This is a genomic window from Mucilaginibacter frigoritolerans (assembly GCF_007830615.1).
Classification (GTDB): domain Bacteria; phylum Bacteroidota; class Bacteroidia; order Sphingobacteriales; family Sphingobacteriaceae; genus Mucilaginibacter; species Mucilaginibacter frigoritolerans.
The window spans coordinates 1-115,343 of record NZ_VLLI01000008.1 but is presented as its reverse complement, the minus strand read 5'-3'; the positions used below and the strand labels follow the sequence as shown (position 1 = coordinate 115,343).

General features: G+C 40.1%; 100 protein-coding genes. 43 read left to right on the top strand and 57 right to left on the bottom strand.

Annotated elements, in window-relative coordinates; genetic code table 11:
• Positions 1-87 precede the first annotated feature (87 nt).
• The 7 genes from JN11_RS14270 to JN11_RS14240 form a co-directional block, all read right to left on the bottom strand.
• The gene (locus JN11_RS14270; RefSeq protein ID WP_144913606.1) at positions 88-1,419 is read right to left on the bottom strand and encodes an O-antigen ligase family protein; all 1,332 of its coding nucleotides are present in this window, start codon (positions 1,417-1,419) and stop codon (positions 88-90) included.
• Entirely contained in the window at positions 1,388-2,524 is a 1,137-nt protein-coding gene (locus JN11_RS14265; protein ID WP_144913604.1) for a DUF1972 domain-containing protein, read from the bottom strand. Before JN11_RS14265 ends, JN11_RS14270 begins: the two co-directional genes overlap by 32 nt.
• Entirely contained in the window at positions 2,521-3,597 is a 1,077-nt protein-coding gene (locus JN11_RS14260; RefSeq protein WP_144913602.1) for a glycosyltransferase family 4 protein, read from the bottom strand. Before JN11_RS14260 ends, JN11_RS14265 begins: the two co-directional genes overlap by 4 nt.
• The gene (locus JN11_RS14255) at positions 3,594-4,553 is read right to left on the bottom strand and encodes a glycosyltransferase (RefSeq protein WP_144913599.1); all 960 of its coding nucleotides are present in this window, start codon (positions 4,551-4,553) and stop codon (positions 3,594-3,596) included. Before JN11_RS14255 ends, JN11_RS14260 begins: the two co-directional genes overlap by 4 nt.
• A complete protein-coding gene (locus tag JN11_RS14250) occupies positions 4,540-6,195 on the bottom strand; it encodes a hypothetical protein (protein WP_144913598.1) in 1,656 nt (551 codons plus the stop codon). The genes JN11_RS14255 and JN11_RS14250 overlap by 14 nt, the downstream gene beginning before the upstream one ends.
• Before the next feature lie 105 nt (positions 6,196-6,300).
• Positions 6,301-7,716 (bottom strand): oligosaccharide flippase family protein, encoded by a 1,416-nt coding sequence (locus JN11_RS14245; protein ID WP_144913596.1) that lies wholly within the window; start codon positions 7,714-7,716, stop codon positions 6,301-6,303.
• A gap of 60 nt (positions 7,717-7,776) precedes the next feature.
• Positions 7,777-8,565 (bottom strand): glycosyltransferase family 2 protein, encoded by a 789-nt coding sequence (locus JN11_RS14240; RefSeq protein WP_144913594.1) that lies wholly within the window; start codon positions 8,563-8,565, stop codon positions 7,777-7,779.
• Positions 8,566-8,877: 312 nt separating this feature from the next.
• Here JN11_RS14240 and JN11_RS14235 point away from each other — a divergent pair, with 312 nt between their 5' ends.
• The 4 genes from JN11_RS14235 to JN11_RS14220 are packed head-to-tail and all read left to right on the top strand — an operon-like array spanning position 8,878 to position 12,316.
• Positions 8,878-9,519 (top strand): RNA polymerase sigma factor, encoded by a 642-nt coding sequence (locus JN11_RS14235; RefSeq protein WP_144913591.1) that lies wholly within the window; start codon positions 8,878-8,880, stop codon positions 9,517-9,519.
• Positions 9,516-10,808 carry a hypothetical protein gene (locus JN11_RS14230; protein WP_144913589.1) on the top strand — a complete coding sequence of 431 codons (1,293 nt, stop codon included), beginning with the start codon at positions 9,516-9,518 and terminating at the stop codon, positions 10,806-10,808. The genes JN11_RS14235 and JN11_RS14230 overlap by 4 nt, the downstream gene beginning before the upstream one ends.
• Positions 10,809-10,812: 4 nt before the next feature.
• On the top strand, positions 10,813-11,364 hold the full coding sequence (locus JN11_RS14225) for a YceI family protein (RefSeq protein WP_144913587.1): 552 nt from the start codon (positions 10,813-10,815) through the stop codon (positions 11,362-11,364).
• Between the two features lie 13 nt (positions 11,365-11,377).
• Positions 11,378-12,316: a DUF5777 family beta-barrel protein gene (locus JN11_RS14220; RefSeq protein WP_144913585.1), complete on the top strand. Its 939-nt coding sequence runs from the start codon at positions 11,378-11,380 to the stop codon at positions 12,314-12,316.
• A gap of 708 nt (positions 12,317-13,024) precedes the next feature.
• Here the strand turns inward: JN11_RS14220 and JN11_RS14215 are convergent.
• The 3 genes from JN11_RS14215 to JN11_RS14205 form a co-directional block, all read right to left on the bottom strand.
• Positions 13,025-13,846, bottom strand: a complete 822-nt coding sequence (locus JN11_RS14215) for an N-acetylmuramoyl-L-alanine amidase family protein (RefSeq protein ID WP_144913583.1) — start codon at positions 13,844-13,846, stop codon at positions 13,025-13,027.
• A 39-nt stretch (positions 13,847-13,885) separates the two neighbouring features.
• On the bottom strand, positions 13,886-14,332 hold the full coding sequence (locus tag JN11_RS14210) for a Fur family transcriptional regulator (protein ID WP_144913581.1): 447 nt from the start codon (positions 14,330-14,332) through the stop codon (positions 13,886-13,888).
• Positions 14,333-14,408: 76 nt separating this feature from the next.
• Positions 14,409-14,828, bottom strand: a complete 420-nt coding sequence (locus JN11_RS14205) for a MerC domain-containing protein (protein ID WP_144913579.1) — start codon at positions 14,826-14,828, stop codon at positions 14,409-14,411.
• Positions 14,829-14,976: 148 nt separating this feature from the next.
• On the opposite strand from JN11_RS14205, the gene JN11_RS14200 reads away from it, so the two are divergent.
• Complete coding sequence (locus JN11_RS14200) at positions 14,977-15,621, top strand: phosphatase PAP2-related protein (protein ID WP_144913577.1); 645 nt, start codon at positions 14,977-14,979, stop codon at positions 15,619-15,621.
• Between the two features lie 3 nt (positions 15,622-15,624).
• Here JN11_RS14200 and JN11_RS14195 read toward each other — a convergent pair whose 3' ends face one another.
• Both JN11_RS14195 and JN11_RS14190 read right to left on the bottom strand, forming a co-directional pair.
• Positions 15,625-16,602 carry a TolB family protein gene (locus JN11_RS14195; protein ID WP_170227756.1) on the bottom strand — a complete coding sequence of 326 codons (978 nt, stop codon included), beginning with the start codon at positions 16,600-16,602 and terminating at the stop codon, positions 15,625-15,627.
• Positions 16,603-16,706: 104 nt separating this feature from the next.
• The gene (locus tag JN11_RS14190; protein WP_144913573.1) at positions 16,707-17,825 is read right to left on the bottom strand and encodes a DUF2911 domain-containing protein; all 1,119 of its coding nucleotides are present in this window, start codon (positions 17,823-17,825) and stop codon (positions 16,707-16,709) included.
• A 214-nt stretch (positions 17,826-18,039) separates the two neighbouring features.
• Here JN11_RS14190 and JN11_RS14185 point away from each other — a divergent pair, with 214 nt between their 5' ends.
• Positions 18,040-19,059 (top strand): sensor histidine kinase, encoded by a 1,020-nt coding sequence (locus JN11_RS14185; protein ID WP_144913571.1) that lies wholly within the window; start codon positions 18,040-18,042, stop codon positions 19,057-19,059.
• Positions 19,056-19,766 (top strand): LytR/AlgR family response regulator transcription factor, encoded by a 711-nt coding sequence (locus JN11_RS14180; protein WP_144913569.1) that lies wholly within the window; start codon positions 19,056-19,058, stop codon positions 19,764-19,766. The genes JN11_RS14185 and JN11_RS14180 overlap by 4 nt, the downstream gene beginning before the upstream one ends.
• A gap of 11 nt (positions 19,767-19,777) precedes the next feature.
• On the opposite strand, the gene JN11_RS14175 is transcribed toward JN11_RS14180, so the two are convergent.
• From JN11_RS14175 to JN11_RS14085, 19 genes are all read right to left on the bottom strand, one after another.
• Positions 19,778-20,152 carry an ABC transporter permease gene (locus JN11_RS14175; protein ID WP_144913567.1) on the bottom strand — a complete coding sequence of 125 codons (375 nt, stop codon included), beginning with the start codon at positions 20,150-20,152 and terminating at the stop codon, positions 19,778-19,780.
• Between the two features lie 18 nt (positions 20,153-20,170).
• Positions 20,171-20,440 (bottom strand): hypothetical protein, encoded by a 270-nt coding sequence (locus tag JN11_RS14170; protein WP_144913566.1) that lies wholly within the window; start codon positions 20,438-20,440, stop codon positions 20,171-20,173.
• Positions 20,424-21,329 (bottom strand): ABC transporter permease, encoded by a 906-nt coding sequence (locus JN11_RS14165; RefSeq protein ID WP_144913564.1) that lies wholly within the window; start codon positions 21,327-21,329, stop codon positions 20,424-20,426. Before JN11_RS14165 ends, JN11_RS14170 begins: the two co-directional genes overlap by 17 nt.
• 106 nt (positions 21,330-21,435) lie before the next feature.
• Positions 21,436-21,882 carry a KTSC domain-containing protein gene (locus JN11_RS14160; RefSeq protein ID WP_144913562.1) on the bottom strand — a complete coding sequence of 149 codons (447 nt, stop codon included), beginning with the start codon at positions 21,880-21,882 and terminating at the stop codon, positions 21,436-21,438.
• A gap of 170 nt (positions 21,883-22,052) precedes the next feature.
• Positions 22,053-22,508, bottom strand: coding sequence for a GNAT family N-acetyltransferase (locus tag JN11_RS14155; RefSeq protein ID WP_144913560.1), 456 nt, complete (start codon positions 22,506-22,508; stop codon positions 22,053-22,055).
• 46 nt (positions 22,509-22,554) lie between these two features.
• Complete coding sequence (locus JN11_RS14150; protein ID WP_144913559.1) at positions 22,555-23,271, bottom strand: LytR/AlgR family response regulator transcription factor; 717 nt, start codon at positions 23,269-23,271, stop codon at positions 22,555-22,557.
• Positions 23,268-24,317 (bottom strand): sensor histidine kinase, encoded by a 1,050-nt coding sequence (locus JN11_RS14145; protein WP_144913557.1) that lies wholly within the window; start codon positions 24,315-24,317, stop codon positions 23,268-23,270. Before JN11_RS14145 ends, JN11_RS14150 begins: the two co-directional genes overlap by 4 nt.
• Before the next feature lie 53 nt (positions 24,318-24,370).
• Complete coding sequence (locus JN11_RS14140) at positions 24,371-24,790, bottom strand: c-type cytochrome (protein WP_144913555.1); 420 nt, start codon at positions 24,788-24,790, stop codon at positions 24,371-24,373.
• Positions 24,791-24,802: 12 nt separating this feature from the next.
• On the bottom strand, positions 24,803-25,354 hold the full coding sequence (locus JN11_RS14135) for a YceI family protein (protein WP_144913554.1): 552 nt from the start codon (positions 25,352-25,354) through the stop codon (positions 24,803-24,805).
• A gap of 157 nt (positions 25,355-25,511) precedes the next feature.
• Positions 25,512-26,540 carry a metallophosphoesterase family protein gene (locus tag JN11_RS14130; RefSeq protein ID WP_144913552.1) on the bottom strand — a complete coding sequence of 343 codons (1,029 nt, stop codon included), beginning with the start codon at positions 26,538-26,540 and terminating at the stop codon, positions 25,512-25,514.
• A 139-nt stretch (positions 26,541-26,679) separates the two neighbouring features.
• Entirely contained in the window at positions 26,680-27,585 is a 906-nt protein-coding gene (locus JN11_RS14125) for an alpha/beta fold hydrolase (protein WP_170227755.1), read from the bottom strand.
• Positions 27,586-27,719: 134 nt separating this feature from the next.
• Entirely contained in the window at positions 27,720-30,623 is a 2,904-nt protein-coding gene (locus JN11_RS14120; RefSeq protein ID WP_144913548.1) for a TonB-dependent receptor, read from the bottom strand.
• 440 nt (positions 30,624-31,063) lie between these two features.
• Entirely contained in the window at positions 31,064-32,116 is a 1,053-nt protein-coding gene (locus JN11_RS14115) for an LIC11966 family surface protein (protein WP_144913546.1), read from the bottom strand.
• A gap of 20 nt (positions 32,117-32,136) precedes the next feature.
• Complete coding sequence (locus JN11_RS14110) at positions 32,137-34,230, bottom strand: carboxy terminal-processing peptidase (protein WP_144913544.1); 2,094 nt, start codon at positions 34,228-34,230, stop codon at positions 32,137-32,139.
• 76 nt (positions 34,231-34,306) lie between these two features.
• On the bottom strand, positions 34,307-35,551 hold the full coding sequence (locus tag JN11_RS14105) for an RNA polymerase sigma factor (protein ID WP_144913542.1): 1,245 nt from the start codon (positions 35,549-35,551) through the stop codon (positions 34,307-34,309).
• Positions 35,552-35,593: 42 nt separating this feature from the next.
• The gene (locus JN11_RS14100) at positions 35,594-35,947 is read right to left on the bottom strand and encodes a YciI family protein (RefSeq protein WP_144913540.1); all 354 of its coding nucleotides are present in this window, start codon (positions 35,945-35,947) and stop codon (positions 35,594-35,596) included.
• Between the two features lie 249 nt (positions 35,948-36,196).
• Entirely contained in the window at positions 36,197-37,993 is a 1,797-nt protein-coding gene (locus tag JN11_RS14095) for a RagB/SusD family nutrient uptake outer membrane protein (RefSeq protein ID WP_144913538.1), read from the bottom strand.
• A 23-nt stretch (positions 37,994-38,016) separates the two neighbouring features.
• Positions 38,017-41,556, bottom strand: coding sequence for a TonB-dependent receptor (locus JN11_RS14090; protein ID WP_211360768.1), 3,540 nt, complete (start codon positions 41,554-41,556; stop codon positions 38,017-38,019).
• 152 nt (positions 41,557-41,708) lie between these two features.
• Positions 41,709-42,764, bottom strand: a complete 1,056-nt coding sequence (locus JN11_RS14085; protein WP_144913536.1) for a FecR family protein — start codon at positions 42,762-42,764, stop codon at positions 41,709-41,711.
• A 216-nt stretch (positions 42,765-42,980) separates the two neighbouring features.
• On the opposite strand from JN11_RS14085, the gene JN11_RS14080 reads away from it, so the two are divergent.
• The 3 genes from JN11_RS14080 to JN11_RS14070 all read left to right on the top strand — a co-directional run bounded on the left by JN11_RS14080 (position 42,981) and on the right by JN11_RS14070 (position 45,535).
• Entirely contained in the window at positions 42,981-43,886 is a 906-nt protein-coding gene (locus tag JN11_RS14080) for an SDR family oxidoreductase (protein WP_144913534.1), read from the top strand.
• 15 nt (positions 43,887-43,901) lie between these two features.
• The gene (locus tag JN11_RS14075; protein ID WP_144913533.1) at positions 43,902-44,822 is read left to right on the top strand and encodes a helix-turn-helix domain-containing protein; all 921 of its coding nucleotides are present in this window, start codon (positions 43,902-43,904) and stop codon (positions 44,820-44,822) included.
• 152 nt (positions 44,823-44,974) lie between these two features.
• Entirely contained in the window at positions 44,975-45,535 is a 561-nt protein-coding gene (locus JN11_RS14070; protein WP_144913531.1) for an RNA polymerase sigma-70 factor, read from the top strand.
• Positions 45,536-45,544: 9 nt separating this feature from the next.
• On the opposite strand, the gene JN11_RS14065 is transcribed toward JN11_RS14070, so the two are convergent.
• The gene (locus JN11_RS14065; RefSeq protein WP_144913529.1) at positions 45,545-45,928 is read right to left on the bottom strand and encodes a DoxX family protein; all 384 of its coding nucleotides are present in this window, start codon (positions 45,926-45,928) and stop codon (positions 45,545-45,547) included.
• 82 nt (positions 45,929-46,010) lie between these two features.
• Entirely contained in the window at positions 46,011-47,255 is a 1,245-nt protein-coding gene (locus JN11_RS14060) for an alkaline phosphatase family protein (RefSeq protein WP_144913527.1), read from the bottom strand.
• Positions 47,256-47,704: 449 nt separating this feature from the next.
• Between JN11_RS14060 and JN11_RS14055 the strand changes: the two genes are divergently transcribed.
• Positions 47,705-50,167 (top strand): ABC transporter permease, encoded by a 2,463-nt coding sequence (locus tag JN11_RS14055; RefSeq protein WP_144913526.1) that lies wholly within the window; start codon positions 47,705-47,707, stop codon positions 50,165-50,167.
• Positions 50,168-50,316: 149 nt separating this feature from the next.
• Positions 50,317-50,814 (top strand): hypothetical protein, encoded by a 498-nt coding sequence (locus JN11_RS14050; protein ID WP_144913524.1) that lies wholly within the window; start codon positions 50,317-50,319, stop codon positions 50,812-50,814.
• A gap of 129 nt (positions 50,815-50,943) precedes the next feature.
• On the opposite strand, the gene JN11_RS14045 is transcribed toward JN11_RS14050, so the two are convergent.
• From JN11_RS14045 to JN11_RS24660, 3 genes are all read right to left on the bottom strand, one after another.
• The gene (locus JN11_RS14045) at positions 50,944-52,608 is read right to left on the bottom strand and encodes a capsule assembly Wzi family protein (RefSeq protein WP_144913522.1); all 1,665 of its coding nucleotides are present in this window, start codon (positions 52,606-52,608) and stop codon (positions 50,944-50,946) included.
• Between the two features lie 162 nt (positions 52,609-52,770).
• Positions 52,771-53,115, bottom strand: coding sequence for a Crp/Fnr family transcriptional regulator (locus tag JN11_RS24665; RefSeq protein ID WP_211360767.1), 345 nt, complete (start codon positions 53,113-53,115; stop codon positions 52,771-52,773).
• The gene (locus JN11_RS24660; RefSeq protein WP_211360766.1) at positions 53,112-53,351 is read right to left on the bottom strand and encodes a Crp/Fnr family transcriptional regulator; all 240 of its coding nucleotides are present in this window, start codon (positions 53,349-53,351) and stop codon (positions 53,112-53,114) included. The genes JN11_RS24665 and JN11_RS24660 overlap by 4 nt, the downstream gene beginning before the upstream one ends.
• Before the next feature lie 157 nt (positions 53,352-53,508).
• Here JN11_RS24660 and mgrA point away from each other — a divergent pair, with 157 nt between their 5' ends.
• A complete protein-coding gene (gene mgrA, locus JN11_RS14035; RefSeq protein ID WP_144913520.1) occupies positions 53,509-54,504 on the top strand; it encodes an L-glyceraldehyde 3-phosphate reductase in 996 nt (331 codons plus the stop codon).
• 69 nt (positions 54,505-54,573) lie between these two features.
• Here the strand turns inward: mgrA and JN11_RS14030 are convergent, their stop codons facing one another.
• Positions 54,574-55,335: a ThuA domain-containing protein gene (locus JN11_RS14030; RefSeq protein ID WP_144913519.1), complete on the bottom strand. Its 762-nt coding sequence runs from the start codon at positions 55,333-55,335 to the stop codon at positions 54,574-54,576.
• An 11-nt stretch (positions 55,336-55,346) separates the two neighbouring features.
• On the bottom strand, positions 55,347-55,892 hold the full coding sequence (locus JN11_RS14025; protein WP_144913517.1) for a hypothetical protein: 546 nt from the start codon (positions 55,890-55,892) through the stop codon (positions 55,347-55,349).
• A gap of 215 nt (positions 55,893-56,107) precedes the next feature.
• Between JN11_RS14025 and JN11_RS14020 the strand changes: the two genes are divergently transcribed.
• On the top strand, positions 56,108-56,836 hold the full coding sequence (locus tag JN11_RS14020; RefSeq protein ID WP_211360765.1) for a ThuA domain-containing protein: 729 nt from the start codon (positions 56,108-56,110) through the stop codon (positions 56,834-56,836).
• Positions 56,837-56,857: 21 nt separating this feature from the next.
• Here JN11_RS14020 and JN11_RS14015 read toward each other — a convergent pair whose 3' ends face one another.
• Positions 56,858-57,622, bottom strand: a complete 765-nt coding sequence (locus JN11_RS14015) for a ThuA domain-containing protein (RefSeq protein ID WP_144913514.1) — start codon at positions 57,620-57,622, stop codon at positions 56,858-56,860.
• A gap of 309 nt (positions 57,623-57,931) precedes the next feature.
• On the opposite strand from JN11_RS14015, the gene JN11_RS14010 reads away from it, so the two are divergent.
• Positions 57,932-60,865: a triple tyrosine motif-containing protein gene (locus tag JN11_RS14010; protein ID WP_144913512.1), complete on the top strand. Its 2,934-nt coding sequence runs from the start codon at positions 57,932-57,934 to the stop codon at positions 60,863-60,865.
• On the opposite strand, the gene JN11_RS14005 is transcribed toward JN11_RS14010, so the two are convergent.
• Genes JN11_RS14005 through JN11_RS13995 form a run of 3 tightly spaced genes read right to left on the bottom strand, consistent with a single transcriptional unit; the run spans position 60,862 to position 64,788 of the window.
• Complete coding sequence (locus JN11_RS14005) at positions 60,862-61,731, bottom strand: CPBP family intramembrane glutamic endopeptidase (RefSeq protein WP_144913511.1); 870 nt, start codon at positions 61,729-61,731, stop codon at positions 60,862-60,864. The genes JN11_RS14010 and JN11_RS14005 overlap by 4 nt on opposite strands.
• Positions 61,732-61,788: 57 nt before the next feature.
• Positions 61,789-62,934 carry a redoxin domain-containing protein gene (locus JN11_RS14000; protein ID WP_144913509.1) on the bottom strand — a complete coding sequence of 382 codons (1,146 nt, stop codon included), beginning with the start codon at positions 62,932-62,934 and terminating at the stop codon, positions 61,789-61,791.
• Positions 62,935-62,952: 18 nt separating this feature from the next.
• Positions 62,953-64,788, bottom strand: a complete 1,836-nt coding sequence (locus tag JN11_RS13995) for a glycoside hydrolase family 9 protein (RefSeq protein ID WP_144913507.1) — start codon at positions 64,786-64,788, stop codon at positions 62,953-62,955.
• 421 nt (positions 64,789-65,209) lie between these two features.
• On the opposite strand from JN11_RS13995, the gene JN11_RS13990 reads away from it, so the two are divergent.
• Genes JN11_RS13990 through JN11_RS13965 form a run of 6 tightly spaced genes read left to right on the top strand, consistent with a single transcriptional unit; the run spans position 65,210 to position 70,484 of the window.
• Positions 65,210-65,647, top strand: coding sequence for a PTS sugar transporter subunit IIA (locus tag JN11_RS13990; RefSeq protein ID WP_144913506.1), 438 nt, complete (start codon positions 65,210-65,212; stop codon positions 65,645-65,647).
• The gene (locus tag JN11_RS13985; protein WP_144913504.1) at positions 65,640-66,110 is read left to right on the top strand and encodes a PTS sugar transporter subunit IIB; all 471 of its coding nucleotides are present in this window, start codon (positions 65,640-65,642) and stop codon (positions 66,108-66,110) included. Before JN11_RS13990 ends, JN11_RS13985 begins: the two co-directional genes overlap by 8 nt.
• A 28-nt stretch (positions 66,111-66,138) precedes the next feature.
• Positions 66,139-67,725, top strand: a complete 1,587-nt coding sequence (locus JN11_RS13980) for a PTS system mannose/fructose/sorbose family transporter subunit IID (RefSeq protein WP_144913502.1) — start codon at positions 66,139-66,141, stop codon at positions 67,723-67,725.
• A gap of 12 nt (positions 67,726-67,737) precedes the next feature.
• Positions 67,738-69,438: a phosphoenolpyruvate--protein phosphotransferase gene (gene ptsP / locus JN11_RS13975; protein ID WP_144913501.1), complete on the top strand. Its 1,701-nt coding sequence runs from the start codon at positions 67,738-67,740 to the stop codon at positions 69,436-69,438.
• A complete protein-coding gene (locus JN11_RS13970; protein ID WP_144913499.1) occupies positions 69,438-69,710 on the top strand; it encodes an HPr family phosphocarrier protein in 273 nt (90 codons plus the stop codon). The genes ptsP and JN11_RS13970 overlap by 1 nt, the downstream gene beginning before the upstream one ends.
• Before the next feature lie 15 nt (positions 69,711-69,725).
• Positions 69,726-70,484 (top strand): 6-phosphogluconolactonase, encoded by a 759-nt coding sequence (locus JN11_RS13965; protein WP_144913497.1) that lies wholly within the window; start codon positions 69,726-69,728, stop codon positions 70,482-70,484.
• A gap of 141 nt (positions 70,485-70,625) precedes the next feature.
• Here the strand turns inward: JN11_RS13965 and JN11_RS13960 are convergent, their stop codons facing one another.
• The 9 genes from JN11_RS13960 to JN11_RS13920 form a co-directional block, all read right to left on the bottom strand.
• Positions 70,626-72,038: an MORN repeat-containing protein gene (locus JN11_RS13960; protein ID WP_144913495.1), complete on the bottom strand. Its 1,413-nt coding sequence runs from the start codon at positions 72,036-72,038 to the stop codon at positions 70,626-70,628.
• A gap of 270 nt (positions 72,039-72,308) precedes the next feature.
• Positions 72,309-73,949 (bottom strand): SusD/RagB family nutrient-binding outer membrane lipoprotein, encoded by a 1,641-nt coding sequence (locus JN11_RS13955; RefSeq protein WP_144913493.1) that lies wholly within the window; start codon positions 73,947-73,949, stop codon positions 72,309-72,311.
• 25 nt (positions 73,950-73,974) lie between these two features.
• A complete protein-coding gene (locus tag JN11_RS13950) occupies positions 73,975-77,106 on the bottom strand; it encodes a SusC/RagA family TonB-linked outer membrane protein (RefSeq protein WP_144913491.1) in 3,132 nt (1,043 codons plus the stop codon).
• A 515-nt stretch (positions 77,107-77,621) separates the two neighbouring features.
• Positions 77,622-78,557: an MBL fold metallo-hydrolase gene (locus tag JN11_RS13945; protein WP_144913490.1), complete on the bottom strand. Its 936-nt coding sequence runs from the start codon at positions 78,555-78,557 to the stop codon at positions 77,622-77,624.
• Positions 78,558-78,646: 89 nt separating this feature from the next.
• The gene (locus JN11_RS13940) at positions 78,647-79,216 is read right to left on the bottom strand and encodes a Crp/Fnr family transcriptional regulator (RefSeq protein ID WP_144913488.1); all 570 of its coding nucleotides are present in this window, start codon (positions 79,214-79,216) and stop codon (positions 78,647-78,649) included.
• Between the two features lie 163 nt (positions 79,217-79,379).
• A complete protein-coding gene (locus JN11_RS13935) occupies positions 79,380-80,027 on the bottom strand; it encodes a heme-binding protein (protein ID WP_246139019.1) in 648 nt (215 codons plus the stop codon).
• Positions 79,969-80,403 (bottom strand): hypothetical protein, encoded by a 435-nt coding sequence (locus JN11_RS13930; protein WP_144913485.1) that lies wholly within the window; start codon positions 80,401-80,403, stop codon positions 79,969-79,971. Before JN11_RS13930 ends, JN11_RS13935 begins: the two co-directional genes overlap by 59 nt.
• A 345-nt stretch (positions 80,404-80,748) precedes the next feature.
• Positions 80,749-83,220, bottom strand: a complete 2,472-nt coding sequence (locus JN11_RS13925; RefSeq protein WP_144913483.1) for an outer membrane beta-barrel family protein — start codon at positions 83,218-83,220, stop codon at positions 80,749-80,751.
• Positions 83,221-83,224: 4 nt separating this feature from the next.
• A complete protein-coding gene (locus JN11_RS13920) occupies positions 83,225-83,758 on the bottom strand; it encodes a DUF2911 domain-containing protein (protein WP_144913481.1) in 534 nt (177 codons plus the stop codon).
• Positions 83,759-84,040: 282 nt separating this feature from the next.
• Here JN11_RS13920 and JN11_RS13915 point away from each other — a divergent pair, with 282 nt between their 5' ends.
• The 6 genes from JN11_RS13915 (at position 84,041) to JN11_RS13890 (ending at position 91,036) form a co-directional block, all read left to right on the top strand.
• Positions 84,041-85,057, top strand: coding sequence for a sensor histidine kinase (locus tag JN11_RS13915; protein ID WP_144913480.1), 1,017 nt, complete (start codon positions 84,041-84,043; stop codon positions 85,055-85,057).
• Positions 85,057-85,767: a LytR/AlgR family response regulator transcription factor gene (locus JN11_RS13910; RefSeq protein WP_144913478.1), complete on the top strand. Its 711-nt coding sequence runs from the start codon at positions 85,057-85,059 to the stop codon at positions 85,765-85,767. Before JN11_RS13915 ends, JN11_RS13910 begins: the two co-directional genes overlap by 1 nt.
• Positions 85,768-86,071: 304 nt before the next feature.
• On the top strand, positions 86,072-86,767 hold the full coding sequence (locus JN11_RS24930; protein WP_144913477.1) for a TlpA disulfide reductase family protein: 696 nt from the start codon (positions 86,072-86,074) through the stop codon (positions 86,765-86,767).
• Between the two features lie 50 nt (positions 86,768-86,817).
• Positions 86,818-88,182, top strand: a complete 1,365-nt coding sequence (locus JN11_RS13900) for a sensor histidine kinase (RefSeq protein WP_144913476.1) — start codon at positions 86,818-86,820, stop codon at positions 88,180-88,182.
• Positions 88,179-88,880 carry a response regulator transcription factor gene (locus JN11_RS13895; protein ID WP_144913474.1) on the top strand — a complete coding sequence of 234 codons (702 nt, stop codon included), beginning with the start codon at positions 88,179-88,181 and terminating at the stop codon, positions 88,878-88,880. Before JN11_RS13900 ends, JN11_RS13895 begins: the two co-directional genes overlap by 4 nt.
• A gap of 122 nt (positions 88,881-89,002) precedes the next feature.
• Positions 89,003-91,036, top strand: coding sequence for a T9SS type B sorting domain-containing protein (locus JN11_RS13890; RefSeq protein ID WP_144913472.1), 2,034 nt, complete (start codon positions 89,003-89,005; stop codon positions 91,034-91,036).
• An 18-nt stretch (positions 91,037-91,054) separates the two neighbouring features.
• Here JN11_RS13890 and JN11_RS13885 read toward each other — a convergent pair whose 3' ends face one another.
• Positions 91,055-91,627, bottom strand: coding sequence for a hypothetical protein (locus tag JN11_RS13885; RefSeq protein ID WP_211360763.1), 573 nt, complete (start codon positions 91,625-91,627; stop codon positions 91,055-91,057).
• A 206-nt stretch (positions 91,628-91,833) separates the two neighbouring features.
• Between JN11_RS13885 and JN11_RS13880 the strand changes: the two genes are divergently transcribed.
• The 15 genes from JN11_RS13880 to JN11_RS13810 all read left to right on the top strand — a co-directional run bounded on the left by JN11_RS13880 (position 91,834) and on the right by JN11_RS13810 (position 109,566).
• A complete protein-coding gene (locus tag JN11_RS13880) occupies positions 91,834-93,114 on the top strand; it encodes an MFS transporter (RefSeq protein WP_144913471.1) in 1,281 nt (426 codons plus the stop codon).
• A 179-nt stretch (positions 93,115-93,293) separates the two neighbouring features.
• Positions 93,294-95,312, top strand: coding sequence for a M13 family metallopeptidase (locus JN11_RS13875; protein WP_144913469.1), 2,019 nt, complete (start codon positions 93,294-93,296; stop codon positions 95,310-95,312).
• 188 nt (positions 95,313-95,500) lie between these two features.
• The gene (locus tag JN11_RS13870) at positions 95,501-96,349 is read left to right on the top strand and encodes an ABC transporter ATP-binding protein (RefSeq protein WP_144913468.1); all 849 of its coding nucleotides are present in this window, start codon (positions 95,501-95,503) and stop codon (positions 96,347-96,349) included.
• A gap of 34 nt (positions 96,350-96,383) precedes the next feature.
• Positions 96,384-97,118 (top strand): hypothetical protein, encoded by a 735-nt coding sequence (locus JN11_RS13865; RefSeq protein ID WP_144913466.1) that lies wholly within the window; start codon positions 96,384-96,386, stop codon positions 97,116-97,118.
• 1 nt (position 97,119) lies between these two features.
• The gene (locus JN11_RS13860) at positions 97,120-97,524 is read left to right on the top strand and encodes a GntR family transcriptional regulator (RefSeq protein ID WP_144913464.1); all 405 of its coding nucleotides are present in this window, start codon (positions 97,120-97,122) and stop codon (positions 97,522-97,524) included.
• Positions 97,508-98,245 (top strand): hypothetical protein, encoded by a 738-nt coding sequence (locus JN11_RS13855; RefSeq protein WP_144913462.1) that lies wholly within the window; start codon positions 97,508-97,510, stop codon positions 98,243-98,245. The genes JN11_RS13860 and JN11_RS13855 overlap by 17 nt, the downstream gene beginning before the upstream one ends.
• 2 nt (positions 98,246-98,247) lie before the next feature.
• Positions 98,248-99,135 carry an ABC transporter ATP-binding protein gene (locus JN11_RS13850; RefSeq protein WP_144913461.1) on the top strand — a complete coding sequence of 296 codons (888 nt, stop codon included), beginning with the start codon at positions 98,248-98,250 and terminating at the stop codon, positions 99,133-99,135.
• A gap of 21 nt (positions 99,136-99,156) precedes the next feature.
• Entirely contained in the window at positions 99,157-102,798 is a 3,642-nt protein-coding gene (locus JN11_RS13845) for an ABC transporter permease/M1 family aminopeptidase (RefSeq protein WP_144913459.1), read from the top strand.
• 211 nt (positions 102,799-103,009) lie between these two features.
• Positions 103,010-103,435 (top strand): type IV pilin protein, encoded by a 426-nt coding sequence (locus JN11_RS13840; RefSeq protein WP_144913457.1) that lies wholly within the window; start codon positions 103,010-103,012, stop codon positions 103,433-103,435.
• Positions 103,436-103,957, top strand: a complete 522-nt coding sequence (locus tag JN11_RS13835) for a hypothetical protein (protein WP_144913456.1) — start codon at positions 103,436-103,438, stop codon at positions 103,955-103,957. It abuts the gene before it with no gap.
• Entirely contained in the window at positions 103,954-105,387 is a 1,434-nt protein-coding gene (locus JN11_RS13830) for a GspE/PulE family protein (RefSeq protein WP_144913454.1), read from the top strand. Before JN11_RS13835 ends, JN11_RS13830 begins: the two co-directional genes overlap by 4 nt.
• Before the next feature lie 7 nt (positions 105,388-105,394).
• Entirely contained in the window at positions 105,395-107,329 is a 1,935-nt protein-coding gene (locus tag JN11_RS13825) for a secretin and TonB N-terminal domain-containing protein (protein WP_246139011.1), read from the top strand.
• A gap of 4 nt (positions 107,330-107,333) precedes the next feature.
• Positions 107,334-108,545, top strand: a complete 1,212-nt coding sequence (locus JN11_RS13820; RefSeq protein WP_144913452.1) for a hypothetical protein — start codon at positions 107,334-107,336, stop codon at positions 108,543-108,545.
• A gap of 1 nt (position 108,546) precedes the next feature.
• Positions 108,547-109,071 carry a hypothetical protein gene (locus tag JN11_RS13815; RefSeq protein WP_144913451.1) on the top strand — a complete coding sequence of 175 codons (525 nt, stop codon included), beginning with the start codon at positions 108,547-108,549 and terminating at the stop codon, positions 109,069-109,071.
• Between the two features lie 255 nt (positions 109,072-109,326).
• Positions 109,327-109,566 carry a hypothetical protein gene (locus tag JN11_RS13810; RefSeq protein ID WP_211360761.1) on the top strand — a complete coding sequence of 80 codons (240 nt, stop codon included), beginning with the start codon at positions 109,327-109,329 and terminating at the stop codon, positions 109,564-109,566.
• Between the two features lie 36 nt (positions 109,567-109,602).
• On the opposite strand, the gene JN11_RS13805 is transcribed toward JN11_RS13810, so the two are convergent.
• From JN11_RS13805 to JN11_RS13795, 3 genes are read right to left on the bottom strand one after another with little or no spacing between them, the layout of a single operon-like run.
• The gene (locus tag JN11_RS13805) at positions 109,603-110,139 is read right to left on the bottom strand and encodes a hypothetical protein (RefSeq protein WP_144913447.1); all 537 of its coding nucleotides are present in this window, start codon (positions 110,137-110,139) and stop codon (positions 109,603-109,605) included.
• A gap of 18 nt (positions 110,140-110,157) precedes the next feature.
• Positions 110,158-110,613, bottom strand: coding sequence for an immunity 26/phosphotriesterase HocA family protein (locus tag JN11_RS13800; RefSeq protein ID WP_144913446.1), 456 nt, complete (start codon positions 110,611-110,613; stop codon positions 110,158-110,160).
• Between the two features lie 6 nt (positions 110,614-110,619).
• Positions 110,620-112,491, bottom strand: a complete 1,872-nt coding sequence (locus tag JN11_RS13795; protein WP_144913444.1) for an RHS repeat domain-containing protein — start codon at positions 112,489-112,491, stop codon at positions 110,620-110,622.
• 28 nt (positions 112,492-112,519) lie between these two features.
• Here JN11_RS13795 and JN11_RS13790 point away from each other — a divergent pair, with 28 nt between their 5' ends.
• Positions 112,520-112,819 (top strand): helix-turn-helix domain-containing protein, encoded by a 300-nt coding sequence (locus JN11_RS13790; RefSeq protein WP_211360759.1) that lies wholly within the window; start codon positions 112,520-112,522, stop codon positions 112,817-112,819.
• A gap of 810 nt (positions 112,820-113,629) precedes the next feature.
• Here the strand turns inward: JN11_RS13790 and JN11_RS13785 are convergent.
• Both JN11_RS13785 and JN11_RS13780 read right to left on the bottom strand, forming a co-directional pair.
• On the bottom strand, positions 113,630-114,136 hold the full coding sequence (locus JN11_RS13785) for a hypothetical protein (RefSeq protein WP_144913442.1): 507 nt from the start codon (positions 114,134-114,136) through the stop codon (positions 113,630-113,632).
• A gap of 7 nt (positions 114,137-114,143) precedes the next feature.
• Positions 114,144-115,343: RHS repeat domain-containing protein (locus JN11_RS13780; RefSeq protein ID WP_144913441.1), on the bottom strand; the 1,200-nt coding region annotated here is incomplete at its 5' end.

Below are 115,343 nucleotides of genomic sequence, written 5' to 3'. Positions count from 1 at the left end.
AACCTATAATTATGACGGATCAATCTGCCTTTTGGTTGCCCGCACACACAAATAATTAGGTCAATTAAACCACTTATTAACAGCACCTTAATTGACACCTAAAAGCACAGCTCCGCTTTCAGATATTGAAGACTGTTTATTGCTTTGTAAAGGAGCAGCAAAAGGCTGTACACTATCTTCACCATGCCCTTCATTCGAAAAAAGGAAGAACGAAAAGAAGAAGGCATAAAAGCAAATTCCCTTATCTACATCGAGCAAATTTTCTGATAAACACACTACGCTTACCAGCATCATAAAAGTAAAAAACAATAAATCTTTCTTTTTTAGGGCGATATTAAAGCCAAAGGCTAGTGTTGCCAGGTAGATCAACAAACCAATTATGCCCGACTTAAGCAGCAGGCTTAAATACTGATTATGGGCATTAAGCCGGTTTAAATAAGAGTTATAAAGTTTATGATTAAAAAACGCATCCTGCAAAAGGGCTACTTCAGTACCCGAGCCATAACCTGCAATGGGTTTTTGGGCTATTAATCCGGCTACTACTTTCCACCGGGCTAAACGTCCGTCATTGGTTTCATCAGCTGATGCTTTGCTCATATCCAGCTTTAACTCGCTCACAAAACGCTCCCTGAATGCGCCCGAATATAATACCCCGGCTACCATTATCAACGATAAGGAAACCGATACAGCCATGTATTTTAACCGCTTCCCTTTTTGCAATAAAAAGTAAGGTACCGCCAGGTTGATAATAATCATGAGCGCAATAAATACTGATTTTGAGCAAAGTTGAATAAGTCCGCCTGTTAAAATCAATCCACAAAAAACATAAGCCAGCTTTTTATAGGTCGATGGTTCTTTTACCAAAACCGATAAAATATAAACCAGGGCAACCACTACCTGCATCGAGAAAAAGGTAGCATGCATGGCTATCGGCTCCGAAAAATTATGATTGGTAAACGCTCCCGAAAAAATACTTTTCAGCGGCAGGCCATAATGTTTTATGGTTGCAAAAGCATCGGCATACAAATAAACTATAGTGGCTGTACAAACCAGCGCAAATGACAGCAGCAGGCTTGATTTATACTTATTCAGATTAAGCGGATTAAGGCAAAAAAACACCGGAAAAAGCAAAACAACTATTTGTTTGCCCCATTCGCCCAAGCCTGCCGGTTTGTTAAGGCTATAAACCGTTGCCAAAACGGTAATAAAAAACACCGACTGCAATACCAGCGTGCGCCATTTAAATACAGCTTTAAAATCATCCTTTTTTAAATGGATAAGCGTGTGCAATGCATAGCTGCCCAGTATTAAATGGCTGTAAAACCTATCGAAAGGTAAACTGGCCATTAATAGCATTAAATGGTAATAGCTTATTTTATTAGCTAAACTATCCTTCACTGAAAACAATCCGGGGTTCATGGCTCAAGTTATAATGGCTCTCTAAAATAAACTTTTCATACTGGTCAATAACCCGCTCCCAGTTAAACTGGTATTTTATTTTGCGCAGGTTATTGTTAACCATTGTTTTTTCTGTTTCATGGCGCTGCACGTTCTCTACCAGCGAGCGTACATCATTGGCATCAGAAAAGTAAAAGGCATCTGTACTCAATACCGATTTATTAAAAGGGTTGTTATGTGCCGCAATAAGTGCCTCACTGGCCATAGCCTCTAATAACGACGGGTTGGTGCCGCCAACACTGTGTCCATGAAAATACAGGTAGGAGTTGTTCTGCATTGCTCTAACCTTTGCCGTATCAAAAATTGACCCTTTAAATTCTATACGGTCGTCATTTTTAAATTTATGGGTAATGAATTGGCCGAAACGGTTACTGGTATCGCCCAGCACCTTGAATTTCTTTTGTGAGTTGCTGTTATTAAATCCATCTAAAATGGTTTCAATGTTGTTCTCCGGTTCCATCCTCGCCATCAATAAAAAATAATCTTCCTTCATGGCATCACTCTTACTCACCTGCTCACGCTCCGCTTCTGAAAACAAATCAGCACCATACGGAATATAGCAGCTATCAACCTTATACTTATCAGCCAGGTATGATTTAATTACCAGCGAATCAGAAATATAAAACTTGCTGTATTTTACTGCCAGATGCTCGGCATATTTCAAAAACTGCTGCACCTTGGGCGAGTACTTTGATCTTTTCCATTCCAGCCCATCCATATTGGTGATGATGGTACTTTTTGATGGATATAACCTGCCCCAAACAGAGCTGCTGGTATAACCCATAATCAGTATAACATCAAACTTCCGTTTGCGGGCATCCATCAAACAATTAAAGTCGTACACAAACTGCCCGGCAGCACCTATTAAATATTCGGGATCATAGCAGTGGCGTATCCTTACGCCATTCCAGGCGGCTTCTTTATAAGGATGATTGTGCGAATTATAAACCGTTACCGAATGGCCCCTTTTAACCAGGCCTTCAGAAACATATTCCGAAATATGTTCAAAACCACCGTAATGGTTCGGGATACCTCTGGTACCTAAAATTGCTACTCTTAGTTTCATGCTATGGCTGCTAATTGATATGCTTTTAATGTTTGCAATGCCGCCTGTTTCCAGGTGTATTGTTCTAATATTTTATTGCGTAAATGTTCATTCAAAGGGGCCTTGCTGGCTTCTTCCACAGCATTTAAAATGCTTTCGGAGTTTGATGGCTCACAGTAAAAGGCATCGTTTCCAAAGTATTCGCGGGTATCTCCTTTGTCGGTAATTACAACATTGCAGCCCATTACGGCTGCTTCTAAAGAGCTTAGTCCGGTGGTTTCAAACCAGCTGGGTAAAATGTGCACCTTGGCCAACTGATACCATATTACCAGCTCATTAAGCGGAATACGGCTCAAAAACTCCACATTTGGTGCAGCAATTTGGCGGCACTCGTTATAATAAGCGGACTGGTTGGGAGCGTACGTACCGATAATCAACAGCCTGAACCGGGTATTATTTAAAGCCTTTATCAGGTTCAAATGGTTTTTCCGGCCTTCTATCCGGGCTACGCAGATCACCAGGTCTTTTTCTTTCTTCACAGTAGCATTAAACTGAAATTGCTCAGGACTAATACCATTGGGTATCACTTTGTAGGGAACCTTGCAGGGATAGTTTCGAATTACACGCTGGTATTCCGACTCAGAGTTGGGCAATATCATAGTGGTCTTCCGCAAGATTTCATTAATGCCTTTACGCTGACCTTTCCACAAGTAATCCATACTGGCCAGGTGATCTTTACCCAGAAGCCACCGGCCAATGGTTTTTACATATTCAATACTATCCGATGGTAAAAAGCTAAACAGGGCGCCAATTCCTTTACGGTGATATTTATCATACTCACCGTAGCTGCACAATATTGTGGAAACCACAAATGGCTTTTTAGCTTTTTTATAGTGATAAAGAATATCGGCCGGGCGAATGATATTAAAGAAATGAAGCAGGTCATAATCTTCATAAGCTATCCGCTCGTTAGATAAATGAATCCTCACGTCCACGCCCAGCCGGTTAAGTTGCCGGGCAGTTTGCTCCACCTGCACCATATCCCCACCGGGGGTACTGTATGAGGTTGACCGGGTTATCAATGCTACCTTCATGACCCTGAATTCAATTTATGTAACCAGGCAATAAACCTCTCGGGGAAATAGCTTATAGTATACAGCAGGTAGTTATCCAGCCTCAAAGGATGCAGGGCAATGGCCCGCACCATATTTAACCGCGCCTTTTCGGGCTGATAATTATTGAGCAGAAATTTTTTACCGCACAGGGCATAATAAGAACCTTCTTTTATTTTGGCCGAGAATTGTTTGCCGCCAATCTGGTATAATTCGCTCCCCTCAGATGCCGTGATACTCCGTTTTTTAAGCGTTGAATATTTTATCGATCTAAACTTACGCGTACGCCATTTTTCATCAATGGTGATGGACTCCGGGTTAAGCCTTACTTTGATTAAGGGATGCGATAAATTACAGGCCTTTTCATTTTTCAGGATATTTACCCATAAAAAATGATCTTCGTAAGTATAGGCATGCTCATTATAGCCGCCAGTGTTAACCACTACATCCTTTTTATAAAAAACACTGGAGTGTATAAAAGGACAAATGGAGTATTTTAATTGCTGAATCTCCTCATTCAAATGCCCTTCCGGATGATGGGTGAAAATAAAATGACCCTCAGCATCCATGTAATCAACGGCAGAGCCTATGATACTGTATTCGGGATAAGTGGTTATAAAATCGTACTGTACTTTTAAACGATTGGGATAGCAGATATCATCCGCATCAAAGCGGGCTATGTAAGGTGCACGTGCATGGGCCAAACCCAGGTTAAGTGCTGCCGCTACCCCTTTATTTTCCTGACTGATCAGTACAATACGCTGATCATGATATGAGCGGATGATCTTTTCTGTTTCATCTGTTGAGCCATCATTTATAATCAACAACTCAAAATCAGTAAATGACTGTGTCAGCACAGATGTTATGGCATCATCTATGTATTTAGCTGCGTTATAAGCAGGCATTAAAACAGTAACTTTAGGATTATTGAAGTGCATAATTTATAGTAGCGGGCTTAGTGGTTTCTTTAATATTGAGTAATAAGAGTAATTCAAAAAACACAATGACTGATAGCTGCTCAAACCAGTAATCGATAAATAAAACGGCCAGTAACAGCATCAACAGCGGGATGCCGTAGGTGAGTTTTTTGTAGTGCTTTGCAAAAAAGCCCAGGTAAAAAATCACAAAAACCAGCAAGCCTGCCAAGCCATATTCGGCCAATAATTGATCATAAACCGAGTACGGACTATTGGTTAATGAATGTAAACCCGATGCCTTGCTGAAAAAGTTCAGGTAAACATCCAGGTGATTTAGCAGGAAATCATTGTTGATGTAGGCATACTTTGCCGGGTAGCCGCCATTAAAACCAAGCCCTGTAGCCTTAAAGGCCAGCTTTGACGAAAAGTTACCCATCCCATCCCCTGCAATAATTTTAGCCGGATGATGCTGTAAAAACTTTACCGTTTGCAGCAAGCTTATAGCCTTCCCGGGTAATCCCCCTGGCTGGAAAGTATCCCTGCCCGATAGGGCTAAAACAGTTTTATGATTATCAATAAACGCCAGCAACAATCGCTGCTCGTTTGAAGTATCTGTTGGGGTTTGATATGGCCTGGTATTAATATCAGCAACCGGAATAAGTATGCGCCCCTGTTCCGTTTTTATTACCCCCGGTAATTCGGGGTAAGTATGTTTATTTATTGCTGCTTTATTGCGTATAGCCTTTATGCTATCCAAATAGTTTTGGGCAAATTTTCTTTTGATATCTTCAGGCGTGGGGATACTATCTTTTTTTAGCGCTATCACCCTACTTGCAAACGGGGGCCTGGGTGGGTGGATAATATCCTTAAATGTTTCGCCTACATATTTGTTGTTTTGCGGGGATACCTGCACCAAAAAAATAACCAGAAACATCAGGCATATTACTATCAGGCTTTTTTGATCGCGGGTACTTTTAAAAATGAATAAAAAACCAAGAATAGAGAGCAGTGCAAGGTTTACAAAATTGCTGCCGGTGAGCAACAATACGGCCATACAAGCCAATACCATTACGGCATTTTTGCGGCTCAAAAAATAGATAACCCCAAAAGCATTTATAACCGCATTGGTTGTTGAAATATCAAAGGTTAGTCCCTTAATATAATCGCCGGTACTAATAAAATATTTCTGGTATTCGCCCTGGTAGCGGTATGGGTTAATGGTGCCAATTTCGTGAATGATGATGCCGATATTGTAAAAGGAAACAACGGCATTAATCACAAAAAACACCAATACGGTGCTATGTAATGTTTCCACATCATTCCGCTCAACCGAAAGTTTTATTTGGTGAACAGCCAGCAGGCAGAGTAACCAAAATCCAATCCCCGTTAAAAAAACAGCTATGTAATGTGGCTGATGGTAGCTGCCGTTAATCAGCAAACCGAAAAAGGCAAGCACCACAATCAACACATAAAAAAGCGGCAGTCTTGAATTTTTAAAACTGAAGCCAAACCTGAAATTAAACTGCAGCAAATAAATAATAATGATTGCAGGGATTTTTACTACCAGCTTAACATTTAAAAAAAGCATTAAAAAGAGCAGCAGCTTCCAGTCCACCTTGTTAAGTAGCTTTTTTAAGTTAAATCCGGCAATGCTGGTTATCATCCGCAATTAATTAGTGGTTACAGGAAATCAAATTTTCTGTTGATTCCTATATCCGTTACGGGGCAAAAATTGAAAGGGTTGCCTGCCTGAATTTAAAAGGGGGAATTATTGATGGAAGAACTGACCGATGTATTGCCTGTCGGATAGTTTTATTTGTTTGGTGATAACCAGGAAGATTAGATAAATAAGGATAGCTGCAGGTAAAGCTAACCATACATTTACGAATAGCATTTTAGCTATAAAGCCGCCTAACAACGCACATAAAATACATAGCACCAATGGTTGCCACAGACGATTGAGCCCGGCAACATCATTCTTTTTTAAATAATAAACAACCTGCACAACGCATGAAACTAAAAAAGCAAATGCTGCGCCTTCATTCTTAAAAAAGGGGATCAGTATAATATCACCGATAACATTTACCAATAGGGTGATGATGAAAGAACTCAGTATCATTTTTAACCTTCCCTGGGCAAAATATATCGTCCATAAAAAATTGTTCAAGTATAAAAAGGGCATGCACAGGGTTAAAATAAAAATGGTTTTAACATTTATTAGTCCGTATTTGCCCGCTGTAATGCCATCAATAACCGGGCTCCAGCAAACATTTAACACTAAGGCTACCAATGCGGCAATAATCATTTCACCCCTTACCAGTATTTTTAATTCGGCCACCCTTATGTTTTGTTGCTGAACCATTTTTGTAAACCGGGGAATAAGCAATGGCGCTATAGCCAGTAGCGGCAGGGTGGATATTTCATAAATTTTGTAGGCAAAACTATATTCGGCCAATTTCACTGCCGATACCATAAACCCAATGAAAATCCAATCAAACCGGGCCAATGCCGAAGTAATGAGTACCACACCGGTTTGTGGCAGGGCCTCGGTAAGTAAATTCCTGTAATCTCTTTTATTCCATTTTAAACTCAGGGAAATTTGTGTGCCCAGTTTAAATGCAAACACACAGAACAGCAGTTCGGTAACATCTCCCGTAATAAAAATAATCACAATACTGTGTAAACTCAGCACATGGCTTATTGCCAGTATAATTAAACCCCCACAACGGATAATATTTGATATGACCAGCATGTATGCCATCAGCTTAAAGCGTTCCAATCCATTGGCTGCCTGCTTAAATGGGGTAGAAAAAAAGATCATCAGCTTACCAATGCCAATTAACAGCAACAAGCTATAGAGCTGATTAACATGCGGCAAAACGAAATAACCGGCAATCAGTATCCCATAAAAAACCAGACCCGCAATCAGTACATGAAAAATGTAAATGGAAACAATGACTGATGCATTGGCACCGGCAGCAATTTTTTTAATAACCAGCTGATCAATCCCAAAGGATAAAATATTGAACCCGGCCAGCAGCACTGCCAGCGCCAGGTTAATTTGCCCGAAACTGTTTTTATCGAGCCCGGTTGATAACACATAAAATATACCCAGACCTAAAACCTGGTTTACAACTAGCTGAATGGCATTTACCGAAAAATTACGGATCAGTAATTTTTTCATTGTTTAAGGTTTACCATTGTTATGCAGGCGTATCAGATAAATAATTGTTAAACTAAAGTATCAATATTCTACAGCAAAACTGTCTTTATAGGTCTGTTTTTTTTGCTGCGAGGCTTCCATCCCACTTAAAAACAAATACTTGCGCCGGGTGTTTTTTACCGTAATTTTTGCAATGTCCCAACCTTCTCGTCCATCCAAAAAACCCATATAAAAGATATAATTTTTAATAAAGCCAAAAAATGGGGAAAGATACAATTTGATAAAACTTGTTCTTTTACCCATATTAAAATACTTTTTGGCACTCAGTTTAGCATAATAAATTCCTTTGCTTTCGTACTCGTGGGCATCATTAACTGAATAATGGTGCAAATGCCCTTTGGCTTTTTGTATGCTGACGGTATCAGGCAGCACCAATGTTTCGTGAACCATAGTTTCTGACCATCGTACTTTATTCCGGTTAAACAGGCGAATATGGTGATCGCGTCCCCAGCTGCCAAAACGAATTTGTTTTTTGCCGAAGTAGGAGCAGAATTTAATATCGTAAACAATGTTAGGGTCATTGTATTGCAGATGATGCAGTGCTTCTATTAATTCATCATCAACTATCTCATCAGCATCAATACTTAATATCCAGTTATATTTTGCTGCATCAACCCCTTTATTTTTATTGGCACCATAACCATCCCATCTCTTTTTTAAAACCCGGCAACCGGGAATATTGTTTAAATCAGTAGTATCATCACTATCAATCACAACAATATCATCCGTTATCAGCCTGGCTTTATCAATACAAGCGGCTAAAATATCAGCCTCACTTTTGGCAATTATAACTATTGAAACAGGAACCATTCTTCAAATCTTAATAAGGCCTTTAACAGCCGGTTTGCTTATAATACCGTACGTTTATTTAAAATGGTTGCCTGTGATATATTTTTTAGTTTATGGCAGGAGGGCTTGGTTTATGGCAATTCCAATTATTTAGAGATAATTCCCTCTTTTGCTATTATCTGATACTCCAAGGCCTATTTTTAATAAATTAATAATCAGCAACTTGCATATATTTACACATTTTTAAATATGTACAGGCAACCTTTATTTATTTATTTTCGTGATGTAGATTAGATAAGGTAAAATTTACAAGAGTTAACAGGTATAACCCATATGGGAGAAGAAGAGTTACATCAACTGATCAGGGGCTGTATAAAGCAAGACAGGAAATGCCAAAAAATGCTGTACAAGGCTTTTTATGGCTTTGCTATGGGGATATGCCTGCGTTATGCCAATAGTCGTGATGAAGCAGCAGAGGTAATGAACCAGGGATTTTTTAAAGTTTTTACACATATTGGAAGCTTTGATACAACCAGACCATTTAAAGCCTGGCTTGGTAAAATAATGATGAATGTTTCCATCGACTTTTATCGTGCCAACTTAAAAATGGCTTATACTGATGATCTGGAAACCGCTGAACATATAAGTGATAATGAGCTAGCGGATAGAAACCTGAATTATAATGATCTTTTGGCGATGGTGCAACAACTGCCACAAGCTTATCGTACAGTGTTTAATCTTTTTGCTATTGAAGGATATTCACACGAAGAAATTGGTGAAATGTTAAATATTAATGCCGGTACATCAAAATCAAATTTACATAAGGCCAGGCAAAAACTTAAACAAATGATATTGAATGCTGATGCCACTGCAAAAAACACTAACTATGGCAGTGGCACAGGTTATACCCCTATTGTAGCCTTAAATGCCATAAGCATGCAAGGGATATTTTTAAACAAAGGTATTAGAGGATGAGTAACGAGAAGGACAAAAATCTGGACGATCTTTTCAGGAAGAAACTTCAGGATCCGGTAAATGAAGCCGGGTTCAGGGAGGAAGATTGGGATTCTCTCGAAGAAATGCTCGACGAGAAAAAAAAGCGAAGGGGAATTATTTTTTGGCTGCCTGTTTTGGGCAGTGTAGCGGCTTTATTATTGCTGTTTTTAGGATGGTGGATGTTCCGTCCGCAAATTAACAGATCAAACACCGGCAATAGCGTAGCAGTTACCAGCAGGCATACAAAAACTAATACCGGTATTAACGGCGGGACTGAAAGGCAACCAGAAGGAGTCAAACAAAGTAACCCGCTTCCTGAAAGCCACGCCGATAACTCCCAGTCCGGCAAAAGCATCAGTGGAAGCAAATCGTTCTTTACCTTATCTGCCAAAGGTACCCGCCGTAACTCCGGCAACGGATCATCAACAGTATCCGGCACACCTGAAACAGCGGGTGAAGGCATTGCTGCGAATAATAACAAGGGTATTGCCGGAAGCAATAAGAAAAGCATTACCACAAACAATAAGAGGATAATGGTGGCAGCAGGGCCTACTTATGATTTTAACTCCGGCAGCATCAGCAATCAAAATGTAGCTGCAGTAAAATTGCCGCTTAAAAATGCCATAATTGCTGTTACTGCCGAACCTAAAGTGAAGGTTAAATCAACGTTCCACCCCCAGTATGCATTAACGGTATTGGCTGCTCCCGATGCAAATGGTGTTGGTTCATCATTTCAGCAAAGCAAGCTGGGCACCAATTTTGGTTTAGCATTTTCGGTTGATGTTTCTAAAAAGTTCACCATATCCACCGGGGCAGTGTATTCGGTAAAACCATATTCTGCCGAGTATGGTCAGTATCACATCAATTACCAGCCTGCAGTTACCCCTACACAGGTTATAGCTGATTGCCGGATGCTGGATATACCGCTAAATGTTGGATACCAGATTTATAATAAACATCAAAACAGAATATCCCTGGGCACAGGCCTGTCATCATATATTATGCTTCACGAGAGCTATACTTTTAATTACGCTGATTCATACACTTCACCTACCCATTTTACGGTGCCAAACAGCAATAAGTATTTCTTTGGTGTGGCCAACTTTAACGCTACTTATGAACACCGGCTTAACTCCAAAGCCAGTATTATGCTGCAGCCATATCTAAAACTTCCGCTAACAAATATCGGGTACAGCCAGGTTAGGCTGCAAACCACAGGGGTAGCCGTGGGGCTCCACTGGAACTTAAATTCATTGTCAAAACCTTAGAAAAATGAAACATATCGCTATTATTTTACTTGCCTGGTTAAGCATCACTAACCAGACAAGCCAGGACCTCTATGTCTGTAAAAATGCCCGTGTAAGCTTATATTCAAGCGCACCTATCGAGGATATTAAGGCTGTTACAAACAGTGCAGGCTCGGTTTTTAATGCCTCGACTGGTGATCTGGCCTTCAATGTAACCATCAGTTCTTTCCACTTTGAAAAAGAGTTAATGCAGGAACATTTTAACTCTGATTATATGGAGAGCGACAAGTTTCCGCGAGCAACCTTTAAAGGAAAAATTCAGGAGCACGTAGACCTTACTAAAGATGGAAGCTATCCTATTACAGCTGTCGGTGACCTTACCGTACATGGTGTTACACAAAAACGGAACATACCCGGAACACTCACGGTAAAAAACGGAACAGTAACTATGATTACTGAATTTATGGTAAAATGTGCCGATCACCATATCAGCATCCCCCAGATTGTATTTCACAACATTGCCGAGAGCATTAAAATGAATGTATCGGCAACCTATACCCCTTACAAAACCAACTAAGCAACAAAATCACATGAAAAAGTACATTATTTTATTTAGCCTTCTTTTATCAGGCAGTGCCCTGATGGCTCAAAAGACAGACACTACCAAGCTGAAAAAAACAGATGCAGCTGATTCTTTATTGAATGCCATAAGTACCGATAACAAGCCAGAAAATGTTGTTATTTTTAAAGCAACCAGGCTAATCCTGTCACAAAGTACGGAGCTTACCAAGAAGAAAAACCTTAACTTTTTAATTATACACCGTTTTGGCGACTTTGCTGGTAAAAATGGAGGGGGGCAGCTTTATTACGGGTTAGATGATATTGCCGATGTATATATTGGATTTGAGTACGGTATTTCAAACAACCTGAATATTGACATAGGCAGAACCACTATTGGCGGCCTGGCCGATCTGGAATTAAAGTATGCCATTCTGCATCAAAAAACAGATAACAGCTCACCCATTGCCATAACTTTAATAGGCGAGGGCGGGTTAAGGCCATATGGCTTTGTTACCTATACAACATTTGGTGATCGCTTGTCGTACTTTGCACAGGCCATATTCGCCCGCAAATTCTCCTCAGCATTTTCATTGCAAATTGCACCGTCTTACGTTCGTGATAATGAGCCAATGCCAAATATTGCGGGAAATGAGCAGCAGTTCATATCATTATCAGCAACAGCGGTTATAAAAATATCAAAGCATATGGGTTTTGTGGTTGATTATGCACACCCATTCTCATCATTCAGGCAAAACAATTCCAATTTTGTTGACCCATTGGGTTTTGGTTTGCAAATGGAAACCGGAGGTCACGTATTTACTATTAATATTACCAATGCAAGAGCAGTTGACGAGATTAACTATTTAAATGATACCGAATCCAAATTTTCAAAAGGTCAATACAGAATCGGATTCACCATATCCCGCATATTTGATTTTAATTCAAGAAGCAAGGATAAACAGGAATAAAATACTGGCTTTTTAAACCTTAAATTGTATAACTAAAAAGAAAACTATTATCATTTTCCTTACCCTTAAAGTAATAAATTGAAAAAATCATTACTTTAAGGGTTTATTTATCAACCAATTAACATTTTCATAAAAATGCGGGAAGTGTAAAATTTCAAGAAACTTATATATATATTTGATGCAGGCCCTAAAGCTACCCTAACATAGATTTGATTTATTGATTATTGATTTATTAATTTATTATTCAATCAATGGTTTATGGCGCAACTTCATATTTACCCTAACATTTCCCTAAATGAGCCTTTATGTCCTTGCGGTAGAGCAAGCCGTTCAAATATTTCCCGGATACCAAGAGGTAAACTTATAAAAGCGCTCTTCTTTTGGTTACCTTTAAAAAGATACAAATGCTATAAGTGCATGCGAAAAAGGTTAGTGCTATCGATATAATAACATTTTATTAAGAAATGCTTTTATATGATTGGAATACAACATATGAAAAGTTTATTTTCAATGTTTCAGCGCCTTCAGGTAATTAATCCTGAATTTGCCTGGAAATGTTAATTATAAATCTATGTTCAGACGGCATTTTGTAAAACTTTCAGCCATGGCTGCTGCGCTATTTAACAAACTTACTTATGCAACGGGTAATTTAAATTTAATAAAAATTTCAACTGGAGTCAACACACTCATATTCTATAGCAACAAAACCTAGTCTGCATTAATTTGCTTACGGTAAAGTTTTATGGAGCGCACAATGGAAGCGGCAATAGCACTTTGTCCGCTTTCGGAATTCAGGTATTTTTCTTCAGCAGGATTATTAATGTACCCCGTCTCAACCAAAACAGCCGGCATCCCGCTGTGGGCCAAAACCAGTACGCCTTGTTCTTTAACTCCATAACTTTTACGCTCGTCTGTATTTACAAATTGTTTATTAAGGATACTGCCAAAAAGAATGCTTTGCGTGCGGTATTTTTGCATGTAGGTATTTAATACAATAAATGAAGTTGGGTCATTTTCATTATAACCATCATAATTTTTCTGATAATCCTTCTCTATATAAATAGAAGCATTTTCACGTAAGGCTTCTATTTGCTCTTCCTTACGGTGATAGCCATAAACCAGGATCATAACCCCTCTTTCCTTGTGCGCTATTTTGGCTGTACCTTCAGGAGATGAATTACAATGGATAGATATAAAAAGGTTGGCATGTTTATCATTAGCAATATCGGCACGCTTATTCAGTTCAACAAACCTATCTGTATTACGGGTCATTACTACATTAATTTCCGGCATTTCTGATTGGATCAGCGTATTTACCTTTTTAGCAATCGCAAGCGCAATATTTTTTTCGAGCGAATGACTGCCATGTGCACCGGGATCTTTCCCACCATGCCCGGCATCAATAATAACTGTTTTAAATTTAAAGGAATCGTAAGGCGGATGTGCGCTTAGTGTAAGCGATGCAAAGATAAAGTACGGTAATAACAAATAATTAATGAATGTCCTTAAAATATAGATGTATTTATTCATTAAGATACATAAGGTAGAAAGTGATTAAATTGTTTGGAGCTATTTTTTTTCTGCCGATTTGCTACATTTAGGACATAGCCCGGTAGCATACAAAGTGAAACCTTCGGGCTTAAATCCGTTTGGAAGGGTAAGCGGTGGCAGATTAAGATCATCAAGACAGTAAACATTTTTGCATACTGTGCAATTAAAATGCAAATGCTCATCATGGTGATGGTTCTCTTCGCAATTGGACGAGCACATGGCATAATTAGCCGTGCCATTTAAATCAAATACTTTGTGTATAATTCCTTTCTCTTCAAAGGCGCTTAATATGCGGTATAGGGTAACACGGTCAATATCATCCATTACGCTTTCCAAATCGGGTTGGGAAGTAGCCACTTTTTTAGCCGATAACATGGACAGCACCTTTAACCGCGGACCAGTTTTTTTTAAATGGTGCCTTTCAAGTAACGCTTCAAAATTATTATGCTGATGAGTATGTGCCATTAAAGCAAAATTTTACTGCAAATTTATAAAGAATAAACGTACATCGGTAAAGGATTAAGCTGATTTACAATAAACTTCAATGATGAGCATGACCAAAATGGAAATGCGGGCCTTCTTTTTTACACTTCCCGGTGTACCTGAAATTAAAAAAATGTGCCGTAGCTATCAGCAATCCTCCAATAGGCACCACAATAGCTTCGCGCCAGCTGGTGATAAATAAATGCCCCCCTATAATTACCAAAAAGCCCATTATTAATAAAGAAACAGGCAATATTTTATGGTGTATACGAAAATAAGATATCCCTATTGCATATGACCCTACAAACAAAGCAAAAATGATCATCCCCCACTCAAACCATGGATTTGATAAAAAACCCAAACCCAATAGTGGTAAACTTGTTATTAAAAATGGAACAATGGCACAATGAATAGCGCATAATACAGAGGCAGTCATTCCAACATTATCAAGTTTTGAATGGTGTTTCGGAGATATCATAGCGCAAATATACATTCAATGCAATATAGTTGCGTTTGATGTATGTAAAAATTACTTGTACATTACTTTAATGTTGACTTAAAGATTTCTTAATAATAAATCAATTCTTATTTTTGCAGCGTTTAAAAAATTGATTATAAGTAAAATAATGCCAACAGCCTTATCAGCATACCGATGGAAAAAAACCTGGGCCATATCTAAAAGCCGCCGTCAAATCATAATTGGCACTGTGTTAATGCTGTTTATAGTTTATATGCTTCCTTTTTTCTTTAATCATATTGAAAAAAGAAATGGAGTAGCATTAAATGACTGGCTTTTAGCCCGCATCCCAGCATATAATGTATCTGTACTGATTTTTGCCATTATATGGAGCATGATTTTGCTGATATTAATACGCGCTATTTACAAACCATCAATCTACATTAATTATTGCTGGTCGTTAATGTTTGTTTGCCTGGCCCGCTTGGCTTGCATCAGCATTGTTCCGCTTAATCCGCCGGTTGGTTTAATACCGCTTACAGATCCGCTTACAGGTGTTTTTTATGGCGAGTCACTTATTACCAAAGATTTGTTTTTTTCTGGCCATACAGCCACCCTTACGCTGATTGTTTTATGCCTGGAAAGAAGGAATGATAAAATTATTGCAGCAATAGCTACCGTTGTGGTTGCCTTTTTATTATTGGTGCAGCATATTCATTACACCATTGACATTCTTGCGGCCCCAATAGTTACTTACCTTTGTTATACATTTACCCATTACTTTTTAAAAAAGCAATGGATAAAGCAAGACTGATTATTAAGATTTTGGTACGTGAATGGGTACCATTAATATATTGGACATCCCGTTAAAAATACTTCTCATTTCCTTTGTCAATCCCTCATAATTAAGTGGTTTTCCTTTTCGATCACGCTTATAGAAGCCTTCTACGCGATTAGATGAATAATACAGGGTTTTGCCGTCGGGCGATATTGTCGGGTCATAATTGGCATCGCCATTATTCACCTTTGCACTTAGTTTTTGTGCAGCTGACCAGCCATCACCCTGTTTTAAACTAACATAAAGGTCGTTCCCGCTAACAAATATCACATAGCTCTCGTCGGCAGCTATACATGGGTCCTGTATATCGCCATCACCGTTTAATAACAATTCTTTAGGTTCGCTGTAGTGGTCGCCCAGCCATTTTACGTAATAGCTACATCTCTTCTTGTCTTTATCACGCGCAGGCGAAAAAAAGCAAAGTGTCCCCAATCGACTAACTGTTGGGGCATAGTTGTTAATACCATCTAAATTAAAAGGAGCATTAATATAATGAGGCGCAGTCCACTTATCTTCTCCAATACGGTCAACAACCCAGATATGCGTTTTCCGCGAAGGTTTATCAGAAGCTGTACTATCCAGCGGCCGGCTAGAGACAAAAAATATTTGTTTCCCATCCGGACTTAAAAATGGATCCCAATCATTCCATCTTCCTGAAAAAGAAACCACTTCGGGCGTTTGCCATTGGCCTTTTATTTTTTTGGCAAAACATACTGTTGGGGCTACTGTAGACTGGCAAAAATATACCGTACTGCCATCGGGCGTAAATGTCGCCGCTGATTCATCAAAAGGCAAAGAGATTACCCCGGGTGCAAATACCACAGGTTTGGCAGTACTATCAACAATATTGGATATCACCGCTGGCTGCTGATTTTGCCCAAACGATGAAAAAACAGTAATCCAGGTGATGATCACTCCTAAAACTATCTCTTTTGATAATACTGCTAGAAAATGCATAACTGAAAAAGCATATGGGTTCATAGGTTTAATTTTTTGTAGGTAGATAATTACAGGAGATTAGCAATCGATAAGATCCAACTACCAATCTCCGGCAAATGTTTTTAATTGATATCCTTACCAGCCTGTAATTTGGCAATAAACGTGTCCATTGTGCCCTGATTAGGCTTATCCGGAGCCTGGGCACGTGCCTTTTGGGCATAGATGAGCGCTTTCTTATAGTCGCCAATGGCCGAGTAGCCCCTTGCCAGGCCTGCATTAGTTAAAAACTGATCAGGATGTTTATCATAATTCATCTTGAAAATTTCAAAAGCCTCTTTTCCTTTCTTATTGCGTGCCAGGCTTCGTCCATAAAAATACACCTCATTTAATGAGCCGTAGGGCAAAGCTTTTTTCATTGCAGCCTCTGCTTCGGTAGCACGGCCAAGGCTATCCAAAACTGCGGCCCGGGTGCTCCATGCAGTAAAACTCTGGCTGCCTCCAAAATTTACACTGGTAGCGGTATCTGTCCATAATAGCGCCTCTTCGAGGTTAGTTTTATGTTGCGCGCAATAAGCCGCCGCCTGATCCCAGCTTTCCCAGCTAAAGCCTTTCTCGCCACGCAATTCTTTCCTGAAGGAAGCTAGTTGGTTACCCACTTCATCAACCGTTACTTTAAACGGAATAACCAGTTTTTCCCATTCCAGTTGCACGGTGGCACTATTGGAGCTTTCATCAGCAAATTCATATTTTAGCCACTCTACACTTTTATCAGTCGCAACGGGCTTTACCTTTACCTTGAGTACATCCTCGGCCGGGTTATAATAAAAGCTACCCCACGATGATGAATTTTTTGAGAAGATTAACGTACATTCATTAGGGTCAAAGGCAATAAAAAAGCCGTATTTACCTGCGGCAAGCGGTTGTCCTTCTATGGTAATATCGGTTGAGAACTCAATGGTGGTATTTTCATTTGCCCCGGCACGCCATGGCGAAGCCTTTGCACTGCCAAAGCCGAGGTTTACATAACCCACGGGTATAAGTTCACCCCAAATATGCCCCTCTCTTTTATTTACGTGGGGCCTGTTATAATGAATGGTTACATCGGTTAATCCTATCTGCTCACTTACCCAGGCCCTTTTATTACCACCGCTGGGCGCTGCCGTTAACTGGGCATTGGTATAATCTGCAAAAATCAATTGCAGCAATACCAAAACTATACAAATGTTTAAAAGCTTTTTCATGTTTAATATTTTGAATAACAAGGTTTAATTATTGAATAAAGCTTGCTTTTATCTGCTGTCCAGTCAAATTATTTAAACCCATGGGGTGGTATTTTTAATAATTTGCCTAATAAAATCAATAGTTCATACCAGTACTAATACCGTATTTATTGAATAAACGGGGTGATTTATTGAAAACAGGGATTCAAAACCAAAAAGCTTTGTAATTTTAAAAATGAAATTTATAAAAGGACAACCTACTATTGCACAACTCCAATGGCTGGTTTGGATAGGGGTTTTCTTTGTTATCTTTTTTTCGATACTACCTGAAGACGGCTTTTGGCATGCGTTGGATTTTACCACAATAAGCGTTTCCTTTTACATTTTTGTTATTTACGGCAATATCAAATTCTTGTACCCCCGTTTTTATCAAAAGGGGCACAAATTCATTTACGTTGTTTTGGTGATTATTATGCTGGTTGTGGGCGGCCTGTCTCGTGGGTATTTAATCATAACCCTCTACAATAAATTCTTTCCCAAAATGGCTGATGAAATTACCTGGGGGAGTATGCTGAATTACATTTTGGCAGGCATATTAACTTATATGCTCAGTTTCATCTTCCGCATTGCCATTGCTTATTTCGATTTAAAACAGCAATCAGAAAAAATACTGGTGCAAAAGAGCCAGGCTGAATTAAACCTGCTGAAATCGCAGGTGCAACCACATTTTTTGTTTAACACCTTGAATAATATCTACTACGAAGCTTACCTTGAAGCGCCACGTACGGCTAAACTGATTGAAAGGTTATCAGACATTATGCGCTATTTTGTTGATGAAAGCCCAAAGGATGAAGTTTCACTCGGCACAGAAATACAGTTTTTAGAAAACTACATAGCCCTCGAAAAAATACGCATCCGGCATGAGGTTGACCTTAATTTTATAAAGGAGGTTAATACAGAGCTTCGCATCCCCCCAATGTTGCTCATGACATTTGTGGAGAATATTTTTAAGCACGGTATCGATAAATCGAGCAGTGAGAACAAAATTGAGATAGCGCTTATACAGCAAAACGGCGATTTGTTATTTAAAACCAAAAACCGGATCCATGATAAAGCAGGTAGTACTGAGCCAGGTGGCTTCGGCATTGAGAATTTAAAAAAACGACTTACCTTTTTATATCAAACGCGGTTTGAGTTAAATATTGATACCAGCGACAACTATTTTACGGCCTACCTAAAAGTACCTTTATCATGAGTTTAAGCTGCATAATTATAGATGATGAACCCAACGCAGTAAACCTGCTGGAAGTTTTAGTACACCAGAATACCAAATGGCAGGTTTTAGGCAAATGTTATGATGCTTTGGAGGCGATAGCATTTTTAAAGGAGAATAAACCCGATTTTATTTTTTTAGATATCAATATGCCACAACTAAGCGGCATGGAACTGGCCGGATTACTATCCCATCAAACCAAAATAGTTTTCACAACTGCCTATTCGGAATATGCTGCTGAGAGCTATACATTCCAAACGATTGACTACCTGCTAAAACCCATCACGCTTAAACGTTTCCTGGCGGCGATGCAGAAAATTGAGCAGTATTTTGAAAATCATCAGCCTAAAACTAATGAACAGGCGACAGCAGGTTCAAATTACTTTTTTGTAAAATCGGGCAAAGTGCTACGCAAAATATTGCTGGAAGAGATCCAGTATTTTGAAGGCGAAAAAGAATACGTACGCATGGTTACGCCTATGGAGCAAATACTCATATACCGCCGTTTAAAAGACATCGACGATCAGTTACAACCGCCTTTTGTAAGGGTACACAACTCTTATATTGTTAATACCAAACAGATTAACAAAATACAGGATAACCATATCTACATAGCCAATAAACAAATCCCTATCAGCGAAAAGTTTAAAGATAAATTTATGGCAGTGATACAGCAGCGGATTTTTTGATTAAAATTCTTTCACTCCGCTCTTAAGCTGTTTACCGGATTAGCAATTGCTGCTTTTATGGTTTTAAACGCTATAGTTGCAAAAGCAATCAGCAGGCTTCCAAACAAGGCAATAGTAAACATCCACCAGCTTATTTGGATATGATACCGGAAGTTGCCTAACCAGTTATTCATCAGGTACCAGGCCAGCGGCCAGGCAATAATATTGGCAATAATTACCAGTTTAAGGTGCTGCTTGGAAAACAGCATTACAATATTGCCCACACTTGCACCTATTACTTTACGAATACCTATTTCACGTGCTTTTTGTGTTACAGTATAGGTGATCAATCCCAGCAAACCAAGGCAGAAAATAAAAATAGCGATAGTAGTAAAAATGCCTATCATTTTTTGTTCGCGCTGATCCTAAACATAATCACCCTGGAAAATTTCATTTAAAAATCCGTAAGAAAATGGCGTGTCAGGGTTCAGTTTTTTCCATTGATCTGATGCGAATTGAATGGCTGATGCAACATTCCTGCCGTTTATTTTTGCAATAATGGTGCTGCATCTTAATGGATTGGCCACCATAATGCCAAAGGGCTCAATAGCCGAATGCAGGGAGAAATAATTATAGTTTTTTACTACGCCAACTATTTGGTAATTATAAACTACTCCATTATGCAAATGAGACACATATTTGCCGGGCGCCGTGAACGGAGTATTTAATATTGCCCTGCTTGTATTCAATATAACTTTGGTATTCGCCGGAGCGCAGGTGGATATCACTAAGCGGCTGCAGCGAATTGGTCATATAATCGCCATAGGTTTTCATTTGTGCACCGGCATGCCTTTGCAGGTAAGCATTTAACTCCTTAATTACATGCTGCACATTGCTGCCGTGCTTTAATTTAATGTAGGTGTAGTAATTATCATTCACCACCCAGTTGGTTGTGCCGGCTATCTGCTCCCTTATGTTGTCGCTGTTGTTTGATGCAAAAAAGTCTGCCTGCAAATGGTTCAAAAAATCTTCTTTAAAAACCCCGGTAACGGTGTAGATATTACTGCCTGCTTTTACTGTTTTTCCGATGGGAGAAGCAGTACCGAAAAACTTTTTGGCAAGTGATTGAGAAAGCACAATAGTATTCGGTGCAGCAAAAGCTGTTTTCCGGTTGCCCTGTAAAAAATGGAATGATAATACATCAAAAAATGAGGGGTCAACCCAATAGCCTGAATCTTCCAGATAGGGCGTTGAGGTACCCATACCCTGTACCTGTACAATGCTTGTACCATTTGTTGCATCCAGGCGGCTTACTTCTTCAATTTCCGGAATTTCGCTTTTTAAATAGGTTGCATAGGGCAAACCAACCGTCGGCGCTGCGCCTCCGCCTTTAAAAGAACTGGTTACCCGGTAAATATCTGTATTGTTATCAAAACCCTTGTCAAAACTAAATTCATGTTGGGCAAACAGAAATACCCAGGCACAGGCAGCAAGGCCAACGGCAAGGCTAAAAACATTAATAGCGGTAGTGGTTTTGTGCTTCCAGATATTGCGCAGCGCAAGTTTAATGTAGTTTTTGAACATAGCTTTAAGGTATATCCAAAAATATCAGTATAAATACAAAACGCCCTATGCGGGCGTTTGATTTAACAATATTTAACTAGACTGGCCGGTAAATTTTAACAGTTTATTATGCTGATGCAACCAGCTTACTCAAACTTCTGTAAACGTAGTTATTGAAAATATGTCTGCGGGCAAAGCGTCCGGGAGAATCAGAATTAATCATTTTAATGTATACTGCTTTGGGTACATCAAAATATTCGTATGAGTTACCATCAGCAAAATACATGGTTAACACCTGCGATTTATAATCAAAATCTGTAATTGCCGAAGCTGTAGTTACATTATAATCCGTCAGCGATTGGTTACGCGTTTCGGGAGCTATGCTTACCAGAAAATGATAGGCTTCAATTATCTGTTTACTTTTTTCTTCCGCTTCTAATTTCAGTTCAGCGTTATCATGAAACTTATCAGGGTGCCAGGTTTTCACCAGGCTACGGTAAACCGTTTTTAGTTCCTGTAATTCAGCCGCTTCATTAACATTTAACAGTTTCCTGTAATCAACAATTTTTTTCATAACATTCCTAATCTTGTACTTATTGTCGTTGAAGAGGAAGCCTTTTTAATGGTTAATTGCCTTTTTCAAGAAAATAATCGCGCAAAGGTACGGTTTATTCCCTGAAATAGTGAGGGTTAATCAAAAATGGATATTTTAGATGAATACCAGTCAATAAAAAACCTAGCACATTATAAATCTTTGCTAAAGCACAAGCTGGTATCTAAATCAATATAGGGGCCGTAGTTTTCACTCCTTACATAGCCTCCCTTTTGATATAAATTAATGGCAGCTAATTGTTTTTCTCCTGTTTCCAAAATCATTTGGACATAGCCCTTAGAGGCCGCCCAGATTTCCAGTTCTTTTAACACCTTTGCACTAATACTCAAACCCCTAAATTGCGGCCTTACATACATACGCTTAACTTCTGCGGCTTCGCGGCTGAACGCTTTAAAACAACCGCATCCTGCGGGTTGGCTATCAACATAAGCAATCACTACGGTAGCTATCTCTTCAATTACGTTATGCTGATCGTATGTGTTCATTAATTCATCATAAGTTGCGCGCAAGTCGGCATCCAATTCGGTAATTAATAATCTAAAATCCGGATCCAGGCTATTGGTTCGTTTGAGGGTGATGGTATTCATGCCTGCAAAAATAAAAATATCCTTGTGGCATAATCTTAATTGCTAACTATCTTTTTAAATATCTTCCCTTTAATATCTTGTCCATCACCTCATCATAAAAGCTCGTACTCAGGGTTATTTTTTTATCGCCCAGATGCAGCATGTTGCCTTCAATGGTTTTTATCTTGTCGATGTTAACAATGTGGCTCTTGTGTACTTGTATAAATTTTTCGGGCGGTAATTTTTCCAATATGCCTTTTATGGTGAGGTATACCACCAACTTATTACTGGCAGTATACAGCGTTACATAATTAGCCATTGCCTCAATGTAAATCAAATCGTCATAAACAACCTTTTCAATTTTACCATCGCACTTCACATAAAAATAACCTGCATTTTTTTCGGGCTGAACTGCCTTTTGTTTTAATGTATGCAATTCAAGGGCTTTTTGAGTTGCTTTCAAAAAGCGCTCCAGCGAAAATGGCTTTACCAGGTAGTCAATAACCGACATCTCAAAACCGTCAAGCGCATACTGCCCATAGGCCGTAGTCATAATTACCATGGGCAGGTTATTGGCCGAGCGCAAAAAATCGAGCCCGCTCATTTTGGGCATGTTCACATCCAAAAAAATAAGGTCGACATCATGTTTATTAATCAAACCGGTAGCCTTCAATGGATTTTCGGCCGTACCCATTAATGTCAGAAAATCAGTTTCCTCAATGTACTCCTGCAGCAACTTACGGGCTATCGGCTCATCATCAATTATCAGGCAATTCAGCATCATACATTTAATAAAATTAAGCTTACTCCAAAACTATCATCGTTGTTATCAATATTCAGCAGGTGCTTGTTGGGGTATATGAGTTCCAGTCTGCGTTGCGTATTGGCTATACCCAAACCTGACGATCTTTCCGCGCTATTGATAAAGGTATCTTTTGTATTAAATATAGTAAAGTATAGTGAGCCTCGGTCGTAACTCAGTTCAATATCAATCCTGTTTTCTTTCAATTCATTAAACCCTACATATTTAAAGGCATTTTCAATAAAAGCGATTAACAGCAGCGGCGCTATTTTAATATTTCCGTTGATGTTTTTTGCCTCAAAATTTACCAACACACGCTCATCCATCCTGCTCTTTTGCATGGCGATATAGTTTTTGAGATAGTTGAGCTCCCGCTCCAACTCAATACGGTCAACATTACATTCATACAACTGATAACGCAGCATCTCCGAAAAAACCAGCAGCATATCGCGGGCGGTTTTGTTCGATTTATCAATATGGCCATAAATGGAATTGATAGAATTGAACAGGAAATGCGGATTAAACTGTGCCCTTAAAAAGTTCAGTTCATTAGTAGCCTTTTCGTTTTCAATTTTTTCGATATAGATCTGCGAGCGAATTTTATCGGCAATCATTTTTCCGGTTAAGATAACTACTACCCAAAACAGGATATTGATAAACGAGTTATAAAAAACGCTACTGTAATTAAAGTGATTATCAGTCATTTTGAACACATGGCGGTAAACAAAAACCGATACAGGCACCCTTAAAACGGCGGTAATTACTATCCCCAATATAAAACACAGCACAAAAGCCAGGTACCTCTTTTTATTAAGCAGATGCGGAATAGCATAAAACGAATTGAAATAATAATTAGCTGCAATAAAAATCAGGTAGCAAAATTGTATGGTAATAGCGTGAGTGATTACCAGCGTACTGTTGCGGAAAATAAAGATCCAAAACAGATAAGCAAACAGCCAGAAAATGAGGTGATATATTACTTTATTAACCTTCAAAACATTACCTATCAAACTGTTAAAGCTATTCATTTATTTTATCATTTTATTTAAAATGAACTACACCCATTACAGAAACATGTTTATTATTTCGGCTCGGATCCTTCCGGGAATGCCTCACCCTTATGGCAGGTATTGCAGGTAACCACCAGTGCATTGCTGCCAATAAGCGGATGTTTAACTTTTAAATATTTTTTATTCAGAGCGATGGTCATGCGCATCATTACGCGAGAAATCTCTTTTTCGGGCTTTGCATCGCTCACAAAATCAAGCCCGTGACCATCCTTTGCACTCGCATGGCAAAAGTTACAGGTTACACCCAATCCATCTTGAAAGTCATCAACCATAATCCCGTTCAAATCTTTTGAGCTGATATTTTTGGGCAGCACTTTTAAGTTTTTGTATTGCTCAGGCTCATCTTTAAAACCCGGCTTTGCAGCAGCCACTCCTGCCAGCGCCATTGCCGAAAGGGATATAATTACTGCAAATTTCTTATTTATTTTCAACTTGTTATTTTATTAAGCTTTTACAGCATGCACATTTAAATCAATTGTTAACTCATCAGCTATGGTGCTGGTGCCTCCAACGCCAAATTCTTTTCTTTTAATTTTAAAACTTCCCTTAAAAAAATATCCATCTGTTGCTGGTGCGGCTGTAAATGGAAAGCTTACCTGTTTGGTTTTCCCCTTGAGCGTTAACAAACCTATTAAGTTATAATTGCCGTTTTTACCGGAACCGGAAATTTTGGAAGATACCAAACGGATGCGCGGGTAGTTTTTCACATCAAAAAAGCCATCGTCTTTTAAATGTTTATCCCGCAGGCTATTATCGGTATTTACCGTTGCGGCATCAATACTTACGTCGAAATTTGCTGCAGATAAATTTTGCGGATCGAAAGAAAGCGTTCCCTGAAAACCGCTGAAAGTGCCGTCCACATCGAACCCTAAATTGGCAACGGTAAATTTTAAGGTTGAGCCATTATCAACCGGTTTATATTGAGCAAAGGCAGATGGCGATGTACTTAATAATAACATTAAAAATGTGGTCGAAATCAATATTATATTTTTCATAAAACAGTGTTTTTAATAATAGCTTGTGTATGCAGGATCCGGCATCACCCAGACCCTGCCGGTTTACACAACGGCTTCAGGCTGCCTGTTAAGGCCTATATTAACAGGATAATAATGCCCTGCCGTGATTTTATTGACTAATTCATGTAAGGCTATTTTACTGACCGCCAATTACCATGGCTGCGTCTATGAGAGGAATGTCCGTTATCGCTAAAGAATGGTTATGTTCAATATAATTTACACTGGTTAACCCCAACAATGTCCGTAGTTTTTCGGCCGGAACTTTCATTGGCCCCGGAGAAGGAGCCGAACCTGGTGCAGGCTGCGGAAATGCAGTTGAATTAGCAGTATGAAAAGTGATGTTACCCTCCACCTTTTGAATGGTTTGATGAATATGTCCGTTTAATACGGATACTGAGCCGAAGCGTTTAAGGTATGATAATGCCTGTGCGCTATCATCAGTCCCCCAGCCCCATTGCGGGTAAACAGCCCATAAAGGAATGTGAGCAAAAACAACAATGGGCGTGCTGCTTGACAGTCCTTTAACATCATTCTCAAGCCATTTTAATTGGTCGGGACCCAGGTAACCTAAACCGCCATCAACATGGTTGGTAACGTTAACCAAACCTATAAAATGAACGCCATTTTTATCAAAGCTATACCATCCATCGCCCAAAGTGCCTTTTCCGTAACGTTCCAGGTAGAGTTTACCATTATCGGTTACATCATGCTCTCCCGGAACATAAAATATCTGGTCGGTTTTTATGCTTTTTAACGATTGTTCCAGGGTATCAAATTCATCGGCCTGCGCCAGGTGCGAAAGGTCGCCGGTGTGCAACACAAACGATGGTGCCGTAGGCATGTTATTTATTTTGGCAATGGCAGCCTGCAGCGTACTCACCACATCGGGGTTAGCAGCTTTGTTGAAACCGATATGGCTATCGCTGATCTGGACAAAGCTAAAGTCGGATTTAGGCAGCAGCAATCCTTTTTTCAGACCGCCGGTTGTTTTATCAATCATCTGGCTCATGCCATACGACTTCAAAATTCCGCCCGACATCATCCAAAGTACGCCGGTACCTGCCCAGGCCATGCACTCTAAAAATCCACGGCGATCAATACCATCATTATTAGTATCATTAGATGCAGGGGTGTGGTCATCCCCATGGTGAAAGTTGTTTTTCATGATCTTTCTTTTTTAGTGATTTTGAATTACACTACTAAGAAAGGTCACACAACCTAACGTATCTATTTATTTACACAACCAACGGAAATTTCTTGACGAAACAGCCTTTTTCCAATATTTAAAACGCCTGTTATATCACTTATATTGATTTTAAAAACTTATCCATCTCCCCTATCATCCAGTTAAAATCATCGTACATTAAAAAGTGCTTTCCGTTTTCGGAGAAAACTATAGTTACCTTATCGGCCGGTGAATATTGCTTTTGGTATCTTGCTGCAACAGTTTCTTTTGTTTTGAAATTAACCCACCCTTTCCACGAACCCAGCACCAATATGGGCGAACTTATTTTTGACACGCTGTCTCTCAAATCGAGCGAATTCATTTCGTTTACCATTAGCCGACTGGCTTTATAATCACTTAAATCGTCCCAATCCAATATCTGGTTTATCCTGGTGGTATCGGTTACCAGTTCCTTCATATCCAAAAAGCCCTGCTCCCGAAACTTTTTGGTGTGGCGCACAGAATCTACATGTTGCCAGTAATCAGCCTGCGCATCAATAATCTTTTCATTTCTGAACCTGGCATCCCGGCGGATAGAGTCCATATTAACATGATTTTTTTCTATCCCGGCATCAAATGGAACGCCATCCAATTCAATAAGTGCTCCTATCAAATCGGGTCGAGTAGAGGCTATCCATATGGCTAAAGTCCCGCCAAAACTAAAGCCTACCAATACTGGCTTATGCAGGCGTTTTTCAATAATATACCGGATGATTTCATCTCTTTGCCCTTTCAACGGATGGTTCAGTTCAGCCGAAGCGGGTTGCCCGGCAAAACCGGCCAAAGTAATTACATAGCAGGTATAATGATCTTTATAATGCGCCACCACATCATTATAAGTATCTGCTGATCCTTTAAGGCCGGGGATAAGGATCATTGGCTTTCCTTTTCCAACAATGCGTACACCAAAAGTGTAATTGCTTGCTTCTAGCTTAAAACTGCTTAAAAGGAGTAAAAGAAATACACCGAATGTAATTTTTTTCATGCCTGTAACTATCTCCATAAAACTAACCAATTGATTTTACAAAGCCGAACGGTTTTTAGGTATTAAAAGTATGCTATAACAAAAAACCCCGCCTCAAAAAGAGACAGGGTTGGCTGAGTAAATTTTAATTTTTATTAGAAGCTAAATTTAAATTTGGTAAATAACCTCATACCGTTGAAGCCCATTTGAACAGATTCAAACGGACCGCCTGAGTTACTATCACCAAAAGAGCTTGTACCACTTGTTGCGCTTACAGAGCCTTTAACCACAGCCTCATCAGGGTGTACGTTAAATAAATTGTCGACTCCTATATACCATGATATATTTTTGGTCACTTTTAAAGTAGCATAAATATCGGTAGTTACTTTTGGATGGAAAACAAATATTTCAGGCACTGCACCGCCGCCATTATCCAAATCTACATAAGGGAAAAACTTATCAGGAGCATTGGCAGGTGCTGCTACTTCACCAAAACCTAATTCTTTAACTGTACCATAGTAAGTAAAGCGTGTTCCGAAAGCCCACTTTGCAATACCATATTCTAAACTAAGGTTTAGCTTAGCGGTTGGTGCTGCATATTTAAGGAAATATTGCTCTCTGTCTGAAAAGAATATTGCACTATCACTTGCTGAACCTTTAAAGGTTGAAGGCACATTGATTTGATTGATAGCCACATGCTGAATATTGCCTGCAAAGGTTACATTAAAGTGTTGTTTTTCCCAACGGGTTTTGTAATCAACAACAATGTCAACACCTGTATTTGTAGTATTTACAGCGTTGGTATAAAACGAAGCCTGGGCAACCTGGCTGGCTAATAACAGGTTATTTAAAGTTCCGGGTGTATTGGGATCACCAAATGATGGATCGCCTTCTGCATACTGACCAGAGAACACAATTCTGTTTTTAATTTTAACATCATAACCATCAACAGAAACATTTAACTGAGGAATTGGTGCCCAGGTAAAGCCTAAACTGTAGTTGGTTGAAGTTTCCGGAGTTAATTTAGGGATACCGGCCGCTCTGGCAATTGGCGAATAGTTAGGAACTGTTTTAGTATAAACCAGGTTACCATTTACAATTTCGGTATTGGTATTACTGAAGTTCATTTGTTGTAAGCTCGGTGCACGGAAACCAGTGCTTATTGAACCACGCAGGTTAAAGTTATCAGCAAGCTTGTAGCGGGTTGCAAATTTCTCGGTACCAACAAACCCAAAGTCATCATAGTTTTCAAAACGTTCGGCTAAATCAATCAGCCATTTTTTGGTAACATCCAAAGAAATTTCTGAATATGCCCCTTCAGAAGCGCGGTCAGCTATGCGAGCATCAGTTGGCGAATATCCAGGATACCCTTCAGAGCCGGAAGCTTTTACCTCAAGAGTTGTTACACCATCAACAGTAACCGGAACCGGGTCTGTAGCTCCAATGTACGAATTTGGCTCGCCAGCATAAATCTGGTAGCGCTCATATCTTACTTCACCACCAAACGAAAGTTGCAATCCTTGTGCAACACCAGCAAAACGTTTGGTTATATCCGCATTGGTAGTATTTTGTAAGTAATTAAAGCCACCATCATTAAACCGGGTTTGTATCGGCTGCCCCGGAACAACAATCAATGCAGCGTTGAAGGTATTTTCGCCATAGTAATGAAAATCATTACGCCCGGTATTATTGCTTACACTCCATTGCCAATCATCATCTGTTTTGCCTCTAAAACCAAAAGCAGCTGATTCATCTTTTATATAAACATCTTCTTCCGGATTATAGTAAACATTATCGGCATTAAAAGGTGTGCCATCAGGAGCATCTACTTTCATTATACCAGGTACAAAAATCAGGTCGCCTGTTACAGGATCGGTAGGGAATTTTGTTGCATTGGCACGAAGACCATTGTCATAGTTCCAGCTACGGGTATAAGCATATACCTGTGAGTGTTTATAGTTATAGCCACCAAAAGCAAAGAATGTTGTATTGGTACCTTTAATAGGCACTTCCATATTAAACATGCCGCCACCCAGGGCTATTGAACCATCACCAAAAGCTCTACGCTCGCGGCTAATGGCCAAATCAGGTGCATATCTGAAGGTTTTGCCCTGATCTTCATAGTTACCACCAATATTTAAAAAGCCTCCATTTTTACCAACAGCAATACCATAGTCGGCACCAAGTGTAAGGGTTTGACCATCGAATTTTTTACCTGTATAGTATGCTTTTGGATCAGAATAGCTTAGTGTATTGTATTTTTGATCATCATAACCACTAAACCCGGCATCAAAGGTTAAATGATTGATGTCTTTTTTCAGAACGATGTTGATTACCCCGGCAATCGCATCTGAACCGTATTGGGCAGATGCACCGTCGCGCAAAATTTCAACGTGGTCAATGGCATTTTCAGGTATAGCGTTTAAGTCGGTACCGCTATTGCCTCGACCACGAGCAGATTGCCCCGCATCAACATAGGCTGACATATGACGGCGTATACCATTAACCAAAACCAATGTTTGATCATAACCCAATCCACGCAAGCTGGCAAAGTCAATTGCATCAGCACCATCAGCACCTGATTGCTTGTTGTAGTTAAATGAAGGAACATTCTGGTTCAACTGGCTCATCAAATCGGGCTTGGCGGTTGATTCATTAATACTATTGATATTAATAACATCAACCGGCACTGCCGACTCCAGTTTGCTGCGGGGCGCTCCACGGCCACCCACTACAACTACTTCTTTTAATGATTCGGACGAAACAGCCAAATCAACATCCAGCACTTTGCTGTCGCCTGCAGCTAGTTGAACGGCTATAGTTTTAGGCTGAAAACCAATAGCCGAAAAGGTTACCTGGTAAGTACCTGGTTTTAGGGCAAGACTATACTTACCATCAACACCGGTTGAGGTACCCACGCCAGATGGGCTGGCCTTGACTGCCCCACCGATTACTGTTTGGCCACCCCCTGTTACAGTACCTGTTATTTTTTGTGCAAAAACAGAAACAGAAAACATTAGGAATGCCATAAATAACAAAAAATGTAATTTTAAATTCATAGTTTTTAATTTAATTGAAAGATTAGTTTGGTCAATTATTTAAAATTACAAATTTTTCATTGTAATATTTACATTACAATGAAAAATAAATGCATTTTTCAGTAAAAATTTCAACAAAAGTCAATATTTGATAAAAAATAGGTAAAATAACTCAACAAAAAACATCAAAAAATAGCTAAGTAAGCTTTTTTATCAATCAATTTAACTTTTACTATAATTTATTTAAAATAATGTCTCAATAGATTATTAAAACTAAAAAAAACAGCAATACAATGCCAAAAAATCAAACACTTAGTTTAAAAGCAACTTATACAAAGTAAGGCAGGTTAGGTTTGCTGTAACAAAAAAGAGGCCTTCTCATGATTTGAGAACGGCCTCTTTTTCTTTATTTATCCGGCAGCCAAGTTGGGGAAGTTGGCCCCACTTATACGGCTCTTTGCTTATTTATAGTAGGGCGTATGTGCGTCAATAAATGCTTTTTCGGTAGCATTCCAGGTGTTAATAACGTCACTTCTTCCACTATTTAAATCAGCATTAATCTGATTAAAGGAGTTTACGCCAGCATTCATATCGTTAACGCCTTTATTATAAGCATCTACATCCTGCTGTGTCCTTTCACTTTGTGACTTCGCTTCAAAAGCTGTTTTTAATTTTTGGAAGTTCTCTTCCTTTAAATAAAAATCAGTAAGCTGCGGGACTTGTGTTTCTGCTTCACTCTTATAAAAGGTTAGCGCCTGCCTGCAGGCATTGGCTAAAGAACCATCATTTTCAAATGCCTGTAAAGTATCAAGGTCTTTAAGCCCTTCGTTTGCAAACTTGCCTAATGAGTTGCGCACCTGTTCAACTTTAGTTACATTTTTTTCATTCATGGCATTGGTCAACTGGTTATCTTCCCAATTACATTTATAAAATAGCAAGTAAACTTTATCACGGTATTTACTTTGTCTGCCGGTTGCTTCCATTTTTTCACCCAGTTCTGATTTTTCTGAAGTAATGGTTACATTGTATTTGGCAGCAAATTTATCCTGTGCCTTATTAATCCGCGTAATGGCCACTTCCAGTGTATCATTGGTAGCTTGCTGTAATAACAGGTAAGCCTGCATCTCGTCGTAGCTTCTTTCGGCTATATCTTCCATATTTACAATATGGGCATAGTCTTCATTAAATATCTTATAACAAAGCTGCACATAGTTTAAACTGCTTTGGCGCAAAGTATTATCACCTTTATAAGCCGGCAGGTAATTTATAGTGTTTTGACAAGTAACAATATCATCAACAGCCTTCCCCCGCAGTTTTTCAATTTTTCTTTTACGGCTGCTATGTGCCGCCGCGCTCACGTATGCCATGTATGATTTATTCATCAATGTTTCAGCATTGCTTATCGAATTCATATAACTACCTGGATCCGCAGTCGCATCCTGGGCTTTAGCTGTTTTTATAGTGGCAAGCATGGTGGCCGATAGTATAAGGTAGTAGGTAAATAGTTTTTTCATGTACTTATTCAGGTTTATTTTTATGGTGTTTTTAATTTGGTCAGCACGTCATAAGCAATACTTATATATGGATCAATTGCTATCTGATGGGTAAACTCTTCATTTACTTCTTTAAAATAGTCATCAGCCTCCATCCGGGCTGCTTCATATTGGTTATTTTGCACGGTATATTTTTTTGATGCTACATCAGGAATGGTAGTATTTTCATTGTCTTTTAAATCAGCATCATTATCGGCCAGTGCTTCATTAAAATTAAGTGGAATATCTTTTTCCTGCTTTTGCTGCTTTAAATTAGCCGTCAATTTTTTAACCGCGTTAAAGTACTTATTGGTATCAATTTCTGTTTGTACACCAGCGGCCAATGCTTTTAAAGGTAAAGGTGCATATGGCTGATAATATTTATTGGCTTCAATTACATTAGGACGTAAAGCATAAGGCTCATCAGCTTCTTTAGTTATGTATGCATCCAAAATATCGGGTAAAACAATATCAGGCTTTACCCCGCCAAACTGTGCAGATGTTCCATTAACCCTGTAAAGCTTTCCAACAGTTACTTTAAGGTAGTTTTCTGTTTGCATTTGCGCCATGTTTTCAAAAGTTACCGTTGTATCCATTGGCAAAACCACCTGAGCGGTTGCTTTACCGTAGGTAGGCGAACCTACAATTACAGCCCTGTTATAATCTTGCAGGGTACCAGCAATCAATTCAGTAGCCGATGCACTATAGCCGTTTACCAAAATCACCAGCGGGCCATCATAAATAGTACCACTGTTTACATCTTTCATGGTGTATACTTTTGGCCCTTTTTCTTTTATCTGTTCAACCGGACCGGCATCAATAAAAATACCTGCCAGCTCTGTAGCTTCTTCTGTTGAACCGCCGCCATTGTACCGTAAATCCAATATCAGCCCGTTTATATTTTCCTTTTTTAATTTCAGAATTTCGCGGCCCACATCATTGGCACAACCATTAAGACCATCGTTATTGGTATCCCAGTCCTCATAAAAAGCAGGTAAATAGATATAACCGACTGTATTATTGTTTCCTTTTAAAACAAAACTTTTCACCTTATTATCATCGTCACCGGCAACCTGCCCCTTTTCTAAAAACACTTTTGCTGTAGAGCCATCAGTTTTTTTCATGGTGAACAACGCCTTTTTGTGATTGTCTTCCTCCAGCAATTCACTAAATTCCCGCTCAGTCATGTTGGAAACATTTACCTGTTCGCCACCTTCCCATTGTATATCAATAAACTTATCTCCTTTATTTAGCTTTCCACCTTTAAATGCCGGGCTGCCAGGCTCCAGGTTATCAATAAGAACCCCTCCATTTTTATCTGCTTTAATTTTAAAACCGAAATGAAATGGCTGTTTACCTAAATGGCTCTCAAAGTTTTCTTTTTGTTCGGGCGGGAAGAATTCTGTATGCGGATCAAAGCATGATGCTATTGTTTGGCAGTAAATATTGCCAACATATTGAGCCACTCCACCCTGGCTCTGTAATATATTGTTGATTCTTCTTTTTAGGGTAGATATTATTTTTTGGCAATCCGCCGCTCCGGCACTGTCAACATATTTTTTTTGTTTTAAGATGGGAAGCGCTTTAAAATTTGCCGGAAGATCATCCATCAGTTCATCTAATACATCTGATTTTATTTTTTTATACAGCTTTTGCCGCATGGCACTCACTGATGCTGGGTATTCATCGCGCTCTGCTACGGTAAATTTTTCATCAGCATAAAAATTGATGATCTTTTTACTGATTTCGGTCATCAATGTATCTGTCTGTTTAATACGCAAAGTATAGGTATTTACAAAAAGAGTTAAATAACCTGTTTTACTTTGTTTTATCTCTTTATCAAGTATTTTAGTATAAGCACTAAGTTTGCTGATATCGTTTTTAGTAAAAAACATCCTATCGGGATCGGTATTTTGTAACATACCCGAAAACACATTAGCAGAAAATGTTTCATCAACCGGCCGGGGATCTACATGAAACTTGCTAACCATTCGTGTAAGCACAAAAGCTTCATGCGCACTCTTATCAATTGTTTGGCCATCAGATAAAAACACGATAAAAATGAGTGGAGCAAAAACGGCTATAATTTTTTTCACGTAGCTGAATTACAGTTGTAAAATAACAATGATATGCCGAATAAAAAAATAATTAATATGGGTGAGAATAATCCTTTTACGGATCAATGACAGACAAGAGCTTCTCTATTTTCCTACTCATTAATCTTTTATCTGTCTCTGTTTTTGCTAACGAAAGCGCTTTTTGAAAATTCTGTAATGCTTTTTGGTTATCTATATCAGTATAGAGCTCGCCAAGCAAGGCAAAATAAAAATGATTGGTAACCAGATTTAATTTTTCGGCCTCAATTATGGCCTGCTGTTTTCCGTTTGCTTTGGAGAGTGCATAGGTGCGATTTAGTGCTGCAATGGGCGAGTATTCTATTTGCAGTAAACGGTTATAGAGTTGAAGGATATTTTCCCATTTTTCCGGTGTATCGGCTTTTTGAGTGTTCCAATAAGCGATAACTGCTTCGAGGTGATATTTGGAGAGATGCTCTCCTCCTGTGGCACATTTTAAAAAACATGCTCCTTTACTTATCATCTCATTATTCCAAAGGCTGGTATCCTGTTCGTCATATAAAACCAGGTCACCATTTTTATCTATCCTGGCTTCAAAGCGCGAAGCGTGGAAATACATGAGCGAAAGCAGGGCATTTACCTGTGGCTTATTGGTATGCTCGTTTTCAATAAGTATATGACAAAGGCGCATGGCTTCAAAGCAAAGCTCTTTGCGCAGGGTATTATTTTGACTTACTGAATAATAGCCCTCACTAAAAAGCAGGTAGATTGTTGTAAGTACATTTTCCAGCCTTTGATCAATTTCTGTCGGGCCTGGAAATTCGATATTTATTTTTTCCTGCCGGAGTTTTTCCCGGCCCCGGTACAGGCGCTTATTGATGGTTTCTTTATTGGTAAGAAAAGCTTCCGCAATTTCATCTATCCCGAAACCACAAAGAATTCTGAGTGATAAGCCAATCTGCGTTTCTGATGATAGAGCAGGATGGCAAATGGCAAACATCATTTGCAACTGGCTATCCTTAATGTTTTGCGGCGACAGATCAATTTCATTTTCATCGATCTGCGACATATTATTTCTTATTTCTGCGGCCACTTTAGTTTCAAAAATGGTGTTACGCTGCAAATGATTTTTGGCTTTATTTTTTGCCACGCTATAAAGCCATGCCGTTGGATTTTTAGGAGCACCATTAAGGCGCCATGATTGTGCCGCCGTAAGGAAAGTTTCACTGGCAATATCCTCTGCTGTTTCCATTTGTTCAAAGCCAAAGCGCCGGCACAGTACGGCAACTATTTTACTGTACTCTGTTCTGAATAAATGAGGTATTAATTCCTGCTGTTGCATAAAACAATATTTAGAGCCTGTTAAGCAACAGGCCCTAAAGTTTTAATGTACACCATCCCTTTTTGCTATTTTGCGTACTTCAACTGTATTGCCGTCACCTACTAAAACAGGGCAGCCTTTTGCAAACTCAACTGCTTCATCAACAGAATCGGCCTTAACAACAATAAAACCGCCAATGGTTTCCTTAATTTCACCAAAGGGACCATTAGTAACAACGTTATTGTGCCCAACCACCCTGGCATCGGCAAAGGGTAAACCTGTGCCACTCACAAATTTATTTTGTGCAGCAATGCCACCAATCCAGTCCATGGTTTGTTTCATCCAGATTTGCAGTTGTTCGGGCGATGCCACTTTGGTACCGTCTTCATGTCTCATAATTAATGCGTACTCGTCCATTTTGTTTAAGTATTAATTGCCGGCTGGCAAATGGGTTAATAAATATATGAATTACACCCTCATCAAATGAAACCGGATTAATTGGACGTATTGATTAAAATATTTTACATCATTTGTTTATTCTCTTTTAAGTAAGAGCGAGGACCTTCGTCGATAAACATCTCTAAACAATATAAACAGGCAAAAAACAAAAAATGCCACCCAAATAAATGGGCAGCATTTTAAAAAGGTATAGGTAAGTAGGGCTATTTAATTATATCCGGGATTTTGTTTAAGAACGGATTTTCCGCCTTTTACTTCCAGATCTATTTGTGTTTGTGGTATTGGGTAATATTCATTACGGCCTTTTGTAAAATGCCCCTGGGTTATATCTGTAGTCAGTTTGCCTTCATACAAAAAATAAGCATTAAGGGCCTGATCGGCAACACCCCATCTCACCAAGTCAAAAAAGCGGTGACCTTCCATCGCCAGTTCCAGTTGCCGTTCATAGTAAATCGCCTTTAAGGCATAGGTTAATCCCTGGCTGTTAAAATCACCATCGGGATAAGGGTTAACCAGGTAATTGGCAGCTGGTGTAGTTGAATACCCGTTTGTAGGATTGCTATTATCCAGATACTGATACACAAAGCCCCCAGGGTTTGCGGCGCGGTTACGTACCATATTTACATAGGTTTCGGCTTTTGTTAAATTACCTAACTGGGCTTCTGCCTCGGCAGCCAGTAAAATCACATCTGCAAAACGGATAATGTTATAATTAACTGCAGTGCCCGGCCCCCATGAATGCTGGTCGCCATTAGTATTTTGCTCGGCCTGTGTATAAACATGTTTTATGGGCGAATAAGGACCAGAAAATGTCTGATCGCGGATCCAGTCATTACCGGGATGCAATCCCCAATCCAGATAAGGAATACCACGACGACCAACGGTCCAGTCTAATCGAGGGTCGATGGTACCGGCATCAGGCACAAAGGTACTGTCAGATGATTGGTAGCCCATGTCTGTTTTGATGGCATGTGTATCAAAATCATCCAGGTAAGGCAAACCGGTTGCAGGGTTAGTACGATAGTGATTAGCCAGATCGATGCTTGGCTGATAAAAGCTACAGCAATCAAACGGACTGTTGGCACCATAAGGATAGTTGAGCCTGTCGCCATCATTTGCCTGGGTAATCCCACCCGGGTCAGAATTGGCCAGGGCTTGAATAGCAAAAATACTTTCCGAGTTGTTTTTAGTATCGGCATTAAAGTTATCATGAAACTTTGGTACCAGCGCGTAAGCCAGGCCACCTGAGGTAACACCAATGGTTATCACATCGTCAAAAACAGCTTTTGCATCGCTGTATTTATGCTCGTACATATAAGTTTTACCCAGGTAAGCACCCGCTGCCCATTTATTTGCGCGTCCCACATCGGTTTGTGTTGGCGGTAAATTAGCATAAGCATATTGAAAATCGGCCTCTATTTTAGGCCATATGTCTGCCGTGTTGGGCTGCACCACATCGGTGGTATTTTCATCAATGTAAGGCACATAATTAAACATCTTTTTAAGATCGAAATAATAATGTGCTCTTAAAAAACGGGCTTGCCCTAATATGTTTGACAGGTCGCTTGCAGAATATCCCGGAGTTTTAACCGCTGCTTTGATAGTATTGTTACAACGGGTAATCCCTTCATAATCGGCAATCCATTTACTATTGAAAAAAGGATTGGTTGCATTTGGATAAAAGCTTGCAATAGCTTCGATAGGACTCTGATCGCCGGAGTTACTGCCTTTGTGTGCATCGCCACCTGCAACGCCCCCATAAATCCAGTTGTCTGGCGAGGTTTGCCACGAGTCGCCTCCACCAAAAGCAGTACCATCAGCCTGTACCCCTCTTAATGCGCTATATGCCCCCACCAGTAACCCATCAACACCTGCCTTTGTTTGTAATAACTCGGGGCTAAGTGTGCCTGTTTGCGGCGTTTCCAGGAATGACTTTTTACATGAGTAGAGTACCGAAATCATACTGATAATCATCAGCATAATTATATATTTTGAAATTTTCATATCACTTATATTTAAAATATTCATCATAATGAAAGATTAACACCTATTAAAAAAGTACGCGAGCTTGGATATGTACCTTCATCAATCCCAAAATCAGTTGAAGCTGCTCCAGGTGTACCCGGAAGCTCCGGATCAACCCCAGGATATTTGGTTATGGTAAATAAGTTTGCTGCGGATATATAAACCCTCAGTTTCTGGATCCCCATATTCTTTAGCTTTAATGCCGAGAAAGTATAGCCCAACTGTGTGTTTTTAGCTCTTATGTATGATCCGTTTTCAACGTAATAAGAGTTTGCTGTTGCATTGGTACTAAAATAGGTTCCCATTTCCTGAATAGGGGCCTTTGCATTCATATGCGTCGGCGTCCAGGAATCGTACAATGCAGTATAGCTTTTAGCTGTTTCGTATGATGAATAGAAATCTCTCCAGTAGTTTACGTTATCCCATATTTTGTTACCGAACACTGCATACAAGAATATACTGAAATCAAAATGTTTGTAACTAACCCCAAGGTTAAGACCTGAGCTCATGGTAGGATTCGGGTTACCTAAAAAGGTACGGTCGGCATCAGTTATCTGACCATCGCCGTTTACGTCGGCATATTTAAAACGGCCAAGGCCCATATCTTGCTCATAAACGGCATTAGGATCGCCGGTTGCTTTTTGAGCTTTGGCATTGGCAGCATCCATCTCTGCCTGTGAATTCCAGAAACCTACTACTTTATATCCATAAAATTCACCCAACGACTGCCCTACCTCATTACGTACCAGATTAGTACCCACGCGACGGCCAAAATCAGTGTCGAAGTAATTGGCATCGTTATCAACCTTAACAATTTTATTGGTATAAGTAGTTACCGATAATGTGGCATTAATGGCAATGCCTGAACCTAGTTTAAAATTTCCGGTCACAGAAGCATCGATACCATGGTTTTTCATTTCGCCAATGTTTACAGCTGGCGGGCTTGGATTACCGTTAGTACCAGGCAAAGGAGGATTAAATAACAGATCGCGGATATCCTTATTATAATAATCAATGGTGAAGGATAACATATCATGGAACAGCGTGGCATCAATACCTATGTTGCTGTTAATATCCTTTTCCCATTTAGCAGCCGGGTTACCCAGGAAGTTTTCATAAAATCCCGGAACCAGGTTTGAGCCATCAATACCATAATACGACTGGCCTATAGAGCTCGAGAACTGTGTATATTGATTAGTGGAAGTAACATTGGTTTGGTTACCCATTATACCATACCCGCCGCGAAGCTTTAAATCGCTGATCCAGGTGATGTTTTTCATGAAACTTTCCTGCGACATACGCCAGCCCGCACTTACTGCCGGGAACCAGCCATACTGAGATACAAAAGAAGATGACCCATCACGACGGATAGTACCACTTAGCAGATATTTATCATTATAGGCATAATCTATTCTGCCGATATAAGAAAATAGAGAACGCTTAGGGTAATTATCGCTGTAGTTACTTTCGCCTGCTGCTGAACCGGTTGAAAGGCTTACATAATTAGGATCAAAAGAAAAATATCCCTGCCGGCTTCCGCCTAAATCACTGCCTCCGTTTTGATTGGCTTCAGTACCAAACAGAACTTTCAGGTCATGCTTGCCAAAAACGCCATGATAGGCAATGGTGTTTGTCCAGGTATAATCGTAGGTACTTGTTGAACCCGCGTTATATTGGTTGGTTGATGTATTTTCGGCATTTTCATAAGTAGGATACTGAAAACTGTGAAAAGTACTGGAACCTAATGCACCACCGAATGAGCTGCGCAAGGTGAGCGACTTTAAAAGATCTAATTCGGCAAAGGCGTTACCAAACAGGCGGTAGCTTAAATACTGATCGTTTTTAGTACGTTGTTGAACAGCTACGGGATTTGGCGCATCGCCTAAACCAGGACCATCGCCACCGGCATAATTACCCATAATATCATATACCGGGATAATTGGCTGCTCGCGGAAAGCATATGCTATAATTGCATCAGGGTTATTGATTGCCACTTGTGGGTTTTCGGTAACTGAATAGGACAGATTTTCGCCTACCCTGAAAGATTTACTAACGTTATACTGACTGTTTGAGCGGATGGTATAACGCTTTTCATAAGTATCAATCAGTGTTCCCTGCTGATCAAAATAGTTGGCAGAGAAAAGGTAATTGCCCTGGTCAGAACCACCGCTTAAGGAGATGTTCTGGCTGGTTATTGGCGCAGTTTTAAAAATCTCGTGAAACCAATCAGTACCTGTTTTATTTGCTTTTACTATGCGGTAAAAATTATTATAATCGTTTGGATCAGTATAATTGGGATTAACATAATAAAGAGCCGGGTTAACTGATGGATCGCCATTATGCGCCCCGGCGGGCTCAATATAATCGGGTAATACATAAGTAGGCCCATTACCGTATTGCGGGTCAGAAAAATCAGTATACCCTGAATTTTTTTCGGCCATTAACTGCAGGTCAGCTGTTTCCTGCGGATTTAGCGTGTGCCAAACGTTACCGCCTTTAGGTACCTGGGTTCCGAAATAACCATCGTACTGAATTTTTACCTTACCACTACCTTTTTTAGTGGTGATGATAATTACACCATTTGATGCCCTTGAGCCATAAATGGAAGCTGCTCCTGCATCCTTCAACACCTGCAAATTGGCTATATCATTAGGGTTTACGGTGCTGATATCAGAAGTAGGCACCCCATCAATCACATAAAGCGGTGTATTATCGCCAAAAGTATTGATACCACGGATATGGATATCCGGTTCCTGACCAGGTTGCCCCGATCCGGTGATTGACACACCTGCAGCCTGCCCCTGTAATAATTCATTAACCGAGCCGGAAGGAGTTTTAGTCATATCCGAAACGTTGACTACCGTAACGGCACCCGTAAGGTCCTTTTTCTTCTGGGTGGCATAACCCACAACTACTACTTCATTAAGCGTTTTGGATTCTTCTGTTAGCCGTACGTTTATAACCTTTTTACCTTCTAAAGGTATCTCCTGTGTATTAAAGCCAATAAAGGTAAAAATAAGCGTGCCATTGGCATCTGGAACGGTAATGCTGTATTTACCATCAGCATTGGTACTTACGGCAATGGTGCTGCCTTTTAATTTAACAATCACGCCAGGCAAAGGAACATTTGCAGCATCAGTAACTACACCAGTAATGGTTTGGTCGATGGCATTTTTGCTATCCAATGGCTTAATCACAATAATGTTACCATCCATCAATTGAAAACTCAATGACTGGTTTTGCAGCACCTGTTTCATTACATCCTCAATAGATGCATCTTTGGTATTCACCTGCACTTTTTTATCCAGATCTACCTGATCCAGACGGTAAAACAGGGTGTAATTGCCTGTTTTCTCAATTTTTTTAAACATCTGCTTTACAGAGATGCTCTGCTCATTAAAATTATAAGTGCTTTGCGAATAAGCTGCCGCATGTATTTGCAGGATTCCCGTAAAAAGCAAAAGAATGACGAGTTTCATAATTATGAGCAGTTTTTGCCACGACCCCATGGCAATAGAAGGTCTTCTATAAAAATTAATCATAAATTTGTGTGTTAATTAGTTAATACTGTGCTTCCCCAAGCTTTAGGGTATTAGCTATTAATTCTGATACATATCCCGGGGTGTTAGCGCATCCCGGGTTTGGTTTTATTGGTAAGTATTAGTTTTCTGCCATAGTTTTTCTTTTTTAGTGATCAATTTGTTTTAGTTATAGTTATCTTCTGTCCATCAATCGTGTAGCTAATGGGAGTGTTTTGCTTGATGAGACGTAATACCTTATCAATATCAGGCACATTTTTAAAGCAACCTGAGTAGCGAATGTCCCTCAGTTCCTGGCTGTCAATGTTAATGGTTACATTGTATCTCCGTTCCAGTACGCGGGCAATTTCTTCCAGGGTGTTGCCATCAAATACCAGTAAATCATCTTTCCAGCCATCGTAAACATCTATCTTGGCCGAATCAACCTGCGATACCTGTACTTCGTTATAAGTATTTGGCATTGGTATTATTTCCTTACTGTCAGATTTTTCGGGGCGATAGAATATTTTAAGCACCTGCCGTGGTTTTACATAGATGCGGTTGGCTTCATGTGCGTTGTTATCAGCATTACTTTCTACTGCTACTTCGCCCTTTACTACAGTGGTTTCAAAAAAGGGATCGTTTGGATAAGCTTTCAGGTTAAATTTGGTACCGATATCCCTGATAGTATATTTTTTTGTATTAACCAGGAAGGGAATATGCTTGTTATTATTATGCCCTATATCAAAAAAAGCTTCACCTTCCAGATAAATGGTGCGGTTTGTTTTACCGAAACCGGCATCATATTTAATAGTACTGCCGGCATTGAGCCAAATAGTTGTACCATCGCTGAGGGCAATCTTTTTTACTGCCCCGTTTTGAGCAACAATCTGGTTCCCTTTCTGAGGGGCATCAGCACGATGGTAAATAAGCCATAGGGCGGCCAATAAAAAGAAACATATTACGGCGGCTACTTTTGCAAATTGCCATAGGTTTACAGGTTGTTTTTGCGGCGTAATGGTTTTAGCTAAAAATTGCTGATAGGCTTTTTCGGTATCAATTGTTTCGGGTTTTGTATAGAGCAGATTTTGCCAGGCTTCATACAGTTCAACAAAGTAAAGCTCATTTTCGGGGTGTAACCCTATCCAATGCTTTACCTCTTTGGCTTCTGTTTCGCTGGCCTGGTTGGTAATGTATTTTACCAGTAAAAATTTAATATCGTCGTTGTTCATTGTCCTTATATGCTACAGACAATTAAATCAGCGCTTACCCCCAAAGCACTTTATAATAAATTAACATTTACCATCTTTTATATTAAAACAGATAGGTTAATCACCTCTATTTTAATATTTCACTATCCAATTCGTAGATTGTGTTACAAGCTTCTTAGATTCTGTTACATTATTTTTGTAGTACTATGTGAACTTTGCAGTATAAAAAAACAAGCCATGAAAATAACAGTAACAGGTTCCCTGGGCTACGTAAGTACACCGCTCATAAAGGAACTAATAAAAAAAGGACATTCAGTTACCATCATCAGCAGTAAAGCCGAAAAACAAAAAGACATTGAAGCCCTGGGCGCAAAAGCCGCTATCGGCACGATGGAAGACGTTGATTTTTTGACCAAAACTTTTACCGGCGCAGATGCCGTGTATTGTATGATAGCCCCGGGCGGTAGTTTTAACGACCCGAATACCAGTGTACGTGATGTAGTAGTACGGTCAAACGCAATTATCAATAACTATGTACAGGCAATCGAAAAATCAGGCGTAAAGCGTGTGGTTTATTTAAGCAGCGTTGGAGCACATATGAACAGCGGCAATGGTTTGCTTATTATCCATCATAATGCGGAAAATACATTGAGGCAATTACCGGCTGATGTAGTTGTTAGCTTTATGCGACCGGTTGGGTTTTATAAAAATTTGTTGGGCTTTATAAATCCTATAAAAACACATGGCTTAATTGCTGCAAATTACGGAGGGTCGGATATGTCATATATGGTTGCTGATGCAGATATTGCCGATGCGATAGTTGAAGAGCTGGAATCAGTAGCAGTTGGGCGGAAAATACGCTATGTTGCAAGCGAGGAGCTTACCTGCAATGAGATAGCCGGTATTTTAGGTGTGGCAATAGGGAAGCCTGACTTGAAATGGATATTAATTAGTGATGAACAACAACTGAACGGGTTGAAAGCCTTTGGCATGAACGCAAGCTTTGCTGAAAGTTTTGTAGAAATGAATGCCAGCATCCATAGCGGAGCAATATCTGAAGATTACCTACGTAACAAGCCTGTACTAGGCAAAGTAAAATTGGAAGATTTCGCCAAAGAATTTGCAGCGGTTTATAATCAATAATAAGTATCTTGTACTATGGCAGGCACAGAACCGTACCGGATTCAAACCATTAGTGAGCTTCATCGTTTGATAGGCTTGCCAGGACCAGAACATCCGTTGATCAGTGTAATTAACCTGGAAGCCGTCAATAGGACAGGAAAAAGACCGGGTAACCGGGTGTTTGACTTTTACGCCATTGCATTAAAGCGCCATTGCAATGGTATATTTAAATACGGTCAGCAGCAATATGAATTCCGGGATGGCATTATGTATTTTATGGCCCCCGGACAGGTATTTGCGCCGATCATAATTGACGAAAAAAAAGAATCGAAGATGTCGGGATGGATGCTTTACATCCATCCCGACTTTTTATGGAATACGCCACTGGCAAAAGCGATCAGGAAATATGAATACTTTGACTATTCGGTTAATGAGGCTTTATCGCTGACGGAAAAAGAGGAAGCTATTATTATCGGACTTATGCAAAATATTCAAATGGAATATCATGCTAACATGGATAAATTTAGCCAGGACATCATTATATCCCAGATTGAAACTTTGCTAAATTATTCAGACCGCTTTTATCACCGCCAGTTCCTAACCCGTAAAATTGAAAATCATCAAATACTTGATAGGCTTGAAGACATGTTAACAAACTATTTTAACAGTACCGATCTATTAACACGGGGATTGCCCAGCGTTCAATTCATAGCCGAAAAATTAAATATATCGCCCAACTACTTAGGCAGCTTACTCAAGATGTTGACAGGGCGCAATACACAGCAGCACATTCAGGACAAAATGATTGAGAAAGCCAAAGAAAAAATATCAACTACTGAACTATCGGTGAGTGAAATTTCTCACGAATTAGGTTTTGATCATCCGCAATCCTTCAGCCGCTTGTTCAAGGCCAAAACCGGGCTTTCACCTTTGGCATTCCGGCAAACTTTCAACTAAGCAAAATCTGTATTGTGTTGCCCGGCAACCGAACGACTAACATTTACTATTAATTTGCCATCACATCCATGTTAATTATGTAACTATTTATTTTTTTGAGTATCTTGTTGGAGATTTAATTTCAATTATTTGATAAAACAATTACTCAGCTAATGTCTTCGGAGAACGATTTATTGGTTGCCAGGTTAACGCAGGGCGATGCAAAAGCAATTGAATACCTGTTTAAGCAATATTATGCCCGGCTTACGCTTTTTGCCAACCGGTTTGTAAATGATATTGATGCCGCTGAAGAAATTGTATCAGATATATTTTTGATGCTTTGGGAAAACGGGCACGAAATTAATTTTACCGGCAGCATTAGTTCCTACCTGTTTAAGTCGGTTCAGAATAAATGCCTTAATTATTTAAAGCATCAGAAAATCGAAAATCTGTATGTTAATTACCTCGAAAAGCAACACCTTTTAGAAGAGGTTATCCTTACTGCCGAAAGCCCCTACCTGGAAAAAGAAATGGTGCAGCAGATTAATATAGCGCTGGAAAGCCTGCCTGAAAAATGCCGCGAAATTTTTATGATGAGCAGGTTTGATCATATGAAGTATAAAGACATTGCCAAGCAACTTGATCTATCACCCAAAACAGTAGAACGGCAGATCAGCATTGCTTTGGATAAATTAAGGCGTTTATTAAAACATGTAAGCTGTTTACTGTGGTAAAGTCGAACATCAATCAGTGCTCTTTATCGCCCAATAAACCAAAGCCGGCTGAAAAAATAGGCGCAACAATCTTTTTTTATCTGAATTTAATCCGAAGGCGCTCCGTTTGTTTAGCAACTGGGATACATTACCTGGAAAAACACCGACAAAAAGGGAGGCGGCTATTTTTCCGATGGTGGTTTTATATTTTTCGTTTGTTAATACCAGGGCGCTGCCCATGGCTATTTCAGCAATACCAGAATATACAACGGTATCGTCCTTTTTTAAGGGTACCCAATCAGGCACCTGGGCCTGGAATTCTTTTCGTGCAAAAGTAAGGTGACCTATGCCTGCGCCTATTAAACCAACGCCCAATAAAATACGGGCAACAGTTTTTATGTTCTCTTCTTTCATGGTGGATGAAGTGCAAATACTGTTCCACGATGAATCTCTCTCCAAAAGGAGAAGGTTCTAAAGAAAATGAAATTATAGTTTTCTATTTAGCAGCCGGAATAATCACCCATCTGTTCACTGTATTGCCTGGTGCTTCAATAACTACTTTATAAAAGGCGGAAGGCATATCTTTTACGGATACCAGCACATGTTCCTGGGTAAGGAGTGGTTGCGCCAGCAGTTTGTACTCATCTGTACCACCGGTTTTATAATTATTGGTTGGGCTCACCCAGATTTTTACATTGCCTTTAGTGTTCAATGCTTTCCAGGTAATGTCCAATGTTCCCTGAACATAAATTACCTGGGGTTGTGCCACATCTGCCTGGCCAATAAGGGATGTACCGTCAATTTCTCTCAGTTGGGCCTCGGGAATGGCGATACCCATAAAACGGATAATAGATGGCGTAATATCAATTATACCCGGTTTGTAATAGCGAGTATAAGCATTCAACTGCTTGTAGTTGGTCACCATCCAGGTGCTACGCTGACGGTCTGATTGCCCACCGTGGTTTCTGCCGGTTTGTTCATCTCGGCCATGGTCGGTAGTGATGAAAATTATCCAGTCTTCATTAAAATGTTTTTCGCGATATTGGATGGCCTGCCAGATGCGGCCCACCTGATCGTCCATTTTATTTACGGCATCGTCATAAGTAGGACTATCGCCATAACGGTGCCCCATATCATCAGTATACTCCAAATAAACCCACGACAAATCAGGCGCCTGCTCCTTAATACTTTTAGCGGCCGAATTGGTAACCTGCTCATCAATCAGGTGCATGTAGGTTCCGGCCTTATCGTGTTTAAAATTTACGGTATCCAGTTCGTAGCCATCGCTGCTGATATCAACCTTAATATTACCGGCCTGCGGCAAACCATCACCTACCAGTTTGGTACGGTTATCTGCCCAACTGGAATATATGGCTATCTTTTTATCCGGAGCGACCTGCTTAACTATCCTGAAAATGTTCCAGTAGTTATAATCGGGCTCTTTGATATCGTTTCCCCAAACGTTGTGTTTATTTACCCAGGTACTGGTCAACAGACTATTATATCCATTGGCCGAAATAGTTGGTGTTTGCGAATAGCCACCCTTTTCGCCGCCTGCATAAGCCCGTAAAAAATTGCCCTGCGCAGCAATCATTTTCAGGTTTGGCGGATCAAGGCGCTCTATAACATCTGCCGGGATACCATCAGCAATGATAAAAACGGCCTTTTTAACGCGGGTTTGCGAAAACGCCGCAAAAGATGCTAAAACAAAAAACAGAGATAACGATTTTTTTAAACGCATAAGATGGATATTACAGCTGCTAAGTTAGCCAGGAACTATTAAGGTAATATTATCATTTGGATAAACTAGCCTCAGCAGCTGGTATCCTTTAATCAAGAAAAATTGCTTTTCCAATTGCAAAGATCATCTTCTTTGCGCGAAGCGGAGAGAAGGTCGACCAGCGTAGTGTCGTCGGGATGAGTCGACTACACCAATGCATTTACGTTAATGCCACTCGCAGAATTGACTCACCCGATCTACGCTACGCTGGATCACCCTCTCTTTTGCAAGCAAAAAAGAGGGTTAAGAAAAGGTATTTTTCACTGCTATAAAAGCGAACGCGGCCTGTTCGCTTTTGATACAATTACAAGCCTTTATAAATTTATAATTTATTTATATTCAACAACTTAAACAACTGGCATTATATTTTCGTAATTCATTCCTTTTCAGGCAAATAAAAGCGCAGCATCATGATTAAAAATTATTTAAAAATTGCATTCAGAAGTTTCGGGCGACATAAGCTATTTACACTCATCAATATTGTAGGTTTATCCATTGGTATCAGTGCTGCACTGGTTATTTACCTTATTGTACATTATGATTTCACTTTCGATAAGTTTCATAAAGATGAGGACCGGATATACCGTGTAGTGAGCGATTTTTCGTTCCAGGGGCAGCAGAGCCATACCAGCGGTGTTTGCGGTCCACTGGCTGGGGCAATTAAAAGCCAAGCCACCGGGGTTGAATTTACTGCGCCAATTTTCACCTTATCACCTGATGTGTTTATCGCCGGAAAGAAAAATGGCCCAACGCGCTTCAAAGCCCAGAACAGAGTAATACTGGCCGATCAGCAATATTTTAAGATATTTAATTATGTATGGCTGGCTGGTTCATCGGCCCATGCACTAGATGCCCCTAACCATGTGGTACTAACCTCCGAAAGGGCTAAACTTTATTTCCCATCGCTCACATACGACCAGATTATTGGGAAGGTGGTTACTTACGATACATTAAAGACAACCGTTAGCGGTATTGTACAAACCATTAAAGAAAATACCGATCTTTCTTTTCACGACTTTATATCTTACAGTACGGGTACAGTGAATAAAGACCTGGGCGGCCAGTTACAGTTAACCGAATGGGAAAGCACCAATTCGGCATCGGAGGTTTTTATCAAGCTATTTCCAAAAACAGCCCCCAATAATGTACAAAAACAGTTAAATGCTATATTGAAAAAAAGCAGTCAGCCGCATCCTGAGCTTAGTGGAAGCACACACGGTTTCAGGCTGCAAACCATGGATGACATTCATTTTAATGCAGACTATGGCGTTTTTGATTTTAGTTCTACCGCCAGTAAAACAACACTTTATGGTCTGCTGGTAATTGCTGCCTTTCTGTTGCTGCTTGGATGTATAAACTTTGTTAACCTAACTACTGCACAGGCGGCTCAACGAGCAAAGGAAATAGGCATCCGCAAAACAATGGGGAGCAGCAGAAGGCAACTTATTGTTCAATTTTTGAGCGAAACTTTTATTGTGACACTGCTGGCAGTGTTGATTTCGGTCATGCTTGCCCCTTTTATATTAAAGCTATTTGCCGATTTTATTCCTAAAGACATTAAAGTTGATTTTGCCCAGCCTTCTTTAATCCTATTTTTATTGGGATTAACTGTGGTGGTTAGCATGGCTTCGGGCTTTTACCCGGCCATCATGCTTTCATCTTATAAGCCGGTATTGGTTTTAAAAAATCAGGCAAGCTCTAAAAGCAGTAAAACCCGTAATGCCTGGCTTCGTAAATCGCTTACTGTTACTCAGTTTATTATTGCCCAGTTTTTTATAATGGCTACCGTATTGGTAAGTAAACAGATCTATTATGCACTGCATAAAGACCTGGGATTTAAAAAGGACGCTATTATTGTTATAGACAGTCCATGGAAAAACCGGACACTAGCCCACAACCAGGTATTGGCAAACAAGCTACGCGCGCTGCCACAAATAGAAATGATTAGTATGGGTAGTGCAGCACCTTCTTCGGGGTCAATGAATTCTACTTTTGGTCTTTATAAGGATGGTAAGAAAGAGATTAAGACAGACGTTGAAATCAAAACAGGTGACCAAAATTATATCAAGATATACCAAATTAAATTGCTTGCCGGCCGAAACATACAAATAACCGATACGGCAAGGGCTATTATCATCAACAATACTTATGCTAAAATATTGGGTTTCAGCAATCCGGCAGATGCTATTGGTAAACGGCTTGAGAAACTCAACAATGATAAGAATATTACCATTGTTGGTGTGGTTGCTGATTTTCACGAAAGATCGCTGCACTCGCCGATTAATCCTTTGGCAATTCTATATGCCAAGGGTACCTACCAAACCAGCACCTTTCATATTGCATTAAAGCCTGAAACTGTAGGCGGCAATGAATGGAAAACAGCCATTGCAGCAATGGGAAGGGACTGGAAGAGCGTTTACCCAGATGATGACTTTGATTATCATTTTTATGACGAAACCATAGCCAAATTTTACGATAGTGAACGGCACACTTCCACATTATTGACCTGGGCCACTGGTTTATCTATTTTTATCAGCTGCCTTGGACTACTGGGGCTGGCCATATATACCACCAATTTACGCACTAAAGAGATTGGGGTACGCAAAGTATTAGGCGCTACCGTTACACAGATAGTAACCTTACTATCAACCGAGCTGGTGCTGCTTATCCTGTTGGCATTTATAATAGTGAGCCCTATTGCCTGGTGGGCCATGAATAAATGGATGGAAAACTATTCCGACCGCACCACCATCAGCTGGTGGATATTTGCACTGAGCGGCGGTGGTATGCTGATGGCAGCAGTAATTACTTCGAGCTTCCAAACAGTTAAAGCAGCCATTGCCAACCCGGTGCGGAGTTTGAGGAGTGAATAGAACAATATTGTATTTATTTATGCCTGTGGTTTGAAGACTACGGGCATTTTTTTTGTGTTTTGGAAATCGGCAAGTGGAAGATTGCCTGGCGTATTACAAATTTCTATACATTTGGTACCCGGAACCTGTATCAACAAGCAATAACATTTATGGACGAATCCGTAATCTCAAAATTTTATATCCCGTCATTTTTTTACGCTATATGCGGTGCTATTTTTCTTTTGGGCCTTACAATATATATGCTTTATCATTGCCTCTTGGGCAATCTTTTGTATCCGGGTAAAGCTTACACAATTACGCTATTTCTTTGTGGTGCGCTTGGAGTTTATTATTATTTCGTTTCAAAGTCATGGAAAAGAATTACGGTAACCGCTTCCGAAATTGTTGTATACAACCTTATTTCAAAAAAGCAGATAACTATTACCTATGCCGATATCACCCATATTTCTACCTATCGAACACAAGGTGGCCGTCGTGGGCTCAGCAGCCAGCGTTTTATTATTGATATTAAAGATGATCGGTCTCTAGAAATTAATGAATCATGGTACGAAAATTATAATAAGTTAACCATGGCTATTTACCACCATAAATACGGGCCAGGGCATGGCCGCGAGAGATATTTGGAACGCCATCAGAACCAGACGTGACCCGCCCCGGCCAAGCGCGCTCGCAGAGATAACAAGAGGTATACTTGAAAGACAGCCCCGTCAGGCTAATTTAAGCGGTACGCTTAAATTGTTGTGCATCCAGGTGTGTGTTGTTGTTATTAAAATCAATCAAAAGAAATAAGTAATTTCAATCCGGGCGTGATTGTTAAAGATGTTGTTATTTGTCAAGTACTCGTAGTTCCTGGCTAGTATAGGAGCATATTCAACTGTAAAGAGAGTTTTTTTATACCTATAATTAGTATAAAATGTACTTGAGTAATCAACCCATTGTGAACCTGCGGGAGGCACAAGCCCTTTCGAAACGCCTTCATTGGCAAGATAAAACAGGTCATTATCATGCTCCAGCTTTTCGAACCTTACTCCAAAAGAATTTCCTTTTTTAACATAACTAAGGTCTATAATAAGACTATTACTTCCCGGACCTATGCCTGCCCCAATATATCTTCCTTCATTGGTGTAGCCGTCTTTGGGAGCTCCGGCATTATGAACATACCACGTTGGTGCGGGTCTTAATAAATAAGTATACGGAATCTCCAGGTGAGTTACTTCTACCCTTGTTTGTATATATTGCTGGTTGCCTAAATCAAATAAGCGGGCGGCTCCCCAAGTATATGCCATTGAATGTTCCGGCTCCAAAAAGAAATCTGTGAGCCCTGCTGCCTGATCATTTCGCGCATATTCAAAATAGAGCTCTGCATGATACTGAGGCAGTACCTGCCTTACATAAGTAGAATATGCAAAATCCTGACCAGAGCCATTGGCTGCCCTTGTTGAAGGGACGAATACAGGAAACAGCCGTTTGAGCAAGCTCCTTGAGCTCCAGGTGGAATCTTTATTCAGATAATCAAAGCCCGAAATACCGAGGTACAAACCAGCAATCCATTTGGGTTGCCAATTGGCTGTAAAACCAGACACATATCGCTCCGTTACAGGTTTAGGTTGATATACAACAGGCCCTGTATAGGCAAATTTAGTTAAATCATAACCAGGAAATCCTGATTGTTTTAAAATACCTCCTATCACCTGCCACTCAAATGATCCTATTCCCGTTTTAATGGGATTAGCTGAATTGAATGTCCAATGCAAAAAGCCTGGGGCCGAATTACTCATCATAATGGAATTTTGAACACCCGGTCCCCACCACATATTTTCTGTAGAAATACCTGCTTCCACATCTTTATAAACAAGTGTAATTTTGGACTGACCTAAGTAAGCATGACTGATAGAACTATTACCAAATCGTTCGGGAGCGTCGATAAAACTAACGGTGTTAAAAAAAGCTCCAACAAGGTTCGATTTTATGTTTCCCTGTACCTGTGGAAAGGTTGGGAAATAGCTATTTTGTGCATATACCAGTTCTGGCTTAAGCTGGATACGAAGTATGCCTGCCTTAATATAAAACCCTCCAGTAGCCATGGTTTGATAACCAACATTAGGATACATTGGCCCATTATTATAGCCGAAAGGTAGTTTAGAATTGTAATCGCTGAGCCAACTAAAAGGAAGCAGCCTGATTATTACCGGCGCACCAAAAAGTTTAGCACCAGGAACCAGGTTTTTACTCCCTGCCATATACCGAAGTGTTGAATCGCCGTTACTATTAAATGCACTATTTACCGGACGTAAACAAAAAGATGAAACATCATCACTTATTCCCGTTATTTGATTCATACGGGCCAAAGTTTCGGCATAATCACCTACGCTGATGGTTTGGGCAAAACATTTGACGAAAAACAAATAAGAGATAAAAAAAAGTATAAGTGTTTTTTTCATAAACAGGTAATTAGTAATCAAATATAACGAGATATGATATCATACCATTAAGAATTAAGAAAATCTAATTAAGTCTGTTTTGGGTTGTCCCTCCTGGCAAAGCTTGTTGTGATAACGAAAAGTATGTTTGAAAGGCAAACCAATGTGGCACACCCGGCCTGCTTATTTTTTCAAATGCCGTTTACGCAGTTTGCTGAGGAACTCGGCAGAGATACCCAAATAAGATGCAATGTAGTGTTGGGCCACGCGCTGCGGAATAGTTGGGTAACGTTTTAAAAATTCAAGGTAGCGTTCCATAGCCGTGTAGGATATGGTTTTCACCAGGCGGTTTTGCACTACCGAAAGGTGCCGCTGAATCATGAGCCTGAACATGCGTTCCAGCTTAGGTACTTGTAACAATAATTTCTCCTTAGCATTACGCGAAAGCATCAGCAGTTCGCAGTCTTCCAGCGTTTCGATGTACATAATACTAGGGCTTTGATCCTGAAAACTGGTGAGGTCGCTCATCCACACCAGTCCTCTACCGCAAATTGCAGGGTTATCTCTGCTCCTTTGCTATCTATGTAATATTCGCGGATGCAGCCTTTGTTTACGTAAAGCTCAAAATTACAGATGTCGCCAGGCTCCAACAACATCGTCTTTTTTGGGACGGTTTTATATTCCAGAATAGCATTAAAATATTCCAACTCATCAGGCGTAAGCTGAATAGTTCTGGCAACATAATTATTGATGGCCTGAAACATGTTTTAAATATAAATTTATGCAAGTATAATAGCTAAAAGCAAAATGTAAACTAATTTAATTTCTTGTCCTGGTTCAATACTTTTGTGCCAGATACAAGATACTTTTACAGTGTAGAATTTTAATGCATCCAATTTATCATTAATAAAACGCTATTATATGACTTACGTACCCAACCCGCAACGTTACCAGGATATGGAATACCGCCGCTGCGGTAGTAGTGGCTTAAAGCTGCCTGCCGTATCGCTTGGTCTCTGGCATAATTTCGGTGCTATTGACAGCCTGGAAAATGCCCGCAATATATTAAGACTGGCTTTTGACAGTGGCATAACGCATTTTGATTTAGCTAATAATTACGGTCCGCCGCCGGGATCGGCAGAGGAAACTTTTGGCCGCATTTTTAAAGATGACTTTAAAGCATACCGCGATGAGCTCATCATCTCCACCAAAGCCGGTTGGCCAATGTGGGAAGGCCCATATGGTGACCTTGGATCAAAAAAATATCTGGTAGCTAGTTTGGACCAAAGCCTAAAACGCCTGGGACTGGATTATGTAGATATTTTTTATCACCACCGTCCGGATCCGGAAACTCCTTTGGAAGAAACCATGGGTGCCCTTGATCTGATTGTAAGACAGGGGAAAGCTTTGTATGTAGGTATTTCTAGCTACAGCGCTTCTGAAACTGAAAAAGCTATTCAAATTTTAAAAGAATTAGGTACACCATGTTTAATCCATCAGCCTAAATATTCCATGTTTGACCGCTGGGTTGAAGGTGGCCTGCTGGATGTTTTGGGTGATAAAGGTGTAGGTTGCATCCCGTTTTCGCCACTTGCACAAGGCTTGCTAACCAACAAATATCTGAATGGCATCCCTAAAGATTCAAGAGCTGCAGAGCATCGCGGAAATGGCGCAATGGAAGAGGATCAGATTACCCCGGATAAAATTGCACGGGTAAGCAAACTCAATGACCTTGCCCTGCAACGCGGACAAAACCTGGCCCAAATGGCCCTTTCATGGATATTGAGAGATAGCCGCATTACCTCTGTATTAATTGGAGTGAGCAAACCGGCACAGGTAACAGATTCTATTGGCTGCCTGCAAAACCTAAAGTTCACTGAGGAAGAGCTTACGCTGATCAATAATATTTTAAGCTAACCAAAAATAACCTGATTAGGAGAAGAATAGAGACAGGTCAATGCTCATTATTGACCTGTCTTTTTAAAACTATTTGCCTGTTCCTAACCATAAAATGGCATCTTGAAACATTTTGTTCTGGATAGCTGAATTAAAGATCTGGTCGCCATGGCCCATGTTCATGTAGATCATTTTATACTTGGTATTTGTCCACACTACCGGAATATCCCCTTCCCTGATAATATCTTTTTTCCCCAATGGATAATTGGCTGGAGCCAGTGTTACTAAAACCTTTACATCTTTATTATTCCGCGGATTGGGTTTCCAGCCATACCACTCATTAATTGGTGCAATATAGGTTTTGGGCAGATGTTGCGTTGCCGGATGTTTATTATCATCAACAATTAATTTTGCCGGCAATGGTGGCCAGTTGTTATTGTAAAATACCGCTCCGCCCAAAAAGTTTACAAACCACGGCCATTGGGTATATTGATCATTATAGCCTGAAACATGGAAACCAAGCCAGCCACCGCCACTGTTCATAAAGTTCTCAAATGCCTGCCTTTGAGCAGCGTTGTGGGGAAACTCATTAAGCCAGATAACTACCTGATAGTTTTTCAAATTAGCATCGTTCAGGTTGTCCCAGTTGGAAGTGGTATCAAAGGCAAATCCTTTTTCAGCTGCCATTTTTGTATAAAATTGGATGGCGTCCTTAGCAAAATCAACATGATCGGGCTCTACATTGGTGGAGTAAAATGCTATCGCCTTAAATTTGGGTGATTGTGCAAATGCTGTGAAGCTAAATACCAGCATTAACATCACTGCTGCGTTTCTTAGTATAATTTTATTCATCGCTGTTGATTTTAATTATTACCAGAGTTCATTTTATTCTCAAATGACGCTATCAAAACATCTTCATCTAATACGATGTCTTTAAATAGCGTTTCATCCTCTGCAGACCAGGGTTTACCTTGTCTGAAATCCCACCAGCGGTATTCAATTTTTGAGTATTCGTTAGAAATACCGCTCTCTACCGGTTTTTCATACAGATCATACATCCTGAAGGAATAACTATGCGCATCAACTGATAGAGCAATTATAAATTTCACCAGGTAGTAATTGCCGGTATTACTGGTTATGATTTTAAACATCCCCATACCGGTAATTGTGCTGGTCAGCACATCTGTTTTGATATCGGCTATTTCATATGGGGAGTCCCTTTTCATCCAGGTATAAGCTTTTGAGAAAAGCTCTTTTTTTTGCAGACTATCATTTAAATGATAATCTTTTTCAAAATATATCTTCCCGTTTTTCATCGGAATCGGGATTTGGGTTGCAGCATTTTGTGCAGCACAGATAGCTGGGAGCAGCATCAAAGGCAGTAAAATTGATTTAAGGATAGGGTTCATTGTAGATTTATAACAGGTTAATCTATTCATCAAATATCATCAATCAACTCGCTAATAGATTTATTGGTGAGCCCTACATTAGCTCTACAGTCGACTTATATAAATTGATTCGTCGGAATTTACAGTCTGAAGCTCTATTTTAGCCCTTATTAATTTATTCTGTTGATATGAAAAAAGGTTGGGCTGTTGTTAGCCTTTGTTTGTTATTTGCTCTAATGAGTAATATTTCCATCGCTCAAAGTGTAAAAAAGCCACGGTTTAGGGCACTTGCCATTGCCGAAATTGGCGGCGGACATGTACTTTTTACCGAAGCATCAAAAACATGGCTCAACAAACTGGCTGTGGATAGTAATTTCACTATTGACTATATCACTGACACCAAAGCCATTACCAAAGATTTTTTAAAAAACTATCAGTTATTTATCCAACTAAACTACCCTCCATATCCCTGGGGGCCAGAAGCACAGGCAGCCTTTGAGGATTACATCACTAATGGTAAAGGCGGCTGGATAGGCTTTCACCACCCTACCTTATTGGGTGTGTTTGATGGCTACCCCATGTGGCAGTGGTATGCTGTTTTTATGGGGGGAATTGAATTTAAAAATTACATTCCGGACGGAGCGGAAACTACCCTAACAGTGGAAGATCGCAATCACCCGATAATGAAAGGTCTTCCTGCATCGTTCTTAACAAAAGACGAGTGGTACATTTATAATCAAAGTCCGCGGCCCAATGTGCATATACTGGCCAGCATTGACGAAGCATCTTACAATCCTCCAAAAGATATCAAGATGGGCGACCATCCGGTAATATGGACCAACGAGCATGTTAAGGCTCGTAATGTTTATATTGCCATGGGGCATTTCCCACAGCTTTTCCAGGACGAAAATTATACAACCCTGGTAAAAAACGCCATATTCTGGGCTGCAAAAACAACTGATTAAATTCCTTTTTAAGCAACAGGCTTATTTCCCTGCTGCCCAAAATATTGCATTGCTAAACAATGTGGTGTAATCTTTACTTTGAAATAGTATGGGCGAATGCCCCATAAATATGTAAATATTGCGTGCTTTGTAATTAGGATTTGTCCACACCACGGGATGATCGCCACCCATTTTCACTTTAGAGTCAGGCACATAGGTCGATTCATCAACAGTAGCTAATACGTGTACATTGGGCCGGGGATCAACATCATAAGTATACCATTCTTCCTGCTGCACTGTAAATGTGGGTGAAACACCTTTCATTACCGGGTGTTGTTTATCTTCCACATCAACCGTGGCCCTGGCAAAAGTGGCGATGTAATCTTTCCACCTGATGCCGCCCATAAACTGGTGGAACCATTGCCACATCGGATAACCATCAAACTCGCCTAATAAGCTGGCATGGTGAAAGCCTATCCAGCCGCCTTTACCCTGCTCAATATAATTTTGAAAGGCGGTTACGGCTTTTTCTTTCCAGGCATAGGGCGCATAATCCATCTGAATAAAAAGTTGGTATTTGGATAAAAAAGCTTCATCTATCTGATCGGTATTTTGGATATAATCAACCGAAAAATTACTATCGGCAGCCAGTTTATCGAGCCAAACCCTGGCTGCTTTTGAATATTCAACATGATGTCCGCCATTTTCATAAAGTGCTATTACCCTAAATCTCGGGGCTTTTGCCTGTCCGAAAATGAAGGACACGCTGAACAAACTGAACACTAATAATAAGACTACTTTTTTCATATGATGATTTAAAAAGATCAAATAATAAATTTATAAAAATGATGTAAAAGGATTTAAGCTTGCTCAAATGTCATCATACGCAAGGTTAAAGCCAATTTGTTTACCACTACATTAATACTACTGCCTATATTTAAGTTTATTAAAGTAATTGTAACGTTTAAATTGCACAGAATTAACCTGTAAATTATTTGAATATCTGGCTTTTTCTGTAAAGCGGCAGAAAATCAATTACAATTATGTAAATTGATTTTTCCACTGCTACCCTTATAATCATTTGATTTGGATTAGGCTTTTATACCATTTTTTATAATGAACAAAATCATTTTTTTGATTGGCTCTTTTTTATTTGTTGTTCATATAGCTGTTGCCCAAACTACAATAGGGATTCCTTCTATCAAAAACTACAGCAATGCCGACTACAATGCCGCCACTCAGATTTATGATGTTAAACAGGATAAAAACGGGATCTTATATTTTGCAGATAATGATGGCTTATTAACTTTTGATGGCAGCTATTGGAAGCTATATCCAATGCCTAACCACACGGCCATTAAAGCACTGGCTGTTGATTCATCCGGAAAAATATACGCAGGAGGACAGGATGAGGTTGGTTATTTTTATCCGAACCAAAATGGCGTACTAAAGTTTCATTCCATCAGGCTGCTACTACCGGTTCAGGCGCAACAATTTGCTGATATATGGGATATTGTAATTCTGGATAACCAGGTTTTCTTCCGCACCATTGAGGCTATTTTTCAATACAAAAACAACCACATGATTGTTTTTGATGCTCCCGGCGGCTGGCGGCTTTTAACCAAAGCTGGTTCATCAATTTTTGCGGAAGATAAGGTTGAAGGTTTGCTTCGGTTTAATAATGGGAAGTGGATATCTCAATTAGATAAAACGAATACGGCAGCGATGCACATAACCGGTGTTTTGGATTACAATAAAAACACGTTGCTCTTAACCACCTTTACCAACGGACTTTTTCTGCTTAACGGGCAAACGCTTACCAAAATGCCCCTTCAGCATGAAAGCATTCTTAACAATGATCTGGTTAATTGCGCCAGTAAAATTGATAGCAATCAATACGCAATTGGAACCGCATCTAATGGTCTACTTATTATTGATGATAAAGGACAACTGATTCAAAAAATCTCCAATGCTGAAGGGCTACAAAATTCAAACGTCCATCGTGTACTGTCTGACCAGGATAAAAACCTGTGGCTGGCACTTGAAAACGGCACCTCATTTATCAACTATAATACCTCCATTAAACACATCTATCCTGTTAAGGAAAATCAAACGGTAAGTACCGCCATCCGGATCTTTAACAAAAGCCTTTATATCGGCACGTCAAACGGCTTGTATAGCGCTCCGCTTGATTTGTCAAAAAATGATGTCAGCTATTGCAACAGCATTTTTAGTGAAGTAGCCAACACCAAGGGACAAACATGGAGCCTTACCGAAACTAATCACCAACTTTTATTGGGACATCAAAGCGGTGCTTTCTTTATTAATGGGAACAATGCTATCCCTATTATGACCAAGCAGGGAGCATGGGCCTTTCAACCGATACCTGCAACGCAGGATATTATTGCCGGAACGTACACCGGGATAGAACTTTTAAAACAAGAGGGAAATACATTTACCGATGCAGGTAAAATTAACGACCTGTACGAATCTTTAAATAATATAGCAGCCGATAGTCAAAACAACATCTGGGCATCACATCCTTATCGTGGCATTTTCAAAATACAGCTTTCTGCCGATAGAAAAACCATAATCCGTTATACCAAGTATACTAAGTATGATGGGTTGCCTTCAACCTTAAATAATCAGGTTTATTTTATAAAAAATAAGCTCTTGGTCGCTACGGAAAAGGGCGTATATGAGTACAACGCTGCCACCAATAAATTTAGGCCCAATGCTTTTTTTTCGCCGATATTTAATGGGAGTCCGGTTGAGTTTATGACTGCCGATAGCATGGGCAACATCTGGTTTGTAAATAACCAGCGTGTTGGTGTAATTGATTTCAGCAAGGCAAACACTCAAAAACCTTACACCGTAATTTACTTTCCCGAGCTAACCGGACAAACAGTAAAAGGAAATGAATTCATTTATCCATACAATAATGAAAACATTTTTATCGGCTCCAATAATGGTGTTTTTCATTTAAATTATAGCCGGTACACGCAATCAATTACCCAATTAAAAGTTGTGCTGAGTACGGTAAAAGCCATTGCCGAAAAAGACAGTCTGCTGTTTGGTGGCTACTTTTTAAGCGATAACCAAATTGCTACTGAACAAAATTTAAAACAGATTATCAGTTTGCCCAACCGTTTTAACTCCTTCCATTTTGAATATTCATCAAACCTGTATGCACAAAAAAGCAATGTGGAATTCAGTTATAAATTAATTGGATTTGATAAACACTGGTCGGCATGGTCATCAAAAACGGAGAAGGATTACACCAATCTACCTTATGGCATTTACCGGTTTTCGTTAATGGCCCGCAATAATTTGGGCAATGAGTCAAAGCCTGTTAACTATACTTTTATAGTTACACCGGCCTGGTATCAGTCAGCGTGGATTTATTTGCTTTACCTGGTTATAGGAGTATTGCTGATAGAGCTTATCATCAGGTGGCAGAAAAGAAGATTTGCCATGCACCAAAAGAAACACGAAGAAGAACAGGCGAGGCTAAGCTACTTACACAGCCTGGAGCTTGATCGTAATGAAAAAGAAATTATTGCCTTACGCAATCAAAACCTGGAAACCGAACTGCAATTTAAAAACAAAGAACTGGCAACCATAACCATGCATTTGGTTGAGCGCGGCGGCATTTTAATAAACATTAAACAAGCCATTATTGCCCTTATCAACAAAACCAAAATTCCCGATCTGGCACATGAGTTCAGGAGTGTATTTAGGATATTGGATGAAATAGAAAAAAACGCGGATGACTGGAATCACTTTGCCATTTACTTTGACCAGGTGCATAATAACTTTTTAACCACGCTGAAAAACAAATTTCCATCTCTTAGTCCAACAGATTTAAAGCTTTGTGCATACTTAAGGTTGAACCTGAGTTCAAAAGAAATAGCCCAGCTTATGAATATCTCGCTAAAAGGTGTGGAGATCAGCCGGTACCGCATCCGCAAAAAGCTTAACCTATCAACAGATATTAATCTGTACGATTTTTTAATTGAGGCAACTCAAAGTACCGACAAGCCTTCTTAAGGTTTTTCCAGCTCTTTTCTACGGCTCCAAAAGTAAATAGCGAATATTACCGTAACTGCCGGTAGTACCGCACCAAACTCATCGGTAAAATATGCCGTATGCCCGGTATTGTAAGTAATAGGCGTAAAAAAGGCCTGGATAAACAAATTATGACTGGCATGCAGCATTACCCCTGTCCAAAGGCTGTTTGATTTTAAACGAAACCAGGCAAATACAAAACTCATGCTTACTACCATAACCGTGAAACAGGTAAGCCCATACCAGGCAGGCGTACCATTGTTATAGTTCCCCCATATTAACAGGGGATAATGCCAAACGGCCCAAATTATGCCACTTATTAAGGCTGTTTTGGTATAGGAGGTTACATTGTATAATTGCGGAACCAAAAACCCTCTCCATCCTATCTCTTCACCTAAGGCGGTTGACATACTGCCAAACAGGCCAATCACCCCTTCCACAATAAAAAACAGTACAATAAAAACACCGGCAGGCAAATTGCTCCAACCTAATTGTTTGGCAGTACTTGTTACAAAAGCTTTATCGTAAAAGCCGCCCCAGCCTGTTAACCATATAATTAAATAAGTAATAGACGCATAAATTACAGGCACCAGGTAGGCCCAAAGCTGGTAACGCGGCTTTCCCCATTGCCAGCTTAAACCACTTATTTGAAGATTCAACACCTTACAGGTTAGGTAAGTTGCCAATGCAGGGCACCACATAATACCATACCCGAATATCCGTCCGCCTATTCGTCCTGTACTTCCGGCATGCAAGGTTACTATCCAAACTATGGCGCTTAACAGCAAGGTAAAAAGTAGAAAAACAGCAATCGCCTTTTTACTTTGACTAACAGATTGTTCTTTCAATTTGAAGCGGATAAATTTTGTCTATCTTCAAAAATAGAAAATCCCTGTAATAATTTGCTATTTATAAATCCGGCCCATCATCGGGTCATTAAATATAATTTTCTTAAGCTCGTCGGCATCAATGGCGCCCTGGTGGGCGTAAACCACTTTACCATCGGGCTCCACTAAAAGCGTATAAGGCAGTGCCCCATCCCATTTAGGATCAACGGCTTCAATCAGTTTATATTTATCATCACCAGAGTAGATGTAATTAACTCCCGAAGCTTGTTTCCTGATTAAAAACTTAAGCGCTTTATCTTTATTTGCCGGGTCATCCGCGCTGATGCTTACAAACTCCAATCCCCTGTCGCGGTAAAGGTGATTCATGGTTACCAGGTCCGAAAACTCTGCTACACATGGGCCGCACCAGGTAGCCCAAACATTAATCAGCCTTAACTTGTCTGTATGGTTTTTTACCACTTCGGCAATTTCTTTTACGTTGATGGTATCCAGCTTTACCGGTTCTTTGGCCCATTCTATCTGTGCTTTTTCTACCGATGCTGCTTTTTCTTTCCATTTAATAGAACATCCAAAAACTTTGGTAACCGGAACAGCAACTTCTTTACCGCTAAGCAGGGCATCAATGGCATTACGGGCATCCAGCGAATGCGGGGTTTTGGCAGGGTTCTCCATATCATCAATCCGGCCCTGGTAGCGCAGCTTTCTGTCTTTATCAAAAATAAAAATATGCGGGGTTGATACCGGGCCATATTGGTTAGAAGCAGTTTCTGTATCGCCATCATACAGGTAAGGGAAATTATAACCTGCATCCTTCGCGCGGATTTTCATCTCATCAAAAGAATCACCCAAATCACTGTAGCCTAATTCATCGGCACGTAAAGCTGCAGGATTGTTGGGGTTGATAGCCACAACAGTAACTCCTTTGGCTGCATAATCATTAGTAAGGTTAATTATCCGTTTTTCGTAGGCTTGTGATGTAGGGCAGTGGTTACAGATAAACACAATGGCCAGCACCTTTGCATTTTTAAAAGAGTTGAGGGTATAGGTTTTACCATCAATACCCGGCAAGCTAAAATCAGGTGCGACAACACCAATATCAAGAGTTTTATGATCAAATTGATGGGCGGCATCCTGTGCAAATACCAAATTTGATGTTGCAGTTATCAATATTACAGCTAAAAGCTGGGCAATATACTTTTTCATAATTTCAGTCTCTTTAATTTAGTTTTTCAATGAAACAGCCAGCAAATACCAGGCAGCGTGCGGCAGCCATTGTTCGGCCCAGCGCCAGTCATAATCTTTGTGGGTGGTAGTGTAGGGTATGTTAAAGTCGATATCATTTTCATTATCCAGCCCGGAAGTTATCCCATTTACAATTCCGCCGGGAGCATTGGTATATTGAAAAGTTCCGAAAAAGCCATATGACGGGTTGTTATGACCACTCCCCTGTAACATGCAGGCATCAAACGGATTTAGGCCCAGTATCCAGTTAAGCTGATCCAATCCGAAGCTTTCCAATTGATCATGAAAAGCACTATCTTCTTTAAATAAACTGGCGGCTATCCGTGCTGCGGCAGCCATAGAACCCAGCCTGGCATTTTCTCCCTGCCACCAAGGTGATGCATCGCTTCCGTGCGGAAAAAAGAATGAACTGTGCCTGTTACCCAAAGTATCCTGCACCAATTGACGACTATAACCAAACGGATTATTAACCTCGTGAGTAATAAACAACTCAAACTCCATTGATTTTTTTACCGTTTCTTTGATAAGGGCTTGCATTTCAACGCTCGCATAAGGATAGTAACTCATTAAACTAACCAGCGGCAAACCGGCATCAGCGGGGTGAAAAAACGGGCGGTCATTATTATCCGCGCGCCAATAGTTTTTGTATTTACCACTGGTAATTAAACGGGCAACCAGATTTGCGGCACGTTTTTCGGCGACATCCTTATAAATATCTTTATGGGTGGCTTTGTATAGTTCTGTAGCCGCACTCAGTGCACAGTAATCGTCTACAATATTTTCTTTCCCATCGTAATCCATCTGTGGGTTATTTTTCTCTAAAAAGGCAAAGGCATTTTCAGCAGCTTTTAAATAATCAGCATTGCTAAAATCGCCTGATACTGTATAGGTTGATGCCATGGCCAAAGCTGCAATAGCAATACCACCTCCCGAACGATAGCTGGATTGATAGCTGCGCCAGTTTTTGCTTGCTGCATTTTTGTTAAAAACGGCATCTTTTGTTTGCTTAATACGGTAACTGCCTTCATCAGCTTGAATCACCCTATCCTGTGGTAATTTGCCGGGACCCGGAGCTGACACCGAGCGATAAAAGGAACCATCTTTAGCCTGTATCCTTACTAAATAATCTGCACCATACATGGCTTCATCCAAAACCCTCCGGTCTATCTGCAAAAAATCAGTGCCAGGTTTTGCCGATAACAAGGCGTAGGTTTTAAGAAGGCTCCAGCAGGTTAATGATATCTGCTGCGGATTAAAATAATTTGAAAACGAAAGATGCGACAAGTGTTTGCCATAATCGCCGGTAGCGTCGTACCAGCCGCCATGGGCATCAATGGTATCGGTAGTTTTACCAGCCAGCAATAAATGATGATCGGCCTTATTCAGCAGGCCCGAGCTTCTTTGTCCTTTAAAGTAATAGGTAACGTTTGATAAGGTGGCTTGTTCCAGCACATTTTTACCAATAATAAATGGATAGGAAGAAACTTTACCCTCCGGCAAAGTAACCTGTAAGGTATAAGTGCCATCCGTAGTAAAATCACTAAAATCTATAGTCCAGAATTGCCAGTTTTTCCATTGATCAACAGGGCCGCTGAATACAGGCTTACCCGTATAAACCGCTTTGCCTGTACCTGCATCAATCAGGTTAAAGGAAGAAAACGCCAACTTACTTTCCGCTTCAACAACTGCATGTTTGGTGCCGTTATCTTCATACCCAATGTGATTGGTGAGCATTTTTACCGATTGCGCGCAAATAAAAAGCGGCGAGCTGATCAGGACACACAGCAGCCATTTTTTTGCATGTAGTAAACCCATAAATTACTATAATGGTTAATGATTTATAATTATTGATACTGTTTTAATAAATTGAACAGTGCTTTCACAAAGCTAAAATGTTGTCGTAATGGAATACATTTTTAAACCCCTACATTAGCACTACCAGTTTAAAATTACCAAATTGAAAAGCAATATTGCTATGCTCTGAAAAGCTAAATATTTAAACGGTTTTACCCTTCCCGTTTTTGCCCTGGATAATTTGCCTGTACAATTTAATTTTATAGATGAATTTTATTTAAGAAGCCCTTTACCGGGCATAGTAGTGGAAATGTAGGGGACTAAAAATCGTTTATCAACAAACTTTGCGGGATAATTGTAAAACATAAAATTCATACCTTGTTACAGTAATATAACCTGAACTAAGGGTTAATTTTATAAACCTGAAACTATATAATACCTAATGGAACAATATAACGGCACACGCAAATTTTTGATTGCTACACATGGCACTTTTTCGGCCGGAGTAAAATCGTCGTTAGAGCTGATTATTGGGGAAACAGCACAGCTATTTATTTTACAAGCTTACAACAACGAAAATACATCCATTGAATACGAAATAAAGATCATTATGGAGCAGGTAGGCGAACAGGATGAGCTGATTGTTTTTTCTGATATAATGGGTGGTAGCGTTACCAACCAATTAGTGCAACACGCTTTGCGACCTAACGTCCATATTGTATCAGGATTCAATTTGCCGTTGCTGATAGAAATTATACTTGGCGATACAAATACCCCGGTTGATGAATTGATTGAAACGGCCATTAGCAATGCAAAAGAACAAATGGTTTATGTGAACAAGCTATTAAGTACACCCAGCAACAACGATTTTAATGATTAAGTTAACCCGGATAGATGACCGCTTATTACATGGACAAGTTGCTTTTACCTGGACACCGGCCCTGGGAGCCGATTGCCTGCTGATAGCAAATGATAAGGTGGCAAAGGATGATTTTTTGAAGATGACCCTTGGTTTGGCAAAACCGGCAGGCACAAAACTGTTAATTAAAACACTGAAGGATGCGGTTACTTTTTTGCTCGATGAGCGGAGCAAAAACATGAAAGTATTACTAATCATCAACAGTGTGCAGGATGCCTCTGTTATGGCTGCTGATGTGCCCGAAATAAAATCAATCAACTTTGGAGGGCTAAGATCAAAAGAAGGTTCAAAACTGATTTCAAAAGCCGTAGCCCTTACTGAGGAAGACTTAGTGATTATTAAAGAACTGATCAGTAAAGATGTGGAACTTGAAGTAAGGCAGGTGCCTACCGATAGCAAGCAACTGGTAAACAACCTGATTTAAATGTATAAACAAACACAACCATAATATATTGTCAGTATCCTTTATACTCATTGCACTGATAGCAATGTTTGGTCATTCGGAAGATTTTCTGGGTACCACTTTATTAAGCCGTCCCCTTGTACTTGGCCCCCTGGTTGGTTTGGTGCTGGGTGATTTAAGCCAGGGCGTAATTATTGGAGCTACGCTGGAGCTGATATTTATGGGCAATATTAAGGTTGGTGCGGCCATCCCCCCGGATGTAATTACCGGTGGCGTGTTGGGTACTGCCTTTGCTATTATTTCGGGTAAAGGACCCGCCATAGCGTTGGCCATAGCGGTGCCGGTATCCATTTTGGCTGAACTGATCATCAGCTCACTTTTTGTATTAAGGGCAATGCTGAATAAAAAGTTTAACCAATACGCCGAACAGGGTGATTACCGAAAAATACAGCGTCTGCATATCATATCGGGATTAGTACGGCCCTTGCTGATGGGGTTTATTGTATTGCTGGCCTTGCAACTGGGTGCCAATGCGATGAAATCATTTCTGGACATGATACCTCAGTGGGTACAAACTGGCTTGCAGGTTGCAGGAAATATGCTGCCGGCACTTGGTTTTGCATTATTAATGAACCTGATGTTGAACAAAAAGGTTGCCCCCTATTTCTTTCTCGGTTTTATACTGGCGGCCTATTTAAAATTGCCCATTATAGCCATCGGTGGTTTAGGGGTTATTATTGCATTAATTGTTACCCAAAGCAAATCATCACCCAAAAATGAAAATGATGATGATGATTTTGCTACAGAAGATACCCCTGTAGAAAACCTTACACTTCAAAAATTAACTAAGGGTGATATCCGTAGTATTTTTTTCCGTTCGTTGGCATTGGAAGCCAACTTCAATTTTGAAACATGGCAAAATACGGGGGTGGTTTTTTCTATGATCCCGGCTTTAAGAAGATTATATCCAACCAAGGAAACCATGGTAAAGCCTTTAAAAAGGCATTTGCAGTTATTTAATACCAGCCCATACGGTTCAACCCTTATACTGGGCATAACGGCAGCTATGGAAGAACAAAATTGCCAGGATGCAGATTTTGATGAAGAATCTATCAACTCGGTAAAACTGGGCCTGATGGGGCCGCTGGCCGGGGTATTCGATTCTTTGTTTTGGGGTACATTTAAGGTAATTGCTGCCGGTGTAGGCGTTTCACTTGCTATAAAAGGTAATGTAATGGGTCCGGTAATTTTTCTGCTGATATTTAATATCCCGCATTTATTGCTCCGGTATAATTTGACCTTTATTGGCTACAATGCCGGAACCACCTTTTTACAAAACCTGGCAAAAAGCAACCTTATGGATAGACTGACCAGCGGCGCAGCCATATTAGGGTTGATGGTGGTTGGAGCCATGCCCGCTACCTTAATAGCCATTACCACACCCATAACCTTAGGATCATCCCATTCGGCTGCTACATTGCAGGGTATTCTGGATCAGATTGTACCCTCTGTAATACCACTGGGATTAACTTTTCTGGTTTATTATTTTGTAAAAAAGAGTGTTAAAACCACCTGGTTATTGCTTGGCCTGCTGGTATTGGGTTTTGTTGGCAGCATGATACATTTATTTGCTTAATAGACTAATAAAATGAATGGAATTGGTGTTTCACCCGGTATATCATTAGGAATTGCCCGCATCCTAAAAACCAATAGCGCTACACTTACCGGAATTTTATTGAATGATGAAGCAGCTATTTTAGCCCATATTAAACATTTTGATGATGCTGTAATCAGTGCCGTGAGTGAGGTAAATGACCTCATCAAACAACATACCAACGCTGATGGCATTGAGATTTTAGAAACCCAGGTTGAATTCTTATCCGACCCACAATTGAGGGATGATGTTGTTGAACAAATAAGCATCCACAAAAAAAATGTAAATGATGCTTTAATTGCATCCATAGCCCAAACGGTACAAACGTTTGAAAGCATGTACGATGAATTCATGCGCGCCAGGGCTGCTGATATTAAAGACATAGGTAACCGCATTTTAAAACACTTAAATAATGCCCCATCAGATCATATTACACCATACGGGCCGGATACCATTGTTATAGCTGAAGACATATCCCCATCAGATACCATAACCATGGATCTGAAACATGTTATAGGCATTGCAACACAAGTTGGCAGCAAAACTTCGCACGCAGCAATCATTGCTAAATCAAAAGGGTTGCCCGCTGTAGTGGGTTGCGGCAATGAACTGGCGATAATAAAAGATGGTGATTTTATTATTTTAGATGGCAGCACCGGCATGGTATTGGTAAATCCTGATCAGCAAACTATTTTAGATTACACTCAAAAAAGGTCAGATTTTGCTGAAAATATTTCGCTATTGAAACAACTGAAAGATGTTGAGCCCATAACTACTGATGGAACAGCCATAATCCTATCGGGAAATATTTCTAATGCTGATGATCTGGATGATGTTTTTGATTATGGCGGCCAGGGTGTGGGCCTGATGCGAACAGAGCTGCTTTTCATGAACCGTAATAGCTTCCCTACCGAAAATGAGCAATTTGATTTTTATAAAAAAACAGCGCTAAAAGCAAAAGGCAAGCCCGTTATTGTACGAACCATTGACATTGGCGGCGATAAACAATTAGCTTACTTTAATCTGCCTGTTGAAGAAAACCCTTTTTTAGGTTACCGCGCAATAAGAATTTGCCTGGACAGGACCGATCTTTTCATTACCCAACTAAAAGCCATTTTAAGGGCTTCCATTTTTGGCGATTTAAAGATCATGTTTCCCATGATAGCCAGCATTCAGGAAGTACGACAGGCAAAAACAATTCTGCAACAGGCCAAAGAAGAACTAGCACAAGCCGGACAAGCATTTAATGATGCCATTGAGATTGGTATTATGATCGAGATCCCATCAGCAGCAATAACGGCCGATTTGCTGGCCACGGAGGTTGATTTTTTCAGCATCGGCACCAATGATCTCTGCCAGTATACCCTTGCAGTTGACAGGATGAACGAAAAAATAAGCCACCTGTATGATCCCTTCAATCCCGGGGTATTGCGCTTAATTGATAACGTGATCTCTCAGGCCAATAAAAACAACATCCACGTGGGTATGTGCGGAGAACTAGCGTCTGATCCGTTGGCAACTTTATTGCTGATGGGCATGGGGTTAAAAGATTTCTCCATGAGCGCTTCGTCCATACCTGCGATAAAACAAATCATCATTAATAACAATCTATCCAAAGCAAAAGAGATATACAACGCCGTATTGGCTATGGATAACTCGGCAGACATTTTAAATTACTTACAGCACACTATTTAATGATATCAAAAGAATACATCATAATGGATTCGCAGGGCATTCATGCCCGCCCGGCGGCATCTCTTATTAAGCTTACCAAAAACTACAAATCAACTTTCGACCTTAAAAAAGATGATAAAACAATCCGGCTAAACAGTATGCTCAATATCCTCTCCATGGGAATTAAAGGCGGCGAAACCATTGCTGTTTTGATAGACGGAGAAGATGAGGTTGTTGCGGCTGAAGCCATTGATACCTTTTTTACAGAACTGGGCAAAATGATAAAAAATTGATAAGACCTATTTATTATGAAAATAACGATCACCAAAAACGAGCAGGAATTTAATATCACCGCAGCATGGCGCATTATTGCCCAGATGCTGGAAAAAAGAAATTCCGTTATCGGTCTTTCTACCGGGCAAACCACTATTGATATGCATGCCATTGTATCCGAAATACATGCCAAGTATCCTTTTGATGTTTCGGACATTACCCTGTTTAATGTGGATGAGCTGACCAATCTTTCAAGAGAATATGCAGGCAGCTGCTACACTATGATCTTGAACCAGATAGCCGGTCCGCTCGGTATCCCCGAAGAAAATTTCATTATGCCTCCTACCCTGTCGGATGATTTTGAGGCTGAATCTGTATTATTTGAAAAACGCCTTGCCGAACGTGGCGGTGCAGACCTACAAATGCTGGGTATCGGCAGTAACGGACACATTGGCATTAACCAGCCGGGCACTCCATTTGAAAGCGAAACCTGGGTATCGCCCATGGATCCCGATTTTGAGGCCCGTGTGCGCCGTGAAACACAGGTACCGCCAGAAACAGAACTGGGCGGATTAACCCGGGGTATTAAAAATATTATGCATACCCGCAAACTGATATTAATTGCAAAAGGCGCCCACAAAGCTGATATTATTGAACAAGCCATACTTGGCCCTGTCAGTATTGATATCCCGGCATCAGTTGTTCAGCTTCACCCCAATTGTGAAATTTTGGTTGATGTTGCCGCCGGTGCAAAAATTGCCGAATATGCTAAAAAGAGAAATTACAACTGGTAATAAAGGCTTTAACCTAAGCCTTATCGCAAACAACAAAGCCGTTTCAATTAAAGGAACGGCTTTTGTTGTTTATGCAATAAAAGGATGGAAAAGGCAATAGAATAAACAGCATTGAAACTTAAGCTGCTAAAACTTTAGACATCAAGGCACTATCACCTTTTGAATCCAGTCTATACAGTCAGAAGGGGAAACTATCGACCAAGAATGTGGATGTCTTGTTCCATCTAACCTATAGCCCTTGCCAAGGGCTGGTATTAATTCAGCATTGTCGTTACCATTTAAATTTAAAAAATTAATCATGGCTGATAAATCTGCTGCATTCATATCATAATAGTCTCGGTTTCGTTCTTTTAGTTGCCACAAGATATCAGGGTCACAATAAAGCCTGATAGGAACTTTTACAAGATATTTTGCATTTCCACCATCTTTTTGTGATCTTGAATACATTGAACGTTTAATGTATTGTTCAGGATATTGGTCGGGTGAACCGCCATAAACTTTATTACAACTATTTACAATCGATTTTGATTCTCTGAGCCCATTCAATCTTCCCGCACTAAGGTTGGCTCTTCCATCGTTCATTGATATGAATCGTTTAGACGTATTATAAAGACCAGCAATGTCAACTGGCGGATCAATGCCAATTACAGCAACAGGAACCAAAAAAGTTTTAGTGCTATCTTCTCTTGATATTTCAGTATATCTCAATGCAAGCATTCCACCACCTGATAATCCACTTAAAATAAATTTATCTTTTGGTACATGGTAAATAGCTGTAATTTCTTTAAATGCTTTGTTTAAGAAGTTTAAAGTTGTGTTATCACCATCAATGTCACCTTTGTTGATAGATAATATTAATGTTAAGATGTGACTTTCTGATGCCAATTGTATTAACTCCTTATTACAGCAAATTACACTTTCTGCTGACTCGCCACTGCTGGGTAGCAAAACCAAAGTACCCTTTATAGGCCCTTTAGGTGGCAAGGAATAATAGTATAAACTATCTGGTGTTACATTATTTGAATAGATATTTTCATTGTCAAAAGGAGCTGGGCTGCTTCTTTTTAAAGAACTTAAATAAGGTTCATCTAAATTCACAAATTGACCATCTAAAAAATGCCCTTCAAGTGACAGTCCTGATTCAAAAGTAATCTTACCCTTACCCTGTAAAACATTATTTACAAAGGAACCACTCAGAATGTCGCCATCATCATTTATTTCACCCTCTCCCTGAAGAATTCCATCATTAAATAAACCTTCAAGAGCGTAATTATTAGGTAACAAATACTTACCCTGACCATTCAATTTGCCTCTTTTTAAATAGCCAATATATTTGCCAACCTCTTTACCGTCTCTGCGCCAAATAACTGTCCCATTTCCATTACCATATCCCTCCGCACAATCTCCTTTCCAAAGAACAGAATCTTTGGGCAAATAATTATAATCCCATATCCGGCATCCTGAACTTTCCGCTTTTACGTATTTCCCTATAGTTTTTTGAGCAAAAGCAGTATAAGTTAATAAACAGATTATTGGAGTAAGAATAAACTTCATGTAGTATTTTATAGGATAGTTAAGGAAGAAGTAAATATCTGATATTAACGGACCTGTAAGAATAGTTTAACTTTATTTAACAAAAGCACATTTGCTAAATAATGCTTTTAATTTCAATGCTGAAAGGTGGGTCTTGGGGGTTGGGATAAATAGGTCAAAAAAGATGTGTAAAGTTAATGAGTTTTCAACTCACATCTTTTTAGGGGAATCTTACATAAACAACAAAGCCGTTCCAATTAAAGAAACGGCTTTGTTGTTTGCAATTATGTATTAAAAATTAGGCTTGTTTACATCCCACCATAAGCGTGTACCGCCATTATCAGGGCCACCTAACAGGTTTACTCCCGCTTTTGCGGCTACCCCATTGCTGGAGTATTCGCTTAAAGGATAAGAAATACGGCGCACCTGTATTTTGGTATCGATAGTACCGCCACTATTATTAATTACTACCGGAAATACTTTAGGATATCCGGTACGGCGAAACTCTGTCCATGCTTCTTGCCCTTCGGGGAACATAGCCAGCCATTTTTGGGTGATGATACGCTCCAGATTGGTTTCATTAGCCGCCGTTGGATCCCATTTAATGGTAATGGCTGAAGATGCAGCAATGTTATTATCTGCATTCAGTGGATCAACGTAATCCGCAGGCTTACTGGTACCATCGGCAATATACGCTGATGCTGCGCTGCCTACGCCATATTGGGTCATAGAGTTTTGTATGCCGGTTTCATAGTCGGTTTGGGCATTGCCTGCACCGTTCCAGCCTCTTAAAGCAGCTTCCGCTTTAAGGAACCATACCTCGGCAGCTGTCATTACCGTTTCTTTGGTTGTAACGGTAAAGGTTGTATTATAGTTATATACCGAGAAGCCCGAATAAAAAGGCTTGGCCGGAACAATTCCTCCCAAACGGATACCAATGTATTGCCCTGCATATTGTGCAGGAAGTGGACCTGGTTGTGTAGGGTCAGTATTTACAGGTAAAAAGTAAACAGGCAGCCTCGGGTCGTTATAGCCATTCATGTATGATGTTATAGTAGCATTCACAGAATTATCAGTATAACTGGCGGTAATTTGCCAGTAATCGTTCTGCCCGGCAACTGCAATCGCAGCCAAATCAGTTGGATCAGACAGTAAACCTCCGGCAGCACTCAAAGCTTTCTCACCCTGAGTTTGCGCGGTGGCAGGGTCCACTTTCACAATATGCATAGCTAACCTTAAACGCAATGAATTGGCAAACTTAAGCCACTTGGTATAATCGCCGCCATAAACCACATCTGAGTTTGCAAATGGTGTAGCACCCGGATGTGCAGCAATATAGCTTTGAAGCGTTGAAGTAGCTGTATCCAATTGCGCAAACATTTGCGTGTAAATACTTTGCTGACTATCATAAGGGATGCTGATTAATGATGTTCCTACCTTGCTATACGGAACCGGACCAAATTTATCCGTTACCCGGTCAATGGCTTCTACTTCCACTATTAACGCAATTGCCCAAAAATCAGGCAGCGAAGTTTTAACACCTGTTGCGGCCAGTTTATTTTTTATGGGACCAATCAGGTTTGTGTAAATACTGTTAAATGCCTCGGAATTCCAGTTATCAACAAAAACATAATTCATGTTATTTAATGTGGTACCGAAAGTTTGCGTAGGGGTGGCGTAACCTGCATAAATATCGGCATTTAAATTCTGTGCCGTTTGATAACCATCGTCGGCAGAATATAATATCTCCTGCTCAAGTGGTATAAATAAGGTTGGAATCTGTAAATTCTTATTAGCAATTCCGGATGGATCGGTATTGTACTTATCAAAGTTTTTGGTGCAATTGGTTAAGCCCAATAAAACTAATGCGCCGAGTATGGCAATACAATAGTTTATCCCGGAATATTTGGTTAATTGATATCTTGTTTTCATTGTTGAAAAAGTTAAAGTGGGATACTTATAAAGTAACATCGAGTTTTAAGCCATAACTGCGTAACGCGGGCTGATTAAATATATCAACGCCACCCAGACCATTGCCCGTTGAAGAGGTAAGCTCAGGGTCAAACGGAGCCTTCTTATAGAAATAGATAAGATTTCTACCTGTTACCGATAGTCTGAAGCTCTTAAATGCACTGTTTTTTAGTGGCAGCGTATAACCCAAATCTGCTTCGCGCAACCTTATCGTGGTAGCGCTGTAAACATATTGGCCTAAAATCGCATTACGACCACCTACTGAAGTATACCAGGTCTGCGCATCAACGGTAGTTATAGATTCTCCGCCGGGGCCAACACCGTTTACTTTTACGCCACCGGCAGTACGTGCATCGCCATAAGCTTTTGAAACGCCATAGTCATCCAGTAATGATTGCATAACTGATACCACCTGGCCGCCAAACTTGCCATCAACCAAAAAGTTAAAAGAGAAGTGGTTATAAGTAAAGCTGTTATTCCATCCCAACTGAAACTTTGGTTCCGGGTTGGCAATTTTCACAAAGTTGGCACTCGCCAATGGTATACCGGCGGCGGTAAGTTCAACCTGGCCCTGTGCATTTTTCACCAATGTTTGTCCGTAGATATCACCAAAAGATCCGCCATTACGAACATATGAACGGTAGCTACTCGAATTAGTTAACTGAACACTATCGATACCGTCTTTTGAGTCGATGTCTATTACTTTATTTATATTTCTGGAAAAGTTAACTGTTGAATTCCATGAAAAATTCTTATTCTGGATCATGTTATAGCCCACTGTAATTTCAACACCCTTATTCTCAATATTACCAGCATTAACATAGCCGGAACCATAACCGGAAGCCGCAGGTGGAGTAACCTGTATTGTTTGGTCAATCGTATTCGTCTTATAATAAGTAAAGCTGAAGCTTAGCTTATCCTGAAAGAAACGCAAATCGGTACCATACTCCTGAGTTTTAGTTCTCTCCGGTTTTAGGGTTGGATATGGTGCAGCCGAATTAAAGGTTACACTGTTTCCACTAGGGTAGTTTACTGGATTAGTTAAATACTGGCCCGGAGAATTACCCACTGACGCGTAACTACCCCTGATTTTGGCATAGGTAATTTCCTGTGGTAAAGTAAACATCTGGTTTAAGATGAATGATAAACCGGCTGAAGGGTAGCTGTAGTGAAAAGCCGAAGTAAATGCCAGCGTTGATGACCAATCAACCCTTTCTGTTAAAGTAAGGTAGGCCCAGTTTTTAAATGATACGTTACCACTGCCAAATATCGATTGGGTTTGATATTCGCTGATGATACCGCCGCTCACGTTACTTCCGTAAGGATTGTTAGCACCAGCCGGGGCAACTTCTATGTTTTGTATAGTAAACAGGTTAGGAACAAATAAACCAAACAGGTAAGGTGATTGTGGATATGGACCGAAAGTAAGGTTATTTGTAGTATTGTCTGTAATGCTTGCACCTACTAATCCATCAACTTTAAAAGGTGATTTATTGGGATTAGGAACGTTAACGCTTACAATCACGTCGGCATATTTTTGTTGCATGGTTTGATTAAAGCCGTTCCAACTGCCGTTACCATTTGGTGCTGCAAGTGGAGCAAGTGTACCGGCATAATATTTCTGGTCGCCGGCATCAACGCTTCTATCCAAGCTTCCACGGGCTTGTACATTCAGCCAGTTATTAATATCATATTTAACGCTTCCGTTCATTAATATACGGTTACGGGAAGCTTCGTTAGGGTTACGGTTAACTATCCACCATGGGTTTTGTTGTATATCTTCCTGGAAAGGCCAGTTTTGTGTAGGTGCACCATTGCTGCCATCAGGACCTTCGTAGTTTTTATATGGAGCGATATTTTGTCCCCGTGGAAATAAGTATAAACCGGTTAAAGGATTTGAATAGTATCCCAGCGCCGGGCTATTGTCAAGTGTTTGGGTAATGTAGCTTACGTTTCCATCAACGGTTAGCTTATCATTTAAAAACTTAGCCGTTTCATGCAGGTTAAAGTTATTCCGGGTTAATTTATTGCCAGGTTCTATTCCGCGTGCTTCAGTATTGGTATAAGAGATATAGGTTTGTGCTATTTCAGATCCACCTGAAAGGCTCAGCGAATTGGTGAAGTTATTTCCGGTTTGAAAAAACTGTTTCAGGTTATCAGGAGCTCCGGAAATAGGCGCACCAAAACTGGTAGTTGCACCGGGAGAGGTTTGCCCATAGCTGTTTTGAAACTGCGGAAAATAAGCCGCCTTATCCATTGATGCAGCAGATGAAAAGTTGATCGTCATCTTGCCTGCTTTTCCTTTTTTAGTTGTTATTAAAATAACACCATTGGCTGCACCGCTACCATACAGTGCCGCAGCTGGGCCACCTTTCAGTACGGTCATGCTTTCAATATCATCAGGATTAAGGTTACCAATGCCATCGCCACCTTCGGGGTTACCGCCATAAGCATCATTAGGCTGACCGGTTGGATTACCGTTGTTTGAAATAGGCACACCGTCAATAACATATAAAGGCTGGTTATTACCATCAAGGGAACGGTTACCACGCAATATTACTTTTGATGAACCACCAATACCTGATGCACTTGGATCAATAGTAACACCGGCAATTTTACCGCTAAGTGAATTTACCAGGTTATCCGTTCTTACATTAGTTAATTCGGAACCCGAAATCTGTTGGGTAGCATAGGTTAATGATTTTTCTGACCGTTTTACACCTAATGCGGTTACCACCACTTCGTTCAGGTTTTTGGCATCGCTGGCCATTTCAACAACCAATTTACCTGTGGTAACAACGGTTACTTCCTTTTTTAAATAGCCGATATAAGTAAACACCAATACGTCACCAGGGTTGGCTGAAATAGAAAACTCGCCATTTACATCCGTTTGTGTGCCTTGTGTGGTGCCTTTTAAACCTACCGTTACACCCACAAGTGGTTGCCCGGTTGCGTCTTTAACAATACCTTTTATGAGGGCAAGGTTATCATTAAAATTAATGACAAAAGACGAGCTGCCTGGCTTGTCTTTGCCGGTTTCCATATTTCCGTAATGGCGTGAGCCGGCCATTGCTGAAATACTGGGAAACAATAAAATTATTAGTAAGATTTTTTTCATTTTTTGTTTAGTTAGTGATTAAGAGTTAGCTTAAAAAATGGGGGTAATTAATTTTCGTTGTTTTACTCATACTTGCTTGTTTTATTAGTTGTTATCTGTTTGTTTTTTTTGATTTGACTGGTTAGATGATCTCGGCAGGCTAATTATATTTTGCCTTTTTAAGGTAAATCAGAACGATCTGTTGCAGATTAACCGTTGCCACAAATCTAATACTACACACATTGTGAGACGATTATCGAGACCCTACAATACCTCTACGCAATGAAAAACATGAATAAGAAGAAGTCCTAACAGCAGGAAAAATGAAGCAGAAATTCAGGATTTTATGGTTTGTTGGCTACAATACCAACAAAGGCGGGGATGGAGCAGACGAAAGGGCTAATTACCAAAACAAATAGCCCGCAAGTAAATACTTGCAGGCTATTTGTTTCAGACCCTTCTTAGTGTTGTCACCAACAAGTATGGCGTACCTTTTATTTAGGCGGATCTAATAAATAGACCGCACTTTAATTTTATTATTTCGATACTTCGGCGCTGCTGTAATTGGCAGGTATCCAAACATATTTTGAGCCATCAGCTTTAACATGACCTATACCCGGAAATGAAATATGATCTGATGCAATCCAATAACCATTTTTTGCAGCATCAGCGAAAGCCTTTTTTCGTGTTTTAGCCGCAGCTGCCGGATCAACATCATACTCAATGGTAACAGCAGGATCAGCAAGCTGAATAGCCGCCGCATGGATAATATCACCCCAGAAAACCAGTTTCTGACCGCGGCTGTTTAGCTCATAAAAAGTATGTCCCGGAGTATGCCCCGCACTGGCAATTGGCATAATACCCGGAAATAGCTCCTGCCCATATTCAAAAGTTTTAACCTTTCCGGCTTTTAAATATGCGCCAACAGAAGCCTCGGCATACTGGTAATAAGGTTTCAATTTTTCGGTGGCGTTACGCTTGTTCTCTTCATTAAACCAAAAATCGACCTCGGGCTTACTGAGGTAAATGGTGGCATTAGGGAAAGTCATTTTAGTACCTTGCATCAGTCCGCCGGTATGGTCTATATGCGCATGAGTTATCAATACCGCATCAATTTGATCGGGAGTATAACCAACGTTAAGCAAACTTTTAGTTAAACGACCCAAACTTGGCCCATAGTTGTCGCTGGTACCAGCATCAATTAATATCAGTTTATTATCTGCTTTAACCAAGTAGGCATTCACCGATGTTTCAACGGTTGTGGGCAGGTAGTTGGCACTTAATAAGTTATTAATTTCATTGGGTTGTGTATTTGTCAGCAATTTAGGCAGCTCTTGTGGTATGGTACCATCAGAGAGTGCAATTACCTGGAAATCGCCTATCTGCATTCTGTAATAGCCGGGTTGCTGCGCATGAGCCGAAAACACCGATAGTATTAAAATAATTAAAATAGTTTTTATTGACTTTTTCATTTTGTATAAAATTTATAAAGCCAAAAGTCACTAATACAGAAAGGATGGCGAAGGACATTTGTCACTTTGATTTTGTGACAAATGTCACATCAGGATTTATATAAACGGCTCAAAGTTTCCCTTGATACACCCAGGTAGGATGCAATAAATGATTTTGGAATGCGGTTAAATAAATTGGGGTACTGGGCTATAAAGTTTTCATAACGATCTTTAGCGCTTCCCATAATCATCATCTGTAATCTTTTTTGGAGAGAAATATATCCCCAGTATGCCTTCACTGATAAAAAATGTTCGTACTTCCACATTTCAACACCTAGTTTTTCACGGTTTTCTAAAGTGAGGGCCAACACTTCACAATCTTCCAAACAATCAATATTAACCGTGGCGGTTGATCGTTTAAAAAAAGCTTCCCTGTCGGTGATCCACCAGTCTTCAGCAGCAAATTGAAAAATGAATTCTTTACCTGTAGCATTATCTGCCACATAAGCTTTGAGGCAGCCTTTTAATACGAAATATTCATATTTAACCGGATCGCCTTCCTGTACTAAAAAAGCATGCTTCTTGATCTTCTTAAACACAAAATGAGACAATATATAAGCAAATTCCTCATCAGACAGAGGGCTTATCGTTTCTATATGATCTTTCAGTAAATGATTCACAGTTATTAATCCTATTTAATAAAATGCCAGCGTTGCGGACGGGCACAAGCCAAATTATTAAATTTATTCTATTAACACTGATTATTCGTTGCTAAACACTGCCTTTAAACACAAAAAGCCTGATAATATGTGATTATCAGGCCCATTGGTATTATAACCTTATTTAAGGTTGCAGCCTAAGCGTTGCCACAGAAATATGGGGCCATTTAAGCGGAGTAATAGGGTTTTCAGGAGGTGCGCCAAATACAGGAAAATCGAGGATTACTGTTTGGGTATATTGCAACTGCAGAAACGTACTTCCATCTTCATTCTTTACCGTTTCAATCCAAAAAATGGCCGATATGGTGCTAGCATTTGCATTAACGTTTACAAAAGGAATATTGGTTATGCCCCCAACATTGGTTGATGCCGGCACATTGCTTACTCCGTCAATCGGATTCGCATCCAATAATATTACCACCGTGCTTATTATATTTTGTCCCTTAATAGCATTTGACAAAATGAGATTCGGGTCCATTATGGCTTCTTTAGGAATACCGGGAGGAGGTGTAGCATTTTTAAGCAAAGCCAGGTAATTTGCACTGGTATCGTTTACCCGCTTGCCATCCACAATGGTAAATGGAGTTGGGTCAGCAAGCTCAAACTGCGGCGGACCGGCAATGGTAAAAGATTTCCCCTGGGCCAGTATAGAATCACCGTGCGGTATTGAGCCAAGGCGTGCAATACTTGGACCTTCCAGCGGGTCTTCTGATTTAACTACATTGAGAAATAAGCCGGTTTCCAAATGAATTCCGTTGTTGCCTACCGGCAGATTTACATCTGATACCTGCTGTAAATAAATAATGCAGCCCCAAAAAACTGATGTCTGCCTGTGCATTCCCCCGGTTAATAATATCACCGTCTATTGCAGAGAAGACCAAAGTTTCTGAAGTTGAATTTAAAATCACCTTGAACTTATCTGGCGGCGGCGGCCCGGGTTTTGCCTGGTTCATATTAGGAACCTCAATCAAATTGAATCCGGTTCCTACCCACGTTCCGGGCAGTGCAGAAATATCACCAAGCGTGGGTGAAGGCGGCTCAACAAAAGCCTCTAGTAAATTTGATTCTTTGGGTGCGATTTTCTTTTCCAGCTTATCCAAGCCTGAAAGGCTTAATAAGTCTAACGGATTTTTTGGTGTTGTTGCCATGGCTGTATTTGAAAGGTTAGGTTGTTTCAATAAATGATGGTTAGAGGCCAACACAAAAGTATTGTATCCCTATTCGTACGTCAACATATTCATTATTTAAGCAATGTAATTGCCATTACATACCTCATCGATATTATCAGATAAACGGAATAGATTTTATCTATTAAGGATATTGAATACGTACGCTACAAATCTGCTGAGTTTGAAGATCACTTTACGTGTAAAGTGTTATGATAATGTGTTTCATATATTGCATGTGTTAGGTTAGGATTTTAATATGAATGTACCTATTTATTTTAACCAAACAAAAAATCTTTCATCTTTTAAATAAACGGATTGACGATGCTATGAAGCATCATCGATCCGTTTATCCCGTTGGGCCTCCTTTTTCCTGGGTTGTTTTGAAGATCCGGGACTGCTGCCAAAACGATAGGTAAAAGTCAATGTAGCTCTTGAGCTTACTGTGCGGCGTTCAAAATCAAGTAACAAATCATCGCTGCTTCTTAAAAATGCCCACTTCCTGCTGTTAAAAATGTCATTGGCATTAAAACTCAGCGAAGCCCTGTTTCCCGGGAAGTCATATTTTGCAGCAGCATCCATGCCAAATGCAGCCCTGTTCTTGTCCTGTACAATCATGTCTGGTGCCCGGTAATCTGCACGAATTTGAAATGATAGTTTTTCCAGCAACGTTATATTATTGGTCACATTTGCATTCCAACTAAGGCTTGTATTTTGGGTAATACCGAATTGAGGTGCTGCATCATTATCCCGCTCATAAATATTAGCATTAGCGATAAAATCCCATCCTTTAACTACATCAAAATGACCAATCAGTTCAAGCCCCGTAGTAGTGGAGCGTTTTAGATTTTGAGCAGTGGTGATCACTATACCATCAACAGGATCACTCTCAATATGTTTTATTACATTGTTAATCCTGTTGTAATAAAGGCCGGATGTAAAGGAAATATTTTGCCAGGTTTTGTTGTACCCTAATTCTAAAGAATTAATGCTTTCTGGTGTTAAACCCGGATTCCCTCTTTCATAATTTACGGGATCGGAGAAATCGGTAGCGGAATTCAGTTCCCGCGCCGTTGGCCGTGAAACGCGGTTGGTAAACGTAAATTGCAACTCACTGTTGTTTTCGAGTTTTTCAGTCAGTAAAACACTCGGGTATAAACCCACACTGGGTACTTTTACGGGTTCTGCAAATAAGGCATTGTTTGCGTCATAACTCATAAAGGTAGCATTGAGGTGGCTGTCTTCGGCCCTTAAACCAATCTGGTAACCGAAATCGGCAATCTTATCCTGATAATTTACATAAACGGCATGCACCTGGTTATTGCTGCTAAAAAAACTGGTAAAAGCATAAACCGGGGCGGTTGCTGTACCTGTAACACTATAAGCATACTGATTATTATTTCCCAGCGTAATCTGGCTGCGATAACCGGCTGAAAACTGCCCTGCTTTACCAACAGGTAAAACATAATCTGCCTGTACGTTATAATTGGTAGCCTTATTTCTGATGTCACTTATCAATGGGGTGTCAATTGGAGGGGCTGGTTGTCCATTAATGGCGTATTGGTGGGTTTCATATTCCTGCCAGTTCCGAAAACTGCCGTAGGCAAATGAAAAGTTAAATGTCAGCTCTTCCTTGGGCTTTTTAAAATGTTGATCGTAATCCAGATCCAGCTCATAACTGTTGCCATTATTATTGGTGGTATTATAGCGATTACTGGATTGTAAAGGAGCTCCGTTTAACGCCAGGTTATCAATACTTAAAACCTCATCCCGATGGGTGTTGCGTGTATTTAAACTTCCGGAAATACCTATTGTGCTTTTGGGTGTCAGCAAATAATCAATACCACCCTTTAAAAACTGGATCTTGTTGCGGGTAACCGACGGAAATGTTTCGTTGGAATAGCGGATGGAATCTGTCGGCTTTAAAAATGTCATGTACTGAAAACCATTGCTATAGGTATTCCCATTTTTAATGCTGTAGTTTCCATACAAGTTTACCTTACCACTTTGGTAACTCAGGTTAGCACTGCCGTTATAGTTATCACGCGTACCGCCGCCAAGGTTAACCGAGCCGTTTAGCCCTGGTCTGCTATTTTTTTTCAGGATGATATTGATAATACCCTCACCATTAGCATCGTATTTGGCCGATGGATTGGGAATTACCTCTATAGTTTCAATAACGCTAGCAGGTATGGATTGAAGAATCTGGCTAACATCACCATCTGCAATAACAGATGGTTTGCCATCAATCAGTACCTTAACGCCAGCAGATCCCCGCAGACTTACATTACCATTGCCGTCGATTTGCAGGGTGGGCACATTCTGTAGCAAATCGGCCGCATTACCTCCCTTACTTACCAGGCTCTGATTAACCGAAAATACTTTTTTGCCATCGATATTTTGTAAAGCATCTTTTTTAGAAGTAACGACAACCTCTTTCAGCGAATTGCTTTTTGAGGTGTTCATCAACAAATCGCCTAAATTTAAATTGCCGGTAGTCGGACTAGCTGTAACATCCGCTTTAAAAATATCCTGATAGCCAACATAACTTATCCGCAATGTAAACGTACCTGGAGGCAGGCTTTCCAAAACGAAATTTCCATTGATATCTGTTTGCGTTGCCTTAACCGTGGCTTTGGTACGCTGATCGGTTAAAGCAACCGTCGCATATGCAACATTTTCATGTGTTAAAGAATCTTTAACACAACCTGTTACTCTTCCGCTAACCTGACCATATGCTGCGGCTTTAAATAGCAACAATAGTATGGTGGCCGCTATATTTAGTTTCACTAATTTCATGGCATTATTCAATCGGGCTGTTTTGTTGCACGGGTATAAAAACAGTACGCTTTTCCCAGGTCAATGAAAATCCATCAGGAGCAATTTTATAAACCAGCATTTCCTGCACTGTATCCTGGGGCTGCGTGTTTACATTCACACGGATCTGATCCTGGGTTTTATCATATTTGAATGCCCCCCACTGATTGGGCACTTTGTTAAAAATGGCAACCCATTGTCCGGTCTTGCCGGGGATAAGGAAAAACCCATATTTTCCGGCGGGCAATAACTGGTTGCCAACTAATAGGTACTTATCTGTTTGAAAGGTTGTAGCCTCATTGGCTCCAGCCCGCCATACGGTATCATAAGGCACCAATGCGCCCCATATTTTGCGGCCCTTAACCGATGGGCTGCTATAGTTTATAGTAATGGTAGCTTTATTGATCATTCCGGTTACAGATTCGGGCGGACTGATCCTAGGTTTGTTGTGCTGCGCATAAACCGGAACCGATAGCGTTAAGCCTAATAAAAGCAAGATGGTGTTGATGATTTTTTTCATGATTTGATTTTTTTGATAATCAAAACTGTTATTTGCAAACAGGTTTAAATAATCAATTCGGCAGGCTGGGTTATATTTCCAACAATAGAGGCTATTTATTCGGCAACGTGGATTTTATACCGTTTCAGGCATCCATCTGATTTTTTTGGGTAATTGCAGAGAATATCCCCTTAACTACATAAAGGAATGCCCGAAAACAGAAAAGGTTGGTACTTTTGAATATGACTGGATAATGCCGGTTGGTGGCAAGCTGGTTCATCGCCCTAAAAAATAAAAACGCTAATGGACATAACGAGATACAAACCGGGTATTATTCAGCTCCAGGTGCTGATATGGGTAGCCGTGCTGTTATTGATCTTTTTTTCATTGCTGCCGATGGATGGCTGGCAAAAGTCAGTGATATACACCGTTGTTAATACCCTATCCTACGCTATCATAATTTATGGAAACATCCTGATTTTGTACCCGGCACTTTACCAAAAAAAGAGTTTTGTTTGGTATGGCATAACGGTAATACTTTTTTTGATTGTAACAGGAGTTTTAAGGGGATATGCATCCATCATACTTTACCAGCATTTCTTACTGATAAAGCCGTTCCCATTAAATTTGCTTATGCTGCTTGGCTATGTACCCGGCGGCGTGCTCATCTATGTGCTTAGCCTGGTGTTCCGTATTGCCATTGCTTATTTCACTTTAAAGCAGCAAACCGAGGAAATTCTTTTGCAAAAAAGCCAAGCCGAACTGAACTTACTCAAATCGCAGGTGCAGCCGCATTTTCTTTTCAATGTGCTCAATAATATTTATTACCGGGTTTATAAGGTTGATCCGCTTTCGGCGGGTTTGATAGAGCGCCTGTCAGACATTATGCGTTATTTTGTTGATGAAAGTCCAAAAGAGGTGGTACCAGTTGCTACGGAAGTGGCCTTTATTGAAAATTACATGGCGCTCGAAAAAATCCGCATTCGCCACGGGGCAAGCATCGATTTTGAGAAAACGTATAATCCAGAACTCCGCATTCCGCCGATGCTGTTGATGACCTTTGTAGAGAATATCTTTAAGCACGGTATAGATAAATCGTTAAAGCAAAACCAGGTACACATTTCATTGATACAGCAAGATGGGTACCTGCTTTTTAAAACCAGCAACCGCCGGGTTGATCCCGTAACGGGCGATCAACCCGGCGGTTTCGGCATAGCCAATTTAACCAAACGGCTCAGTATGTTATATGGTACAAAATTTGAACTTACTATTGATAGCGAGGGCGAATTGTATACTGCCTTTTTAAAAATCCCGGTCTGATGAATTTAAGCTGCATAATTATTGATGATGAGCCGGACGCCATTGATCTGGTAGAACTGCTGATTGGACAAAGTACCACATGGACGGTAAAAGCGAAGTGTTATGACGCGCTTGAAGCGCTGGCCTTTTTAAAAACTAATCCGGTTGATTTTATTTTTCTGGATATTAACATGCCCAAACTCTCGGGTATGGAGCTGGCTTCTTTATTACCACACCAAACTAAAATTGTTTTCACTACTGCTTATTCGGAGTATGCGGTAGAAAGTTATGCTTTTCAAACCATTGACTATCTGCTGAAACCCATCACCCTGAAACGTTTCCTGGCATCGGTGCAAAAAATAGAACACTATTTTTCCAAGTATGAACCTGAACAACTGCTGAACCCGGAACAGAGCCAGGAATTCTTTTTTGTAAAATCAGGGAAGACGCTCAGGAAAATAGTACTGAAGGAAATTCAATATTTTGAAGGAGAAAAAGACTATGTACGGCTGGTTAAAGGAGAGGAACAATTGCTGATTTACCGCCGCTTAAAGGACATTGAAGAGCAATTGAAATTGCCCTTTATCAGAGTGCATAATTCTTATATCGTCAACTATGAGCAGCTTAGCAAAATGGAGGATAACCATATTTATATTGCCGATAAACGGATCCCGGTAAGTGAAAAATTCAGGGAGCGGTTTATGGAAGTCATCAATAAAAATAAGTTTTGAGGTGTGTTGTCCCGTCCCACTAATATATGACACACAAAGAGACAGCCGGGCTAAACAAAACAGGCGATCACTGTAAATCAATAAATTAGCGTAACGAATGGGCTAAGCTGGGACAACGTGGGCTAAAAATTTGCAGACGGAGCCCAATTAACATTCGTTAACACTCTTTAGTACTCCATTAACAAACATCCGCAGGCTTACCCAATAGCTTTGTCTCCATGAAATAATTAGGGTATTGATTCTTATACCCTGAAATACATTTCACAGATAGGGATTCATCAATATTAAAAATCAAAAAACTCAAATGAAAATTTACATTTTTATCATCGCGCTAAGCATCTGTAGTATCAGTGTTAAAGCGCAGAAAGATTCATCGGCAATGCCTGCTGAACGGTATATGATGCCTGATGGTAGTTTTATTTCGAAAGACAAAGTCGACAGCGTAAGCAAAGCCTGGAACGGCGCATTATGGTTAGCACACATGGAAAGCGACAGGGCACAGGGAATTTTGCACCTGGTACACTTAACCGATGCTGACATGAAGCAAATGGACGAAAAAAATGCTAAAGATGAACTGATTGTAAAAGCAATGATCAACAAACCCGCTGCAAATTTTGATTTAACAGATCTGCAGGGAAAGAAATGGTCACTAGCTGCACTCAGAGGCAAAGTAGTGGTGCTTAACTTTTGGTACACCTCGTGCCCGCCTTGTTTAGAAGAAATGCCGCAGCTTAATGAGCTTACTAAAATGTATACTGCCGATAAAGTAGTTTTCCTGGCGCTAACCTTTAATGATGTGCAAAAGGTTCAATCATTTCTGCAATCGCATCAATTTGATTACACCATACTTCCTGATTCAAAGGTAATTGACCAGCAATATAAAGTTAGTGGATGGCCAACCAGTTTGGTGATCAACAAAAAAGGTATTGTAACATTTGCCACCAACATCAGCCCTGATATTAAGCATGATCTGTCGGCAGCCATCAATGCAAATCTGTAGGCCTTAAACAAATAGCTTATCTTTGAAGAGTATAAAATAATGCCGCCGGAATGAAAAAAAGACTTAGCTTTTTACTTTTTATTGCTGCGCTTACAGCCGGTGGCATTATCTTGTTTCAATGTTATTGGGTATATAACACTTATAAAGCTGGGGAGCAAAACCTTAACAGGCTATTGTTAAATGCACTTCAAAAAAGCGTTGAAAACTACCATGTACAACAAAGCGACTTGCCTGCAACCCTAAAATTGCCATCACCTTATTTATCGGTTTTGGAAACGAGCCCGGTAGATACAGACAAGACTTTAAAGGTAGTTTTTGGAGATATTAAACATACGCCATCTATCGCAAAAATAGAGCAGGTACCGGTTAACCCAGAAAATTTGCAGCGTGTTAAAGCAATGCTGGCCGCCACGCAGTTTATGTCGGCAACGCTGATGAATAATACACAGCTTAATACATTAAAGGCTATTTTTAAAAACGAACTGGGAAGAAACAACATTGAGTTGCCATTCAATTTAGTGCTTTTAAAACCCGAGCAAAAACTTCCGCATAATAAAATAGCTGCTTATATAAATTATGCTAAAAACAGCCCTATAGTAGAAGCTGTTTTTAGCAATAAAGGGCAGATGCTTCTTGTTCAAAATATTGTACCGGCCGTTATTTCCCTAATACTTATTATGCTTTCTGCGGGCAGTTTATGTTATATGTGGATCATCATCCGCAGGCAAATGCGGTTGGACGATATCAAAAATGATTTCATCAGCAATATTACGCATGAACTCAGAACCCCTATCTCCATTTTAAAATCAACAAACGAAGCATTGTCCAGGTACGGCGGTATCGGGGAGCCCGAAAAGGCAGAACGTTACTTAAAAATAAATACGGTAATATTAGATAAGCTGGACCATAATGTTGACCGTATCCTGGATATTACAAGATATGAAAGCGGTGACAAATTGGCCAGACCAATTGAGGTAAACATTAATGAAATCATTTACGCAGGTATTGAGAAGTTTACACTTGACGGAAAAAACAATATCGAATTTCTAAATCCATCAGCCATAAAGGAAGTGCTCACTGATAGCTACATGATAGATACTATCATCTCCAATTTAGTGGATAATGCTATCAAATATGGAGGCGAAAATGTAAAGGTTACCATCACAATTAACTCATTTGAAAAGGGCTGGGAGTTAACTATCACGGATGATGGCCCCGGAATTGACCAAAAATATTTACCATTTATTTTTGATAAGTTTTATAGGGTGCCATCAGGTAATTTGCACGAGGTTAAAGGCTATGGCCTTGGCTTAAGTTATGTTAAACAATTGGTGGCTAGCTTAAATGGTATTATTTCAGTTAAAAGCATGCCAAATTCAGGCACTACCTTTACTATTAAATTCCCAGAGAGATGAATGAGATAAAAGTATTGCTGGTAGAAGATGAGGCCGTTTTGGCTTCAATAGTTAAAGAAACTTTGGATGCCAGGGGTTTTGAATTGACTATTGCTGCAAATGGCGTTGAAGGCTGGGGCCTTTTTAACACCAATAAACCCGATGTATGTGTAGTTGATGTAATGATGCCGCGCAAGGATGGATTTTCACTGGTTGAAGACATACGCAAAGTTGATATCATGGTACCTATTATTTTTCTGACGGCAAAAACGCAAACGGCCGACGTGATAAAAGGATTTGAAACCGGCGCGGATGATTATATGAAAAAGCCTTTCAGCATGGAAGAATTGATATTAAGACTGAAAAGCCTGAATCGCAGAAGGAATTTACCTGAATCATCTATGAATGCTTCTTCATCCGTCGCGACAACTAACCAAATTGGGAGCCTTAATTTTAACTATCACCGTCTTGAATTAATTGATTGCGGCAAAGCAATCAGCCTTTCACAACGTGAGGCTGATCTCCTCAAATTACTGCTCGACAATAAAAATAGCCTATTAGACAGAAAAACAGCTTTGCTAAAAATATGGGGTGAAGATAATGCCTTTAATGCCCGCAGCATGGATGTTTATATTACCCGACTCCGCAAATACCTGGTGAATGATAGCTCTGTCCAGATATTAAATATCCGTGGATTTGGTTATAAATTGATTGATTAGCTCCGCACCTTTTTAAACTCTCCTGGCTATAAACATCTTGTTTCCATTATTTTACCGGAGATGATTAAATATTTATAAATTTGAGATGCTATCCAGCCGGATATGCATCCAACCCTAAGTAAATGAGGAGAGTTTTCTCTGCTATAATTTTTATAGCACTTTTTTTATTTGTATTACCGCAGCTATATGCACAGAACCAAACTGTAACTAACGGCGAGGCTACGGCAACCGTAAATTTTACAGGCTCTGGCTGTACTTATAATTGGGTAAATAGCAATCCTACTATCGGTTTGCCTGCAAGCGGTATGGGGAATATCGCATCATTTACAGCTGTAAATACAGGGAATACGCCAATTACGGCAACAATTACTGCTACGCCTGTAGCAACCGGGTTTGCTTATGTAACCAATTTTAATAATGGCACACTTACTATAGTCAATACCGCAACAAATTCATTTGTCACCAACATTAATGTAAATACAACTCCAGAGGGCATATCGGTAAGTCCTGACGGCACAAAGGCTTACATAACCAACGAAGGGATAAACACGGTTTCCGTTTTTAATGCGGCAAACAACTCTCTGCAAACTACTATACCCGTTGGAAACACTCCATGGGGTATATGCACCAGCCCCGATGGTAATTTGGTATACGTGGCTAACAGTGGCGCAAATACCCTGTCGGTTATCAGTACGGCAAGCAATATGGTGGTTAACACCATAACCGTAGGTACAGCACCATGGGATGTAGTTACAAGCCCGGATGGCAAACAGGTGTATGTAACTTGCGGAAATGGCACCATCACAGTGGTCAACGCCACTACTAATACTGTTTCGGGCAACATTCCCCTTAACGCTGGTTCAGTACCGCATAGCATATGTGTAAGTCCAGATGGGAGCAAGTTATACGTGGCTAACAGCAACTCGCAAAGTGTTTCAGTAGTTAGCCTGGCAACAAACACCGTAGTGAGTAATATCAGCGTAGGATCTGTTCCTTATGGCATGTGCGTAAGTCCCGATGGCAGCAAATTGTACGTTGCCAATAATGCATCCAATAATATTTCAGTTGTTAACTTAGCTAATAATAGTGTAACAGCCATACCCATAGGCAGCCCGCAGGGAATATCACTAAGTGCCGATGGAAGTATATTGTATGCTACTAATAGTACTGATAATCAATTATGGATCATCAATACAGTAACCAACGTAGTGGAATCAAAAATCACTACGGGGGAATTCCCTACTTCTTTAGGAAATTTCGTTTCCAGCAGCGGGTGTAACGGAATACCTATAACGGCTACAATTACCGTAAACCCAACACCTCCTCCATCTATAGTGGAAACCGGCACTTTATCATCCTTAACAACAGTTTACGGCACACCTTCACTGGCAGAAAGTTTTAACGTTTCAGGTATAAGTATTACCGGTGGGATTTTAATAACTCCGCCACTAGGTTTTGAGGTTAGTACAGATGGAATCAACTTTAATACCACAGCAACTATTAGCGGTACCGGAAGTATTTCGGGACAGGTATACATCAGGCTTGCAGCCACCACGCCTGTGGGTAATTATAGCGGCAATATTGTATTAAGCAGTACTAATGCAACCAGTATAAATATTGCAATACCAACCAGTACAGTAAGCCCAGCCCAATTAACCATTACTGCCGATAATATCACCAAATCTGATGGCACCGTTAACCCGCCTTTAACCATAACTTACAGTGGTTTTGTAAATCGTGATGGGCCGGCACAACTTACTACCCAAGCAATTGTACTTACCACGGCAACAACCCAATCACCGGTTGGACAGTATCCCATTACGGTAAGCGGGGCAGCTTCTCCTGATTATACTATTACGTATATCCCGGGAGTATTAACAGTAATAGTTTCAGCAATTAAAATCCCTGATACTTTTACGCCAAACGGCGATGGCATAAACGATACCTGGGAGATACATGACCTCGAATACTATCCTAAATCTACCGTCAATATCTTCAACCGCTGGGGACAGAAGCTGTATTCATCCATAGGATACCCAATTCCCTGGGATGGTAGATACAATGGAGCAGCATTACCTACAGGAACTTATTATTATATTATCGATCTAAAAAACGGGCAGGCCGTTATTTCGGGTTGGGTGGCTATTATTAAGTAAAGTAAAAAGTGTCATTTCTTATTTTATAGGCACATCATACAACCTGGCAATAAAAAACAACTCATATATAATAAACACAATAACCAAAATGAGATGAAATTTGGGATTTTTAACCTTTATGCCATTTAAACAAAGTATAATCAGTATTAAATTTCTGACAGGCACTTCCCATCCTAAACGGAAGAAATAATCCTTACCCTTAATAAGTGTATCAAAAATATCGGCAATAAAGGCAACTGATAATAAGCCGAAAAACCATGTCTTTCTGGAGAAAAAGTAATCCTTATAGTCTTTATAATCATTAATATCATCGGGGTACAATATGGTACATATCACATAATAATTGGTAATGTACAGCACTATAAAAAAGTAGGCGAAAAAATACCATTGAGCAATTTCAGCCAACCGGAGTTCCCACCACCAAAAATGAATAAGTGTTAAGTACATGTATATTACCCATAGCAAATGGGTAATATAAGGTTTCACCCTATTAGGGTGCTGTATAAACTTTACTGTACCCCTTAATAAATGAGCTATACTAAAACTAAGTGTTATAGCAATTATATACTTAATGTGATTGAATACTTCCATAAAAATCAGAAATTGCAGCTGTATAAATTCTATTTAGATATATCTCTAATTAAACGACATCAATAATTAGTTAAATAAATTTAAGAAAAAAGAAAGATTTGCTCAGTGGTATTCCCACTAAAATAAATCACTCGTCTCCACTTTACACAATGTCATTTTTTATCAATGATCTGCATTTATTGATTTTTATGCGATAAACTTGCGTAATGAAGAAAATCGGTGAATTGAATTTGTTCAGAGCGTTCCGCAGTTTAAATTATACCCTCTATTTTATTGGCCGGTCAGTTTCGCAATTTGGCACATGGATGCAGCGCACTGCCGTAGTTTGGGTGGTGTACTCCATTACACACTCCGCCTTTTTACTTGGGGTTACCATTTTTGCCGAACAATTTCCTTCATTTATATTCTCCATTTTTGGCGGTGTAGCTGCTGATCGTTACGACAGGTACAAGATCATCAAGATTACCCAAATTACCTCCATGATACAGGCGGTGTTGTTAGCTATATTGATATACACAGGGCATACGGCAGTATGGGCAATTCTTGTTCTAAGTGTAATTTTAGGCATCATTAATGCCTTTGACGTACCCGCCCGGCAAGCTTTAGTTAATGAAGTGGTTGCCGATCCGGCTGATCTTCCGAATGCTTTATCCCTTACTACCGCCATGGCTAGCCTGGCGCAGTTGTTAGGACCAGCCCTATCAGGTATTATCCTTAATGTATTTGGCGCGGCGGTGTGTTTTCTGATTAATGCCGCAAGCTTTGGAGGGGTTATTATTTCGCTACTACTAATGAAATTGCCGGCCCATATACCCAAAAATTCAAAGAAAAAAATTACGACAGAATTTATTGAGGGCTTTGCCTACCTTAAAAAAGCACCCGATATTGGTCTTATCATCTTAATGCTTGCCATTGTGAGTTTACTGATGCTGCCTTATAACACCGTTTTGCCCGTATTTGCCAAGGTTGTTTTTAAAGGCGATGCCTCCACTTTTGGTTACATTACCAGCTTTATTGGCATAGGCGCGGTAACCGGCACTATCTTCCTGGCTTCACGCAAACCTGGTACTGGTTTAAAAATGATCTTATTTTTAAGCACCATTGTTATGGCTGTGGGGCTGATTGGTTTTTCGCAGATAAAGAATTTTCCATTAGCTATGTTTTTTGCAGCATTAGCCGGTTTTGGAGGTATTGCTCAGTTTACGGTTTGCAATATCTATGTACAGTCCGAATCAGCACCTCACATGCGCGGCAGGGTCATTAGCATTTTGCTGATGGCCATTTTCGGTATGATGCCAATAGGCAGTGTTTTGGTTGGGGCTGTTTCGCAGCATATCGGCGCCCCGGCAACGGTATTGGGTCAGGGTATTATAGGGATTGTTATAGCCCTCATCTTCGCAAAGTTTTTAACCGGACGAGAGAAAAATCCGATTTCAAAAGATATAGATCCGGGCGTAACCGAAGAAGTTATTACGGAAGGTTTGTAATAGAATTATTTCCTATATGTAGATTGGTAGTTCATTTATGTTTTAGTCTGAAATGTAAATATTTCAAACGGCCTTATTTTAAATGAAGAAATACCTATAATCGCATAAACAATGTCTTCTCCTTTTCATTTTACAGCTGGGCAAAAAAAATTATTATCTTTAAAAAAATCTTGCAGTTTATGAATAAAGCACTTTATCTGTGTGTAGCGTTAGTTGTTTTGAGCGCATGGAGTTATCAGGATGGTCACAAGAAAAGTTTTGTTGATGTAGCCGGAATTGACTCCCTAACAAAACCCGGTAATAATTTCTTTCGCTTTGTTAACGGGCGCTGGTATGATACCGCAAAAATTGCCAGCGATCAGGCAGGTGTAGGTTCATATAGTTTCATGAATATCCCCCAAAAGAAACTGTTGCAAAACATTCTGGACAGTGTTTCAAAAACTAAAAATAATATGGGCAGCGTTGAACAGAAGGTAGGCGACTTTTACGCTTCTGGCATGGATATGACTACCATTAACCAACGCGGATACCAACCCATTAAGCCAATACTTGAACGTATTGATGCTATTAAGGACGTACCATCGTTGATCAAATTCGTAGCAGCAGAACTAAAAACAGGAAACAGCTCAGTTATTAGCTTTGGCATTTATCCCGACAACAAAAACAGTAGCATCAACATTGCCCATGTTTCTCAAACTGGTATTGGTTTACCTGAAAGGGATTATTATTTCAAAACAGATTCATCTACACTCCAAATTCAACAAGCCTATAAAAAATACATCAGTACCTTATTTCAATTAACTGGAAGTGATGTTGCTATAGCTACCAAGGATGCAGACATTACTTACAGCATCGAAAAACAAAATGCCGCATCGCATAAAACAAATATTGAGCTGAGAGATGTAAACGCAAATTACCATAAAATAGCGGTTGCATCCATCAACAAAACACAGGCTAATATAAGTTGGGGGACATTGCTTGCCGACTTAGGTGCAACAACCGACTCAATTGATATGGCCCAGCCTGCTTATTACGATAAGTTAAATGAACAATTGAAATCAATATCCATAAATGACTGGAAAATTTATTTAAAAGCAAGCTCCCTACAAAACTACGCCGAAACGCTTAGTAAACCATTTGTGGATGCCTCATTTGACTTCAATAAAGTATTATCGGGACAAGCCACACAGAAATCCCGCAGGCAGATCATGACTGAAAACGTTGACCATTATTTGGGGCAGGCTTTAGGGCAATTGTATGTAAAACGATATTTTAATGAGGATGCAAAAAAACGTGTACTTGTATTGGTAAACAATTTGCAAAAATCTTTCGAAAACAGGATCAATCATCTTGATTGGATGAGTGACAGCACAAAACAAAAAGCAAAAGAAAAACTATATGCTATTACCAAAAAAATAGGATACCCTGATAAATGGCGGAATTACGATAAGGTGCAGATTAATAGAACCAAATACTTTGAAAACATCCTCTCGCTTAACCAAAACAATTATAATTTTGAATTGGCAAAATTGAACAAACCGGTTGATAAAACAGAATGGGGTACAACACCATCTACGGTTACCGCTTACTATAATCCATCATTTAATGAAGTTGTTTTCCCCGCAGGTATTTTACAATTCCCTTATTTTGATTTTTCGGCAGATGATGCCATCAACTATGGCGGCATAGGGATGGTAATTGGCCATGAGATGACGCATGCCTTTGATGACCAGGGCGCGCAGTTTGATAAGGACGGCAACGTAAAAAACTGGTGGACAAAGGAAGATTATCAAAAGTTCAGGGAGAAAACAAAACAGTTGGTTGATTTATATAGTTCATTTACCATTTTAGATACTGTTCATATAAAAGGGGGCCTTACATTGGGTGAAAATACTGCCGATAATGGTGGCATCGCTATTGCTTATGATGCATTTAAGATGACACAACAGGGAAAAGACTCTGTTAAAATTGATGGTTATACTCCAGATCAGCGCTTCTTTTTATCTATTGCCAGGATATGGAGGGTAAAAACAAGAGATGCATTTCTTCGCACTTACGTGAACACTAATCCACATTCGCCGGCTATGTGGCGTGTAAATGGCCCTTTAATGAATTTCGCCCCTTTTTATAAAGCGTTTAATGTGCAGCCGGGTGACAAAAATTACAAGCCAGAAAACCAAAGAGTAAAGATTTGGTAGTAAGAGCAATCCCCCGGGAATAGGGTACAAACTAAATTGACTTTATTTACCATAAACAACAAAACCTGACAATTGTCAGGTTTTGTTGTTTATGCGCTTTTCCAGGTGTACATTTCTTAAGTAATTATTCATTTGGAATATTGAAATTTTCAATATATGTTTGTAGTGTACTATTATACTAATACACTATGATTCAAATAAAAGATTTGGATTTCGCATACAAAAAGGGCAAACCCATTTTTGATAAGCTGAACCTTTCCTTAAATCCAGGCCATATTTATGGTTTGCTTGGTAAAAATGGATCGGGGAAATCAACGTTGCTTAAGAGTATAGCAGGCCTTGTTTTTCCGCTAAGTGGTAAATGCCTCATTAATGGTATAGACGTCGCTAAAAGGACTGTTGCTACATTGGAAGATCTTTTCTTTATTGCCGAAGATATTTATGTACCCACCTTAACTTCGGGTCAGTTTTTAAAAAGCACCGCCGGGTTTTATCCTAAATTTAGTATAACCGATTTTTATGCCTATTTGAAAACATTGGATGTAGATCCCGAACAGCAGATGAGTAGCATGTCTTATGGTCAGCAAAAGAAAGCCATGATTGCATTTGGGTTGGCAACAAATGCCAGTGTATTAATTATGGATGAACCTACCAATGGTCTGGATATTCCGTCAAAGGTTCAATTCCGTAAACTGATTGCCTCAGTTTTAAACGAAGAGCGATATATTATTATTTCAACCCACCAGGTAAGGGACCTTGAAAGTCTGATTGACACCATACTTATCCTTGATGACCACAAAATTGCAGTGGAAAATACGGTTGATGAGTTAATGGAAAAGCTTTTATTCGGTCTGTTTGAGGATACGAGAGGAATGAAAGTTTTGTATGAGGAGGAAACCATGCGTGGCAAACATGCCATCCTGCAAAACACTACCGGGAAGTACAGTAAAATGGACCTGGAATTACTTTTTAATGCTGTGACAACAGGAAGCAACCTATTAACGGAAATGCTGGAAAAAGGAGGTAACCGTGAATAATTTCTTCAGTTTAAAACGTTTCCTGCATCTTTTTGTGAAACAGACAACCGAACACTACCGCACTTATTTAATGTCGATAGGTGTTTTAGCCGGGGTAATGCTGCTTGGAGGCTCTTTTTTATTTTTTATAATACCCGAACCTCCTGACACGGGCCTGCAAACTGCCATGTTTGTTATCCTGATGCTAACTTCCGGCACCATCTTTACCAGTACTGTATTTAATGATTTTGGCGATAGAGGAAAAGCAATCGCTTCGATTACACTACCAGCCACTGCATTTGAAAAATTTATGGTAGGATGGTTATACTCCTACCCTATTTTTATGCTTGTTTATACAAGCGTTTTTTACCTTGTATTAATCGGCTTGGGCAGTACTAAACATTGGCCGGCAGATCAGCATTTTGCTATGTTAAGCCTACGCCAGGACGGTGCCATCATCTTGCTGGTGATTTATTCAGTTCTGCACTCCATAAGTATTTTCGGAGCCATATTTTTCAAAAAATTGCAGTTCATCAAAACAGGTTTTGCATTCTTTGTTGGCTACGGGTTACTTACACTTTTAAATACGCTGTTTTTGAAGGGAATTACAGGATTAAATGTGACTAAACTTGCTATGCCCTACGGTTATCTCAACTTTTACGTTGAAAACAAGTTTTACTCCATAGCCGCTAAAGGCCCGGCTTCGCTGAGCCAAATCATTATATTAATCCTGGTGGCTATATTGATTTGGATAGCGGCATACTACAGGTTAAAAGAAAAGCAGGTTTAAGATGGAATTTAAAGATAACGAAGCCATATACCTGCAAATTGCCGCGTTTGTGTGCGATAATATACTAACAGGTAAATGGACCGCGGGGCAAAAAATACTTTCGGTACGCGACCTTGCCGTTGAACTGGAAGTTAACCCAAATACTGTTATGCGTTCATATGAATTTTTACAGGCTCAGGAAATTGTTTATAACAAACGGGGCTTAGGGCTTTTTGTGGCCGATGACGGTTTTGAAAAAGTTAAAGCCTACCGGAAACAAAGTTTTGTTGAGCAAAATCTGCCCGATTTTTTTAAAAATATTTACCTGCTCGATATATCGATAGACGACATCAGGCGGCAATATGAGGATTTTCAAGCTAAACAAGCGGCCAAACTTAATAACGAAGAACATGAGGACAAGCACTAAAATATTATTAATAACTTTTACTCTGCTAGCCCTAAGTCTGGTGATCTATGATTTAGATCTCAGGGCGGAATACCGGAAAGGAGACTATACAAATCCTTTCCGCGACTATGTAACGCTCGATTACCGGGATTTTAACGAGGTAGAACTTGATGCCTCAACAGCAGTGAACATTATACTGGTACAAGGACCATTCAAAGTGATGACAAACCCTGACGCAATGGAGTTTACCAAGGTAACTAAACAGGGCAAAAGATTGATTGTAAGCGCCTCTTTTAGCGATCATTACCGTGGGTTCAATACAAATTATATCGTATACATCTCCTGCCCTAACCTGTCTTCTTTTACGGCCGACGCACATTACCTGGCAGCAGGCACTATAATAACCGACACCGTAACAAATGATCTTAACTGGAAGGCTACTGTTATCCGCGGCTTTACGCTCGACAGTCTCCATATAAAGGAAAACCACGCAAGCAACCTTATACTCGATAACAATAGGATAAATAAATTGAGGGCTGTAATAGGGTTTGATAAAAACAGTGGCTCGGCGCTCACTGTTGGTGCAAACAACCAATTTACTCAATGCGACCTCAATTTGCTCAATAAAAGTAAACTGGTAATCAAAGGAGGAATTAACGAACACCTAACCTACCACCTGGCTGATAGTGCAACCCTTATTGCAAATGGCATCGCATTAAAACACTTGATAAAACTCAAATAGTTATGAAATTAGTCATCAAATCTCTTTCAAAAACTTATGCAAATGGCGTACATGCTTTAAAGGATGTTTCGCTAACGCTGGAAAACGGTATGTTCGGTTTGCTTGGCCCTAATGGCGCGGGTAAATCATCATTAATGCGCACCATTGCTACCTTGCAGGAAGCTGATTCAGGCACCGTATTTATTGATGAGCTTGATGTACTAAAAAACAAAACGCAGGTGAGGCAATTGCTTGGGTATTTACCGCAGGAGTTTGGGGTTTACCCCAAAATATCAGCCGAGCGTATGCTCGACCATATTGCGCAATTAAAGGGTGTAGGCAATGCAGGAGAACGCAAAGACCTTGTACTCGGTTTGCTGGAAAAGGTGAATCTTTTTAAAGACCGCAAAAAACACCTGGGTACTTACTCGGGAGGCATGAAACAACGCTTCGGTATAGCACAAGCATTGATAGGCGACCCTAAGCTGATTATTGTTGATGAACCTACAGCAGGTCTCGATCCGGCAGAAAGAAACCGCTTTTATAATTTACTGAGCCAATTGGGTGAAAATACTATTGTAATTTTATCTACCCACATTGTTGAGGATGTGAGCACGCTCTGCTCCAGCTTTGCCATCATTTGCCAGGGAGAAGTATTATATGCCGGCGACCCGGAATTTGCAGTAAAGGAACTGGAGGGAAAGATCTACTCAAAAGCAATTAATCAATCAGAGATACAGTATTTCAGAGATGTGTATAATGTGATATCCACGCAGCTTAAGTCAGGCAAGCTGCATATCAGGATATTGCAGGATACCGAACCGCAGGATGGTTTCGTGCCCAGCACCCCCAATTTAGAAGATGTATACTTTAGTAATATTGCTACCCGCGTAGATATAAACACCATGTAAATTACTTAAAAACAATAACTTATGTTTTTTAAAATATTTCTGTTCGAGATCCAAAATAGGGTCCGCAGGCCCGCCGTTTACCTATATTTTTTAGCAATATTCCTGTTTACCTTGTTCGCATTTTCAACAGGCTCACTGCCTGTTGGTGAAAAAGAACATATTAATTCGCCATACCTCATAGCATTCTGGTCTGCTGCCATGACCATGATGATGATGCTGGTTAGTTCATCCGTAATGGGAATGGCTATTTATCGTGATATTGAATATCAAACCAAAGATTATTACCTCACCTACCCCATTACCAAAGCCGGTTATTTTTGGGGACGGTATTTTGGTTCATTCGTGTTTATGATACTCCTTGCAACCGGTATTCTGGCAGGTATTTACCTGGGTACTATTATCGGCCCGGCTATTGGCAAAACCAGCCATGAGCAATATGGCCCCAATAAATGGAGCTTTTACCTATATCCCTTTTTCACTATTGCACTGCCTAATATATTTTTCACCTCATCACTATTCTACGGCCTTGTCGCCATTATAAGAAATGTGAAGGTTATTTATTTTGGCGGCATCCTCTTATTCCTATTCTATTTTATAGCCTTATTTTTTCTTAATCACACAAATAATGCTACTGTTATCGGCATTTCGGACCCGTTTGGCTTAAATGGAATCAGGTTTCAGATGAATAACTCAAGTACCAGCCAGCAAAACAATGATCTTATAAAAATGACAGGACCGCTAGCAATCAACCGACTGCTTTGGCCCGGCATAGGTCTTGTGATTTTGATTTTCACTTATGTTCGTTTTAATTTTGAAAAATTCTTCGCGGGGAAAAGGGACCGGGCGGCAATTGATGAAACGGGCGGCAAAACCAATCGTAAGCAGTTAGCAACACCTATAGTTAACTTTTCGGGTAAATACAACCGGCAAACACTGGCAAACCTGATACGTGTTGAGTTGTTAAATATCATTCGTGATAATTACTTCTGGATCATCGTCATCAGCGGCAGTCTGTTCTTAGGTTTTGTATTCTGGCTGGGCAATATGACCTTTGGGGTGCCTGATTTACCGCGGACAGTAGTACTGTTAGACATATTTAACGATGCATTCCCTTTCTTTATCTTCTTCATCATCATGTTCTATACCGGGGAAACACTCCAGCGCGACCGCTTAACAAGATATGCTTTTATTAACGATTCACTGCCCACGCCAAACTGGGTGCTCAATGGCTCCAAATTGATTTCGTTACTGGTTATCGCAACCGGGCTTTCGCTGCTTCCTGTTGTAATTGGCATAAGTGTACAATTAATTAAGGGTTTTACCGATCTGAATTTATCAGCCTATTTGGTGTATATAATTCTTGTGCTGCTGCCCAAGCTGCTGGAGATAGTAATATTTTGCTATATCATCAATGTGGTTTTCAATAACAAGTTCGCAGCCTATGCATTTGGTGTTACGCTTTGGGTAGGCATGTTCTTTCTGGATGTTACCAAGACATTTGACTATCACTTGCTTTTATACTCCTATACCCCAAACACGGGTATATCTGATATGGATGGCATAGGCCACATGACCGGCCCAATAGCCTGGTTTGATTTATATTGGCAGTTAGGTGCAGGATTACTGATCATTGCTGCGGCATTACTTTATAACAGAGGTATCAGCTCATCCTTTAAAGAAAGGCTACAGCTGATACCTGAACGTTTCGACAAAAAAACGAAAGTATTTACGGCAGGCCTGGTTTTATTATTTCTTGTTGTGGGTGCCTATAACTATTATAATGTGAGCTATTTGAACAAATATCTTACTCAGGGTGAAAAAGATACCCGCAGCATTATTTATGAAAAGGCTCTTAAGAAATATCAAAATTTGCCATTGCCTAAAATTACCAGCATCAAAATGGAAGCTGATTTGTTCCCGGGTAAACAGCAGGAGTTTGTCAGAGCTTTTGTTACGCTGGTTAACAAAACCAACAAACCCATTTCAACTATGCTGCTTGATGGAGATGAGCTAACCAATTATTCGATCAAAATTGATGGTAAGCCCCTACTATTCACTTACCCGCTGTTTTATCCGCATGGTTTCTTCAGCTGGTTTGGCCCGAAACAGGATACTGCTGAATTTAGGTTGTATCAATTTAAAAAGCCCATAGCACCCGGCGACTCTGTAATTGCTGAGGTAAATTCGTCTATTGTTTACAAGGGGTTCCAAAACAGGCTCTATGCAGCCAACCTGCTGCATAACGGCACATTTTTCACAGGCGGACTACCAGGCTTAGGCTATGATGACGACGACGAGGTAGGTAGCCCGTATGTGCGAAAGAAGGCCGGCTTACCTGCAAAAAAAGAGGAAGAAATTGCACAAAACGATCCTGACGGCATCAGTACATTAAAAGCTGGTAAAGCAGCCGATCTCCTTAAATTGGATGTAACAATAAGTACCGAAAGCGACCAAACTGTCATTACTCAAGGCGAGCTTGTGAAACAATGGAAGCAAAATGGTCGCAGTTATTTCCATTATGTACAAAACAGGCCAGGTATGTATACTCCATTCGGGATAATATCAGCCAGGTACGCCGATAGAAAAGATAGTCTGTTGTTAGATCACTGGGTTGATATTGATGTTTACTATCACCCGGCTCATGCCATAAATATCAACCGGTTTGTGATGGCTTATAAGGATGGGTTAAAATATTACAGTTCGGTATATGGAGCTTATCCTTTTAAAAATATCAGACTCGTTGAAACTTCCAATTACGGCCCACGTGATGCTTCAACAACCACGCTGGACAGTTATGCTGAATATAACGGTTGGACAGCGCATTTTACCGACCCTAATCAATTTGATTACCTGTATTTTCTGACCACAAGGAATCTTGCACAGCAATGGTGGCGTTTCCAGGTAGCCCCTAACAACACAGTGGGATCATTGGTAATACCCGAAGGGTTGGCTAACTACGATGCACTGGTTATGGCAGAAAAAAAGTATGGAAAGGCAAATATGCGATCATTATTACTGGATCAACTCTGGTATTACTTATTCGTGAGAAGACGGCTGGAAGAAAAAGAACACCCGCTGATTAAAGCCGACCAATGGTTTGAGTGGAGTAGTAAAGCAAGTGTAGCCCTGTATGGTTTAAGAGACTTGATTGGCGAAGACAGTTTAAACAATGCCTTACTCGAATTTAAAAATGCTTATGCCTTTAAAAATAAACCACCATTTGCTGGTGCTCCTGATTTGTATCATTACCTGCAAAAACATGTCCCGGATTCACTGCAATATTACCTAACCGATACATGGCAAAAAATAACGCTTTACGACAGTAAAATAACATCGGTAAAAGCTGTTCAAACTGCGAACAAAAACGAATATAAGGTGACGTTCAAAGTAAATATTGACAAAGTTTGGATTGATAAAAAAGGCAACGATGTACCCGCAATAAATATGAATGACTATATCGATATCGGTGTGTTTGGAACAGATGTAAAAGATAAAGATGGCCGTACACAAGCAAACGTGCTTTACCTTAGGAAATATAAGTTAACTCGTGGCGAGCATGAATTCAACTTCATTGTAAAGGGAAAGCCAATATCGGTAGGTGTAGATCCTTTAGGCAAATTGATAGACAGGAACCCGAATGATAACATGAAAAGTATAGAATAAACCATCTTAAAAATATGGATTAAAAGAAGTAAGTCCGGCCCGTTTTGGTTCATCCCCCGGGCCGGACTTAATTTTGTTTTATCATTTTTACAAAAGTCTCCTACTTCAATACAAAAGGAAATTCACCTTTTATATGCCTTATTTAAAAAAGATGTTCATTAAATAATTGAAAATATTTCAAAAAGATGGTAGCTTAGACCGATTTTAAAATATGAACAAACCTGCATCCTTATTGCAAAGACGGCTGAAAGCGTATACCCTTACTGAGATTCTGGTAGTATTGGTGATTATCGGGATCCTGGTATTGTTGGCTTTGCCCAATTTGCTTCCATTAATCACCAAAGCTAAAAGTGTAGAAGCTAAAACGCAATTGGCGCATGTGCAGGCCCTGGAACAAAGCTATTTTTATGAACATTCCAGATATTCTAAAGATCTGACCGAAATCGGCTTTATACAGGAGAAGCTGGTTACAGATGATAAAGATGCCCATGCCAATTACCGCATTGAGATTACTACGGCTACCAATACAACTTTTACCGCAAGGGCTACCGCAGTTGTGGATTTTAACGGCAATGGCACCTTTAATGTATGGGAAATTGACCAGGACAAACATCTAAGAGAAACCACCCCAGATTAAGTGCTACTGCTGAAAATTGCTATTATAATAGTTTTACTATTGCTGTTCATACAGGATTTACTGGCCCGGTCAGTATATTGGTTTCTATTTCCTTTATTGATTGCCGGGTTAATTGGAGTTGGCGGTGAGCACCTATCAGTTGCCGAACGCTGTGAGCCAACCTTGATCAACCTAATGTTTCTTGCCCTTCAACTGGTTGTTCTCAGTCTTTATTTTTCTTTAAAACATAAAAAATGGGTAAACATTACCCGGGAGCTAATTGGTATTGGCGACGTTCTTTTTTTGTTTAGCATTGCATTTTATTGCTCTACGCTCAACTATTTATTTTTCTATATCATCAGTTTAATAACAGTTTTATTATGCTGGCTAATTTTTCAGGGGATTTCGGCAAATAAAAATCGTCAAATTCCGCTTGCAGGCTTGCAAAGCCTAATATTTGCAGTATTTTTAGCGGGCGATTGGTGGCTGGGATTATTCAACCTTACCGATGACGCCTGGTTGTTGCTCCTTATCGCGAAATGAATTCCACGGAAGATATTACTATTCTTACAGATCAACTTCACCTGCTGACTAAAGATCAGGCCTGGCATTATCGTATTCTACCAAAAAACAAAGCCGGTAACCATATTTTATTATACTGTGATGAAACAACAGATAAAAAGAGCTTGGTAGAAGAACTGGAAATCCTGTTTAACCTGGAAATCTTGCTGGAGTCAATTCCGGCGGCCCAGATATCAAAACTGCTTTCTAAATATTACATTAAGGACAATATCGCTCAGGGTTCTGCCCGCCTGCAATTAAATAATGATGCAGATAATTTTCTGGCCAATCTGATTCAGGAAGCTAAAAACCTGAAGAGTAGTGATATTCATATTGAAACCTACGAAAATAAATGCCGGGTAAGGATCAGGATAGATGGGATGATGGTTGAACGGTATTTACTAAAAAGAGACGAATACCCCGCGCTGATCAATAAAATAAAGATCATTTCTAACCTGGATATCGCAGAAAAACGATTACCTCAGGATGGACGTATTAATTTTAAACATGGCGATCAGCAGTTTGATATCCGCGTATCCATATTGCCCACCTTGCATGGCGAAAAGGTAGTATTAAGGTTGTTGAATAACGATGCGACCGAAATTGATCTGAATAGTCTTGGTTTCTCCTCTTTCGATCTGGAAAACTATCTGCAGGGCGCCAAAAGGCCCAACGGTATTTTGCTGATCAGCGGCCCAACCGGTTCGGGTAAAACCACCACTTTATATGCTACTTTAAAATTGCTGAATAAAGAAACCACCAATATCCTAACCATTGAAGATCCGGTTGAATATACATTGGAGGGCATCAACCAGGTACAGCTTAAGGAATCTATTGGTTTAAGTTTTGCCGCCGCTTTGAGAACCTTTCTCCGTCAGGATCCGGATGTAATTATGGTTGGTGAAATAAGGGATACTGAAACGGCCAATATGGCTATCCGGGCAGCCTTAACAGGTCACCTGGTTTTGTCTACCATCCACACCAATTCCGCATGGGGTACAGTTTCAAGGTTGATTGATATGGGCATCCCGCCGTTTTTGGTTGCCAGTACGCTCAATACTACCGTAGCCCAGCGATTGATTCGTTTATTGTGCCCTTTTTGCAAAGAAGAAAAGACATTCGATGAGGGGCTATACCCCAAACAATTTAAGCCTTACAAGAGGGTTATCCATCATAGTACACCCAAAGGATGTGAACAATGTTATTATACCGGTTATAAAGGCCGTAAGGCAGTTTACGAAGTAATCCCCATTGATCAGGACCTGGCATTTGAGATCAAGCAGGGAAATATGTATATCCAGGATCAACTGAAAGAACGCGGTGTACAAACCCTGGCCGAAAATGCTTTTAAACTATTTGCAGATGGATTAACCTCTATCGAAGAAATATATCCCCTTTTATTTAACTATTAGTGCTGAAATGATTAAAAAGTTTACCCGACTGTTATTGATATGCTTCTGCCTGGCCTGTTCATTTTCTGCACTGGCCCAGCAAACTCCCCGCATACGAACGATACAAAAGAAATTGGACAGTCTGGCCAAAGTGCTTCCGGGGCTCGATCAAAAAGTATCCCTGCAAATTAACGGGTCTGTACAACAATATTTACAGGGCATTGCAGCGGCCAATAATTTAAGTATCAGTGTTGATCCAAAGCTTAGCTTTCCAATTAATGATAACTTGAATGATGTAACTGCTTCTAATATTTTGCTTTTCCTGGCGCAGAAGTATAGCCTTGATATCAGCACTGTTGGATCTATCATTTATATCACCTCTTACCAGGAGCCGGTAATTAATATTAAACCTCCTGTTAAAGAAATCGATGCTGTTTATAATCGTTCAAACAACAGTTTATCATTAACCCTTAATAATGACAGCCTGACCAGCGTTGCTAAAAAGATCACCCAGGTTTCTGGTAAAAATGTGATTGTTCCCGTTGCGTTGCAGGGTAAAAAAGTAAACGCCTTTATTGCAGCAGCTCCCTTTGAAACGGCGATGGATAAACTGGCCTATGCCAACGAAATCAAAATGGTAAAAACTGCCGACGACTATTATCTTTTTCAACCACTGGCAGAAAATGAAGAATTATATGTTAACGGCGATAACCAGACCGCGGTACGAAAATTATTTAAGCAGGTTAGCCCGGCTCCAGGCGGGAATGCTGCCTCTGGCGTATTTTTTAAAACGGTAAACGGGCAAAAGTTAATTTCAGCTGATGCAAATAATGCCCCCATCCTTAACCTGATTAGCCAGGCCAGTCAGGAATTAAATTACAACTATTCCATTTATTCGGAAATTAAAGGAACCATCAATATACACGTAAGTGATGTATCATACGAAGAATTTCTGGGGCTGCTACTTAAGGGAACCGATTACACTTTTCAATCAGAAAATGGTATTTATTTAATAGGCGATAAAAAGCTGGAAGGATTAAGGTCATTCAAAGCTATTCATCTGCAAAACAGATCAATAGATACTGTTGTATCGATGATTCCTGCCGACTGGAAGAAGGGTGTGGAAATTAAAGAATTCAGGGAACAGAATACTATTCTTCTGTCTGGCTCCAGCGCCCAGATCAGGGAGATTGAAAGCGTTATTAAACAACTGGATGAATTGGTGCCGGTTGTATTAATTGAAGTAACTATAATCGATTTTACAAAAACCAGAACCATAGCAACAGGCATTAGCGCCGGTGTATCTGATAGTGTTAAAACGGGCGGTACCATTTTGTCAGGCATCAACTTTACGGCCAGTGCCAGCGGTGTAAATAGTTTTTTAAATAGTTTGGGAAGCCTCACCTCTTTAAATTTGGGACATGTGGTACCCAATTTTTATGTTACCCTGCAGGCTTCAGAAACCAATAATAATGTAAATGTACGGTCAGTTCCTAAATTGACTGCTTTGAACGGGCATACCGCTACCCTAAGCATTGGCAGCAAATTATATTATAAAAACTCTACCCAAAACCTGATTCCCTCAGCTTCTACAAACACCTCGGTTTTTACTAATACCTACGTTCCTGTTGAGGCTAATTTATCCGTTGACATTAAGCCGATAGTATCAGGCGATGATGAGGTTACATTGGGAATAAAAGTGAATATATCTGATTTTACATCCATCCCAACAGACGGCTCACCACCACCTCAATCCATTAGCAAATTTGAATCCAGCCTGCGTGTGCACAGTGAGGATACAGTTTTATTAGGAGGCATGGAGCGTACCGAAAATGATTTATCAGCCTCTGGTGTTCCAATTTTATCAAGGATACCTATCCTGAAATGGATCTTCAGCAGTCGCACCAAAACAAATTCAAAAGTGGTAACCGTATTATTTATTAAACCAACCATTTTACGCTAATCAAATGCTGGCTAAATATTACCGGATCAATCAGGCTGCTGGCGTAGATATCACCATCCAAAAGGATGGGGGGCTCCTGATCCATGCCTGTGGTATTAGCGCTAACGGCAATCAGATGGATATTGTGCAGAAGGTACCGGATCTGAATAATATAGAAGCATTAAAGAAACATATCCCTGCAAAAACGCCCATTGCGCTTAACCTGAATGGTAAGGGGATATTACACCGGCAGATAGAAAGAACGGATGACATCGATGCAAGTAATTTCACTAAAATATTGCCCAATGCTGATTTTAATGATTTTTATATTCAGCACAGTATTTCCGGCGAACGTTCTTTTGTTTCACTTATCCGTAAAGCGGAGGCCGACCGGTGGATTCAGCAGCTAAGCAACAGTGGCTTTGTTCCATTATCGTTGAGTCTGGGGCCATTTGCGGTGCAGAATATTATCCCCCAACTAAATATTTATGGTAATGAGTTGATCTTTAACGGACACCAACTACAACGGGACGATGAACTTAACTGGCTTAGTTATAATTATGACGAAGCCGCTTTAAGCCGCTTTGTAATCAAGATAGAAACAACCCTTATTGCTGAAAAACTGCTTCTCCCCTACAGTGTTGCCTTTCAGTTGGTTTTGACCGAACAGCTTGATGAGATAAAAGCAGATGTACCAGCCCTGGATACCGCTTTACAAAATAAACTGGCAGACAACAAGCTAAAAGTTAAAGGTTTTTTATTCCTCAGCGGATTATTCGTTTTACTACTGATTAATTTCCTGGTGTTCTCGTCTTTAAATACGGCGAATGCTAAACTGACCGAACAGGTGAGTCGCTCGGCACAAAGCACCACGGATGTAGAACAGTTAAAGCAGCAGGCAGGGCAAAAAGAAGCGTTACTGACCACTCTTGGATGGGAAGGCAATATTGATAAAAGTGTATTGATTGATCAGCTTGCATCCTTGTTGCCACAAGAGATTACCTGGAAAGAAGTAGCGCTAAACCCCGTTGACCTGGCAGCAAGCCGCATCCAAAAGACGATTGTTTTTTACAGTCGTAAAATTCGCATTACAGGGACTTCCGAAAAGATCATCCCGGTAAATGAATGGATGGCCAGAATCAGGACAAGGAAATGGGTAAAAAATGTTCAACTGGATAATTATACTTTTAACAGCGAGCTGAATACCGGGCAGTTCAGTATTGTGATTGATTATTGATATGCTGAAAAAAATCCCACTCAAAAAAGAACACCTGTTTGCTATTGCTGCGGTAATAGTTTGTTTGCTTTGCTACCGTCTGGCTTTTCAAAAAACCATAGAGGCCTGGCAAATTCACCGGCAATTGAGCAAGCAAATAGCCGCCGCAGGCGATTTTAGCGATCAACCCGCCTACCTGGATAGAAAGCAAGCTAACCTCAGCAAAATTCTTGGTCTTTACCGTGCCGATACGGTAGCTTTCCGGAGTAATATCATCAGTACCATCTCCGGCATTGCAGAAAAAGGCGGTGTAAAATTAAGCGAAGTTCCGGCGCAGGATCCGCTTTACAATACGGATAAATTTATTATTCAGAAACTCAGTTTTGAGGGAAGTTTTTTTGCGATGACCAAAGTACTCCGTCAGCTGCAATCCACGCCCGGCATTGGTATGGTACGGGCCTTTACTTATCGCTCGGTTGGCCTCAAATCTAGTAACGACCAGACTAAGAAATTGATATTGGAAGTGTATATGGAAGTTGGTAAATAAAATAAATAGCCCATCCTGTCCCGCAAATACATGAAACAGCAGAAACACACCGGGCCAGGCGAAACAAGCCATCTCTATAAATCAATAAGTTAAACCATTGCGTGGGCCAAGCTGGGCCAAAAAAGTGCATGTGTCGTCCTAAAAAAATTATTTTTATTTACCAATATATCGTTTTAATACTTTTCGTTTCAAGTTATCACCTGGCCATATTTCTATTTTATAATAATCATCGCCTCCATCACCTGGATAAAACACATGAAAGATGAGTTGCAAAAGATGGCTCAACTATTTAATATGACTACCGACCAGGTAATTAACCATGACGGCAAAGTGCCTAAAGAGGTAATTATTGAGGATAAAACTGCCGTAGAGCAAATGCGCCTCATACAGCAGCTTGATGAGGACGACAAGCAAACCATTTTCAAACTGATCGATAAGATGCTAACTAACAAGAAGTTTAAAGAGTTCTTTCAGAATAATGTAGCTGCTCTATAAAACAACAAAGCCCCGGTTAAGGGGCTTGTTTACATTTTAGAAGCTATAGAAAGCAGGCTTTTGTTGTGGCGGTATTATAATAGCTGTACTTAGGTTGGGCAACGCCTTTCTCATTGTCGCCACATCTTTATTGGACGTATCTACAAACAACCAGTTTTTTCCGCCGTCTTTTGATATTGCAATTAGTGTAGAAGTAGCAACAGCCCTGCCATTTACAAGCTTAATTGTGGTGTGCTGCTGTAATGTACATTGCAGCTCATTACCGCTTTTAACAATTTTTGAGGGACTGTCAAATGTGATATTATCAAACGTCATCCCCTGAGTTTTCATGCTACTAGCACTATTTGCAAGCACGGTAGCCATACGGATTTCTCCACCCATCGCATTTACAATAGCCGGATAAGTATACTTGGCAAACGTTTGATAATCTCCCTTTAAAAAAACTTTACCCATAATATCTGCCTGTTTCTGCATATATGAACCTATCGTTGTGTTGATAGTTAGTTTTGTTTGACCATAACACAACCCTATTCCAAACAGGTATAAAAAAAAGCCATATTTATATATATTCATTTTTCAGAAAAAAAGTAATTATTTCAACCTTAATTGCTCCACCCATTTATTAGATCTTCCCTCAAAGTGATCAACGATTCGAGCTTCAACATGAGCCGGCTCCCAAACTGCAGATCTTTCTAATCCTATACATTTTTCTTTAGATGACGGTGATATTTTTCCGGTATTTGGATCATAGATTTCATAAGCGCCTGGATTTATCGCATCTTCAATAAATTTAAGAGGCAATACTTTAGATTCAGAATCCAAGTCTAAATGTCCAATTTTTTTCCATCGTCCTTTGGTTATTGCATCTTTATAAACAGCTACAATAAACAAAACTTCTTCTTGTAATATTTTTTTGATGTCAGTTATCGGCTCATTGACGTAAATATCATAAAAAGCATAATCCGCTTTTGGGAGTATTCTACCGTAGGAATATTTGCCATTCGGGAGTACTATTTCAATAAATGAGCCTTCTTTTCTTATTGCCATGTTTCTTTATTTTTTTGGTAAACTTCCAAAAGCTTTTGTTGCCGCATTAATATACTGTTGCATTTTGGGATTCTTTGCACTTATACCATTTATTGCATTTCCAGATGTCCCATTGACTGATTTTGCACCTCCGCTGTGTTCAATTAACTGCTGTTCTCGGCCTCTTATTGCATCACTCGATGTCGATGATTTATCTAACTTTGCCGGTCCAAACCCATCTGCATTTTTATGATGTCCTGCATCCCGCGCAGCAACATTTTCTTCGGGGGTTCCTTTTCCACTAGTTTTGCCGGAATAAACTTCGCCTGTTTCTGGATGCTCTTTCGTATATGTTTGAAAGGTTTTCTCTTCTAAGGTTTGTTCCGCTATTTCTTTAACTTCGTCTTCAGCCCCGACTTTTAAAGCATCTACTGCTAATGTTTCGCCAACCCGCAAAGCTTCCCCTCCTTCACCACCTGTAAATACATCAACAGCTAACATGCCTACACCAAGACCAGCCTCTTTCCAGCTACCATGGTATATGCCTACACCTATCTGTTTCACACTACCTGCAAATGGCACATAATCAACAGCACCCCATAAGAAACTCCCTATTGTTGCGGCTGTACTCTTGGGTATTGGAGTAGCCGTGATAACCACTTCTTTAAGCGTCCCTCCGTTAAGCGTTGGATCATCCGCAGCCATACCTGTTGCATCAATAAAACGCAACGGGTTATTCATTACATAATTATAAGGGGAATGCCTTCGCATAAATTCCGCCAGCGGATCGATACTTGTCCACCTCGCAATCACTGGGTCATAGAACCTTGCGCCATAATCGTATTGCCCTAATTCCTCTTGTAACTCCTTTTTATTGTAAAGATATTCATTTTTGGGGCTGCTTACAATACGGTTTATCTCCAGGCCAAAGGGGTAATAATCATCCTGCTGTAGTACCGCAGCTACACCAGTCTGCGTATCAAAGGTGATCCTCGTATTCCCCAGGTTATCACCTAAATAATAGGTATAATCGTAACCACCTGTGCCGGGCACTGCTTTACCCTCTTCTGTTTGTATAAAACCAATTGTGGTGGTACTGTTATCGTACTCTATCCCGCTGATATAATCCGTGGTTTTGGTTACCCCGTTAAGTACATCTACTTTTCTTAGTTTAGTCCCGGAGGCATCATAAGTATACGTAGCTGTTCCGGTAGCTACCGTTGCTACCATAGGCAAATTAAGCAGGTTATAGGTAAAACTCTTATTCTGGGTAGTAGTTACCGTATTACTATTGCTCAGCATATTACCATTGGCATCATAGGTATAACTCATAGTGCCGCTGTTGAGGCCTGTATTATTACCGCTGCCATCAACTATATTCTGTACCTGGTTGGTATAATTGCCGTTGTTGGTATAAGTATAGCTTAGCTGGTCAATCAGGATATTGGCTTGGTAACGGTTTAAAGTGGTGATATTACCTACCTGGTCATAGGTTATTCCTGTTTCATTGTTGTTATCTATGGAGGTACCACCCAATAAACGGTTTAAATTGTCATAGGTATAAGTATAGCTATTACTATTAGGAGCTGAACTGGTTCCCCAGCTTTGGCTGGCGATATTGCCATTATACTGATGTGTTGGCGTTATACCGTTTACACCGGTAACCTGGTTATACTGCAACTGTTCTTGAAACAATGGTGCGCTACTGCTTAACAGCCAGCCTCGTTCGTTATAACTGTATGCTATATCCTGTAAAAAGCTGCTGCCACCGTTGCTGCTTTGCAGGTGTTTGGCTCTTAACTGGCCTATTTCGTTATAATCACTCTGTGATAGCAGCACATTTGTACCTCCATTGATGCTTTCAAAAGTCTGGCGTTTCCGCTCAATCTGATCATACACGTAATTATTAACAATAGTAGCATTAAGTGTGGCGGCTGTATTGTTGGGTGAACTCGCTTTGAGAATTGGTTTGCATCCTAATGTATTGGGGAGACATGAAAGAGGTGAGGCTATACCCTCTATTGAAGTTGCAGCACGTATTGCTAAAGCCTTAGATATATCTTTAGATTACCTCTCTGAGCTAACAGATACCGAGTTAGACACTGTTATATTAACCCGAATAAACGAGATAGCCTCTTTATCTGAAGAGGAACAGAAGCAAGTGTATATGGTTGTAGATGCGCTTATTAGAGATTATAAGGCAAAGAAATCCTATCCTAATAAATGAACAAAGCCCAGCACCAATAGGCCTTGTCTTTCAAACATAGCTTTCGTTATCTCGGCTAGCGTGGACGCTTAGTCAGGCTGGGTACTTTTCGCTATAGCTGAATTTGGCCCAAAAAAGTTAATGGATAATTGATCAGCTCTTATCTCAGTCCAATAGTATCGATGAGATCCTGCTGTTGCCGTATTGATATCACTTAGCGGTACAACTAATAAATCTTAGTAAAGCGATCCTCTTGACAGGTAATCTAAATAATGCCAATATTCATGCTCTATGTCCACTAAGCTATTTCCACCTCCTGCAAAAATAGCTTCGCTATTCGGCCTTGCGGGTATTGCCCGCTTGCGCCTTTCACTTATCATCCGTTAAGGACTTCCCGTGTTCCGTACAAAAGCCGGAATAAGAGTCGTGCCATCTTTATTACGATTGCCATATGGCCCGTATGCAAGTTTCCGCTATAACTTTCATCGATCTCGAAGAAAATCAGCTTTTGACAATATGTTCACTATCTCATCACTTCATCAATGGTTCATTTGCATTCATCTCTCTTATTCGTATCAGACTGCTCCAACGCAGCCTTTTCCTATTTCCGTTCAATACCCGTTCATTACTAAACAAGCACCGAGAGGCGGTTTACAGCCTCCACTTGCATAGCGACTGTGGTAGGCCTACTACCATCTTTTGTACAACATTTACTTACCTTTATACTTTGGCTCGTAATTCACGGCACACCTCGCGCTAGGATGGAGGAACATTAGCTGAAAGCTAATCACATTTTAGGTCGAAGCTATAAGCTTCGACCAGTGCGGGACTTTACAAAAACCCAGGATAAAAACCGTGGTAGTTTCCTGTTTTTATTCGATCAACTATATCATAAGGGGTCATAACTAATCCTATTTCAGCTTTGCGGTTTACGCCTTCTAAATCACCTACTCTAACCGTTTGGAGGTCTCCAAGTCGCCATACATACCAATTGCGAGATATTTTAATTGGCTCCTCACCTCGCTTTGTTCCATAGTCACTTGTTCCTCTGAAGATGATATGACTTGTTTCACCAATATCAGTGGTATTACCAACCTTTTCCCAAAGCCCCATCTTTGTACCAAACTTCGTCACACAGTGGGCATAAAACGCTACCTCACTTTTTACAATTACTGATAAGTCAGGAATACTGCCAATAGGATAGACTTCATCAAAGACCCTTATCACATCGCTGTTAAGCTGGTACAAATCAAAGGCTATCAACTGAAAACATTTAACGTTGTCAGTATCTACTTTCACTGAAAAAACATCTCCTATTTTTGTGCTAACTCTTTTCATGTATCTATTATTGAATACCAAATGTAGACCAGTTTTTTGGCGCAATTGAATTTATTTTGTTTAATAAATTGTCTAACCCGTGACTGTTGATTAAATTTTGTTCCCATATCCTTGCCTGCTGCCTAGTGAGGCCTGTAGCTCCTTCTACGGTTTCAAATCGAAGAAGTGACTTTTCTCCACCTGCAGCAATATGTTCTGCCCATCTTGTAGTAACTTCTCTTGATGTAATGCCAACGTATTTAACCTCACCCGTTGCCGCATCAAGCCCTTGGTAAACAGAATGTGAGCCAGTCTCTTCAGCAACAGCCTCCATTGTGGCCCCAGCCCCAGGGATCATGCCGTAAGCGACAAACTCTAACATGTCAGCCAATCCACTTAAGCCTGCAGTGTCAAATCCATGAAATACCGTTGAGGGATCTCCAACATTCATTGATGACCACCGCCAACTACCATCTGCTTTTAAATCAACTCCGGCTCCGTTAGTGGCGACATACGAGCCTGTTTTACCGATGTATGTTTCGCCAGGTTTAGTATCGGATGCTTTGTGAACATTAGGATCATCGCGCACCTGATGAGTTGTATTGTTCATTACCCAATCAGGTGGAGTAGACCCATTGTTGCTGCCGCCAGCCCTTCCGGCTATAACGTGGCTATGTTCCTGAATTTCTCTTTGCCAATCCGTTTGAGTATGACCATATTCTAACATCCCATCGGGATCAATATAGCGTATAGGATTATCCTTTACATAATTATAAGGTGACCAACGCCTGCTTAATTCCGCCAACGGATCAACACTATTCCACCTCCCAATTACCGGATCATAGAACCGCGCACCATAATCATATTGATTTGCAAGATCCGTCTGTACCTCTTTCCCATTGTAAAGATAACGGTTATTGTTCGACAAACTATATACCGGATTTCGCAATCCAAATGCATAATACTCATCCTCCTGGATGCGCCTTGCCGTATCTGCATTAGGGTCCTTATCAAAGGATAAACGTACATTACCCAAATGATCTTTTAAATTATATTCATAGTTCCAATTGCTTCCAGCAGGAACGGCCCTACCTTCTTCTGTCTGGATAAACTGGATAGCTTCGTTAGTAGCAGTTGCACCAAAATAAACAATGCCACTATCATAATCCCAATAACCGTCACTACCTATATTCCTTAACTTCTGCCCGGCTGCATCATAGTAGTAACT

Bases quoted from the DNA above. Each gene is read 5' to 3' on its own strand.
- JN11_RS13945 (WP_144913490.1), bottom strand. From the start codon at position 78,557: ATGAAAAAGTCAATAAAAACTATTTTAATTATTTTAATACTATCGGTG.
- JN11_RS14130 (WP_144913552.1), bottom strand. From the start codon at position 26,540: ATGAAAAACAACTTTCACCATGGGGATGACCACACCCCTGCATCTAAT.
- JN11_RS14160 (WP_144913562.1), bottom strand. From the start codon at position 21,882: ATGAAAAAAATTGTTGATTACAGGAAACTGTTAAATGTTAATGAAGCG.
- JN11_RS13860 (WP_144913464.1), top strand. From the start codon at position 97,120: ATGGAATTTAAAGATAACGAAGCCATATACCTGCAAATTGCCGCGTTT.
- JN11_RS13950 (WP_144913491.1), bottom strand. From the start codon at position 77,106: ATGAAAAAAATCTTACTAATAATTTTATTGTTTCCCAGTATTTCAGCA.
- JN11_RS14185 (WP_144913571.1), top strand. From the start codon at position 18,040: ATGAAATTTATAAAAGGACAACCTACTATTGCACAACTCCAATGGCTG.
- JN11_RS14010 (WP_144913512.1), top strand. From the start codon at position 57,932: ATGAACAAAATCATTTTTTTGATTGGCTCTTTTTTATTTGTTGTTCAT.
- JN11_RS14025 (WP_144913517.1), bottom strand. From the start codon at position 55,892: ATGAACCCTATCCTTAAATCAATTTTACTGCCTTTGATGCTGCTCCCA.
- JN11_RS14190 (WP_144913573.1), bottom strand. From the start codon at position 17,825: ATGAAAAAGCTTTTAAACATTTGTATAGTTTTGGTATTGCTGCAATTG.
- JN11_RS14270 (WP_144913606.1), bottom strand. From the start codon at position 1,419: ATGAACCCCGGATTGTTTTCAGTGAAGGATAGTTTAGCTAATAAAATA.
- JN11_RS14225 (WP_144913587.1), top strand. From the start codon at position 10,813: ATGAAACATATCGCTATTATTTTACTTGCCTGGTTAAGCATCACTAAC.
- JN11_RS13800 (WP_144913446.1), bottom strand. From the start codon at position 110,613: ATGGCAATAAGAAAAGAAGGCTCATTTATTGAAATAGTACTCCCGAAT.
- JN11_RS14135 (WP_144913554.1), bottom strand. From the start codon at position 25,354: ATGAAAAATATAATATTGATTTCGACCACATTTTTAATGTTATTATTA.
- JN11_RS14065 (WP_144913529.1), bottom strand. From the start codon at position 45,928: ATGAAAGAAGAGAACATAAAAACTGTTGCCCGTATTTTATTGGGCGTT.
- JN11_RS13965 (WP_144913497.1), top strand. From the start codon at position 69,726: ATGAAAATAACGATCACCAAAAACGAGCAGGAATTTAATATCACCGCA.
- JN11_RS14265 (WP_144913604.1), bottom strand. From the start codon at position 2,524: ATGAAACTAAGAGTAGCAATTTTAGGTACCAGAGGTATCCCGAACCAT.
- JN11_RS14070 (WP_144913531.1), top strand. From the start codon at position 44,975: ATGTCTTCGGAGAACGATTTATTGGTTGCCAGGTTAACGCAGGGCGAT.
- JN11_RS13870 (WP_144913468.1), top strand. From the start codon at position 95,501: ATGATTCAAATAAAAGATTTGGATTTCGCATACAAAAAGGGCAAACCC.
- JN11_RS13920 (WP_144913481.1), bottom strand. From the start codon at position 83,758: ATGAAAAAAATCATCAACACCATCTTGCTTTTATTAGGCTTAACGCTA.
- JN11_RS14195 (WP_170227756.1), bottom strand. From the start codon at position 16,602: ATGCATTTTCTAGCAGTATTATCAAAAGAGATAGTTTTAGGAGTGATC.
- JN11_RS13815 (WP_144913451.1), top strand. From the start codon at position 108,547: ATGCTGAAAAAAATCCCACTCAAAAAAGAACACCTGTTTGCTATTGCT.
- JN11_RS14095 (WP_144913538.1), bottom strand. From the start codon at position 37,993: ATGAAAATTTCAAAATATATAATTATGCTGATGATTATCAGTATGATT.
- JN11_RS14060 (WP_144913527.1), bottom strand. From the start codon at position 47,255: ATGCGTTTAAAAAAATCGTTATCTCTGTTTTTTGTTTTAGCATCTTTT.
- JN11_RS14075 (WP_144913533.1), top strand. From the start codon at position 43,902: ATGGCAGGCACAGAACCGTACCGGATTCAAACCATTAGTGAGCTTCAT.
- JN11_RS13895 (WP_144913474.1), top strand. From the start codon at position 88,179: ATGAATGAGATAAAAGTATTGCTGGTAGAAGATGAGGCCGTTTTGGCT.
- ptsP (WP_144913501.1), top strand. From the start codon at position 67,738: ATGAATGGAATTGGTGTTTCACCCGGTATATCATTAGGAATTGCCCGC.
- JN11_RS14150 (WP_144913559.1), bottom strand. From the start codon at position 23,271: ATGATGCTGAATTGCCTGATAATTGATGATGAGCCGATAGCCCGTAAG.
- JN11_RS14180 (WP_144913569.1), top strand. From the start codon at position 19,056: ATGAGTTTAAGCTGCATAATTATAGATGATGAACCCAACGCAGTAAAC.
- JN11_RS14030 (WP_144913519.1), bottom strand. From the start codon at position 55,335: ATGAATAAAATTATACTAAGAAACGCAGCAGTGATGTTAATGCTGGTA.
- JN11_RS13825 (WP_246139011.1), top strand. From the start codon at position 105,395: ATGATTAAAAAGTTTACCCGACTGTTATTGATATGCTTCTGCCTGGCC.
- mgrA (WP_144913520.1), top strand. From the start codon at position 53,509: ATGACTTACGTACCCAACCCGCAACGTTACCAGGATATGGAATACCGC.
- JN11_RS14240 (WP_144913594.1), bottom strand. From the start codon at position 8,565: ATGGTTCCTGTTTCAATAGTTATAATTGCCAAAAGTGAGGCTGATATT.
- JN11_RS13850 (WP_144913461.1), top strand. From the start codon at position 98,248: ATGAAATTAGTCATCAAATCTCTTTCAAAAACTTATGCAAATGGCGTA.
- JN11_RS14235 (WP_144913591.1), top strand. From the start codon at position 8,878: ATGGGAGAAGAAGAGTTACATCAACTGATCAGGGGCTGTATAAAGCAA.
- JN11_RS13785 (WP_144913442.1), bottom strand. From the start codon at position 114,136: ATGAAAAGAGTTAGCACAAAAATAGGAGATGTTTTTTCAGTGAAAGTA.
- JN11_RS13830 (WP_144913454.1), top strand. From the start codon at position 103,954: ATGAATTCCACGGAAGATATTACTATTCTTACAGATCAACTTCACCTG.
- JN11_RS14055 (WP_144913526.1), top strand. From the start codon at position 47,705: ATGATTAAAAATTATTTAAAAATTGCATTCAGAAGTTTCGGGCGACAT.
- JN11_RS13810 (WP_211360761.1), top strand. From the start codon at position 109,327: ATGAAAGATGAGTTGCAAAAGATGGCTCAACTATTTAATATGACTACC.
- JN11_RS13910 (WP_144913478.1), top strand. From the start codon at position 85,057: ATGAATTTAAGCTGCATAATTATTGATGATGAGCCGGACGCCATTGAT.
- JN11_RS14175 (WP_144913567.1), bottom strand. From the start codon at position 20,152: ATGATAGGCATTTTTACTACTATCGCTATTTTTATTTTCTGCCTTGGT.
- JN11_RS13845 (WP_144913459.1), top strand. From the start codon at position 99,157: ATGTTTTTTAAAATATTTCTGTTCGAGATCCAAAATAGGGTCCGCAGG.
- JN11_RS13990 (WP_144913506.1), top strand. From the start codon at position 65,210: ATGGAACAATATAACGGCACACGCAAATTTTTGATTGCTACACATGGC.
- JN11_RS14090 (WP_211360768.1), bottom strand. From the start codon at position 41,556: ATGATTAATTTTTATAGAAGACCTTCTATTGCCATGGGGTCGTGGCAA.
- JN11_RS13930 (WP_144913485.1), bottom strand. From the start codon at position 80,403: ATGGCAACAACACCAAAAAATCCGTTAGACTTATTAAGCCTTTCAGGC.
- JN11_RS13875 (WP_144913469.1), top strand. From the start codon at position 93,294: ATGAATAAAGCACTTTATCTGTGTGTAGCGTTAGTTGTTTTGAGCGCA.
- JN11_RS14085 (WP_144913536.1), bottom strand. From the start codon at position 42,764: ATGAACAACGACGATATTAAATTTTTACTGGTAAAATACATTACCAAC.
- JN11_RS14245 (WP_144913596.1), bottom strand. From the start codon at position 7,716: ATGAAAAAATTACTGATCCGTAATTTTTCGGTAAATGCCATTCAGCTA.
- JN11_RS14145 (WP_144913557.1), bottom strand. From the start codon at position 24,317: ATGAATAGCTTTAACAGTTTGATAGGTAATGTTTTGAAGGTTAATAAA.
- JN11_RS14120 (WP_144913548.1), bottom strand. From the start codon at position 30,623: ATGAATTTAAAATTACATTTTTTGTTATTTATGGCATTCCTAATGTTT.
- JN11_RS14205 (WP_144913579.1), bottom strand. From the start codon at position 14,828: ATGATATCTCCGAAACACCATTCAAAACTTGATAATGTTGGAATGACT.
- JN11_RS14125 (WP_170227755.1), bottom strand. From the start codon at position 27,585: ATGAAAAAAATTACATTCGGTGTATTTCTTTTACTCCTTTTAAGCAGT.
- JN11_RS14105 (WP_144913542.1), bottom strand. From the start codon at position 35,551: ATGCAACAGCAGGAATTAATACCTCATTTATTCAGAACAGAGTACAGT.
- JN11_RS24665 (WP_211360767.1), bottom strand. From the start codon at position 53,115: ATGAGCGACCTCACCAGTTTTCAGGATCAAAGCCCTAGTATTATGTAC.
- JN11_RS14230 (WP_144913589.1), top strand. From the start codon at position 9,516: ATGAGTAACGAGAAGGACAAAAATCTGGACGATCTTTTCAGGAAGAAA.
- JN11_RS13985 (WP_144913504.1), top strand. From the start codon at position 65,640: ATGATTAAGTTAACCCGGATAGATGACCGCTTATTACATGGACAAGTT.
- JN11_RS13805 (WP_144913447.1), bottom strand. From the start codon at position 110,139: ATGAATATATATAAATATGGCTTTTTTTTATACCTGTTTGGAATAGGG.
- JN11_RS24930 (WP_144913477.1), top strand. From the start codon at position 86,072: ATGAAAATTTACATTTTTATCATCGCGCTAAGCATCTGTAGTATCAGT.
- JN11_RS13855 (WP_144913462.1), top strand. From the start codon at position 97,508: ATGAGGACAAGCACTAAAATATTATTAATAACTTTTACTCTGCTAGCC.
- JN11_RS13925 (WP_144913483.1), bottom strand. From the start codon at position 83,220: ATGAAATTAGTGAAACTAAATATAGCGGCCACCATACTATTGTTGCTA.
- JN11_RS13840 (WP_144913457.1), top strand. From the start codon at position 103,010: ATGAACAAACCTGCATCCTTATTGCAAAGACGGCTGAAAGCGTATACC.
- JN11_RS24660 (WP_211360766.1), bottom strand. From the start codon at position 53,351: ATGTTTCAGGCCATCAATAATTATGTTGCCAGAACTATTCAGCTTACG.
- JN11_RS14165 (WP_144913564.1), bottom strand. From the start codon at position 21,329: ATGTTCAAAAACTACATTAAACTTGCGCTGCGCAATATCTGGAAGCAC.
- JN11_RS14220 (WP_144913585.1), top strand. From the start codon at position 11,378: ATGAAAAAGTACATTATTTTATTTAGCCTTCTTTTATCAGGCAGTGCC.
- JN11_RS14255 (WP_144913599.1), bottom strand. From the start codon at position 4,553: ATGCACTTCAATAATCCTAAAGTTACTGTTTTAATGCCTGCTTATAAC.
- JN11_RS13890 (WP_144913472.1), top strand. From the start codon at position 89,003: ATGAGGAGAGTTTTCTCTGCTATAATTTTTATAGCACTTTTTTTATTT.
- JN11_RS14250 (WP_144913598.1), bottom strand. From the start codon at position 6,195: ATGATAACCAGCATTGCCGGATTTAACTTAAAAAAGCTACTTAACAAG.
- JN11_RS13900 (WP_144913476.1), top strand. From the start codon at position 86,818: ATGAAAAAAAGACTTAGCTTTTTACTTTTTATTGCTGCGCTTACAGCC.
- JN11_RS13970 (WP_144913499.1), top strand. From the start codon at position 69,438: ATGATATCAAAAGAATACATCATAATGGATTCGCAGGGCATTCATGCC.
- JN11_RS14080 (WP_144913534.1), top strand. From the start codon at position 42,981: ATGAAAATAACAGTAACAGGTTCCCTGGGCTACGTAAGTACACCGCTC.
- JN11_RS14000 (WP_144913509.1), bottom strand. From the start codon at position 62,934: ATGAAAAAGTATATTGCCCAGCTTTTAGCTGTAATATTGATAACTGCA.
- JN11_RS13915 (WP_144913480.1), top strand. From the start codon at position 84,041: ATGGACATAACGAGATACAAACCGGGTATTATTCAGCTCCAGGTGCTG.
- JN11_RS14045 (WP_144913522.1), bottom strand. From the start codon at position 52,608: ATGAAAAAAACACTTATACTTTTTTTTATCTCTTATTTGTTTTTCGTC.
- JN11_RS13995 (WP_144913507.1), bottom strand. From the start codon at position 64,788: ATGGGTTTACTACATGCAAAAAAATGGCTGCTGTGTGTCCTGATCAGC.
- JN11_RS13955 (WP_144913493.1), bottom strand. From the start codon at position 73,949: ATGAAAACAAGATATCAATTAACCAAATATTCCGGGATAAACTATTGT.
- JN11_RS14200 (WP_144913577.1), top strand. From the start codon at position 14,977: ATGCCAACAGCCTTATCAGCATACCGATGGAAAAAAACCTGGGCCATA.
- JN11_RS13960 (WP_144913495.1), bottom strand. From the start codon at position 72,038: ATGAAGTTTATTCTTACTCCAATAATCTGTTTATTAACTTATACTGCT.
- JN11_RS13880 (WP_144913471.1), top strand. From the start codon at position 91,834: ATGAAGAAAATCGGTGAATTGAATTTGTTCAGAGCGTTCCGCAGTTTA.
- JN11_RS14050 (WP_144913524.1), top strand. From the start codon at position 50,317: ATGGACGAATCCGTAATCTCAAAATTTTATATCCCGTCATTTTTTTAC.
- JN11_RS14260 (WP_144913602.1), bottom strand. From the start codon at position 3,597: ATGAAGGTAGCATTGATAACCCGGTCAACCTCATACAGTACCCCCGGT.
- JN11_RS14210 (WP_144913581.1), bottom strand. From the start codon at position 14,332: ATGGCACATACTCATCAGCATAATAATTTTGAAGCGTTACTTGAAAGG.
- JN11_RS14100 (WP_144913540.1), bottom strand. From the start codon at position 35,947: ATGGACGAGTACGCATTAATTATGAGACATGAAGACGGTACCAAAGTG.
- JN11_RS14015 (WP_144913514.1), bottom strand. From the start codon at position 57,622: ATGAAAAAAGTAGTCTTATTATTAGTGTTCAGTTTGTTCAGCGTGTCC.
- JN11_RS14215 (WP_144913583.1), bottom strand. From the start codon at position 13,846: ATGAATAAATACATCTATATTTTAAGGACATTCATTAATTATTTGTTA.
- JN11_RS14115 (WP_144913546.1), bottom strand. From the start codon at position 32,116: ATGAAAAAACTATTTACCTACTACCTTATACTATCGGCCACCATGCTT.
- JN11_RS13820 (WP_144913452.1), top strand. From the start codon at position 107,334: ATGCTGGCTAAATATTACCGGATCAATCAGGCTGCTGGCGTAGATATC.
- JN11_RS14020 (WP_211360765.1), top strand. From the start codon at position 56,108: ATGAGTAATATTTCCATCGCTCAAAGTGTAAAAAAGCCACGGTTTAGG.
- JN11_RS14155 (WP_144913560.1), bottom strand. From the start codon at position 22,508: ATGAATACCATCACCCTCAAACGAACCAATAGCCTGGATCCGGATTTT.
- JN11_RS13885 (WP_211360763.1), bottom strand. From the start codon at position 91,627: ATGGAAGTATTCAATCACATTAAGTATATAATTGCTATAACACTTAGT.